We start from the raw sequence: 114,899 nt of genomic DNA on the forward strand, positions 1-114,899 counted from the left end.
AAAAGGCATCCAGCAGCTTCCTGATGGTTGTCGGCGTTATCAATACCAACGGCACCATGAATCAGGATGACATTTCTGACTATGTCGCCGCCAACATGAAGGATGCGATTAGCCGTACCAGCGGCGTCGGTGACGTGCAGCTGTTTGGTTCCCAGTACGCCATGCGCATCTGGATGGATCCGAACAAGCTGAATAACTTCCAGCTGACGCCGGTTGACGTTATCAGCGCCCTGAAAGCGCAGAACGCCCAGGTTGCAGCAGGACAGTTAGGCGGTACGCCGCCGGTGAAAGGCCAGCAGCTGAACGCCTCCATCGTGGCGCAGACTCGTTTGACCAATACTGAAGAGTTCGGCAACATTCTGCTGAAGGTTAACCAGGACGGTTCCCAGGTGCGTCTGCGCGATGTCGCGAAGATTGAGCTGGGTGGTGAAAACTATGACGTTATCGCGAAGTTTAACGGTCAGCCCGCCTCTGGTCTGGGTATTAAATTAGCGACCGGCGCGAACGCGCTGGATACCGCCAACGCCATTCGTGCCGAACTGAAGAAAATGGAGCCTTTCTTCCCTTCAGGCCTGAAGATTGTTTATCCGTATGACACCACGCCATTCGTGCAGATCTCCATTCACGAAGTGGTGAAAACGCTGGTTGAAGCAATCATTCTGGTGTTCCTGGTCATGTATCTGTTCCTGCAGAACTTCCGCGCAACGCTGATTCCGACTATCGCCGTGCCGGTCGTATTGCTGGGGACGTTCGCTATCCTCGCGCTGTTCGGCTTCTCGATAAACACGCTCACCATGTTTGGTATGGTGCTCGCCATAGGCCTGCTGGTGGATGACGCCATCGTGGTGGTGGAAAACGTCGAGCGTGTGATGGCCGAAGAAGGGCTACCGCCGAAGGAAGCCACGCGGAAATCAATGGGCCAGATTCAGGGCGCGCTGGTGGGTATCGCGATGGTGCTTTCCGCGGTGTTTATCCCGATGGCCTTCTTCGGCGGTTCTACCGGTGCGATTTACCGTCAGTTCTCGATCACTATCGTTTCCGCGATGGCGCTGTCGGTACTGGTGGCACTCATTCTGACCCCGGCGCTCTGCGCCACGATGCTGAAGCCCATCCAAAAAGGCAGCCATGGCGCAACCACCGGCTTCTTCGGTTGGTTTAACCGCATGTTTGATAAGAGCACGCATCACTACACCGATAGCGTAGGCAACATCCTGCGCAGTACCGGTCGTTATCTGGTGCTGTATCTGATCATCGTTGTCGGCATGGCCTGGCTGTTCGTTCGTCTGCCGAGTTCGTTCCTGCCGGACGAAGACCAGGGCGTATTCCTGAGCATGGCGCAGCTGCCAGCGGGCGCAACTCAGGAGCGTACCCAGAAAGTTCTGGATGAGATGACTGATTACTATCTCACCAAAGAGAAAAACAACGTTGAATCGGTATTCGCCGTTAACGGCTTTGGTTTCGCGGGTCGTGGGCAGAACACCGGCATCGCGTTCGTCTCTCTGAAGGACTGGAGCCAGCGTCCAGGCGAAGAGAACAAAGTTGAAGCGATTACCGGGCGCGCAATGGGCTATTTCTCGCAGATTAAAGACGCAATGGTCTTCGCCTTTAACCTGCCGGCAATTGTTGAACTGGGTACCGCAACGGGCTTCGACTTCCAGCTGATCGACCAGGCAGGATTGGGCCACGAAAAACTGACTCAGGCCCGTAACCAGCTCTTTGGTATGGTCGCGCAGCATCCTGACGTCTTAAGCGGCGTTCGTCCAAACGGCCTGGAAGATACTCCGCAGTTCAAAGTGGATATCGATCAGGAAAAAGCGCAGGCTCTCGGCGTGTCTATCAGCGACATTAACACGACGCTTGGCGCAGCATGGGGTGGGAGCTACGTCAACGACTTCATTGACCGCGGTCGTGTGAAGAAAGTGTATATCATGTCTGAAGCGAAATACCGTATGTTGCCGGAAGATATCGGTAACTGGTACGTACGCGGTAGCGATGGACAGATGGTGCCCTTCTCCGCCTTCTCAACTTCACGCTGGGAATACGGCTCACCGCGTCTGGAGCGTTACAACGGTCTGCCATCGATGGAAATCCTCGGCCAGGCGACACCGGGTAAGAGTACCGGTGAAGCGATGAACCTGATGGAAGAGCTGGCGGGTAAACTGCCTGCGGGCATTGGCTATGACTGGACCGGCATGTCTTACCAGGAACGGTTGTCAGGCAACCAGGCACCTGCGCTGTACGCCATCTCGCTGATTGTCGTCTTCCTGTGTCTGGCTGCGCTGTATGAAAGCTGGTCGATCCCATTCTCGGTAATGCTGGTCGTTCCGCTGGGGGTTGTGGGTGCACTGCTGGCTGCCACCTTCCGCGGATTGACCAACGACGTTTACTTCCAGGTTGGCCTGCTGACCACCATCGGCCTGTCGGCGAAGAACGCGATACTTATCGTTGAATTCGCCAAGGATCTGATGGATAAAGAAGGCAAAGGCCTGATTGAAGCAACGCTGGAAGCCGTTCGTATGCGTCTGCGTCCGATTCTGATGACCTCGCTGGCGTTCATCCTTGGGGTAATGCCGCTGGTTATCAGCTCCGGCGCAGGCTCCGGCGCGCAGAACGCCGTCGGTACTGGCGTAATGGGCGGGATGGTGACCGCGACGGTTCTGGCGATTTTCTTCGTGCCGGTGTTCTTCGTGGTCGTGCGTCGCCGCTTTAGTAAGAAAAATGAGGATATTGAGCACAGCCATCCGGTTGAGCATCATTAATCTCTCTTCACAGGGCCGCATACGCGGCCCTTTTCTTTTCTCTGATTTAAAGCGCACGGATTGTTATTGTTTATTTTATAACCTGAGATATAATATTTAATGATGAGTCGTGGTGCTTATCTCCGTTTTTTCTCTGCGACTTTCCTTCCCGTTTGCCCTAACTCAGAATATTCTCAATCACTGACTTTATGTATGGTTGTCTTCGTATAACGGCAAAACGCAGCGGCTAACTTGATGAAATATAAGGTCAGTGTTCGTTTTTACCGATCGGGGTAACGGCACGATATAATAAAGACCGAGGCATCGAAGATAAATGGACGCTGATAATTGTAATTTTTCGTAATAGCACGATGAAATCTTTTTAAGAGTGGATTATAGTTAAACAGCAAGATTACAATGTATGTGTCAGGTCTGTTAGTCGTGTTCATCCCACAACGGTCGTTTAAACCACTCAAAAGGGGATGCGTTATGGACGAATACTCGCCAAAAAGACATGATATTGCGCAGCTTAAATTTCTCTGCGAAACCCTGTATCATGACTGTCTTGCAAACCTGGAAGAGAGCAACCACGGCTGGGTTAATGACCCGACCTCGGCTGTCAATCTTCAACTTAATGAATTGATCGAGCACATTGCCGCGTTCGCGCTTAATTATAAAATTAAGTATGCTGAGGATAATAAGCTGATTACTCAGATTGACGAATATCTGGATGACACTTTCGTCTTGTTCAGCAACTACGGCATTAACAGTGCGGATCTGCAGAAATGGCGCAAATCTGGCAATCGGTTATTCCGCTGCTTTGTCAACGCCAGTCGGGAAAACCCGGCCAGTCTTTCTTGTTAGTATTATTACAATCAAAAGGTGAATTTATGTCTGATAAAACATTAACCAAAATAGACTATTTGATGCGCTTACGACGCTGTCAGACAATTGATACGCTGGAGCGCGTAATTGAAAAAAATAAATATGAACTTTCCGATAATGAACTGGCGGTATTTTACTCAGCGGCCGACCATCGTCTTGCCGAACTGACGATGAATAAACTGTATGACAAGATCCCGCCTTCAGTCTGGAAATTTATCCGCTAGTTTATTTCAAATGAAAGTCATACATCTCGTGTCGAAAACGCCCCGCTTTGGTGATGATAATAAGTGTGATAGTGCTCACAGATGTTGGCTTAATGCACAGATGAAACCGGTTTCTTTTTATACTATGGCGGCCTGACGATAAGGAAATAGGGGAAGCGTCCATGAGTGAAGAGAAACAAAAAATGATTGCCGGCGAACTGTATCTGGCAGGTGACGCCACGTTGAAAGCCGATCGCCTGCGGGCCAGGCAACTGTTGCACCGCTACAATCATTCGGCGCCTGAAGAACATGAATTAAGAAAAGCATTATTGTCTGAACTGCTTGGGCACGCGAGCGATGCGTATATCGAACCCACTTTTCGCTGTGACTACGGCTACAATATCTCCCTCGGCAAAAATTTCTACGCGAACTTTGATTGCGTCATGCTGGACGTCTGTCCGATTCAAATTGGGGATAACTGCATGCTGGCGCCGGGCGTACATATTTATACCGCCACGCATCCCCTTGACCCCGTCGATCGCAATAGTGGTCAGGAGTACGGAAAACCCGTCACCATCGGGCATAATGTGTGGATTGGCGGCCGGGCAGTCATTAATCCTGGCGTGACTATCGGCGATAATGCCGTGGTGGCTTCAGGTTCCGTGGTAGTAAAAAATGTGCCAGCCAACGCCGTCGTCGGCGGAAACCCGGCACGGATTATCAAAATGCTGGAGAGCGAAAAACGGTAACTGTTATGCTTTTCTGCAACCAATCTGTTACTTTCCCCCTGGATTTACGCAACATAAAATACCCCCCAGGCTGAGCCCGGTTTGTCACGCCTGCATACGGGCTCATGGCAGAATTTGGGGAATAAGATGACAGAAATACAGCTGCTGCTAAAAAGCACCATTGATGAACTTAATGTGAAAGAGAAGCGCGACAATCGTCCGCGCTTTAGCATTAGCTTTATTCGCAATCACCCATGGCTTTTTGTCGCCATGTACGCGGCTTTCCTGGCCACGCTTATTGTGATGCTTCGTTCCGAAACGCTGGTGGATTCTGTCTGGCTGTTAATCGTGTTATTTGTTCTGCTAAACGGTTTCTTCTTCTTTGACGTCTATCCGCGCTATCGTTATGAAGATATCGACGTTCTTGATTTTCGCGTTTGCTACAACGGCGAATGGTATAACACCCGGTTTGTCCCTGAACAACTGCTCGAACGCATTCTGCAATCGCCACGCGTCGGTCGCGATCAGAAGGCGCAGCTACAAAAAATGATCGCCACCAAAGGCGAACTCTCATTTTACGATGTGTTTTCCCTTACTCGCGTCGGTTCTGCGCAATAAGACGATTGAGCGTCCGTACCGCAGCAATAAAATGTGAGGCGGACGTATTTCCGTAGCCCAGAACCAACCCGCTTCGCGCCGTTTTTGCATCAAGATAAAAACGGCTTAATGCCCCGGGCGCCAGCTGAAACCGCCGGGCCTGCTGCGCAATCGCCTGGTCATCCACGTTGTCGATAGCGACGGTCAGGTGCAAGCCCCCCTCGCCGCCCAAGAGTTCATAAGGATGGTTAAGTTCTTGAGCCAGGACGTCCCGCAGCTGCTGCTGGCGTTTGCGGTACAAACGGCGCATGGCGGCCAAATGACGTGCGTAGTGCCCCTCTTCAATGAACAACGCCAGCGCCTTCTGTTCAGCCCGGTGCCCGCCGCGTAATAGCGCCCCAATGGCGCCTTGTGCAGCGTCCGCCAGCGCGGGAGGCATCACCATAAAACCGATGCGCAGCGCTGGAAACAGCGTTTTGCTGAACGTCCCCAGATAAACCACCGGCCCGTGCTTCGCCATCCCCAGCATGGCCGGAATGGGCTCGCCGCTATAGCGAAATTCGCTGTCGTAATCATCCTCAATAATCCACGAATCATACCGGCGGGCATATTCCAGTAACGCCAGTCGTCGCCCGGCGCTCATTACGGCTCCGCAGGGGTACTGATGTGAAGGTGAAGTAAAGATCAATCGCGGCGCTTCGCTATCATCAGAGGTATCAAAACGCATTCCTTCACGATCAACCGGTACGCCCTTTATATGAAGCCCTGATTTGAGAAAGATGCTTTTTGCTCCCGGATAACCGGGCTCTTCCACCCATGCCCTATCGCCGGCTACGCTCAGCAGGTGCGTGCATAAATCGACGCCTTCCAGCGCCCCTTCAGTAATCACAATCTGGCTGGCTTCGCAGCGGATCCCCCGGGAGAGCGCGAGGTGCCGGGCAATGGCTTTTCGCAGTACGAGCTCTCCCTGCGCATCGCCGTAGCCCAGTAATGCGCTGGCCTCTTCGCGCAGTACCCGATCGAGCAGTCGACGCCAGATGGAAAGTGGAAAGTAATTAACCGCAGGCATTCCCGGCGTAAAGAGCAGCGTGGGCGAATCACGGTGAATTGCTGCCGGCAGTCCCTGTAAATATTCAGGGAGCACAATAACGCGCGCCTCAATGTCCCCTTCTCCCTGAGACCTCAAGGGCGCGACGTACGTCCCCTGGCGACTACGCAATAGATATCCTTCTATCGCCAACTGCTCCAGCGCGCTGTTGATGGTATTGCGCGACAGCCCCAGATGCTGCGCCATGGCGCGCGAACCGGGTAGACGACTATCGCCCGCCAGCGTGCCCTGCAAAATAGCCTCGCGCAGTTGCTGATAGAGGGTACGCTGTAGGGTTTCACTTCCCTTACCGCGCAGGGCCTGCTCGAGTAAAGTAAAAAAAGCATCATCCGGAATATTCATCACCGCTCCTCGTGGCACCATAAAAACATACTCTTATGGCACTTTTTATGGAACCAACAAGTGCTTAATCTCATGGCATTCGCCCACAAAGGAAACCCCCATGAGCCATCTTAATCAATTCGATCAGCCCGTTGGCGCTGCCCTGCCCGACTGGCAGCCCCGTCAGCATCCCGAGAGGTTGAACCTGCAGGGTCGCCTTTGCCGGCTTGAGTCATTGCGCTCCACGCACGCCGGTGCGCTGTTTGACGCCCATCGACTGGCCCCGGATACGCGAAGCTGGACATGGCTGCTGCGTGAGCCGGATAACAGCGTCGAGGAATATCGCGCGTGGATAGAGAGCGTGGCCATGCAGGCCGACCCCATTCACTTTGCGGTGATAGATCAGCAGACAGACCAGCCCATCGGCTCACTGGCGCTGATGAGAATCGATGCCAAAAATGGCGTTGTTGAAGTCGGCCACGTTCACTTCTCGCCTCTGTTGAGCCGGACGGCGATGGCAACCGAGGCCCACTGGCTGCTGATGCACTACGTATTTGCTACGCTCGGCTATCGTCGCTACGAGTGGAAATGCAACAGCCTGAACGAGCCTTCACGCCGGGCGGCGCTGCGGCTGGGGTTTCAGTATGAGGGACGCTTTCGTCAGGCGCTGGTGATAAAGGGCCACAACCGCGATACCGACTGGTTTTCGATTATCGATTCCGAGTGGCCACAGATTGACAGAGCAATGCGGCAATGGCTGGCCGCCGACAACTTTAGCGCCGACGGCCAGCAGTTACGAACGCTGGAGAGCTTCCGTTAACGTCTTTTCTTGCGGCCCTGTACGGCCTTAAAGCGGGGATTGCTTTTGCAGATAACGTACAGCCGCCCCTTTCGTTTAACGATCTGGCAATCCGGGTGGCGCTGTTTCGCGCTACGTAGTGAGTTGAGTACCTGCATTATTTGCTCCTCTTCGCATCAATAAAGCCGCCGAAGCGCTGGCGGAAACGTGCGGTGCTGCCTTCGTTGTTGAAGGCCTTCTGTTTACCGGTGTAATACGGATGCGATTTGGAGGAGACGTCGAGCGTCACGTAGGGATACGTCTCGCCATCCAGCTCAATCTCACGCTCGGTGCGGATCGTTGAACCGACTTTAAAGAATTCGTTAGCGCTGGTATCGTGAAAAACCACCGTACGATAATGCGGATGAATATTGGGTTTCATAGCGACCTCAATCATTATGTTATAACATAACAATATCGTACGCCGTGCGAGTCTAAAGATCAACCCTGAGAATGAGAAGGATTATGGGCGGCACAGGCCGCCCGTTACGGATCAAGGGCTCAGCTGATGCGCCAGGGCCCTGAGCTGTTCGGCAATAGACTGCAGGTCTTTGCCGGGCTCCGTTTTCGGCCCGGTAGAGTGGCGCACGACCAGACGGGCCGGAAGAATAGAAGAAGTATGGGAGGTTTCGTTATCGCCGCTATCGAGAAGGCGCCGAACGGCCTCTTTTCCCTGTAAGTCAAGATCCAGCGAAACGGTGGTTAGCGCCGGGTAAAAGAACGAACTTTCATAGGTATCATCATAACCAATAACCGACTTTTCCCCCGGGATCGGTACCTGATGCTGGTGAAACGCGCTAAGCACGCCCAGCGCCATCTGATCGTTCCCCACCAAAACGGCGGTAAAGTTTGGCGTCTCCCGCAACATTTGCAGCGCGCCGGCATAGCCGCTCTGCGCATCCCAGTTACCGCGAATCACCGTGACCGGCTGTAGGCCATAACCTTCGAGGGTTTCTAGCCAGCTTTTCAAACGCAGTTTGGCCGATACCGAGCTTTCCGGACCGGCCAACAGCGCTATCTCCCGATGCCCCATTTCATAGAGATATTTGACGCTGGCTCGGGTGCCGTCCGCCGGGTTAAACGAAACGTTAAACACAGAGCTATAGGGATCGACATCTAAAAACAGACAAACGATATCATCGTTATCAGCGGCAATTTTCTGAGCCTGATCAGTCTCCAGCGGCACGTTGATGATGACCTTATCCACCAGTTGAGACTTAAGTTCATTAATGGAATCTTGAATGCTTTGATTGACGCTCTCATCAATCATTGAAATGAGCACCTGATAACCTTCCACATTCGCATAGCGTTTTACCGCCGCGGCCACCTGGGAAGGCGCATGCAATGCGAGGGAGATCGTAACCAGGCCCACGGTACGGCTTTGCTTGCCTACCAGCTGTTGCGCCAGGCGGTTTGGGACATAGCGTAGCTCCTCAATGGATTTCTCCACCTTGCTGCGCGTGGCTTTGGATACATTAGCAGATTTGTTGAGTACCCTGGACACGGTCTGATAGGAGACGCCCGCATGGCGAGCAACGTCTTCTAAGGTCGCGCTTTTAGACTTCATGGTCCGGTTCCTTATGTTGTTATCCCTGAATTGTAACAGGGGCAATGTAAAAAAACGCTCATTGCCGCCTCCCCCGAACAACAATCAGCATTAAAAGTATTACGCTCACAATACAACAAATTGTGAATGGACTCACCACTCGTAACAAAACCCGCTAATTTATTTGCAGTTAATCACACTATAGCGATCATTCAATTGCCTGAATTTTGGTTTAGGCATTTTATAACATCGGTTATGTGAACGTAATACAAAACAATAAGAGGATAGACATGAACACTACGCTGCGCACACTCTCCGCTGCGTTGGCCGCTGCGCTGATTTCACCATCCGTGTTTGCTGCTTCCGCCACGCTTCCGGGTATCGATTTTCATGGCTATATGCGCGCCGGGGTTGGGGTCTCCGGCGACGGTAGTCAGGCCGAATGGCAAAAAAACAAAATTGGCCGTCTGGGTAACGAGTCCGATACCTACGGCGAGCTGGAGTTGGGCTCGGAGGTCTACAAGAAAAATGACGTGAGCTTCTATCTCGATAGCATGGTCAGCATGGTTTCAGACGGTTCGAACGATAACGAAACCACGCTCGATGATGATGCGCAGTTCGGCCTGCGCCAGCTCAACCTGCAAATTAAAGGGCTGGTCCCCGGCGATCCGAACGCGGTCATTTGGGGCGGTAAACGCTACTACCAGCGCCACGATCTGCACATCATTGATACCAAATACTGGAACATTTCCGGATCCGGCGCCGGGATCGAAAACTATACCCTCGGCCCTGGCGCCGTCTCATTTGCCTGGATCCGCGGCGACGCGAATGACGTTGACTACCGCGTCGACGGCGACAGCAACGTGAATATTAACTACCTTGACCTGCGCTACGCAGGCTGGAAGCCATGGGCCGGGTCGTGGACCGAATTTGGTATCGACTACGCGATGCCTAACACCACCAAAAAGCAGGACTCCTACGGCGGCCTGTATGATGCAGAAAACGGCGTCATGCTAACCGGTGAAATCAGCCAGGATATGCTGGGCGGTTACAACAAAACGGTGCTGCAGTACGCAAACAAAGGGCTGGCGCAGAACATGGTTTCCCAGGGCGGCGGCTGGTATGACATGTGGAACTACGTCAATGACGCCACCGGCTATCGGGTGATCAATACCGGTTTAATTCCGATCACCGAAAAATTCTCTATTAACCACGTTCTGACCTGGGGCTCCGCGGACAACATCACCGATTACACGGATAAAACGCGCATGCTGTCGCTGGTAGCTCGCGGACAGTATCAGTTCACCGAATATGTACGCCTGATTGGCGAAGTAGGCGGTTTTTACCAAAAAGATAGCTACAAGAACAATACGGACTATAAGCAGGCCGGTGAGAAATACACCATCGCGCTGGGCCTGGCCGATGGCCCTGACTTTATGTCTCGCCCGGAACTGCGTATTTTCGCTTCTTATCTGAATGACTCAGAAAATGGTAAACCGTTCGAAGATCAAACTGCCAATAATACGTGGAACTTTGGTGTCCAGGTCGAAGCCTGGTGGTAAGAGTAGCTAAACTGTTTTATCTCCAACTGTAAGGTCGTTAATTACCCTCCGGTAATGATTATTGCCATTGAATGCTTTGTTTTATTTTCGGGATAACCCATTATTGCGTTATCCCGTTTTATTTTATTTACGGCTGGCAAAGTGTTCGTCAAGTAATTGTCGCAAAGCATCCGACTGCTTACCGAAAATAGCATGCACCTGCTGCCCAAGAATAATCACGCCAAGCGCGCCCTGCTGCTGTAGTCCCTGAGAGTCAACAATCGACAGATTGTTCACCGTGACGCGCAAGCGGGTAATACAGGCGTCAACGTTGATGATATTTTCCTCACCGCCGAAAGCCTGAATTAACCGTTCAATCTGTTGTTGTTCCGCAGGGCTTAACGTTACCGCCGGACGAGACTGGGAGAAGTAATTCAGAAAGGATTTTAAACTCACCATAATAGACTCCTGATAAGCAGATAAAAAAACGCCTGCTCGCAGGAGCAGGCGCGGATAGAGAGAAATTACGCGTGACGACTGAGGATGCGGCAATCCCATGCTTTTAAGATCAACGGCGCGTTCAGGGCCGTGCCGGTGAGGGTATCCTGATAGCCCTGCGGTAAGGTCACCTGCTGCTGCTGCGCGCTGTAGTTTTGCAGGAACACGTAAGTAGTCTCACCGTCCGTGCGCGCGGTCGCCACCACGCCCGGCGGGAAATCGGCCTCCACCGCGCGCGGCAGCGCCAGCTCTTTACTTATGGCGCTGAAGAAGTCCCGCTGGAAAGCCAGATCGTTGCGCGAAGCGACGTGCCAGGCCTTGCCTTTACCTACGTGATTGACGGTGACCGCCGGTCTTCCCGCGTAAAAATCATCGCGGTAGGTCGCCAGCGGCTGCGCCGTTTCGGCGTGGATCAGTTCACACAGATGGCGTACCTGATACGGCCCCTGCAGCCCCCCTTCATTGCCCGCCAGCCCCTGTACCAGATTACGTTCGCCATCGTTCAGGCAGTCAATCTCTTCCGCCCAGATGCCCAGCAGCTTGCGCAGCGGACCCGGGAAGCCGCCGAGATAGCACAGGTCCGATTCGTTAACAATTCCCGTCCAGTATGTTGTAACTAAGTGGCCGCCGTTGGCCACAAACGCTTCCGCGCGTTCGGCAAAGCCGTCGCGAACCATATACAGCATCGGGGCAATAACCAGCCGATAAGCGCTCAGGTCAACGTCAGCATCAATAATATCTACCGCAATCCCCTGTTCCCAGAACGGACGATAGTGCTCGTTGACGGTATTTTCATACTCCATCCCGAGATTACGCGGCCCCTGAGCATCATCCAGCGCCCAGCGGTTTTGCTGGTCAAAGATAATCGCCACTTGCGCATCCGTCCGGCAGCCCACCACGCCCGGCAGCTGGCTTAACATCTCGCCAAGCTTAGTCACTTCACGGCCCACGCGCGTATCCAGGTGACCGACGTGATCGATAATTGCGCCATGGAATTTCTCTACCGAACCGCGACTCTTACGCCACTGGAAATACTGTACCGAGTCAGCCCCGTGCGCTACCGCCTGCAGAGAAGAGAGAATATGCATTCCCGGTTTTTTCAGCTTGCTGGTCGGCTGCCAGTTAGTCGCGCTCGGCGTGGACTCCATCAGGACAAACGGTTTTCCGCCCTTCAGGCTGCGCATCATATCGTGATACATGGCGGTGTAGCAGGCCAGCGTGGTTTCATCTTTATCGCGATGCCACATGGGGTAGCTGTCCCACGAGATGAAGTCCAGCGCCGGCGCCAGCTGCCAGTAGTCGTAATCGTAGAAATACTCCATAAAGTTGGTTGTCACTGGCAGCTCAGCATTCGCCGCTTTCAGCGGCGCAATTTCGTGGCGGCAGAAATCCGTCACCTGAGCGGTATTGAAGCGATGCCAGTCAAGGTTCAGACCATGAATGGAGACTTCCCCCTGCGGAGCCGGGGATTCGATCTGCGACCAGTCGCTATAGGTGTGGCTCCAGAAGGTGCTCCACCAGGCGTGATTAAGATTATCCAGCGTTTCATAGCGCGCTTTCAGCCAGTCGCGGAAACGCTCCTGGCACAGGCTACAGTGGCACTCGCCGCCATACTCATTGGAGATATGCCAGCCCAGCACCGCCGGATGCTGCGCGTAGCGCTCCGCCAGCAGGGTGTTAATTTTCAGGGTTTTCTCACGATAGACCGGCGACGACATACAGTGGTTGTGACGCCCACCGTGCAGCGCAGGCACGCGATCGCGACCGACGCGCAGGACCTGAGGGTACTTTTGCGACATCCACGCCGGGCGCGCGCCGCTTGGGGTCGCGAGAAAGACGTGAATTCCGGCGGCATACAGTTTATCCAGGATACTGTCCAACCAGCCAAACTCAAATACGCCTTCCTGAGGTTCAAGTTTCGCCCAGCTAAATATTCCTACCGACATGACATTACATTTTGCCTGCTGCATCATGGCAATATCTTTATCGATAATATCGGGATAGTTCTCCCACTGCTCCGGGTTATAGTCGGCGCCATGCAATAGCGCATTGACCTTCGGACTCAAAGGCGCAAATTTTTTCATAATAAACATCCTGAAGTTTAAAGCTGAATAATTAATTAAATACCTTCATCGACGGCAACGCTTTCCCCTGGCAATCAAACAGCGCCTGATTTTCCCGGGCATTCCCCTCTTTCCACTCATCGTGGATATATTTCATTCCGGCAGGCGTCGCCCAGGTATTTCCCGGCACGGCAATCCACGTCGGCTCCCAATAAAAAATACCTTTACCGCGGTGGCCCGGTACGTCCGCAACGGCCTGCATTAAGTCGTGAATATAATTATATTGCCCCTGTATGGTGGCAGGATAACCGCCATCCTTTTCCTCTTTTGCCTGGAAACTATTTTCGGCGTTGTCGCAGTTTTCCAGGGTATAGGCATAAGCGGCCTCTACCACAATCACGTCTTTGTTATAGCGCTTGCTGATATCATCCATATTAGCCTTCAGTGCGCTAATCGGGCCATTCCAGTAGGTGTACATCGACAGACCAATAATGTCGTAAGGCACGTTGCGCTTGCTGATTTCATCAAACCACCAGCGGAAGGTGTCGTTTTTCGTGCCTTCGGCCAGGTGAAGCATAATTTTAACCTGCTCACCGGCGGTGAGGTTTTCCTTCAGGCCATCGATGGCGGCATTAAGCAGCCCCGCCAGGCGATCGAACTCGCCGCCGCCCTGCCCCCAGCTTTTGCCTTCCGGCCACAGCATACCGCCGTTGATCTCGTTGCCGATCTGCACCATATCCGGCAGTACGCCCTCCTGCTTAAAGCGGGCAATCGTATCGCGGGTGTAGTCATGAATGGTGGTTTTCAGCTGCGGATAATCCATTTTCTCCCAGGCCTTCGGCTTGAACTGCTTGCCGGGATCGGTCCAGAAATCGCTGTAGTGAAAATCAAGCAGCAGCTTCATCCCCTGTGCTTTTGCCCGCTTCGCCAGCGCCAGCGTCGCCGCCAGATCGTTATCGCCGCCGCCGTAGCGCTGACCCTGGGCGTCTTTTGGATCGACCCACAGGCGCAGGCGAACATAGTTCACGCCGTCGGCCTTCAGAATCGCGATCGGATCCTGCTGCTGATTATTGTGGTTAAAAAACTTTGCGCCATGCTTTTCCGCGTCCAGCAGCGTGGAGATATCCGCGCCTTTAATAAAATCAGCGGGCATGTTGCTAAACGCTTTGGTTTGTAGCGCGTCCGCTGCCAGCGTACTGGCGGAGAAACAGCATGCCAGAGAAACAGCAAGCCACGCGGGTGTTAATCTTTTCATGGGGTTATCCTTTTGTACTGCCAGAGGTGAGGCCGGAAACAAAGTATTTTTGTAGCGCCAGATAGAGAATCGCTACCGGCACGGCAATCAGCACCGCGCCCGCCGCGTAGGTGGTGTAGCTGGCGCCCATTTTCTGCGCCACCAGGTTATACAGGCCGATCGGCAGCGTGTACTTATCCGGGGTACGCAGAATGGTGCTGGAAAGGATGAAATCCCCCAGCGGGCCGGTAAACGAGAACAGCGCCACCACCGCCAGAATCGGCTTCGACAGCGGCATAATGATTTCGAAGAAGATGCGGAAGCTGCTGGCGCCATCCATCCGCGCGGACTCATCCAGATCTTTAGGGATCGCGTCCAGGTAGCCCTTCATGAGCCAGGTATTCATCGGGATCATGCCGCCCACGTAGATCAGCACCAGCGCCAGATGGCTGTTGATCAGCCCCAGCAGCTGAGAGAGAACAAAGATCGCAATCAGCGCCGAGAACTGCGGGATCATCTGCAACAGCAGAAATAACATCAGCCCGTTCTGCCGCCCTTTGAAACGAAAGCGCGAAAACGCGTAGGCGGTGAAGCTCACGCTGATTAAGGTCAACACCATGGTCATGAAGCTGATTTTCATCGAGTTCCAGTACCAGGTGAGATAATTCACATTGCCGTTAAACAGATCCGCGTAATGCTGGAACGACAGGTTTTCAGGAATAATCGACGTACTCAGCAGACTGTTCCCGGCGTTCAGCGACGCCCCTACCGTCCAGACCAGCGGGTAAATAATCATCGTCGACACAAAGATGACCACTAGCCAGGTGAGTGACAAGCGAATCCACTTTTCGCGTTTAATACTCGGTGATTTAGCCATGTTGCTTCCCTTACGCCATGTCGTCGTTTTTGAAGGATTTCGTGGCGCGGAACTGCCACAACGCCAGGCCGACGACAAAAATCGACAGCAGGATCGTGATGGTCGCCGCGATAGCGTATTGCGAAGACGACATGGTCAATTTGTAGATCCACGACACCAGAATATCCGTACCGCCGGCATTCGACCCCGCTACCGCCGGCCCGCCGTTGTTGAACAGGTAGATGATGTTGAAGTTGTTAAAGTTGAAGGTGTACTGAGTGATGATGATCGGCGCAATAGAGTAGAGCACCAGCGGCAGAGTAATGGTCCGCAGGCGGGTAAACGCGCTGGCGCCATCCATGGTGGCCGCTTCATACAGATCGTCCGGGATCGCCTGCAGGACGCCGGTGGTCATGGCGAAAACAAACGGGAAACCCAGCCAGGTCTGCATCATGATCAGCGCCGTCTTGGTCCAGAACGGGTCGGTCAGCCACGCCTTCGGACTGATGCCAAAGAAGGACAAAATGGCGTTGTTAATCACCCCGAATGAATCATTGAACATGCCGGCAAAAACCAGAATCGTCACGAATCCCGGTACCGCCCACGGCAGAATGAAAATCGTACGGATCATCGGCTTAAAGCGCAGATCTTTCTGGTTGACCAGAATCGCCAGCAGCACGCCGACGGTACATTGCAGGGTCGTCGCCAGCAGCGTCCACACCACCGTCCACTGCAGCACATCAAAGAAGGTCGAACGCCAGATGGATAATGTGAAGATGTTGATGAAGTTTTTGAATCCCACCCAATCCACCAGCTTCGCCGGCGGCGTGTGGTAAAGATTGTAGTTAGTAAAGGCGATAGCAAAACCAAACAGGATCGGGAAGATGACCACAAACACCAGCAGTATGAAGCCGGGCGTGATCATCAGATACGGGAAACCCTCGCTGAGCAGCATCTGATACTGCTTGCGTACGCTATTCAGCGCCACGCCTTCATCGCGCTTTTTGCCGTTAACCCAGGCGTCGCGCAGCGAGAGGAAATAGACCAACACACCGAATGCGATAATCAGTACGCTGATTATCCCTTCCGCCAGCAGGAAAATAGAGTTATCCCGCGGGACTTCCTCGCCTAAGGTATATAACCCCCACAGGCCTTCGCTGAGAAAGTCATAGAAAATACTCATAAAACTGCTCAGCAGCACCAGGAAGACGATCCCCTTCAGCCACTGGCGGTGATAAAACTGCCCAAAACCCGGCACGATAGCCAGCAACAGGCCGCACCACGCATGGCGTCCTGCGCCGCGCGCTTCGGCAATATTTTCGCTGGGATTGATAATCACACACGACTCCTTCTGAAAACGGGAGGATGACCCTCCCGTTCTGTTACATCACCGGATTATTGATTGCTGGCCTGCATGGCTTCGATCTGCATCTTGATCTGCTTCTCTGCGTTATCGAGCGCCGCCTTCGGTTCCTGTTTACCGGTCAGGCTAAGCTCCAGCGCGGCGTTCGCCGGGCCCCATACTTCGCCCATCTCCGGGATCCCCGGCATCGCCGTCGCCCGCGCTGACTGCACCGCCACCGCGCTGGCTTTTTCGTCATTCTTAATCAGCGGATCGTCAATCATGGCCTTCAGCGGCGGGATTTCCCCGGTGGCGACATAGCGCGCTTTTACGTACTGCGGCTGGTTGATGAACTCGATAAACTGCTGCGCCAGCGCTTTATCTTTACTCCACGTCGAGACCACATAGCCTTTCACACCGAGGAAGGAGCTCATCGGTTTGCCGTCCGGCAGCGTCGGCAGAGGCGCGACGCCATAATGAATGCCTGCCGCTTCATACGGCTGGAAAGCCCACGGGCCGTTAATCACCGCTGCCGCTTTCTTCTCGGTGAACAGCGAGTCGATGGCGTTCAGCCCGTTATCGCCGAGGATCCCCGCCGGGAAGACCTTGTCGGTGTAGAATTTTGTCAGGAAAGTCACCGCTTCGACCGCGCCTGGCTTATTCAGGCCAACATCCTGCGGGTTGAAGCCGCCCTTATCATTTTTGCCAAAGATATAGCCGCCCATCGGACCGATGGCGCCCCAGCTGTAATAAATTTGGTCAAACTTCGCCAGCAGGCCGTACTTACCCTCTTCGCGCTGCTTCTTCGAATAGTCGAACCACGCCTGCAGGCTATCCAGCGGCTTGTCGATCAGGTCTTTGTTGTAAATCAGCACCAGGGTTTCCACCGCTTTCGGTACGCCGTAAAGCACGTTATCCATATGGAAAGCGTTGATTGATGCTGGCGTAAAGGCCTCCTGCTTCGCCTGGTCCAGCGTCAGGGGAGACAGCAGCCCCTGGACGACCGCACCGCCTAGCTGGTCATTAGGGATCACCAGCACGTCCGGGCCAATGCCCGCCGGGCCATCAAGGCGCAGCTTTTCCAACTGCTGGGCATACGGCATTTCCTGCACGTTCACCTTAACGTTGAACTGCTTTTCAAAATCATTTACCGCAGCCTTAATGCCGTCGGATTTTTTGATGTCTTCCCAGACGTTGAGCTGTCCGGCCGCGTGCGCCTGCAGGCTCACCAACTGCCCGGCAGCCAGAGTAGTAAGGATCAGTGCAGCAAGAGTGTTCTTTTTCATTATCAACCTCATGTGAAGGTATAACAATTTAATGGTTTTTATTGGGCGATGTGACTTCCGAAAATCTTTCAGTTAACTGATAAACGGTGATTCATAAACAAATATGCCGTTATTCCTGATTTGTTATACGGTACGCTTTGAATGCTGACAAAACTACTGAAAGCTGCCAGTTGTGTGATCATGATTGCAGAAATGAAACATCGATATAGGGTGCTAAAACTCTGGAAGTTATAGTCACTACATGATTTTAGTGTCGTTGAGCATCGCTCGGCTGAATTGTTACACGTTATACAAATAGCGCGTCGCAGCCCAAATCCCAACGGCAAAAACGGCTACTAACCCGGGGAATGTTGATGTCCAATATACGACTGAGGAATGTCACCAAACGGTTCGGCAGTACAGTGACGCTGCATCAGGTAAACCTTGATATTGAAGATGGCGAATTTGCGGTTTTCGTCGGTCCGTCAGGCTGCGGCAAATCAACGCTGCTGCGAATGATTGCCGGTCTCGAAGAGGTGAGCGAAGGTGAAGTACTGATAGGCGATGAGGTCATGAACGACGTCGTTCCCGCCCATCGCGGCGTCGCCATGGTATTCCAGTCCTATGCGCTCTATCCGCATATGACGGTAGCGGAAAATATGGGCTATGGCCTGAAGGTGAATAAAGTGCCAAAAGATGAAATTCGCCGCCAGGTTGAAATGGTGGCAAAAACGCTGCAGCTCTCTCATCTGCTGGATCGCAAACCTAAGCAGCTCTCCGGCGGCCAGCGCCAGCGCGTGGCGATCGGTCGCGCCATCGTGCGTAATCCACGGGTGTTTATGTTTGATGAACCCCTCTCCAACCTTGATGCCGAGCTGCGCGTTGAGATGCGCCTGCATATTGCTAAACTGCATCATGAACTCAAAACCACCATGGTTTATGTTACCCACGATCAGGTTGAAGCGATGACGCTGGCCGATAAAATCGTGGTGATGAACTACGGCAAAGTTGAGCAGATGGGTTCGCCGATGTCGCTGTATTACAACCCGGTCAATAAGTTCGTTGCGGGATTTATCGGTTCGCCGAAAATGAACTTCCTGCCCGCGACGGTCACCGCATGGCAGCCGGGCCAGCTTAGCGTCAAGATGGCGCAAGATCACAATCTGACGCTCAATATCACCACATCGCCGCTGCAGCCCGGCGCTGCCGTTACCCTCGGTATTCGTCCTGAACATCTCTCAACCGATGTGAATATCGGTACCGTGGTTGAGTTTCAATGTGAAGTCGTCGAGAGACTGGGTAACAACACCTATCTGTTCGGCCAGTGCTACGGCCACGATAACGTCAAAATTCTGCTGCCCGGCGACGTTCATTTCCGTCCCTGGCAGAAAATCAGCGTCGCGTTCGACGATCGCTACTGCATGGTCTTCGACGAAAATGACCTGCGGATTAGCGCCGACATCGCCGCGCCGGACGCTCATTAAACGCAACATCTGATTGTCATGATTGCGCTTTAGAATATGAATCTGTGCTGACAACGCTTATTGCCAGCATACCTGCCCTCGTTTTTCTCCGCGACGCTTCATGCCTTGAGCGTCGCGGTTCATCCACTGTTAGCCCGAATTCGTTGCTATCTTGCGGTTCGGGCCTTTTTCTACCCCGTGGTGAATCCTCTTTTATCTTTCGCGTATACTCATCGAACCCCTCCATAAAATAAGGAAATACTCATGACGACCCGGCATCAGGTGAGTCTGGTTACAGGGGTATTGATACTCGCCATTATCTTGCCGGTCATACTGAGCATCTGGCTGGCGACGCAGCAGGCCAAAGAGCAGTTTTATAGTGAGCTGGACAACTTTTCCGTCCGCGTGCTGGCGCGCGTTCAGCAGGTTGCCGATCAGGCAAGAGAGGCGCTGAAAGAAGCAGATGCGCATACGGCCACGACCTGCAGCCCAGAGCATCTGCTCACTATGCGACGGATCGCCTATACCCACCGCTACATTCAGGAAGTGCTGTGGCTACGCGAGGGTATTCCGCAGTGCTCCTCTCTTGAAGAGCACCAGGTGTCGGTCACCTTTCCCGCTCCCGACCATCTCACTGCCGATGGCTACCGTACCTGGCTCACGTCGGTTAGCGACCTGGGACTGAAACATAAAATGACGGCCATGGGCAGCGAACATCACGTGGTGATGATCGATCCGGTGTCGTTTATCGATGTCATTCCGTTAGGTCATGAAGAAATTCACACGCTTTTGTTTGGCACGAAGCGCGATCAAATCATTATCAGCAGTAAACCGCTCAGCGCTGCCGTCTGGGAGAAAATTAAGCATCTGGATGCCGAAACCTTAACCCTCGATAGCACCGTTTATCGTCTCCATCGTATCCCGGAACTGGGGTTGGCTATCGCCACCTGGTCCTCGACGGTGCCGCTGCAGAATAAGCTACATCAGCAGCTGATGCTGTGGCTGCCGATTGGTTTGTTCACCAGCCTTCTGGCCTCATTTCTGCTGCTTCGCCTGCTGCGCAGGCTGCGCTCGCCGCGTAATGGGATGCTGGATGCGCTGAATTCCCATGCCATCCAGGTCTATTACCAGCCTATTATTTCGTTGCAGAGTGGAAAGATCGTCGGCGCGGAGGCGCTTGCTCGCTGGAGGCAGCCCGATGGGAGTTTCTTATCGCCGGATATTTTTATTCCGCTTGCCGAACAAACCGGGCTGATTACCCGCTTAACCGAAGATATTGTACGGAAAATTTTTGCCGATCTCGGTACCTGGCTGCGCCAGCGTCCGGAGATACACATCTCGATAAACCTATCGGTCGATGATTTGCGCTCGCCAAAGCTGCCGCTCCTGTTGCAAGAGCAGCTTCAGCTTTGGGGCATCAGCGCTCAGCAGATCATTCTGGAAATCACCGAGCGCGGTTTTGTCGACCCGCAAACCACTTTGCCGGTGCTCGCCGGCTATCGGCAGGCCGGACACCGTATTTCCATCGATGACTTCGGCACCGGCTACTCCAGCCTGAGCTATTTACAAAAACTGGACGTAGACACCCTGAAAATCGATAAATCGTTTGTCGATACGCTGGAGTATGAACTGCTGACGCCGCACATTATTGAAATGGCGAAAGCGCTCAATCTGACGACCGTCGCAGAAGGCGTCGAAACCGAAAGCCAGCGCGACTGGCTACGTATGCATGGCGTGCAGTATGCCCAGGGCTGGCTTTATAGTAAGGCGCTGCCAAAAGAGAAATTTATCCTGTGGGCGGAGAATAACCTGAAGGCGGATTCGGCGCCCTCCGTGGTCGCTCACCTTTGAGCCTATTTCAGATAGGATTTTATTACCTGCATTACTACATCAAGGTCAGCTTCGCGCTGGCCCTCCTCCGGCTCTTTAACGACGTGATCCGTTAAATGCCCCTGGATAACCTGCATCATCATGCCGTTTACCGCACCGCGAATCGCAGCCAGCTGCTGTAAAACCTCGGCGCATTCATGTTCGCGGTTTAGCATTTTTTCCAGCGCGGCGCTTTGTCCCTGAATTTTCTTCAATCGGGTCAATAACATCTTCTTGTGACGAACGGTATGTGACATTACGCGATCCACTATTTGATTAATCGATCGTTTTGACTAACGACCACGATACACAATGAGAACAGCATAACATGCTCTACTCCCCCGGAGTATTTTTCTACTGGGGGGTAGTATTTATGTACTGGGGGGGAGTAGCATACCAATACTTTAGGTTAGAGATCACGTTATGACCGATTTCGCTTCACTCCTGCAGCAGGGCAATGCCTGGCTATTTATTCCCAGCGCTATTCTGCTGGGCGCCCTGCACGGCCTTGAGCCCGGGCATTCAAAAACCATGATGGCGGCGTTTATCGTAGCTGTCCGCGGAACCCTGAAGCAGGCGGTGCTGCTGGGGCTGGCGGCGACGGTGTCGCATACGGCGGTGGTCTGGCTGGTGGCCATAGCAGGCCTGTGGTTTGGCCGCGGCTGGAATGCGCAAACGTCGGAACCCTGGTTTCAACTGTTCTCAGGGATCCTTATCGTACTGATTGCCTGCTGGATGCTGTGGCGTACCTGGCACGAATCTCGTTCACATCACCATGAGCATGAGCATGAGCATGAGCATAATCATGAACACCACCACCACCCGCATGAACATCATCCCCACGTTCATCAACCTCCGCTGGTTGCCGCCGATGACTGGCAGAACGCCCATCAGCGCGCGCATGCGCAAGAGATCAATCGCCGCTTTAACGGGCAACGGGTCACGACCGGGCAGATCGTCTTGTTTGGACTGACGGGGGGGCTCATTCCCTGTCCGGCGTCAATAACCGTGCTGCTTATTTGCCTGCAGTTGAAAAAGTTCTCGCTGGGCGCAACCCTGGTGCTGGGGTTTAGCGTTGGGCTGGCGCTCACTCTGGTGGCTTCCGGCGCAATTGCCGCGCTGAGCCTGAAGCACGTAGCCAACCGCTGGCCTGGGCTGAACGATCTCTCGCGCAAAGCGCCGTGGATTTCCGGCACCCTGATTATGGTGGTGGGCTTCTATATGCTGCTGCATGGCTGGAGTCATCTGTAACGCGTCTATCGCCATCCCCACAAACGATGGGGATGGCAAAGATGAATTACTCATCCAGGAGCGGAGCAAAGCCGCCGTATATCATTCGTTTTCCATCAAAGGGCATATTATCGCCAAACTCTTTCATTCGCGGGTCGGCCATCATTTTGGCATTGGCGGCATCGCGAGCCTCTTTAGAGGGATACTCAATCCAGCTGAATACCACCTCTTCACCCTCCTCAGCTTTCACCGCCATGCGAAAATCGGTCAGCTTGCCATCCGGGACATCATCCGCCCAGCACTCGACCACGCGTAATGCGCCAAACTCTTTAAATAATGGCGCGGCCTTTGCTGCCATCTCGCGGTATGCCTCCTTATTTTCCGCCGGTACGGCAACGACAAAACCATCAACATACTTCATGAGTCTGCTCTCCGAAGTGAACAGTACGACCGGAGAATCCGGCCGTATCTGAATTGATAAGTTTAGTCGCCAGGCCTGATGGCAGCGTAAAATCAGGAAATAGCCTCACCGGGTTTCGCCAGAGCCTTACGCGCGGCCGGCTGATGGAACCACGGCAGGCACAGCTGGATCAGCGGGCCGATAGTTAACGCGTAGAGTACGGTTCCCACGCCAAACTTGCCGCCCATCATCCAGCCAATCAGCAGAACCGAAACTTCAATCGCGGTGCGAATACCGCGCAGCGACCATCCAGTACGGGCATGCAGGCCGGTCATCAACCCATCGCGCGGCCCGGGACCGAAACCCGCGCCAATATACATCCCCGTCGCCAGCGCATTCAGTACGATAGCTCCACCCAACAGCAGGCTACGCGCCACCAGCGAATCTAACGGCGGCAGCACGGCCAGAGTCGCATTTGCCGCCAGCCCCAGCACAATGACGTTACTTACCGTCCCCAGCCCCGGCATTTGCCGTAGCGGGATCCACAGCAGCAGTACTGCCGCTCCCGTCAGGATCATGACCGTACCGAAATCCAGATTAAACTGTTTGCCGATCCCTAAATGAAAAACATCCCACGGGTCTGCCCCCAGATTGGCGTGAACAAATAACGCGGTCGACACGCCGTACAGGACCAGACCAATGTAAAGTTGCAGCAAGCGACGTACCATTTTTCACCTCAGGACAATTGCGATTTCCCTCATCATCAGCAAAAATGGATTGATAATTAATGGCCAGTTTTTAAAAAGTGGATTGCTATGTCATCTCGTCGCTTTGGTTCACAATCGCTGGTACGGCTGCTCGGCAACTGGCAGGAGTCCACCTCTCGTACGCCTATCTGGCGTCAGCTGGCGGAAGCGCTGCGCCTGCTTATCCTCGATGGCCGCCTCGCGCTGGAAACCCGCCTGCCGGGCGAGCGTGAACTGGCGGCATCCCTGAATATCAGCCGCACCACGGTTGCCAGCGCGCTCGGGCAGCTGCGGGAGGAGGGCTATCTCTATAGCCGCCAGGGAAGCGGTTCGCGGATCGCCCTGCCGGAGCGTCCGGTGGAAGCATCAGCCCAAAAACCGGACCCGCTCTCGGTGAATTTGGCCGTTGCCGCCCTGAGCGCCGGACCCGAGATCCATCAGGCCTACAGCCAGGCTCTGAAGATCATGCCTGAGCATTTATCCAATACCGGTTACGATCAACAAGGGCTAGCGCTGCTGCGCGAAGCTATCGCCCGCCGCTATAGCGAACGCGGGCTGCCAACCCGCAGCGATGAGGTGATGATCGTCAACGGGGCGCTTAGCGGCTTTGCGCTGGTTCTGCGTTTATTCACCGGGCCCGGCGATCGGGTGGTGGTGGATGCGCCAACTTACCCCATGGCGCTTAGCGCGATTCAGGGCGCATCATGCCGTCCGGTTAGCGTTGCGTTACCGCAGCAGGGATGGGATTGCGACGGTTTGGCGGCAACGATCGCCCAAACGGCGCCGCGCCTGGCGTGGCTGATGCCGGATTTTCATAATCCTACCGGCCGCTGTATGGATAGCGCCACGCGCCAGTGGGTAGCAGATATCGCCGCGCAAACCCGCACCACGCTGGTGGTAGACGAAACGATGGTGGATTTATGGTACGACGCCCCGCCGCCGCCGCCTTTAGCGGCGTTTAATCCCGATGCCCCGGTAATAACCATCGGATCGGCAGGAAAAAGCTTTTGGGGAGGCCTGCGCATAGGCTGGATCCGCGCCTCTTCACGAACCATTGCCTCGCTGGTTCAGGCGCGCGACTCTCTCGATCTCGGTTCCCCGCTGCTGGAACAGCTGGCCTGCTGCTGGTTGCTTGAGAATGAGAAAGGGCTGCTGCCGTCACGCCGCGCCATGCTGGCGACCCGCCGGGATATGTGCGGGGCGCTGATGGCGGAATATTTTCCCCACTGGCGCTTCACTCCGCCGGAAGGGGGGCTCTCTTTTTGGGTTGAATTACCCGGCATGCTGGCGACGCTCTTTTCCGTTCGCGCTGAAAGCCGCGGAATTCACATCGGGACGGGCACACGCTTTGGTCTGGCCGGCGCGTTTGATCGCTATTTGCGTTTGCCCTTTACCCTTTCGGATGAGGAACTACGCAGCGCGTTTACTACATTGCAGCCGCTATGGCATAGTCTTACGGAGCAGAAGGAGAGCTTTCGTCTAAGGAAAATCATCTAATAAAATATCGACGGGCTGGAGCCAGCCCGTCAAAAACCATCATCCGTGATGCATATGAGATGTTTTTATAAAATTGCCGTTCAATTTTGTCTTTCTGACGTGTCAGCCCGATGACAAAATTAAAATAGTTTCATTAATGCTGACGCGGGATCGGAAACCCTTTCAGAGAAATAATAAAGCCGTCTTCATCTTTTTTAATTTTTGCACCGGTGTCACACCAATCGGAGGCAATGCGAAAAAACTCATCGCTACCGATATTCCAGTTCAGGCGTACGTGCTTGACGTAGCCGGAACGCAGCATGTCGCAGGCTTCGCTATAGTTGCTGGCTGTAGAGAGTTGTTGTTTCATTTTCTCTTCTTCAGAATTTTACGTAATGCTTTGATTTCTTTAGGGGTTAATGGAGACGCTTCCTCTTCGGTATGCTGGCTATCGATATCTTCTTCCGAAACCCCCGCCTCGTCTGCTGATTCCACTACCTGAAAGGCCAGGAGTAGCAGTTTCTCCGTAGCTGTTCCTAAATTTTCGTTATTTTCTTCCGCATACTGACGCAGCTTTTCTTTTAACTCGCCATCAATTTTTACGTTCAGAACTACCGTGGTCATAGTCACGCTTCCCGTGAAATAAAATCATCATATAATTAATACACGAAGTTAACATGCTGATCCAGAGATATATTTTTAGCTTATATCTAACAACATTTTCCCATGAATAATCTGCACGTTATATATGACATAAAGATGACATTAATATTTCAGTTAAATTTCAATTTTATGACGTAGCGAATTTTTGGCATAAAAAAGATATGTTTTAGAAACGAGAAAAAATACACACTTTATTTGTGGATATTAAAAATGAGGGGATGAGCGAAGCCGCTTATTAGATGCACAGAGCGCTGGGGCACGCTGAAATGGGTGGGGGCCCTGCCAGCTACATCCCGGCACACACGTCGTCTGCTCTGGCTGCTTCCTTCCGGACCTGACCTGGTAAACAGAGTAGCGTTGCGGGAGAACCAACAGAGCCCCCATTGAGAGCGCTAGTTACCTAACGCGCTGGCGCATTATCCCTGCTGAACCCCTGAATTGCAAGCCGCCGCCGATTGGGTGCTGGTTTATTGCGCAAAGTCGCGTAATCAGAGCGATATCGCGGCTTTGTAGCGTAAAATTTCCGTCCCTGGCAGGAGATTGCGAGCGCACTCTCAGCACAAACGCCCCTCAACATCCATAATGTTCACTATGAATTGTATGTTTTTTATCATGGTATCTGAATGAGTGAATCACCGCGTTTAATCACTACCCTGGCGATGCCGCCAATCGATGAAGTCACCGTTCCCTTCCGCGGTTTAAACTTTCTGCGCCCGGAGCTGCTTCTTGATTTTGTGACCATTAGCCAAAATCCGCTACTCGCCGTCACCCCGGTCGCGCTGCTCTACTCTAGCGTCGGCGTCCTTCAGCACATTGAATTACGTAAACTCCCTATCGAAGTCAGCGGTCGCGTGGTCTATCCAATATCAACGCTTAAGCTTCCGGCCATGCGCGCAAAACTGGTGATTAACGCTCAGTCAAAACGCCTGAAGTTTCTTGAAACCCTGCTGACCAATATACCGAATGAGAATGTCCATGGCATGCAGGTGCTTGGCCTGGCGCTGGAATTTACCGTTGTTAAAACGGCTTAAGCCGCTATCTGTACAGCCCGTCGTACAACGATTATCCTGAGCCTTTCCCGGCAGCAGGACGTACCATGGATTCTCACGATACTTTTCCGCAGCGAGTCTGGCAGATAGTCGCCTCGATCCCAGAGGGGTACGTTGCTACCTACGGCGACGTTGCTCAGTTGGCCGGTTCACCGCGTGCGGCGCGTCAGGTCGGCGGGGTTTTAAAGCGTCTGCCTGAAGGGTCCCAGCTTCCCTGGCATCGGGTCGTCAACCGCCACGGCGATATCTCGCTTACCGGGCCAGATCTACAGCGCCAACGCCAGGCGCTCCTGGCGGAGGGAGTTCAGGTCTCAGGCAGCGGTCATATTGACCTGCAGCATTACCGCTGGATTTATTAAAGGCAAAAAAATGCCCCTGAAAGGGGCATTGTGGGGTTATTGCGCGGCGGGAACGTTCGTATTTGCCACCGGCACCGCCGTTTGCTGGACCGGTACCAGCAGCAGATCGGCGCGATTGCCGCCCTGATTAATCACCGTCTGCACGGTATCGGTAATAAACATCAGCTGACCGTTAACGGTAATCGCCGAACTTAACAGGATGCGTGCATTAGGCTTAATGTCCGCCTGGTTGTAGGGCAGAACAAAGTTAAACGGCGCCTGCTTCCCTTCGGTCCTTACCGCTTTTTGCGACAGCACGTGCGCTGGCGCATCGGCCAGGGACGCATCCGACAGAGTTACGGTTAATACCGCATCCGGCGGTAACGCCACGCGCTGTCGAATATTGATGGTCCCGGAAACGTTAGGCTGCTGCTGCGAGGAGCTTAGTGAGGCAATGCCGTAAGGATCGGGCGCAGCCTGGTTCGCTGCATTACTGCTGTGGTTGTTCGCACAGGCAGACAACGTAGCCGCGACGGCTAAGGCACTTAACATATAGGCAAATTTCATTCTTTTCTCCTTTTCATCCCTTCTTTAACAGGAGTACATCCAGCCACAATCGGGGACAGGACATTAGTATCGTAAATAAGTGTGGCACAGATCTCAGTTCTCTTCCTGGAAAAGAGCCCATATTCAGATTATTGCACCCATCGGACCACTTGCGATTCCAGGTTATACTTTGCCTCAATAACGCGCTGCGCAAAGCAGTCATCATTGATTGAGGGTTACTATGAGTCAGGCATTAACCAATCTGCTGGCATTGTTAAATCTGGAAAAAATTGAAGAGGGATTGTTCCGCGGTCAGAGCGAGGATCTGGGCTTGCGTCAGGTTTTTGGTGGTCAAGTGGTTGGCCAGGCGCTATACGCAGCAAAAGAGACGGTCCCCGCAGAACGCCTGATTCACTCGTTTCACAGCTACTTCCTGCGTCCCGGCGACAGCCAGAAACCCATCATCTATGACGTTGAAGTCCTGCGCGACGGCAATAGCTTCAGCGCCCGCAGGGTGGCGGCGGTTCAAAACGGGAAGCCGATTTTCTATATGACCGCCTCTTTCCAGGCGCCAGAACCCGGCTATGAACATCAAAAAACCATGCCCGCGGCGCCCGCTCCGGACGCCCTCCCCTCCGAAACGGATATCGCCCGCAAGCTGGCCCATCTGCTGCCGCCGCAGGTTAAAGAAAAATTTCTCTGCGATAAACCGCTGGAGATTCGCCCGGTCGAATTTCATAACCCCCTGAAAGGCCACGTTGCAGAACCGACGCGTCAGGTGTGGATCCGCGCCAACGGCGCCGTTCCGGAAGATCTCCGCATCCATCAGTATCTGTTAGGCTACGCTTCGGATTTTAACTTCCTGCCCGTCGCCCTGCAGCCGCACGGCGTCGGTTTTCTGGAGCCCGGAATGCAGGTCGCCACCATCGATCACTCAATGTGGTTCCACCGTCCGTTCAACATCAACGACTGGCTGCTGTACAGCGTTGAGAGCACCTCCGCCTCCAGCGCGCGCGGTTTTGTGCGCGGCGAGTTCTATACTCAGGACGGCACGCTGGTAGCTTCCACGGTGCAGGAAGGCGTCATGCGCAACCGGAACCTCTTCCCGGGCAAATAGACGCTTCCGTTCGTTCAAAGATCGTCAGACCGTTGGGCTGCCACGCTTTGAGTCGCCCTGTGGTGCTGACGGTCGGTGAGCTCCCGGGTGTAGTTTATAAAATCGCGCAGGATGTTATTTTTAGTATGCCGCCGCCAGCACAGAGTGAGCGTGGTAGTGGCAAATGTTTCCTCCAGCAGGCAGTAGCTTACATCGGACATCAGCATCGAACTCTGCGTTTCTGGCACCAGAGCAACACCCATTCCCATTGAAACCAGGCCAATAGCCACCGATACATCACGGGTATACTGAATTTTCTGCGGGGTAAACCCGGCCTGCTGGCAGGCGTTAATTGCCGACCAGCCGAGGCCCACGCCGTAAGGGTCCTTTTGCATAAAAAATTGTTCTTTCGCCAGTAACGCCAGGGAGATTTTCCGCCGGTTACCCAGTTCATGGTTACGCGGCAGGACGGCAATAAGCGAACGCGTGGCAATATTCATATATTCCAGCTGTTCATATTGCGGTATTGGCGAACGAACAAAAGCCAGATCGATCCGTTTATCCAGTAACAATGTTAATAAATTATGAGCGTTATGTTCTTCTATTATCAAATCGGTCTCTGATTTCTTATGCCGATAGTTTTTTATTAACAATGTCAATGCCGGATCGAGAATAGATGACCCAACATAGCCGACTTTTAACTGTCCTTTATACCCCAGACGCAGGCTGTTTACATTTTCGAGGAACTTATCGCAGTGACCAAGAATAACTCGCGCCTCGTCAATCAAAAATAGCCCCTCTGTGGTCAATGAAACATTGCGCCGATCGCGAACAAACAGCATCAAGCCCAACGTATTCTCAAGGTTTTTAATCTGCTGCGTGAGCGCAGGCTGGGTAACGTTAAGCCTCTGCGCCGCCCGTCCGAAATGCAGCTCTTGCGCCAGTACCACAAAAGCATGTAATTGCCGATAATCCATAACGACCTCCAGGAAGACGCTAATAATAAATCCTTATTAAAATCCGGGGCAATGTTATTGGACTCTTATTTGTATTTATCGAAAATTAACCCCATCGCGATGATTAAAAATCAGGGTCGGCGCTATATGCCCATCGGGTCATCGTTTAATGAAATAAAAAGGAGAGTTCAATGCCCATGGAACAACCAAAAGTGACGGATCTGCGCTCCGCATTGGCTGTATTAAGCCATTACGATGATGAATTGATCTATACCGATGAACCTGTTGATCCTATTGCCGAATTATCTGGCGTATACCGCTACGTCGGGGCGCACGGCACCGTCCAGCGCCCTACTCGCGTGGGCCCAGCCATGATTTTTAACAAAATCAAAGGGTACGACGACGTAAAGGTGCTCATCGGTCTACTTTGCTCACGCAAGCGCGTCGCCCACCTGTTTGGCACCACGCCTGAAAACCTGGCGTTTATGCTAAAAGACTCCGTTGCCAACCCTATTGCGCCGATAGTCATCCCACGCGACAAGGCCGCGTGTCAGGAAGTCGTTCACCTGGCGACCGATCCTGATTTCGATATCCTGAAAATATTGCCTGCGCCCACCAATACTCCGGAAGATGCCGGCCCCTACTTTACTCTCGGTATGTGCTACGCCGCCGACCCGCAAACCGGTGAACGTGACGTCACCATTCATCGTCTATGCGTCCAGAGTAAAGATGAAATATCAATGTATTTTGTTCCAGGCCGCCACCTTGATACTTTCCGCCAGAAAGCCGAAGCCGCCGGAAAAGCGCTGCCTATCTCTATCAGTATTGGCGTCGATCCGGCAATTGAGATCGGCGCCTGCTTCGAGCCCCCGACAACGCCTTTAGGTTTTGACGAACTGTCAATTGCCGGTAGTTTGCGCAACCAGCCTGTAGAGCTTACCGAGTGCGTGAGCGTTAATGCGCTTGCTATCGCTAACGCTGAAGTCATTATCGAAGGCGAGCTCTTACCGAACGTGAGAGTGCGTGAAGATCAGAACACCGATACCGGTAAGGCTATGCCGGAGTTTCCAGGCTACACCGGCAGCGCTCAGGCTCAGGTTCCGGTAATCAAAGTTAAAGCTATTACTCACCGCCGCCATCCAATCCTGCAAACCTGTATTGGAGCAAGCGATGAGCACACCAATCTGGCCGGGATCCCAACAGAAGCCAGTATCTTGCAAATGGTTGAAAAGGCATTGCCTGGTTTCGTTCAGAACGTGCATTGCCCATCGCCGGGCACAGGCAAATATCTGGCCGTGCTACAGGTTAAAAAACGCACGCCAGCGGATGAGGGCAGGCAGCGCCAGGCCGCGCTTCTCGCGTTTTCGGCTTTCTCAGAATTGAAACATGTCATGTTGATTGATGAGGATGTTGATGTTTTTGATATTAACGATGTGATGTGGGCGATGACAACGCGCTACCAGGGGGATGTCAGTACTATCTTTATACCGGGTGTACGCTGCCATCCGCTCGATCCGTCATCCGATCCCGCATTCAGCCCATCAATACTCGGCCACGGGATTGCCTGTAAAACGATTTTTGACTGCACCGTTCCATGGAACCTGAAAGCGAATTTTCAGCGCAGCAAATTCCTTGAGGTGGATGTTAATCGTTTCATTCCGGGCTTCAAAAAATAGCCGTTCACTATCGGCAGGCTCATTATCCGCAGAGCCCGCCGAATAGCGGGTCCGTTCGTGGACTCATAACAAAAATAGATACTTTGAAAATATCAATAAGGTAAAACAATGATTGGGCCAATCATTAACTCCACTTCAACGCTTATCGGCGGGATCGTCGGCGGCTTAATTGGCGATCGCTTAAGTGAAAAATTCCGTACTGCGCTACCTCTGACTTTTGGTGCGGCCTCCATGGGAATGGGAATAACGGTCATCATTAAATTACACGCGCTGCCCGTAGTCGTCGCGTCATTACTCTTCGGCGCTATTATCGGTGAAATATTTTCTATCGAGAAAAATATTGGCCGCGGCGCATCTAAATTACGTTTTATTATCGATAAAATTGCCCCGCAAAAAAGCGGCAGCACATTATCACAAGAGGAGTATCTCGATAAATTCGTGGGGATTCTGGTGCTGTTCGTGGCCTCGGGAACGGGCATATTTGGCGCCATGCAGGAAGGGATAACCGGAGACATATCCATCCTGTTAACCAAATCATTCCTCGATATCCTGACCGCCGGTATTTTTGCCACCCTGCTTGGCCTTTCGGTCGCGACTATCGCGATCCCGCAATTTATCGTCCAGATGATTCTGCTGTTCATCGGGCAATCAATCATGCCAATGCTAACGCCAGAAATGGTTGCTGATTTCTCCGGGCTTGGCGGTTTTATTATGTTTGTGACGGGATTGCGGATCTGCGGTATTAAATCCTTCCCGGTAGCGAATCTACTTCCGGGACTGATCATCGTCATGCCTCTCTCATGGCTGTGGGTCTCAACGCTATTGCCGTGGATCCAGTCGATTAGCTAACCATGGAAAAGCGGAGCCAGGCTCCGCTTTTTGTCGATTAAAGATAACGATTAATCAGGCGTTGTAGGCGTTTTCGCCGTGGCTGTTTACGTCCAGCCCTTCACGCTCTTGATCTTCCGGTACGCGCAGGCCAACGGTCATATCGGCAACTTTGTAACCAATGAAGGCGACGACGCCGGACCAGACGATGGTGATACCGATGCTTTCCAGCTGTACCAGAACCTGATGGCCCATGGTGACGCCTTCCGCGTAACCGACGCCGCCCAGAGACGTCGCGGCGAAGATACCGGTCAGGATGCAGCCTACGATACCGCAGACGCCGTGGACGCCAAACACATCGCATGGGTCATCAACGCGCAGCCAGCGTTTCAGTACGGTGACGCCCCACAGTCCCGCCAGGCCCGCAGCGATACCGACAATCAGAGAGCCGCCGACGCCGATGTAGCCGCATGCCGGAGTGATGCCGACCAGCCCGGCAATCGCACCTGAACAGGCGCCCAGCAGAGATGGTTTACCGCGGGTTGCCCACTCGCCGAAGGTCCACGCCAGGATAGCTGCCGCCGTTGCCACCACGGTATTAACGAACGCCAGACCGGCAATTTCGTTCGCCGCGCTGGCTGAACCGGCGTTAAAGCCGAACCAGCCAACGTAGAGGATCGCGGTGCCGGTGAATACCATCGGCAGGTTATGCGGTTTGAACGCTTCTTTACCAAAGCCAACGCGTTTGCCCATCATATAGGCACCCACCAGCCCCGCTACCGCGGCGTTGATGTGAACCACCGTACCGCCGGCGAAATCAAGCGCGCCGTGCGTGGCCAACAGACCGCCGCCCCATACCATGTGCGCAATCGGCACATAAGAGAGCGTCATCCATACCACGACGAAAATCAGTACCGCCGAGAAGCGAATGCGTTCCGCCAGCGCACCGACGATCAGACCAACGGTAATACAGGCGAAGGAGCCCTGGAAGGCAACGTGGATGTACTGATAGAAGCTTCCCATCAGCGCTTTCAGTTCAATGTTTTTCAGCAGTACCCAGTCGAAGTTGCCGAAGAAGCTGCCGCCAGCGCCGAAGGCCAGCGTGTAGCCATAAACCACCCACAGCACGCAGACCAGCGCAAAAGTCACGATCACCTGAGTCAGCATGGAGAGAACGTTTTTACCGCGGATCAGCCCGCCGTAGAACAGCGCGATGCCAGGAATCGACATAAACAGCACCAGCGCGGTGCAAATCATCATAAAAGCGTTGTCGGCTTTATCCGCTACCGCCGGTGCGGCCATCGCCAGTCCCGGAAGAAGAGCCAACGCTCCCAGACCTGTTTTCATTGTTGCTATCTTCATTGTTTCGTTCCCCATCACTGTGTGGTCTGAAAGTTACAGTGCCGCTTCGTCAGATTCGCCGGTACGGATGCGAATCACGCGCTGCAGCTCGGCGACAAAGATTTTGCCGTCGCCAATCTTTCCGGTGTACGCCGCTTTACTGATGACATCGACGACTTCGTCCAGCTGATCGTCGGCAATCGCGACATCAATCTTCACTTTCGGTAGAAAATTGACGCTGTATTCGGCGCCGCGATAGAGCTCCGCGTGGCCTTTCTGACGGCCGAACCCTTTAACTTCAGTGACCGTCAGGCCCTGAATACCCATTGAAGATAATGCTTCACGCACATCTTCCAGTTTGAATGGTTTGATTACCACGGTAACCAGCTTCATAAGTCCCCTCCAGTCAGAATTCGGTAATGGCCGCAGCTAACACGTATCTACTAAAGCAAGGGCTATGCCAGAAATGAAAAAGGACCGCCAGGCGGCCCTTTTTGAGGGAGAAGGTGAAGAATTCGCCGGAAACGAAGCGGCAAACTGGCTCTTTCGGCTAAAACCGCACCATTTCAGTGCGCGATATGTGACTTTTTTGCACCACCTCAGGCCGCGGGATCGCGACTGCCTGATTATGGTGCATCAGGCGATCAGCGACTCTTCCTGCGTGCTGGCCGCCAGCTCTTCGCCAACCAGCTGCAGCTGATACATCTGCCAGTAGCGGCCTTTGGCCGCCAGCAGCTGCTGATGGTTTCCGCGCTCTACGGCCTGACCGCGGTGCAGCACCAGGATCGTATCGGCCTCGACGATGGTCGATAGGCGATGCGCAATCACCACCAGCGTCGTGTGCTCGCGCACCCGGGCCAGAGCCTGCTGAATCGCCTGCTCGGTACCGGAATCAATATTGGCCGTCGCCTCATCAAGAATCAGCACCTGCGGCGTATCGACCAGTACCCGCGCCAGCGCCAGCAGCTGTTTCTGGCCAACGGAGAGGTTATTCCCCTGCTCGCCCAGTTGCGTATAAATCCCGTTTTCCATTTCACGGGCCAGATCTGCCAGCTGGACCGCTTCCAGCGCCTCCCAGACCTGCTCTTCGCTGATGTCGCGACCGAGAGTAACGTTGGCATAGAAGGTATCAGCCAGCACCACCGGATCCTGCTGCACCATCGCAATCCCCTGACGCAGCGCGCTGTGGCTTAAGGAAGAAAGCGGACGACCATCGATGCGAATCTCTCCCTGAGTTAACGGGTAGTAGCCCATCATCAGGCTGGCCAGGGTGCTTTTACCGCTCCCGGTATGGCCAACCAGCGCCACAAAGCTGCGGGACGGGATATCGAGATTAATATCCTGCAACACCAGGCTATCGTCGCGGTAGGCAAAAGAGAGATGATCGATGCTAATTGCTCCGCTGCGCAGCGGCTCGCTATCTTCACCCCACGCCTGACGCGGTTTATCCATCAGCTCGAAGACGCGCTCGCCCGCGACGACCGCCTGCTGCAGCATTGACTGCTGGGTGGTCAGCTCGATCAGCGGCTCGTTCAGTCGCCCAAGGTAGCTAATAAAGGCGTAGAGCACCCCGACTTCGATCGTTCCGCTGCTGCTGAAACCAAACAGCATCAGCAGGCCGCAGAGAATTAATGAAGAGAACAGGCTCAGCAGCGGACGCAGCAGGAAGCCATCAAGACGCAGAGTTTGCATACGCGCCAGATAGTGGGCGTAGCTGGCCTCGCGCATCCGCTCGCCGAACCGCGCCTGCTGGCGGAACTGCTGGATAACGCCCATGCCGTTAATCACTTCATTAAAACCATCGTTGATATCCGCCAGCCAGGCGCGGACCCGCCTGACGATGGGCGTGCTGTAGCGCTGATAAATCATCATCACGATCAGCACCGCCGGGAAAATAGCGATAGCCACCAGCGCCATCCGCCAGTCAAGGCTGAACATCGCCACCAGCATCGCGCCAATCAAAGCGGCGCTACGCAGTACGGTGGCCACCACGGTCACGTACAGGTCACGAATGACTTCGGTATCGTTGGTCACCCGTGAGATGAGCTGCCCGACCGGCTGCGTATCAAACTCGCTGAGCGGCTGGCGCAGCGCGGCATCCATTACATCGCTGCGCAGCTGCTGCACCACGCCGACCGCCGCGCGATTAAACAGCAGCGCCTGGCAGTAATGCAGGCCAGCGGCAAGGAGTTGCAGGCCGATATAGGCCACGGCGAGGCCGCAGACCAGTTTCAACGGCAGCGAGTTCTTCGCCACCATATTGTCGATGAAATAGCTGATCAGCAGCGGGCCGCTGACTTCAGCCACCGCCGCAACCCACATGATGGCAACGGCAATCATCAGCGGTTTACGCCACGGGGAGCCGTAGGCCAGCAGGCGCTTTAACGTCGGCCAGAGTTCAGTGAAACTACGCACCGGCGACCTCCTCATCTTCCTGCGGGACATCATCCAGCGCCGCTTCCAGCTGCTGATAACGGTACATGTCCCGATACCATCCCGGCTGCGCCGCCAGAGCCTCATGGCGACCGCGCTGGGCAATGTGCCCGTGCTGCATCACCAGAATTTCGCTGGCCTCGGTCAACGCCGACAGGCGATGGGCGCTAATGATCACCGTCCGCCCTTCTCCCCACTGCCGCAGGTTATGCAAAATCTGGTGCTCCGTTCTGCCATCTACCGCCGACAGGGCATCATCAAGGATCAGAATCTCCGCCTCCAGCAGCAGCGCGCGGGCGATGGAAATTCGCTGCTTTTGCCCGCCGGAAAGCATCACGCCGCGCTCGCCGACTTCGGTGTTATATCCCTGCGGCAGGCGCAGGATATCCTCATGAACGCTGGCAAGCCGCGCAACGTGTTCGATTTGCTCCTGCGTAGCATCCGGTTTACCAAGGGCGATGTTGCTGGCGACGGTATCGGAGAACAGGAACGGTGTCTGATTAACCACCGCCAGACGGGCGCGCCAGCTATCGAGCTGTAGCCGGGTCAGGGGAACGTCATGGAAGCGGATATCGCCTTCAGTCACGTCAAAGTGGCGCTGAATCAGCGCCAGAATGGTGCTCTTGCCGGAGCCGGTCGGCCCGCAAATCCCCAGCATCTGCCCGGGCTGTAGCGTAAAATTGACCTTTTCCAGCGAAGCCTTATTCGCCTGCGGATAGATAAACTCGCGCACGGCGACGCTGAGCGTACCGCGGCCTTCCGGCGTCGGCTCGCTGCCGTCGTTCACCACCGGCGCCTCTTCCAGCATGGTGCGAATGCGCGCATAGGCCGCGCTACCGCGCTCAACGATGTTAAACATCCACGCCAACGCCAGCATCGGCCAAATCATCAGGCCGAGGTACATCACAAAGCTGGTGAGCTGCCCCAGGGTCAGGCTGCCCTGGATCACCATCCAGCTGCCGCCGCCGATGGCCAGCAGGTTAGCAGTACCGATGGCGATATAAATCGTCGGGTCGAAGCGCGCGTCGATGCGCGCCACGCGCATATTTTTTGCGCCGGTATCCGCGGCATCGGCGGCAAAAAGCGCCGACTGTCGATCTTCGAGACCAAAGGCTTTGATCATGCGGATGCTGGTGAGGCTCTCCTGGGTGCGGTCGTTGAGGCTGGAGAACGCCGCCTGAGCGACGCGAAAACGCTCATGTAATGCATCGCCGTTACGCTTGATCGCCAGCGCCATCAGCGGCATCGGCAGCAGCGCCAGCAGGGTTAACTGCCAGCTGATTTGCGTCGACATAACAATCAGCACCGCGCAGCCCATCACCAGGGAGTCCACCAGCGTTAACACCCCTTCGCCAGCGGCGAACACCACCCGATCCACGTCGTTGGTCGCCCGCGCGATCAGATCGCCGGTACGGTGGCGCAGGTAAAAGGCCGGATGCTGGCGGCTGAGCTGGCGATAGAAATCCTCACGCAGTTCGACGGCTAGCTGATAAGAGGCGCCGAAAAGCAGCACGCGCCAGACATAGCGCAGCAGATAGACCATCACCGCAATAACGACCAGCAGGCCAATCCACATCCACACCTTTTCCGCGGTGTAATGTTGTTTTGTGACGCCATCAACCACGATGCCCACCACCTTTGGCGGCACCAGTTGCAGGATGGCAATGACAATCAGCAGAGCAATAGCGCCGAGGTAACGGCGCCACTCCCGGCGGAAATACCAGCTAAGTTGAGCAAATAATCGCAAGCAGTTAAATCCTGAGTGTGTAATTCGTAGCGGCTGATGCCGTTAATCAATCGGCAAGGCTGTCGTGTATTTTATCTGTTCCATGGCAAAACTCGAAGTGACATCCGAGAGCCCCGGTACGCTGTTTACCAGGCGTTTATAAAAATCATCGTAGTTTTTCATATCCGCAACCTGGACCCGCAGCAGGTAGTCATACTCCCCCGCCATACGCCAGAAACCGAGAACCTCCGCCATCTGGGTGACCTCGCTGACGAAGCGGCAATACCAGTCGCTACTGTGGTGCTGAGTCTTAATCAGCACAAACGCCGTCAGCCCAAGTCCGACCTTTTCCGCATCCAGCAGAGCGACTCGCCCGCGCAGGATACCTTCGTCTTCCAGACGCTTCAGGCGCTTCCAGCAGGGCGTGGTGGTCAGATTAACGGCATCAGCCAGCGCCTGCAAAGAGAGGGTACAGTCGGTTTGCAGTAAAGAAAGCAGCTTACGGTCAATTTTATCTAACATTACTCACCTCAGGAGAAAAATTTACTCCATTCATTGTAATTGAAAGGCTAAATGGCAACAATTTTTCCTTCGAATTCCGCTAAGCTGGGCACAAAATGACAAACAGGAAACAGAGATGAACAGCGCCTGGATAAAACACGCGATTAGTGAAATTAATGCCGATTATCAGCGTTCCGCCGATACGCACCTGATTCGTCTGGCGCTCCCGGAGTTCCCTGGGATCCAGCTCTATCTGAAAGATGAAAGCACCCATCCAACCGGTAGCCTGAAGCATCGCCTGGCCCGCTCGCTGTTCCTCTATGGTCTGTGCAACGGCTGGATTAAAGAAGGGACGACGATTATTGAATCCTCTTCGGGTTCAACCGCCGTCTCTGAAGCCTACTTCGCCCGTCTGTTAGGCCTGCCGTTTATCGCCGTGATGCCTTCCTGTACGGCAAAACGTAAAATTGAACAAATTGAGTTCTACGGCGGCCGCTGTCATTTTGTCGATAGCGCCTGCGAAATCTATGCCGCCTCCGAAACCCTGGCGCGCGAGCTGAACGGGCATTATATGGATCAGTTTACCTTTGCCGAACGGGCGACCGACTGGCGGGGAAACAATAATATCGCCGACAGTATCTTCCGCCAGATGAGCCATGAGCCGCACCCGCAGCCGTCGCATATCGTGATGAGCGCGGGCACCGGCGGTACCTCAGCAACCATCGGCCGCTATATTCGCAGTCAGGGTTACGATACGCAGCTGCTGGTGGTTGACCCACAAAACTCAGTATTTTTGGACTACTGGCAAAGCCGCGACGCCAGCCTGCGCAGCCCGGTCGGTAGCAAAATTGAGGGCATTGGCCGCCCGCGCGTCGAACCTTCATTTATTCCCGATGTGGTCGATGAGATGCTGCGGGTACCGGATGCCGCCAGCGTCGCCACCGCCCTATGGCTGGAAACGCTGCTCGGGCGTAAGGTCGGCGCATCAACCGGCACCAATATGTGGGGCGTACTGCAGCTGGCCGTGCGGATGCGCGAAGAGGGGCGCTCCGGCTCTATTGTCACGCTGCTGTGCGACAGCGGTGAACGTTATCTGGAGACCTACTACAACCCGCAGTGGGTTGCGGCCAATATCGGCGATATTTCCCCGTGGCAGGCGCAGATCGCCGAAATGCTGCGCGCAAAATAAAAAAAGCCAGAATATCACGGGATATCTGGCTTGCTGGCAGGGTCTCTTTATTCGGGGGAATAAGGAAGATCAGGATTATCCAGCCAATGAGTCAAAAAGTGGGAAACGGCCTGATGACGGCAGTCGCCAATAACCGGTAGATGCGGAAGTTCAATTTTCAGCTGAGGCATCGCATTGCCCATAATCACCCCACGGCCAACGCTGCCGAGCATTTCCCGGTCGTTCATGGCGTCACCGAACGCCATGCAATCCTGTAACGTCAGGCCAAGATGCTGGCTTAGTACCGCCAGCGCCGCGCCTTTGTTACAGCCGCCGGGCAAAACTTCGAGACAATCCATCGCTGAAAAACAGAGATCCGCCCGGCCGCCGAGCGCTTCATTCAGCTGGATCCGCAGCCGCCGCAGATCGTCATGATCGCCGCAGAAGCAGATTTTCGTAACCTGATGCGCCGGCATCCGCTTAGGATCGTACAACTGGTAGCGAAAACCGCTAAAAACATGCGCTTTCAATATTTCGGGAATCTCCTGCCCGGTGTACCAGCCGCCGTCGTTGAAAAAATGCATACTGGCTGAGGTTTCCCATGCGCTGTGCAGCACCTCTTCCGCCACATCGGGGGCCAGATCGCGGCGATACAGCTCTTCGCCTTCCAGAGAGTGAATGCGCGTCCCGTTGCCGGTAATTAAAAACGCGTCCAGAGAAAACTCGCCAATAACGTGGCGCATCTCCAGAGCATGGCGACCGGTGGCGAAAGTCAGGGTGATATCGCGATCGCGCAGACGTTTTAGCGTCGACAGCGTTTTTTCTCCCAGACGATGGTCCGGCATCAGTAGCGTACCGTCCATATCAAATGCAGCCAGTCTTGCCATCTCCTGCTCCCCAGTGGTGGTGGATTTTGCTTGTGTTGCAGTATTGCCTGAGATATACGGAAGTAATAGTGAATAGATGAATTTTATTGTTCCGGGTTTACGGATATAGCGCAGGATTAAACAGATATGAGGCTATTAAACCGTCTCCATCAGTACCAGCGGCTCTGGGAACCCTCCTCGGGCGAGCCGCAGCAGGTTACCGTCGGCGAGCTGGCGGAGCGCTGCTTTTGCAGCGAACGCCATATCCGTACCCTGCTGCGCCAGGCGCAAGAATCCGGCTGGCTACGCTGGCAGGCCAGCTCCGGTCGCGGAAAGCGCGGGCTACTCCAGTTTTACAAAGCACCGGAAACGCTGCGCAATGAAATGATGGAGCAGGCGCTAAGTAAAGGACAGCAGCAGAACGCCCTCGAACTGGCGCAGCTGGCGCCTGTAGAGCTTAAAGCGCTGCTTTCCCCCTTTCTCGGCGGCCAATGGCAGAACGATACGCCTACCCTGCGTATTCCTTACTACCGTCCGCTGGAGCCGCTGCGCCCGGGTTTTATGCCGGGACGCGCGGAGCAGCACCTGGCCGGGGAGATATTTTCCGGCCTGACCCGATTCGATGCGCACAGTACCTGTCCGATAGGCGATTTAGCCCATCACTGGGAAGTATCGCCGGACGGTCTGCGCTGGCATTTTTATATTCGTTCAACCCTGTTCTGGCATAACGGCGATCCAATTAAGACCTCACAGCTGCAGCAGCGGCTTTTGATGCTGCTGCAGCTACCCGCGCTGCGTACGCTGTTCGCCAGTATTAGCGAGATTAACGTCACCCACTCGCAATGTCTGACCATCACCCTGCACCGCGCGGATTACTGGCTACCGTTCCGCCTTGCCAGCTACTGCAGCGTGCTGGCGCATCCGGACGATCCGGCGATCGGTAGCGGACCCTTTCGGCTAAAGTTATTTACCCCGGAACTGGTGCGGCTGGAAAACCATCAGCGCTATCATCTCACTCACCCGCTGCTGCAGGCCGTGGAATACTGGATAACGCCGCAGCTGTTCGAGCAGGATCTGGGCACCAGCTGTCGTCATCCGGTACAGATAACCATTGGCGATCCTGACGAGCTGACCAGGCTACGTCAGGTCAGCAACAGTATTAGCCTCGGTTTTTGCTATCTGACGCTGCGCCAGAGCCCTCGTCTTAACAAAGCGCAGGCGCAAAGGCTGGTCTCGCTGATTCATCGCTCCACCCTGTTAGAAACCCTGCCGCTGGATGAGGATCTGATCGCGCCAAGCAATGAAATATTGCCGGGCTGGTCTATTCCGCAGGGGCCTGAAAATTATGATACCCCTCTGCCTGAACGGCTTACCCTGCTCTATCACCTTCCCGTAGAGCTACACGCCATGGCGGAGCAGCTTCGGCAACGACTGGCAGAGCTGGGCTGCGAGCTGACGATTATTTTTCATGATGCAAAAAACTGGGATGGCTGCGGGCACTTTGCGAAGGCAGACCTGATGATGGGTGACCGCCTGATCGGCGAAGCGCCGGTCTATGCTCTGGAGCAGTGGCTACGCTGCGACGCGCTGTGGCCTAATTTGTTGACCGGGGCGCAATATGCGCATCTTCAGGCGACGCTGGATGCCGTTCAGGCCCTACCGGACGAACGCAGCCGCAGCGAAGCTTTGCGCAACGTCTTTAACAGACTGATGGATGATGCCATCATGACGCCGCTGTTCAATTATAATTATCGCATCAGCGCGCCGCCGGGGGTTAACGGGCTACGCCTCAACGCTCGAGGCTGGTTTGACTTCGCCAGCGCCTGGCTACCGGCCTCAGCGCCGTGACAGAGCTGGTGGTCGCGCCCATCAGGCGCTACCATATGCGCTTCACTTCGATTGTCAGGAATTATCATGAAACGCGCCGTAGTTGTCTTCAGCGGAGGACAAGATTCGACGACCTGCCTGGTGCAGGCTCTGCAACAGTATGATGAAGTGCATTGCGTCACTTTTGATTATGGCCAACGCCACCGCGCGGAGATTGACGTTGCTCGCGAACTGGCGCTGAAGCTGGGGGCCGTCGCCCATAAGATCCTTGATGTCACGCTGCTTAACGAACTGGCGGTCAGCAGCCTGACCCGCGATAGCATTCCGGTTCCGGATTACGAGCCGGACGCCAGCGGTATCCCCAATACTTTTGTCCCCGGCCGCAACATTCTGTTTTTAACCCTGACGGCGATTTACGCGTATCAGGTTAAGGCGGAAGCGATTATCACCGGCGTTTGCGAGACCGATTTTTCGGGCTACCCGGACTGCCGCGACGAGTTCGTGAAAGCGCTGCACCATGCCGTCAGCCTCGGAATGGCGAAAGATATTCGCTTCGAGACGCCGCTGATGTGGCTTAACAAAGCCGAGACCTGGGCCTTAGCCGATTACTGGGGCCAGTTAGCGCTGGTGCGCCATGAAACCCTGACCTGCTATAACGGCATTAAAGGCGACGGCTGCGGGCAGTGCGCCGCCTGTAATCTACGCGCCAACGGCCTGAACCACTATCTTGGCGATAAGGTTGGCGTGATAACGGTGATGAAGCAGAAAACCGGGCTCCAGTAAGCGGTTATTTCCCGGCATCGCAGGCGGCAGAAGGCGCTGAGCCCGGTCAGATACGCAGCAGCGCCTTCGGGGAAATTGTGCAACTTTCTGCGCCCTCGCCCCGGGGGCGGCGCAATGCGCCTGCCCGGGCTACCGGAGCGCAGGCTACTGGGGACGTGTAGCCCGGACAGGTGCGCAGCACCGCCTCCGGGACATCCCCCTCCGGCTGGCCGGTTAACGAGGCTCAAGCTGCTCCAGCTTCTCCCGCAGTTCGCCCTCCAGCGGCAGCGCTTTCTGCGTTTTTAGATCGATACAGACAAACGTGATAAGCGCATCGGCGACCACTTCGCCGTTAGGATTGAGGGTGACCACCTGGCTTAACGTCCCGCTTTTTCCATTGAGCTTTTCGAGCTTGCTGGTGACGGTTAACACATCGCCCAGAACCGCCGGTCGGCGATAGTTGATATTGATATTCACCACCACAAAGGCGATGTTGCGCGCGGTCATCCACTGGAAAGCCGGGCTGCTTTCCAGACCATCCCAGCGCGCCTCTTCGAGAAACTCCAGATAACGCGCATTGTTGACGTGCTGATATACATCCAGATGATAGCCGCGAACTTTGATTTGAGTCTGCATAGCGCGAATGCCTTATCTTTAATTGTTGTTTTGAGGTCAGAGGTCACACCACTTGTGTGACCTCTTCATTCTGGCAAATAATAACGACTGTGCAAACTTCCGCTGAAAATTTACAGCTTCAGATGTGACAGGTTTCTCTCTACCAGCGAGTTGCCCATACCGGGGACCTGCTTAAGGTCGTCAACGGTTTTAAACGGCCCGTACTCTTCGCGATAGCTCACGATAGCCTGCGCTTTCTTCAGACCGACGCCATTCAACGCCTTAGCCAACTCCTCCGCGCTGGCGTGATTAATACTCACCCTGGTGCCTTCACTATCGGCCGCGTTTAACCCATCCGGCGCTTTTGCCTGCGGCGACTGCACGCTCTCCTTTACCGTCGCCGACGCTTTACCCGCAGAGGGCGCCGCCTGCGCTATCTGACTCCCCGCCGCGCAAACCAGTACCGCGGCAATAAGCGATTTCATTCCTCGTTTCATGCTGTTATCTCCTTGTTTGTTGACAGCAAGAGCACGATAACGACGAGGGAAAAAGAGTACAAAAGGCAAAATGCAGAAATGGAAAAGGCCGCGAAAGCAGCCTTTGAGGATTACATTACGTTACTTGCTTTTGCGAAGCAGCGCGAAATTATTGTTGCTGGTCGATAATGTCGCCGACCTTAATTTTGGCCGCTTTACGCAGGTTGCTCATCAGCGCTTCGAAAGCGATCTGGGCGTTATTCTGGGTGATCCCCTGAATCATCGCTTTTTTCTGCTCTTCCGGCATCGTACCCGCTTTCACTTCCTCCAGCGCCAGCAGCACCACGTTGCCCTGCAGATCGGAGCCCACGCCGTAGCTTGGCTTACCCGACTGCGGCAGCGGTAGCGCAAAGACTGACTGGCTCAGCGCTTCCTGACCGGTGCGTGACAGCGTCTGCGGCGCGCCAAAGCTCAGGCCCGCGGCTTTCATCGCTTCATCGCCTTTACCCTCTTTCAGGGCCGTCAGCAGCTTATCGGCGTCCAGCTTCGCCTGCTGTTCCGCTTTGTTGCGCTTAACGATATCGCTCACCTGCGCTTTCACATCCGCCAGTGGCTTAACCGCCTCCGCTTTATGCTCGCTGATGCGCAGAACAAACGCGCGATCGCCGTCAACGGTGATGATATCGGAGTTGCTGCCCGGCGTGCCGTTGTCGCCAACCAGACCGCCGTTGAAGATGGCTTCAGAGACCGGCTTGAAGTTCAGCTCTTGCGGCAGGTTGTCGCGGCCAAACCAGCCGGTTTCAACCACTTTCAGACCGGCAACCTGGGCGGCGCCCGCCAGCGACTCATTATCGTTGCTCGCCGCGTCGCTCACTTTCTGCTGCAGCGCGTAGTACGCATCCAGCGCTTTTTCCTGCTTCACTTTCGCCGCGATATCATCGCGAACCTCAGCCAGCGGTTTAACCTGCGCGGCCTGAACGTCATCCAGACGCGCCACCAGGAAACCGACGGAAGATTTAATTACGCCTGATAGCTGGCCTTTTTCTTTCAGACCGGCCTCTTTCAGCTCCGGCACGGTAGCCGCATCTTCCAGCCAGCCCATATCACCACCGTTGCGGGCAGAGATGATATCGGTTGATTTTTCTTTGGCCAGCGCGGCGAAGTCTGCGCCTTTCTTCAGCTCATCAAGCACCGCCTGAGCATCCGCTTCGGTTTTGGTCTGGATGATGCTGTAGCGGTTACGCTGCGGCTGTGTGAACTGATCCTGATGCTGGTCGTACCATGACTGAATTTCTTCGTCAGAGGCGTTTTCCTGCATGCTCGCAGCGTCCATCTTGATATAGCTTACGCGGAACTGCTCCGGGGCCATAAAACGCGCCTGATTCTGCTGGTAGAAGGCGTTGATTTCATCGTCGGTAGCGGTTTGCTTCGCCGCCAGCGCATTCACGTCGATAGTCGCTTCACGGACGACGCGCTGTTGAGAAACCAGCGCCGCCAGCTGGTCGGATTCGCCCGGCAGCATAAAGTCGGTACCGGCTACGGCGTTGATCAACTGCTGAGTCGTCAGCTGATTACGAAGCGCCTGCGCGTACTGATCCGTCGTCATCCCCATCTGATTAACGATACGGCTGAAGCGCTCGTTATCAAATTTGCCATCCGCCTGGAAAGCCTGGGTCTGGAAGATCGCCTGCTTGACCTGGTCATCGCTGATATTGAGACCGAGCTCACGGGCGTACTGATCGAGCAGCGCTTCGTCAATCAGACGGTTCAGCACCTGCTGACGCATGGTCTTCATGTAATTTTCATTAGCCGCCAGCTCTGAGAACTGGTCGCCAAGCTGCTGCTGCATGCGATTACGCTCGCTGGCAACGGCATTCTCAAACTGTGTGCGACCAATCTCCTGGTCATTAACTTTTGCGGCATAGTTGTTGCCACCGCCAATCAGGTAACCACTCACCCCGGTCAAAATGAACGAGACGATAATGATACCGAAAATAATCTTGAGCACGACGCTGTTGGCGGCCGTGCGTAGGTTGTCCATCATGGTGTAACAACGCTCCGCTGTAGATGACTTTAGCTCGCGCAGCATAGCATGTGATGGCCGCCGCGCGTGAGGACGTATTTTGACAAGAAAACGGGGTGATTGTCAGCCCACAAGTGCGTATAAACTCACATTAAGTCGCATTCTGGCAAATAAAAAAGGCACATCTTGCGATGCGCCCTTGTACTTCGTCACAGACCCCAGTGGGGAAGTCGATCAGTTTACCGCGTCTTTCAGCGCTTTACCTGCGCGGAAACCCGGAACTTTAGCAGCAGCAATGGTGATTTCTTTGCCTGTTTGCGGATTGCGACCAGTACGGGCAGCGCGCTCTTTAACAGCAAAAGTACCAAACCCTACCAGCGCAACGTCATCTCCAGCCTGCAGAGATTCAGTAACAGAAGCGATTAAAGCATCTAACGCACGTCCAGCTGCGGCTTTAGAAATGTCCGCACCGGCAGCAATTTTGTCAATCAGTTGAGATTTATTCACTGTTCTCTTCCTCTCTTTATAATTTATATCGCACCAGAATCCTTCGTGGCGCGACCGCGCAGCAGTTATATCAGGACTGTCATGCCCTTACAACAGAGTTGTAATTGACCCCCCTGCCAGCGATCTAAGTTAGCTACACAAAAAAAGGCTGGCAAGTACGAATTTACTTACCAGCCCTATTTTTCTTAGCGCTATTTGCGCGAAATCACTATTTTGCCGTGACGACTTCCATTCCAAACGGTTCGTTCTGCAGCGCAAGTGCCAGAACTTCCTCGATTCGTTTCACCGGATGGATATCTAAATCGGCGATAACGTTATCCGGAATTTCTTCAAGGTCGCGTTTATTTTCATCAGGAATCAGAACAGTCTTAATGCCGCCGCGATGCGCGGCCAACAGTTTTTCCTTCAGACCACCAATCGGCAATACCTGGCCACGGAGGGTAATCTCACCGGTCATCGCCACGTCGGCGCGTACCGGATTACCCGTCAGGCAGGAAACCAGCGCGGTGCACATCGCGATACCGGCGCTTGGACCATCCTTCGGCGTAGCGCCTTCCGGCACGTGAACGTGAATATCACGTTTTTCGTAAAAGTCTGAGTTAATACCCAGCTTATCCGCACGTGAACGAACCACCGTCAGCGCCGCCTGGATGGATTCCTGCATGACTTCACCCAGTGAACCGGTGTAGGTCAGTTTGCCTTTACCCGGAACGCAGGCGGTTTCAATGGTCAGCAGATCGCCGCCCACTTCCGTCCACGCCAGTCCGGTCACCTGACCTACGCGGTTTTCGCTATCCGCACGACCATAGTCGTAGCGCTGCACGCCAAGGAAATCGTGCAGGTTGTCGCCGTTAATCTCGATGTGTTTCAGCGACTTATCCAGCAGCAGCTGTTTCACCGCTTTGCGGCACAGTTTCGAGATTTCACGCTCCAGACCACGCACGCCCGCTTCACGGGTGTAGTAGCGAATGATGCCGATAATCGCGCTGTCATCCACCGTCAGCTCGCCTTTCTTGAGCGCGTTACGCTCAATCTGTTTTGACAGCAGATGGCGTTTGGCGATGTTTAGCTTCTCATCTTCGGTATAGCCGGAGAGGCGGATCACTTCCATACGATCCAGCAGCGGCGCCGGGATGTTCATGGAGTTAGAGGTCGCAACGAACATCACGTCGCTGAGATCGTAATCCACTTCCAGATAGTGGTCGTTAAAGGCCACGTTCTGTTCCGGATCCAACACCTCCAGCAGCGCCGAGGCCGGATCGCCGCGCATGTCAGAAGACATCTTGTCGATCTCATCCAGCAAGAACAGCGGGTTTTTAACGCCCACTTTAGCCATTTTCTGGATCAGTTTGCCCGGCATTGAGCCAATATAGGTACGGCGGTGACCGCGGATTTCCGCTTCATCACGCACGCCGCCCAGCGCCATACGCACATATTTGCGTCCAGTTGCTTTGGCGATGGATTGGCCGAGAGAGGTTTTACCTACCCCCGGAGGCCCAACCAGGCACAGGATCGGCCCTTTGAGCTTGTTAACACGGCTCTGCACCGCGAGGTACTCAAGAATGCGATCCTTCACGCGCTCAAGGCCGTAGTGATCGGTATCGAGGATCTCCTGAGCCTGACGCAGGTCTTTTTTAACCTTGCTGCGAGCGTTCCACGGTACCTGCACCATCCAGTCGATGTAGCCGCGAACGACGGTCGCTTCCGCCGACATCGGGGACATCATTTTCAGTTTTTGCAGTTCCGCTTCGGTTTTCTCTTTTGCCTCTTTCGGCATTTTCGCCGCGTCGATCTTACGCTTCAGCGCTTCGTTCTCGTCCGGGGCGTCGTCCATCTCGCCGAGCTCTTTTTGAATGGCTTTCATTTGCTCATTCAGATAGTACTCGCGCTGAGATTTCTCCATCTGCTTTTTCACGCGGTTGCGAATACGCTTCTCCACCTGCAGCAGATCGATTTCCGACTCCATCATCGCCATCAGATATTCCAGACGCTCGTTAACGTCGGACATCTCCAGCACGGACTGTTTGTCCGCCAGCTTCAGCGGCATATGCGCAGCGATGGTATCCGCCAGACGCGCCGGATCGTCGATGCTATTGAGCGACGTCAGCACTTCCGGAGGGATTTTTTTGTTCAGCTTGATGTAGCCTTCAAACTGGCTGATAGCGGTACGAACCAGCACTTCCTGCTCGCGTTCGTCAATCGCCGGCGATTCAAGATATTCCGCTTTCGCCGAAAAATGCTCGCCGTTATCAGACAGCGCAGAGATGCGCGCGCGCTGCAAACCTTCGACCAGCACTTTAACAGTACCGTCCGGTAGCTTCAGCATTTGCAAAATAGACGCCACGGTCCCGACGGTGAAAAGATCGTTTACACCCGGCTCATCCGTCGAGGCTTCTTTCTGCGCAACCAGCATGATTTTTTTATCATGGTCCATGGCTGCTTCGAGACAACGGATAGATTTTTCCCGCCCTACAAACAGGGGTATGACCATGTGCGGATAAACCACCACATCGCGCAACGGCAATACGGGGATTTCAATGCGTTCAGAACGCTCAGGATTCATAGAGCTCTCTCTTAGTTTAAAGTCCGCCAGGTAGCCGACGACGCAACTCAACGACGCGTCGCCGTTAATATGTAAACCAGTATATGGGGATGTATTCCATACATTCAACGGCGGGAATGCAGGAAAAATAAAAGGGGAGATAAAATCCCCCCTTTTTGTTAACTGCTTGAGCAAACTGGTTAATTATTCACCAGACGCCTGCTGTGCTTCCGGTTTGCCGTAAATCAGCAGCGGCTTGCTCTGACCATCGATAACCGAAGCGTCGATAACCACTTTTTCCACGTCTTCCATTGACGGAAGATCGTACATGGTATCGAGCAGCGCGGCTTCAACGATAGAACGCAGGCCACGAGCGCCGGTTTTACGCGCCATCGCTTTCTTCGCGATAGCGTCCAGCGCTTCGTCGCGGAACTCCAGCTCAGCGCCTTCAAGGCTGAACAACGCCTGATACTGCTTAGTCAGGGCGTTTTTCGGCTCTTTGAGGATCTGAATCAGTGCTTCTTCGCTCAGCTCGCTCAGGGTCGCCACGACCGGCAGACGGCCAATGAACTCAGGAATCAGACCAAACTTGATCAGATCTTCCGGTTCAACCTGAGACAGCAGTTCACCTTCGCTGGCTTTATCGGACTTCGCCTTCACCGTCGCGCCGAAACCAATGCCGGAGCCGGTTTCTACACGGTGGGAAATGACCTTATCCAGACCGGCAAACGCGCCGCCGCAGATAAACAGGATTTTAGAGGTATCAACCTGCAGGAACTCCTGCTGCGGATGCTTACGCCCGCCCTGCGGCGGAACCGCGGCCACGGTACCTTCAATAAGCTTCAGCAGCGCCTGCTGCACGCCTTCGCCGGAAACATCGCGGGTGATCGACGGGTTATCCGATTTACGGGAAATTTTGTCAATCTCATCAATGTAGACGATACCGCGCTGGGCTTTCTGTACGTCGTAGTCGCACTTCTGCAGCAGTTTCTGGATGATGTTCTCCACGTCCTCACCCACGTAACCGGCTTCGGTCAGGGTGGTGGCATCCGCCATGGTGAAAGGCACATCCAGCAGACGCGCCAGGGTTTCCGCCAGCAGCGTTTTACCGGAGCCGGTCGGCCCGATCAGCAGAATGTTGCTTTTACCCAGTTCAACGCCGTTGCTGGTGTCGCCATTGCGCAGACGTTTGTAGTGATTGTATACCGCCACCGCCAGCACTTTTTTCGCCGGCTCCTGGCCGATAACGTAATCGTCCAGATGGTGGCGAATTTCGTGGGGAGTCGGCAATGCACTGCGCTCGCGATGCGGCGCGACTTCTTTAATTTCTTCGCGAATGATGTCGTTACATAAATCAACGCATTCGTCGCAGATATACACGGACGGCCCGGCGATTAGCTTACGCACTTCATGCTGGCTTTTGCCGCAAAAAGAGCAGTACAACAGTTTGCCCGAACCATCTTTGCGTTTATCTGTCATGAGTCCAAACCTCTTATTAAGTTCTTTGTGCCGCACACGACGACGCAAATGCCATTCTCAGGCGCAAACCGCTGGTAAGCGTTGTGCCGCCCTCTTACAAACAAGTATAGCGGCCCCCTTGCGCCCGGGGCATCAATTACGATGAGTCAAAATGGAGTCGACGAGGCCGTATTCCACTGCTTCTGAGGCAGACAGGAAACGATCGCGCTCGGTATCACGCTCGATCTGCTCAAGGGATTGACCCGTATGATGTGCCATCAGTTCATTCATGCGGCCTTTCACTTTCAGGATTTCGCGGGCGTGGATTTCGATATCCGTCGCCTGGCCCTGATAGCCGCCCAGCGGCTGGTGAATCATCACGCGGGAGTTCGGCAGGCAGAAACGCTTACCTTTAGCCCCTGCGGTCAGCAGGAAGGCGCCCATCGAAGCCGCCTGCCCCATACAAATGGTGCTGACGTCCGGTTTGATGAACTGCATCGTGTCGTAAATCGACATCCCGGCGGTAATCACGCCGCCCGGAGAGTTAATGTACAGATAGATATCTTTTTCCGGGTTTTCCGCTTCCAGAAACAGCATCTGCGCCACGATCAGGTTAGCCATGTGATCTTCTACCTGGCCGGTCAGAAAAATGACGCGCTCCTTGAGCAGACGGGAGTAAATATCAAATGAACGTTCGCCGCGTGAGGTCTGTTCAATGACCATCGGCACCAGGGCCATATGGGGTGCAAAGTTGTCTCGTTCGCCACTGTATGACATTTCCGTCTCCTGGATTAATTTGAAAAAAACCGCTGCACTGATTGTAACCTTACGGACGGATTATCAGCCAGAATTTCTGCCGTTGGGCAGAAGTGCATAGATGCACGCTTCATTACGGCGCATGGTTATGCCACTGCAGTTACGTCTCCCGGTTATGGGGATGACGTTGCCTTAATTCAAGCATAACAATCTTTTGTCGTAACGCTATCACTGAAATCGCCTTTTCGCACGTATCCTAAGGCTATCATTGCAATAAAAAAACCCGCGGCCTTTCGGCAACGGGTTTTTACTCAAACCTTAAACCTTGGGGCGAAATTACGCCTGCTGGTTCATCAGTTCGCTGAAGGAAGTGGCTTTTTCAGACACTTTCGCTTTCGCCAGCACGGCTTCAACAGCCTGCTCTTCCAGCGCGACGTTGCGCATGTTGTCCATCAGCTCTTTGTTTTTGCTGTAGAACTCAACCACTTCTTTCGGATCTTCGTAAGCAGAAGCCATCTCTTCGATCAGGCCTTTCACGCGATCTTCGTCAGCTTTCAGCTCGTTGGTGCGAATCACTTCGCCCAGCAGCAGGCCAACAACAACGCGGCGTTTAGCCTGCTCTTCGAACAGCTCACGCGGCAGTTCCAGAGCCTGTTGTTCGTTACCGCCGAAACGCTGAGCAGCCTGGCGGCGCAGAACGTCGATTTCGCTGTCAATCAGCGCGGCTGGAACGTCGATATCGTTCGCTTTAACCAGACCTTCGATAGCCTGAGATTTCACGCGGTTACGCACGGCGCCTTTCAGCTCGCGCTCCATGTTTTTACGCACTTCAGCGCGCAGACCGGCGACGGAACCATCTTCAACGCCGAAACGCTTGATGAATTCTTCAGTCAGCTCCGGCAGTTCACGTTCTTCAACTTTCTTCAGGTTGATAACGAACTTAGCCGCTTTACCTTTCAGGTTTTCAGCGTGGTACTCTTCCGGGAAGGTTACGTCGATGGTGAACTCTTCGCCAGCTTTGTGACCTTTGATACCGTCTTCAAAGCCCGGGATCATACGACCCTGGCCCATCGCCAGTACGAAGTCAGAAGCTTTGCCGCCTTCGAACTCTTCGCCGTCAACGGAACCGGTGAAATCAACGGTAACGCGATCTTCGGCATCAACAGCGCCGTCTTTATCTTTCCAGTTAGCCTGCTGCTTGCGCAGAGTATCCAGCATGGTGTCAACGTCAGCGTCGGTCACTTCAACAACCGGTTTTTCAACTTCGATCGCTTCCAGACCCTGCAGTTCAACTTCCGGATAAACTTCGAACTCGACCGCGTAGGTGAAATCTTCACCCAGCTTGTATTCGCCCGGAACATAGTTCGGCGCGCCGGCCGGATTAATTTTTTCTTTGATGATCGCGTCAACGAAGTTACGGCTCATCAGGTCACCCAGCACGTCCTGGCGAACAGATGCGCCATAACGCTGAGCAACAACATTCATCGGCACTTTGCCTTTACGGAAGCCGTCAATGCGAACTTTTTTCGCTACGTTGACCAGCTCGCTTTTGACAGCATTCTCGATGCTGTCAGCGGCGATAGTAATCGTTACACGGCGCCCAAGGCCCTGAGTGGTTTCAACTGAAACTTGCATCTTGTTACCTCAAAAAAATCACAGTGCTCGGTCAACTCTGGAAGCGCGAACAGGTTGCTTCGCAGAACCGGGATGCCCTCTTCAAATCAGAAACACATTCCCTGTCGTCAGAATCATCCCGAAGACATTCATAATAAAAGACGCGGCATTATAGCGGCATCACTTTTGTGAGTCGAGAACGGTTGTCGCCCACTGCTGCGGCTTTTTTCACATTTCCCGAGCAAATTTGCCTGTAAAAAGGCGCAAACTGCACATTTTCCAGGCAAAACAAAACGGCCCGCAGGCCGTTTTCTCATAAATCTTCACGCAACATACTGGAAAAGCTCCAGCGGTTGCAAATGCGATTTCTACGCGATACTTCCAGCCCCGCGACACGGAGGAGAAGCAAAGACGGTATCCTGTAGCCCTTCCCACTCTTTGATTGTGTAGGTATGCAACGCCAGAGCGTGCACGGTGCTTGATAGTTCCTCAGTCAACGTTCCGTAAATCATACGGTGACGATTAAGAAAACGCTCGCCAAGGAAGCGATCGCTCACCAACACCACTTTAAAATGACTTTCAGAGCCCGCAGGAACGTTGTGGCGATAACTTTCATCCACGACTTCAAGATACACCGGGTCGAACGCTGCCCTAAGTTTTGCTTCGATCTGTTCACGTATCATCATGAATTTTCTCCTCCGACAACGCTGTATTGCCGCCATTCCCTTTAAATGTTAGCCGCTTTTACCGCTTCCATTGGGCGAAAACAACAAAAAATTGGCATTCCTCTGATATTTTCACGCAAAAGTATCGGCTTTACTGGTTCGGTATCCTGAAAGCCCCGCCTGAGTTGCGATATGCGATGCCGCAAGGACAGAAAACGCACAAGACGATGAATTTACATGCGTTGCCACTTCCCCTTGCCGTTGGCGATGTTATGATGGCGGGAATTGTCCTCATTACTACTCCCATGCGTTGAGACCCTGAACATGTTTAAGAAAATTCTTTTGCCTTTGGTCGCGCTGTTTATGCTGGCCGGATGCGCCACTCCGCCGACCACTATTGATGTATCACCGAAAATCACCCTGCCGCAGCAGGATCCCAGCCTGATGGGCGTGACCGTCAGCATTAACGGCGCCGATCAGCGCCCGGATCAGGCGCTGGCGAAAGTCACTCGCGATAACCAACAGGTTACGCTGACCGCTTCCCGCGACCTGCGTTTCTTACTGCAGGAAGTCCTTGAAAAACAGATGACCTCGCGTGGCTATATGATTGGTCCGAACGGCGCCGTTGACCTGCAAATCATCGTCAATAAACTGTACGCCGACGTTTCTCAGGGTAACGTGCGTTACAACATCGCCACCAAAGCCGATATCGCCATTATCGCCACCGCCGCCAACGGCAACAAGATGACCAAAAACTATCGTGCCAGCTACTCTGTTGAAGGCGCATTTCAGGCCTCAAACAAGAATATCGCCGATGCGGTTAATAGCGTGATGACCGATACCATTAGCGATATGGCGCAGGACACCAGCATTCACGATTTCATCAAGCAAAACGCTCGTTAATTTAAGCGGCAGACCCGGCCCCGCGTCGGGTCTGCACGACAAGACATGTCCAATCATTACTTACGCATTTTTACGCAGCCAAAATCAGCGATCCTGCTGATTCTTGGTTTTGCGTCTGGATTACCGCTCGCCCTGACCTCAGGCACGCTGCAGGCGTGGATGACCGTTGAAAATATCGATCTGAAAACCATCGGTTTTTTCTCTCTCGTCGGCCAGGCCTACGTCTTTAAGTTCCTCTGGTCGCCGCTGATGGACCGCTACACGCCGCCGTTTCTTGGCCGTCGTCGCGGCTGGCTGCTGGCTACCCAATTTCTGTTACTGATTGCCATTGCGGCGATGGGATTCCTTGAACCCTCCACGCAGCTGCGCTGGATGGCGGCGCTGGCGGTCGTCATCGCCTTTTGCTCCGCGTCTCAGGATATCGTGTTTGACGCGTGGAAAACTGACGTGCTGGCCGCGGAAGAGCGAGGCACCGGCGCGGCAATCAGCGTGCTGGGCTATCGTCTGGGGATGCTGGTCTCCGGCGGACTGGCGCTATGGCTGGCCGACCGCTGGCTAGGATGGCAGGGAATGTACTGGCTGATGGCCGCGCTGCTGATCCCCTGCATTATCGCCACGCTGCTGGCCCCGGATCCCAGCGACGTCATTCCTGTGCCGAAAACGCTGGAACAGGCGGTTGCCGCACCGCTTCGCGACTTCTTCGGTCGCAATAACGCCTGGCTAATCCTGCTGCTTATCGTCCTTTATAAGCTTGGCGATGCGTTTGCCATGAGCCTGACCACCACATTCCTGATTCGCGGCGTCGGTTTCGATGCTGGCGAAGTGGGGATGGTCAATAAAACGCTCGGCCTGTTCGCCACCATTGTCGGCGCCCTGTACGGCGGCGTGCTTATGCAGCGCCTGACCTTATTCCGCGCGCTACTGATTTTCGGCGTGCTGCAAGGGGTATCCAACGCCGGATATTGGCTGCTATCTATTACCGATAAACACCTTTTCTCCATGGCGACGGCGGTATTTTTCGAAAACCTGTGCGGCGGGATGGGCACTGCGGCATTCGTCGCGCTGCTGATGACGCTGTGCAACAAATCCTTTTCAGCCACCCAGTTTGCCCTGCTCTCGGCGCTTTCCGCCGTCGGGCGCGTTTACGTCGGCCCTATCGCCGGCTGGTTCGTCGAGGCTCACGGCTGGCCTGCCTTCTATCTTTTTTCCGTCGTTGCCGCTGTGCCGGGTATTTTGCTGCTGTTAATTTGTCGGCGTACCCTGGAACACACCCAGCGGTCAGCGAGCTTTATGCCGCGTACGTTCTTTCCTCAGATCTACGGGCTGGCTTTAATGATTCTGGCGGTTGGCTGCCTGATGCTGGCGGTATGGCTGGTGCTGCTGGTGTTCAACGCGCTGGATTACACCAATTTCTCCTTCCTCGCGGGCCTGCTGGAGATCGCCGTACTCACCGCCGTTGCGGGTATTTTACTCGGCGCTTTCCTTGACTACCTGGCATTACGCAAAACCGAGCTGATTTAATCGTTACAGAAACGTTAGTGGACGTTGTAATTACCAAGCGTAATTATAACGTCTTATTAACGATTTTATATTCATGGCGCTGAGTTTGTTGTTTTGTGCGTTTTAGATTTCTGGAAATTATTGACAATTTTTATGCGAATCTTTAAATAATTTAAACGATTCAGCTTTACTGTTTTTATTTTCCGCTTTTATGATGTCTTTTATTTGATAATTAATTGTTAATTATTTGTTTTGTTTTGCAGGTGGTTATGCTCATTCTCTTATAAACCCCTTGGTTCTTATCCCTTTCGTTATCAATCCCGCGTAAATCAAGCTTTGCAAGGGATAATGTCACACTCCGTAACATATGTGACAAGGCAAGCAGAAGCCACTAACATAGAACAGACACAGCTCCAACTATGTTTACAGTAATGCAACCTTCCCGTAAAATGCCCGTACACTTTAAGCGCCACCAGATTCCGTGGAATTGAGGTCGTTCAATGAGACTTAGGAAATACAATAAAAGTTTGGGATGGATGTCATTAATCGCAGGCACTGTATTACTCAGTGGTTGTGATTCTGCACTCCTCGACCCAAAAGGACAGATTGGACTGGAGCAACGCTCTCTGATTCTGACGGCCTTCGGCCTGATGATGATCGTCGTTATTCCAGCCGTCTTGATGGCAGTAGGATTTGCCTGGAAGTATCGTGCGAGCAATAAAGATGCGAAGTATAGCCCGAACTGGTCACACTCCAACAAAGTTGAAGCTGTGGTCTGGACGGTTCCTATCCTGATCATCCTGTTCCTGGCCGTTCTGACCTGGAAAACAACTCACGCATTAGAGCCGAGCAAACCGCTTGCTCACGATGAAAAACCTATCACTATCGAAGTCGTTTCGATGGACTGGAAATGGTTCTTCATCTATCCGGAACAAGGTATTGCTACCGTCAACGAAATCGCCTTCCCGGCGAACGTACCGGTACACTTCAAAGTGACCTCCAATTCCGTGATGAACTCGTTCTTTATCCCACGTTTAGGTAGCCAGATTTACGCAATGGCCGGGATGCAGACTCAGCTGCACCTCATCGCGAATGAAGCTGGTACTTACGACGGTATCTCCGCCAGCTATAGCGGCCCGGGCTTCTCTGGAATGAAGTTCAAAGCTATCGCCACGCCGGATCGTGCAACCTTCGATCAGTGGGTAGCGAAAGCCAAACAGTCTGCGAATACCATGGATTCCATGGAAACATTCGACAAACTGGCTGCGCCTAGCGAATACAACAAAGTGGAATACTTCTCTAACGTGAAACCGGATTTGTTTAAAGATGTTGTTAACAAATTTATGTCTCACGGTAAGAGCATGGATATGACCCAACCCGAGGGCGAGCACGCAGCGCACGAAGGAATGGAAGGCATGGACATGAGCCACGCGGAAACCGCTCACTAAGGGGCCGAGGAAGAAAACGATGTTCGGAAAACTTACACTGGATGCAGTGCCCTACCATGAACCCATTATTGTGGTTACGGTGGCTGCAATTATCATTGGGGGACTGGCGCTTCTGGCAGCCATCACTTACTTCGGTAAGTGGTCCTACCTTTGGAACGAGTGGCTGACTTCGGTTGACCACAAACGTCTCGGTATCATGTACGTTATCGTAGCAATCGTTATGTTGCTGCGTGGCTTTGCTGACGCCGTTATGATGCGTAGCCAGCAGGTGCTGGCCTCGGCCGGGGAAGCAGGTTTCCTGCCGCCTCACCACTACGATCAGATCTTTACCGCCCACGGCGTTATCATGATCTTCTTCGTAGCGATGCCGTTTGTTATCGGTCTGATGAACCTGGTGGTTCCGCTGCAGATCGGCGCACGCGACGTTGCTTTCCCCTTCCTTAACAACCTGAGCTTCTGGTTCACCGTTGTGGGCGTGATTCTGGTTAACCTCTCTCTGGGCGTCGGTGAATTCGCGCAGACCGGTTGGCTGGCCTATCCGCCGCTGTCGGGAATCGAGTACAGTCCGGGCGTCGGGGTCGATTACTGGATCTGGGCTCTCCAGCTATCCGGTATTGGTACAACGCTTACCGGTATTAACTTCTTCGTAACGATTATCAAGATGCGTGCCCCTGGCATGACCATGTTCAAGATGCCGGTGTTTAGCTGGGCATCTCTGTGCGCCAACATCCTGATTATCGCCTCCTTCCCAATTCTGACCGTCACCGTCGCGCTGCTGACCCTGGACCGCTACCTGGGCACCCATTTCTTTACCAACGATATGGGTGGCAACATGATGATGTACATCAACCTGATTTGGGCCTGGGGTCACCCGGAAGTGTACATTCTGGTTCTGCCGGTATTCGGCGTCTTCTCCGAAATCGCCGCGACCTTCTCGCGTAAGCGTCTGTTTGGCTACACCTCGCTGGTATGGGCAACAGTGTGTATTACCGTTCTGTCGTTCATCGTTTGGCTGCACCACTTCTTTACTATGGGTGCGGGCGCGAACGTAAACGCCTTCTTCGGTATTACGACCATGATCATCGCTATCCCGACCGGGGTTAAGATCTTCAACTGGCTGTTTACCATGTACCAGGGCCGCATCGTCTTCAACTCAGCAATGCTGTGGACGATTGGCTTTATCGTGACCTTCTCCGTAGGTGGTATGACCGGCGTTCTGCTGGCGGTACCGGGCGCAGACTTCGTGCTGCACAACAGCCTGTTCCTGATCGCGCACTTCCATAACGTCATCATCGGCGGCGTGGTGTTCGGTTGCTTCGCAGGTCTGACCTACTGGTGGCCGAAAGCCTTTGGCTTCACCCTGAACGAAACCTGGGGCAAACGCGCTTTCTGGTTCTGGATCATCGGCTTCTTCGTCGCGTTTATGCCGCTGTACGTGCTGGGCTTCATGGGTATGACCCGTCGCCTGAGCCAGCAGATTGACCCGCAGTTCCACCCGATGCTGGTTGTTGCAGCCTGCGGCGCGGCGCTGATCGCCTGCGGTATCCTCTGCCAGCTGATTCAGTTCTACGTGTCTATCCGCGATCGCGAGCAGAACCGTGACCTGACCGGCGACCCGTGGGGCGGCCGTACGCTGGAGTGGGCAACCTCTTCTCCTCCACCGTTCTACAACTTCGCTATCGTTCCTGTGGTTCACGAGCGTGACGCGTTCTGGGAAATGAAAGAGAAAGGCGACGCGTACAAGAAACCGGCTGGCTATGAAGAGATTCATATGCCGAAAAACAGCGGCGCGGGCATCGTTATTGCTGCTTTCGCAACGGTGTTTGGTTTCGCAATGATCTGGCACATCTGGTGGCTGGCAATTGCAAGCTTCGTCGGTATCCTGGCGACCTGGATTATTAAGAGCTTTGACGAGGACGTGGATTACTACGTGCCGGTTGCAGTAGTCGAAAAACTGGAAAATCAGCATTTCGATGAGATTAACAAAGCAGGGCTGAAAAATGGCAACTGATACTCTTGCGCATAACGCCCACGCGCACGAACACGGGCACCATGATACAGGACCGATGAAGGTATTCGGTTTCTGGATCTACCTGATGAGCGACTGCATTATCTTCGCCACTCTGTTCGCGACCTATGCCGTTCTGGTGAACGGCACGGCGGGCGGACCGACCGGTAAAGATATCTTTGAACTGCCGTTCGTTCTGGTTGAAACCGCGCTGCTGCTGTTCAGCTCCATCACCTACGGCATGGCGGCTATCGCCATGTACAAAAACAACAAGAGCCAGGTGGTTTCCTGGCTTGCGCTGACCTTCCTCTTCGGGGCAGGGTTCATCGCGATGGAACTCTATGAATTCCATCACCTGATTGTTGAAGGTATGGGTCCGGATCGCAGCGGCTTCCTGTCAGCGTTCTTCGCGCTGGTCGGTACCCACGGTCTGCACGTGACCTCTGGTCTGATCTGGATGGCGGTGCTGATGGTACAGGTTTCTCGTCGCGGCCTGACCAACACTAACCGCACCCGTATCATGTGCCTGAGTCTGTTCTGGCACTTCCTGGACGTCGTGTGGATCTGCGTGTTCTCTGTTGTTTATCTGATGGGGGCGATGTAATGAGTCATTCTACCGATCATAGCGGCGCTTCTCACGGCAGCGTGAAGAGCTACATGACAGGTTTCATCCTGTCGATCATTCTGACGGTTATCCCGTTTGCAATGGTGATGAGTGGCTCCGCATCGCATGCGGCTATTCTGGGAACCATCCTGGTCACTGCAGTTGTGCAGATTGTCGTACACCTCGTGTACTTCCTGCACATGAACAGTAAATCGGACGAAGGTTGGAACCTGACCGCATTTATCTTCACCGTAATCATCATTGCTATCGTAGTTGTCGGTTCCATCTGGATTATGTGGAACCTGAACTACAACATGATGATGCACTAAGAGCGGCGAGTATGTTTAAGCAATACCTGCAAGTAACGAAACCAGGCATTATTTTTGGCAACCTGATCTCCGTGATTGGCGGTTTCCTGCTGGCCTCAAAGGGCCACATAGACTATCCGCTTTTCATCTGGACGCTCCTCGGAGTATCCCTGGTGGTCGCCTCGGGTTGTGTTTTCAACAACTATATCGACCGTGATATCGATCGTAAGATGGAACGGACGAAAAACCGGGTGCTGGTCAAAGGGCTGATCTCGCCAGAAGCTTCGCTGGTATACGCCACCCTGCTGGGTATTGCTGGCTTCATGCTGCTGTGGTTTGGCGCTAATCCCCTCGCCTGCTGGCTGGGGGTGATGGGGTTTGTGGTTTATGTCGGCGTTTACAGCCTGTACATGAAGCGCCACTCCGTCTACGGCACGCTGATTGGTTCTCTCTCCGGCGCTGCGCCGCCGGTGATTGGCTACTGTGCGGTGACCGGTGATTTTGACAGCGGCGCCGCTATTCTGCTGGCTATTTTTAGCCTGTGGCAGATGCCTCACTCTTACGCTATCGCGATTTTCCGCTTCAAGGATTATCAGGCGGCGAACATTCCGGTACTGCCGGTAGTGAAAGGTATTTCAGTGGCTAAAAACCATATTACCGTCTACATCATCGCCTTTACCGTTGCGACGCTGATGCTCTCTCTGGGCGGCTACGCCGGATATAAATATCTGGTTGTCGCTGCGGCAGTGAGCGTCTGGTGGCTGGGGATGGCGCTGCGCGGATACAAAGTGGCGGATGATAAAGTTTGGGCGCGTAAGCTGTTCGTCTTTTCCATCGTCGCCATTACCGCGCTGTCGGTGATGATGTCCGTCGACTTTATGGTGCCGGATTCACATAACCTGCTGACGATGGTCAGATAAGACCACCTTCTGCAAACGCTCAGCAGCCTCCGCTCGCAAGACCGGGGGCTGTTTTTTTATCACGCAACCTATTGTCCCTCCCCTCCCCCAGGTTCTCTTCAGATAAAAATCATCTTTATCGGTTCATCTCCAGTCCAGCGTTATCAATCATTCAATGATGATGTTCATATAAAAATGATAAAGAAATCAGCATCCGGGGGAGGTTGCCATCTGGTTTACCTCTATTTAGCGGTGTTAGCCTTTCGCGGTGAGTACGGTGCTCACTGATGACAATCCGTTGAATAAAGGAATAAAAATGAAAGAGTTAACTTTTAATGAAATGGAATATATTTCCGGTGGTTTTAATCTGCTGAATGCGGCTACTGGCTTTACCAGCTTTGTCGTCAACTCCGGGCTTGGCTTCGGATCTTTTGTCGCCACCTCAGGAGCCTCTTTCGCGAATTTTGTGATTGATAGCGCCGTAGAATTTGGCAAGTTCGTTATCGGTCAGTCGAACTGGAACACCTTTGTGTCTGCGGGGTTGGATAACTGGAATGGCTTTGTGAACACTGCCGCCAATAGCTGGTCAACCTTCGTGAACAACGCTGGAGCGGACTGGAATAGCTTTATCGACGGCGCGAAAGCCTGATATATCGGGCAGGTTCCGTTCAGAACCTGCCTGCCTCTTCCGCGGCTATCCAACCAACATCGCCTGGGCGCTATAGAGCAAATCCAGATGCTCGCGGCACAGGGCTTCAATCGAGGTTCTTGACTGATGGCTGGTTAAGCTCAGCGCTCCCCAGTAGATCCCTTCCCGGTCTGACAGCGGTACGGCCAGTACCAGCATGCCAATTTCAAACTCTTGCTCAATTGCGGCATATCCCTGGCGGCGCACCTGGGCGATCTTCTCCATCAGGGCCGTAACGTCGGTTACCGTATAGGGCGTGCGCTGTTCGCGTTTGATCCGTTGCAAAACGGTTTCGCACTCGGCTTCCGCTAATGACGCCAGCCAGAGCCGCCCGCCGGCGGTACAGTAAATCGGCACCCTCTCACCCAGACGCACTGAGGTCGAATTAAACGGCGTGTGCTTACTGCGCGCGATATACACCAGCTCATCATCATCTATCACCCCCACCGAAGCGTGCTCTTCCGTCCGGCTGGCGATGTACTCAACGATCGGCCGTACCATGCGCGGGAACTGCGCCGAGTCAACATACGCCTGCCCCAGCCTTAACGCTTTGGGCGTCAGCCAGTAGTAGCGTCCGTCGGTTTGCAGGTAGCGCTCGTGCAGCAGAGTAAGGAAAAACCGCCGCGCGGCGCTTTGCGTCAGGCCGCTCATTTTCGCCGCCTGCGGCACGGTGAGTCGCGGGTGCTCTTTTGAAAATAGCTGGATCAGCGCCAGCCCCTTTTGCAGGCCGACGATCAGATCGCGGGGATGAATCTGGTTTTGCATACTTGTTCACACTTTCGCAACAATAAGATCGGTTTAGCGCGATTATCGCAGTGGTGGTGCGATTAACAACCAGTATGGCCGAATTCTGCGTTGTCGCTCTCAGCTTCCGCTGAAATACTTTCACAACATTCATTTAACAAAATGAGGTTTGAAATGGTCAGTGGATTCACTCAGGTCGTCGCCGTCATCGGTCACCCGATTACCCAGGTTAAATCGCCGGAGAATTTCAACCGCTACTTTGCCGACCAGCAGATGGACAGCGTCATGATCCCGGTGGATATCGCCCCGCAAGCCGTTGCTGACTATCTGCAGGCGCTACGCGGCTGGCATAACATGAGCGGCGTGCTGGTCACCGTTCCGCACAAACAGCGCGCCGCCGCCCTGGTCGATGAGTTAACCCCGCGAGCGCAGCATCTCAATGCCGTCAACGTCATCCGTAAGCTGGCCGATGGCCGTTTACAGGGCGACATGCTCGACGGCGTCGGCTTCCAGCTTGCCGCAGAGGCGCACGGCTTTAACGCCGCAGGTAAAAAAGCGCTGCTCTCAGGCTGCGGCGGCGTCGGCAGCGCCATCGCGTGGGGGCTTTGCGAAGCGGGCCTCCGTCAACTGGCGCTTTATGACCCGAATCCCGCCACGCTTCAGCTGCTGCATAACCGGCTGGCCACCCATTTTCCGCACGTTCACCTAACCGATCTGCCCGCGACGCTCAACGGTCTGGATGTGCTGGTGAACGGTTCTCCGGCGGGAATGGCCGGTTTCGATCCATTACCGCTGCCGCAAACGCTGCTGGAAACGCTGCCGGTATCAGCGCATGTCGCGGACGTGGTAACCGCCCCGGTTATCACCCCGCTTCTGGCCTTCGCCCGGGATCGCGGCTGCGCGATTCAGACCGGGCCGGAAATGGCGCTGGCGCAGATGAAATTAATGGGGCAGTTCATTGGCGCCATTGCGCAGGAACAGGGAGCGGCGGCATGAAAAGCTGGGACGTCATCGTTATCGGCAGCGGCGCCGCAGGCTTTGCCGCGGCGGTGACCGCCTGCTGTAAGGGGCTGTCGGTGCTGATGCTGGAAAAAGCCCCGCAGTTCGGCGGCACCTCCGCCATTTCCGGCGGCGCGGTGTGGATCCACGATAGCGATCAGGCGCGGAAAATGGCCGCAGGCGGCAGCCCGCAGGAAATCGAAACCTATCTGCGGACCATCATCGGTGAGCCCAACTATCGTCAGGATCTGATCGAAGCCTTTATCGCTTCGGGACGCGAGGCGCTGGCGTTTCTGGAAAAAGAGGAGGCGGTGAAATATAGCCTGCGTCCGCTTTCTCCGGATTATTACCCGGATGAACCCGGTGCCGTCGACGTCGGGCGGGCGCTGGAGGTGGTGGAGTTTGACGGGCGAGAACTGGGTGAGCATTTTCGCGACCTCCGCTCTCCTCCACCGGGGATGCTGCTGTTTGGCGGGATGATGGTCAATCGCATCGATATCCAACACTTTCTTGATATGCGCCGCTCCCTTAGCTCGTTCGCGCACTGCGGCAGACTGCTGCTGCGCTATGGTCGCGATCGTCTCCGGCACCATCGGGGCACTCGCCTGGCGATGGGCAACGCGCTGATCGCCCGCATGGCGACGCTCGCTTTCCGCAAAGGCATGCAGCTCAGACTCAACGTCAACGTGCTTTCACTGAGCGAACGCAATGGCGAGGTGACCGGCGTAGAAATTGAGCACGAGGGTCAAAAGCAGGCTCTTGAAGCCCGCTGCGGCGTGGTGCTGGCAGCCGGAGGTTTTGCCGCAGGCAAGCTGGCTGAACGCTATCGCCCCCAGACCCGCGAGCACTATACCATGTCCCCCGCTGCCAACGACGGCGCCGCGCTGCGCCTTGCCGCCGCGCTCAATGCCCGCGAAGGCGCTGACCTGCCGTCTAACTTTTTCTGGGCGCCGGTCTCCGTTTTACACCATGCCGATGGCACGCAGGAGCGCTTCCCTCACCTGGTCACCGATCGCGCCAAACCCGGCGTGATTGCCGTCAACCAGCGCGCGGTGCGCTTCGTAAATGAATCCAACTCTTATCACCACTTCGCCAGCGCCATGCAAAGCCGGGCAGAAAACGCCCCCTGCTTTCTGATTTGCGACGCCCTTGCCATGAAGCGCTACGGCCTCGGCCTGGCGCGCCCTGCCCCGGTAAATAATGACGCGCTGGTGAAAGCGGGCTATCTGCACAAGGCCGATACGCTGTCAGAGCTGGCGCAGCGCCTCGGACTCGATCCGCAAACCCTCGGGGAAACGGTGGCGCGCTATAACCGCGACGCCGCTCAGGGCCAGGATGCGGAATTCGCTAAAGGCGGCAACAGCTATAACCGCGCGATGGGCGACCCCGGCCACCGGCCAAACGCCTGTAACGCCCCGCTGACCCGCGCGCCGTTTTATGCCGTCACCCTCTATACCGGCGATCTCGGTACCTCGCGCGGTCTGGTGACTACCGCCGATGCTCAGGTGATTAACCAGCAGGGTGAACCGATTAAAGGCCTCTACGCCGTGGGTAACGATATGAATTCGATGATGGCCGGAACCTATCCCGGCCCCGGCATTACGCTCGGCCCGGCGCTGACCTTCGGCTATCTCTCAGCCAGCCATATGGCGCAACAACACGCACTGTAAACAGGAGAAAATCATGATCTATGAAAAACGCACCTACACCATCAATCCGCTGAAAATGGCCGACTGGCTGGCGCTGTACAAAAGCGATGCTTACGCCGTGCAAACCGAGCATCTCGGTAAGCTCATCGGCTTCTTCTTTACCGAAATTGGCGTGGTCAATCAGGTGGTGCACATCTGGGCCTACGAGAGCCTCGACGATCGCCTGGCGCGTCGGGCGCGTATGGCGCAGGACGAACGCTGGCTGACGTTCTCGCGCAAAAACCGCGAGCTGGCTGCCGTCGAGCGCCTGGAGTCGGTTCTTCTGCGCCCCACTGATTTTTCACCTCTGCAATAAGGAGTCGGTCATGGGCGGGCAGATAAACGTGGATGTTCTGGTGGTCGGCTCCGGCGCGGCGGGGCTCTCTGCCGCCGTCACCGCCGCGCTCGGCGGCGCCAGCGTGCTGGTTGCGGAGAAGGAGTCGGTTATTGGCGGCACCAGCGCCTGGTCCGGCGGCTGGCTATGGATCCCGCGTAATCCGCTGGCGCGAGAGGAGGGTATTGAAGAAGAACCCGGTTCACCGCTCACTTATTTACGCCATGAAATGGACGGCGAGCCTGCCGATGCGCGTCTGCTCGCCTACTTACAGTACGGACCGGAGATGATCGACTTTTTCCGCCGCCGCACCGCCGTGCAGTTTCTTTCCGGCAGCAAAATGCCCGATTTTCACGCTTCACCGGGCGCTGCGCTGGGCGGCCGCTCGGTCACGGCGCAGCCTTTTGACGGACGGCTGTTGGGCGACTGGCTGCATCGCCTGCGGCCTCCGCTGGAGACCATCAGCCTCGCGGGGATGGGCATTGCCGGCGGCACGGATATGGCGCACTTTTTTAACGCCACCCGCTCATCGCGCTCGGCGCTGTACGCCACCTGTCGCCTGCTTCGCCACGGCTGGCAGCGGCTGCGCGCCGGTCGCGGACAGCATCTGGTTAACGGCAATGCGCTGGTCGCCCGCCTCCTGCGTTCGGCGCTGGATGCGGGGGTGAATTTTCAGCTTAACGCGCCGGTAGAACGTCTGCTCGCCGACAACAACGGCGTGACGGGCGCGATATTACGTAGCGACAGCGGCGCGCTGGAGGTTCGCGCCGGCGCGGTGATCCTCGCCTGCGGAGGCTTTCCCCACGACAGACAGCGTCTGGCCGAACAGGTTCCGCACGCCGCCAGCGGCTACGGCCACTTTTCCGCCGCGCCTCCGGGGAACCAGGGTGATGGCATTCGGCTCGGCGAAACGGTCGGCGGTCAGTTTGATCATTCGCTCAGACACCCGATGGCCTGGGCGCCGGTGTCGCGCGTTACCCTCGCCAGCGGAGTGCAGCTCCCCTTTCCGCATCTGGTTGAACGCGCGAAGCCTGGCTTTATTGCCGTTTTGCCCAACGGCAAACGCTTCACCAATGAGGCCGACTCTTATCATGATTTTATTGCCGCGCTGCTGGACTCGACGCCGCCGGGCGAAACGCCGCAGGCGTGGCTGATTGCCGACAGCCGGGCGCTCCGGCGCTACGGATTGGGCCATGCTCGCCCCTTCCCGTTTACCCCAGAGGCCTGGCGCAGGACCGGATATCTGCAGACGGGCGAAACGCCGGAAGCGCTGGCAAAAGCCTGCGCCATTAATCCGCAGCAGCTAACGGAAACAATCGCCCGGTTTAACGACTTTGTAGACCAGGGCGAGGATAAGGATTTTCAGCGCGGCGCGTCGGCATACAACCGCGCGCAGGGCGATGCCAGCCGCTCTCCGCACCCAACGCTTGGGAAACTCAGCCATGCGCCTTTTTATGCGGTACGCATTTTGCCCGGCTCGCTGGGCTCCTTCAGCGGATTAATCACCGATGAAAATGCGCGGGTTCTCAACGCGCAGCAGCAGCCGATTCAGGGGCTTTTCGCCATCGGCAACGACATGTCGAGCGTGATGCGGGGATTCTATCCCAGCGGCGGTATCACGCTGGGTCCGGCGATGACCTTTGGTTATCTGGTCGGAAAAAACCTGGCAGCAAATATAAATAAAACAACGCAGTAAAAGCATTTCACCAGGGACGGCAATACGCATAACAACAACAACCTGCAACTGTACTGGAGTCCTTTATGAACATGCGAACCCTGTCACTCGCCGCGCTTACCCTACTTGATGTCCCACCACCGGAACAGGTACGCATTGCGGCCCAGGCCGGCTTCACTCACGTAGGCCTGCGCCTGCTTCCCGCAACCCCGTCGGATCCAGATTACGCTATGCTCGGCGATACCCCCGCCGTTCGCGATACCCTGGCGGCGCTGATGGCAACCGGCGTTCGCGTCTCGGACGTTGAGATTGTCCGCCTGACGCCGGATTTTGCACTGAACGCCCGATTGCGGCTGTTCCTTGATACCGCCGCGCGCCTTGGTGCGAAGCAGGTTTTAGTCGCCGGCAACGATGATAACCGGGCCCGCAGCGCGGAAAATCTCGCTCGGCTGGCCGAAGCCGGCCAGGAGTATGGTTTAACCATGAACCTGGAGCCTATGCCATGGACCCACCTGCGCACCATCGCCGAAGCCCAGGCGCTGATCGCCGCCAGCGGCCGCAGCGATATCGGTATTTTAATTGATGCCATTCACTTCTGGCGGGCAGGCGAATCCCTTTCGACCCTCGCCACGCTCCCGCAAAATTACCTCAACTATATGCAGCTTTGCGACGCTTCGCCGCAAGCCCCCGCTGACGAGCAGGAGCTGATTTACCAGGCCCGCGCCGCGCGCCAGGTGCCCGGCGAAGGCGGACTCGACCTGCACGGCCTGATGGCGGCGCTTCCGGCCACGCTGCCGGTCTCTGTCGAGGTTCCGCTCAGCGGCGCCCGGGGCGCTCTGCCTGCGCTCGCTCGCGCTCAGCTGCTGTTTAACGCCGCGCAGTCCTACCTGCGCCCTTGCGCATAAGGAGAGCCCCATGACTCAGACTCAACGCCTGGACGTCAGGGAGTTAATCAACGCCAATCCGCTCAGCCGCTTTCAGAAGCTGGTGGTATTATTGGGCTTCTGCGTTATCGCGCTCGACGGTTTTGATATCGCCATCATGGGATTTATCGCCCCAACGCTGAAGCAGGAATGGGGAGTAAGCAACCACGAGCTCGGTTTCGTCATTAGCGCCGCGCTGATAGGCCTGGCGCTGGGCGCTATTTTCTCCGGCCCCCTCGCCGACTGGCTGGGACGGAAGAAAATTATTATCAATAGCGTCTTCTTCTTCGGCTTCTGGACCATCGCCACCGCCCTGTCACAAAACATTGAGCAGATGATGGTCTTTCGTTTTCTGACCGGACTGGGGTTAGGCGCCGCGATGCCGAATATCGGCACCCTGGTGTCCGAGTACGCGCCGGAGCGCCAGCGCTCGTTTCTGATTACGATTATTTTTTGCGGCTTCACCTTTGGCGCGGCAGCGGGCGGTTTCTCCGCCTCCTGGCTGATCCCGCAGTTTGGCTGGCATTCGCTGATGCTGCTTGGCGGGATCCTCCCGCTGCTGTTCGCGCCGGTCCTGATCTGGCTGTTACCGGAATCAGTGCGTTTTCTGGTGGTTAAGCGCGCGCCAGCCGAACGTATTCGGCGAATTTTGCAGCGCCTTTATCCGGGACAAATCCCCGATGAGGCCGAGTTCAGCCTGCCGACGCAGCCCGTCCAGGCAAATGCCATGCGCATCGTCCTCTCCCGCCAGTATCGCTTCGGCTCAATGATGCTCTGGCTGGTCTACTTTATGGGGCTTTTTTTGGTCTACCTCCTCGGCAGCTGGCTACCGACGCTGGTAAAAGAGGTGGGCTTAACGGTCAGCCAGGCGGCGGTGATGACCGCCATGTACCAGGCGGGAGGAACCCTCGGCTCGCTGTTTGCGGGCTGGCTAATGGACCGGATCAACCCCCATCGGGCGCTCGGGCTGATATACGCGGTTGGCGGCCTGTTTACGATGGCGATGGGCTATGCCGCGGCAAGCTTTGCGCTCATCTGCCTGCTGGCGTTTATCAGCGGAGCCTGCTTAAACGGCGCCAATACCGGCATGAACGCGCTCTCCGCCCGCTACTATCCTACCGAGGCGCGGGCCACCGGCTCCAGCTGGATGCACGGCGTTGGCCGCCTGGGCGCCATCCTCAGCGCCTTCGCCGGGGCGGAAATGCTGGCGCTGAATATCAGCTTCGAAAGCGTATTCCTGATCCTTGGCATTCCGGCGGCGATTACCGTCGCCGGGCTGGCGGCCAAAGGTGTTTTTGCGGCTGACCCGGAGCCAAAACCCACCGCTTCAACCGCGCCCGTCAGAAGTACATTTTAAAACGTTGACGTTAAGGCGGGCGTGCTTCAAAAAAACGCCCGCCAAAAAAAGAAAAATTAATTTCATTTAAATGAATAATGAAAAATAAAAAATACCGTGAAGTATCGATTCACCTCAAAAGTCACAGCGAAAAATCATCAAATTCATACAAAAAACAAATGAAATATCGTTCATAAAAACAATTAATAACCTTATCAATCAGAATGTCTTGATAGCTGTAGCCAGGAAATTACGGCTCAATTTTTACGATTTTTCGATCCACCTCGCATATACAGAAATTAAATTCCAAACAACCATTGAAACGAAATAAACATTTCCTTATGTTCTGGCTGATATTCAGGATAAGGTCGTGCCGGTGGAACTGGCGCAGAGGTCCTGACTTGTCCTCCCAGACAAAGGAATTGACCATGAGTGAACAGCAGATTCTTCTCTCTCCGGCTGCGGCACGCGGCGATAAGCTAAGCTGGGCCACCCGAATCGCTTACGGCGGCGGCGATACCGCCTGTAACGTCGTTTTCGGCATGATCGGCACGGTTTTAACCCTGTTTTATACCGACTATGTCGGCATCAGCATCGCCACCGTTGGCCTGGTAATGCTGATCTCCCGTCTGTTTGACGGCGTTTCCGATGTCATCATGGGCCTGATGGTGGAACGCACGAACTCTCGCTGGGGGAAATCACGCCCCTGGCTGCTATGGATGAGCGTGCCCTACGCCGTATCGGCGATTTTACTGTTCACCGTCCCGCAGACCACCGGCACGCTGCAGTTTCTCTATCTGCTGGTGGCCTATAACTTCTGCACCACCGTGTGCTATACCGCCATCAACCTCCCCTACGGCAGCCTTTCTGCGATGATGACCCGCGCCTCCTGGGAAAGGGATATGCTCAGCATCACCCGCATGTCGATGTCGCCTTTTGGTCGTATCCTCGCCGTTGCCTGCACGCTGCCGCTGGTGAAGTACTTTGGCGACGATCAGGCGGCGTGGATTAAAACCATGTCGATTTGGGCTTTTCTGGCGCTGCTGTTGCTGCTGTTTTGCTTTTATAAATGCGAAGAGAACGTCGTCATCAAAGCGCGAGAGAAACAGGGAAACGTACCGGTAAAGACCCAGCTTTCCGCGCTTTTTCGTAACCAGTACTTCTGGGCCAGCGCAATCCTGTGGGCCGCGCAAAGCGTGTACTACACCGTGGTGGGGATCGCGCTGCCTTACTACTGCCGCTACGTGCTCGGCGACGATACCTTCTATAGCTCCATTTTCGTTGCCGAAACCGCCTGCATTATTATTTTCACCTTCCTGAGCTCGGTGCCCATTCGAAAATACGGTAAACGCAACGTTGCCCTCTGCGGCATCGTGCTGGCGACCATCGGCCAGGTGCTGTTTATGTTTAACTCTGATGATTATCACTGGGCGCTGGCAAACGCGATTATTCGCGGTATTGGCTTCGCCCCGCTGAACGCCGTGCTGTTTGGCTTCTGCGGTGATGCCGTCGAATTCGGCCAGTGGAAAACGCGCGTCAGGCAGGAAGGGATGATCTTCTCCGCCGGTTCCGTTGGGACGAAACTCGGCGCAGGTATTGCCGCCGCAGTTATCTCCGGCCTGCTGAGCATGGCGGGTTACGTCAGCTCCAGCAGCGGATCCGGCGTTCAGCCGCAAAGCGCTATCGACATGATTAACCACGTTTATCTCTACGGCTCTTTCTTCCTGTGGATCGTTGTCATTATCACCCTGCTGTTTTACCGGCTGGATAAGCAATACCCGCAGATTATGCATGAACTGAAAGAACGCGAAGCGCGTGGAGAGATGTAAAACCCGGCTGCCACATCCGCGCTCGGCGAGCGCGGGTATACAGAACAACATCTGAAATCCGTAGTATCTCTATCATTGAGGAGAGCACCATCATGTTAAACGGCATGAAACCCTTATCCCGCTCCCTGCGCTGGGGCATGGTCGGCGGCGGCGGTACCAGCCAGATTGGCTACAGCCACCGTTGCGCGGCGCTGCGTGATAACGTCTTTACTTTGCTGGCCGGCGCGCTTGATATCGATGCCGAGCGCGGCCGTCAATTCGGCGAGCAGCTCGGCATCGCTCCTGAGCGCTGCTACGCCGATTATAAAACGCTGTTCGCGGAGGAGGCCAAACGCCCCGACGGGATTGAAGCCGTATCGGTGACGACGCCGAATAATACTCACTTCGCTATCACTAAAGCGGCGCTGGAAGCCGGGCTGCACGTTATCTGCGAAAAACCGCTGTGCTTTACCGCCGACGAAGCGCGCGAACTGCTCGCGCTGAGTAAAAAGCAGAATAAAATTATCGGCGTCACCTACGGTTATGCCGGGCACCAGATGATCCAGCAGGCACGGCAGATGATAGCCGAGGGGATGCTCGGCGAGATCCGCATTATCAATATGCAGTTTGCCCACGGTTTTCATAATGAAGCCGTTGAGCTGCAAGCGGAATCCACCCGCTGGCGGGTCACACCCAAATATGCTGGCCCTAGCTATGTGCTGGGGGATCTGGCGACCCACCCGCTATTTATTGCCGAGACGATGGTGCCGAATCTGAACATCACCCGCCTGATGTGCGCACGTCAAAGCTTCGTCAAATCCCGCGCGCCGCTGGAAGATAACGCCTTTGTGCTGATGGAATATAACAACGGCGCCGTCGGTTCACTGTGGACCAGCGCGGTCAACAGCGGCGCGATGCATTCACAAAAAGTCCGCGTCATTGGCGAAAAAGCCAGCATCGAATGGTGGGATGAACGCCCAAATCAGCTGAGCTACGAGGTGCAGGGCGAACCGGCGCGCGTACTGGAGCGCGGGATGCCCTATCTCAGCCAGCAGGCGCTGGCGGATGACCGCATTGGCGGCGGTCACCCTGAAGGGCTGTTCGAAGCGTGGGCCAACCTCTATCGCCGCTACGCCATCGCCATCGACGCCATGGATCGCGGTGACCGGGCATTCCTCGAGACCTTCTGGTATCCGGACGTGGAAGCCGGGCTGCACGGCGTTTACTGGGTTGAGCAGTGCGTTAAATCCGCCGACGCGGGCGGCCAGTGGGTTGACTTTAACTGCCATTAATCTCTGCACTCCAGTGGAGGCTCCTCCACTGGTTTTTTTTGCCTACCGTACTCACCTCATCATGCAACACAGTCGTAATATCTGTTAAACAAACATTTATTTACGCTTCTGTTTCCCCCCACTACACTAGGCGCAGTTTTTATATTGAGGTGGTAATGAACGATAATAAAATGACGCCAGGCGAACTGCGCGCGACCTGGGGTTTGGGGACCGTATTCTCTTTGCGCATGCTCGGCATGTTTATGGTCCTGCCGGTTCTGACCACTTACGGCATGGTGTTACAGGGCGCAAGCGAGGCCCTTATCGGCCTGGCAATCGGCATTTACGGGCTGGCCCAGGCGATATTCCAGATTCCTTTCGGACTGCTTTCCGACCGCATTGGGCGTAAACCGCTGATCGTCGGCGGCCTGTTAATCTTCGTCGTTGGCAGCGTTATCGCGGCGCTTTCCGACTCGATCTGGGGGATTATTCTTGGCCGCGCGCTGCAGGGTTCCGGGGCGATTGCCGCTGCGGTGATGGCACTGCTTTCCGATTTAACCCGCGAGCAGAACCGCACTAAAGCCATGGCGTTTATCGGCGTAAGCTTTGGCGTCACCTTTGCTATTGCAATGGTTCTCGGGCCTATCGTTACCCATCAGTTAGGCCTGCACGCCCTGTTCTGGATGATCGCCTTCCTGGCGACGCTCGGGATTCTGCTGACGCTGTGGGTAGTGCCAAACAGCCAGAATCACGTGCTGAACCGTGAGTCCGGTATGGTGAAGGGCTGCTTCAGCAAAGTCCTTGCTGAGCCAAAACTACTGAAGCTCAATTTCGGTATTATGTGCCTGCATATCATGCTGATGTCGACTTTTGTCGCCCTGCCGGGCCAGCTGGAAGCCGCCGGTTTCCCCGCCGCCGAGCACTGGAAAATCTATCTGGTCACCATGCTGGTCTCATTTGTTGCGGTGGTACCATTTATTATCTACGCCGAAGTGAAGCGCAAAATGAAACGCGTCTTCCTGCTGTGCGTCGCCATCCTGCTGATCGCTGAGATCGTACTTTGGGGCGCCGGGGGCTATTTCTGGGAACTGGTTGCCGGCGTTCAGCTATTTTTCCTCGCGTTTAACCTGCTGGAAGCTCTACTTCCGTCGTTAATCAGCAAAGAATCACCGGCCGGCTATAAAGGCACCGCGATGGGAATTTATTCCACCAGCCAGTTCCTCGGCGTGGCCATCGGCGGAGCGCTCGGCGGCTGGGTGGACGGCTTTTTTGACTCGCAAACCGTCTTCCTGCTCGGCGCCCTGCTGGCGATGCTGTGGCTACTGGTGGCCAGCACCATGAGCGAACCGCCGTACGTCAGCAGCCTGCGGGTCGAGATCCCGGAGGATATCGCGGCGGATAAAATGCTAGAGGAACGTTTACAGGCTAAAGAGGGCGTAAAAGAAGCTCTGGTGATCGCCGAAGAGCGTTCGGTGTATATCAAAATCGACAGCAAGATCACCAACCGCTTCGAGATTGAGCAGGCGATCAAAGGAATCTAAACGCGAAATAACCTGCTTTACGCAGGCCAAAAAACGTTTTAAGCGATAAGTTTGTCTTCTGCCGGGCGGCGGTTAACGCCTTACCCGGCAGACAAAAACAGCGATAGCGCTATTTTAATCGCGGAAGTTTTTGAACTGGAACGGCTGACCTAAATCACCGCCGCGCACCAGCGCCATAACCGCCTGCAGGTCGTCGCGAGACTTACCGGTGACGCGAATCTCTTCGCCCTGAATCTGCGCCTGTACCTTCAGCTTGCTGTCCTTAATAAGCTTGACGATTTTTTTCTGCGTCGCGCTCTCAATGCCCTGCTTCAGCTTGGCATCGACGAACCAGGTCTTACCACTGTGCACGAACTCATCCGGCACCTCGATAGAACTGCCTTCGATTCCGCGTTTCAGCAGCTTCGCGCGCAGAATATCCAGCAACTGGTTAATCTGGAAATCAGACTCGCTGAGGACCTTGATGGTCTCGTTTTTTTCGTTCAGCTCAAAGCTCGCTTCGACGTTACGAAAATCAAAACGCGATTCAACTTCACGGGTCGCGTTCTCTACGGCGTTTCGAACTTCCTGAAGATCGACTTCAGAGACAATATCGAAAGATGGCATCTTTTCCTCTCCTTCCGTTTCTTTTGCGTTGCATAATACCCGCAACGCGACATAACTCAACTTGTTATCCCGAAAGGATAACTGATAACGCTATACTTTAGCCATGAGCACCTGATGCAGCACTCACAGGTGAGGAGGAATAATGAAAGTAACCGTACTCGGATGCGGTGCGCTGGGACAGTTATGGCTAACTGCGCTGTACAAACAGGGACATGAAGTCCAGGGCTGGTTACGCGTCCCCCAGCCGTTCTGTAGCGTCAATGTCATTGATACCGACGGCAGCGTGTTTAATGAATCATTTACCGCTAACGATCCTGACTTTCTTGCCAGCAGCGACCTGCTGCTGGTCACCCTAAAAGCCTGGCAAGTCTCGAACGCGGTGAAAAACCTGAGCGCCATCCTGCCCTCGTCAGTACCTGTTCTGCTCATGCACAACGGCATGGGTACCATTGACGAGCTGAAGACCCTCAAACAGCCGCTGCTGCTGGCTTCGACAACGCAGGCGGCCCGCCGCGACGGCAACGTTATCGTCCACGTCGCCAACGGCACCAGTCATATTGGCCCGGCGAAGGATTACCCTCAGGATTATAGCTATCTTGCCGATGTGCTGCAGGGCGTGCTGCCCGACGTCGCCTGGCATAACAATATCTACCCCGCGATCTGGAGCAAGCTGGCGGTCAACTGTGTGATTAACCCGCTGACGGCGCTGAAAAACTGTCAGAACGGCGACTTGCGCGAATACCCGCAGGAGGTTGCCGCTATTTGTTATGAAGTTGCGGCGGTGATGGATCGCGAGGGGATGCATACCTCGCCGGAAAACCTGTTATTCTATGTGCATCAGGTTATTGAAAGTACGGCAGAAAATACCTCCTCAATGCTGCAGGACATTCTCGCCCAGCGCCATACGGAAATCGACTATATCACCGGTTTTCTGTTAAAACGCGCCCGAGCCCACGGTATCGCCGTACCCGAGAATACCCGCCTGTTTGAACTGGTAAAGCGTAAGGAGAATGAATATGAGCGCGTCGGCACTGATTTGCCTCGCCCCTGGTAGCGAAGAGACCGAAGCGGTCACCACCATTGATTTACTCGTTCGCGGCGGCATAAAGGTCACCACCGCCAGCGTCGCCGGCGATGGCAGCCTGACCATCGTCTGCTCGCGCGGCGTTAAGCTGCTGGCCGATGCGCCGCTGGTGGAAGTGGCCGACGGCGATTTCGATATCCTTATTCTGCCCGGCGGCATTAAAGGCGCGGAGTACTTTCGCGACAGCCCGCTGCTGGTTGAAACGGTACGCCAGTTTCATCTTTCCGGGCGCATCGTTGCGGCGATTTGCGCCGCGGCGGCGACCGTGCTGGTACCGCACAACCTTTTCCCCATCGGCAATATGACCGGATTTCCGGCGCTGAAAGAGCAGATCCCCGCCGAGCAGTGGCAGGATAAGCGCGTCGTCTGGGATGCTCGCGTCAAGCTGCTCACCAGTCAGGGGCCGGGAACCTCTATTGATTTCGCCTTGAAGATGATCGATCTGCTGGTTGGACGCGAAAAAGCGCACGAAGTCGCTTCCCAACTGGTGATGGCGGCAGGAATTTATAACTACTACGAATAAACGCAAAACGGCAACCCAAGGTTGCCGTTTTTAATGATTGCGCCTTGCTCCTGAGGAACTAGGGGCGATAAACCTTCACGTTTTCAAAGCCCTGCTCGCGCAGATACAGCGCCTGCAGGCGGCTCATCACCCCGCGTTCACACCACAGCAGCCAGGTTTTATTCTGGTCGAGATCGCCAAATTTGGTGCTCAGCTTATAGAAAGGTAGCGAAACCACGTCCACGCCCTCCACCTTCAGCGGCTTATCGTCCTGCTCGTCGATAGAGCGGATATCGAGGATAACGTCGTTAGGGCCAAAACCGCTGACGGTTTCCACTTCCACCACGTCCTGCTCGGTCTGCTGAGCGATATCGCGGATATCAATATTGCTCGCTTCCGCTACCACTTTCTCAAGGATGCTAAAATCGAAGTGCTCTTCTTCCGCCTCGATCTTCGCCTTCACCGCTTTCACGGTCGGGCTCTTCGAGATAACGCCGCAGTATTCCGGCATGGTGCGGGCAAAATCTTCGGTGCCGATTTCACGCGCGAGGTCAATAATGTGCTCTTTATCGTGCGAAATCAGCGGACGCAGAATCAGGGTATCAGAGACGTTGTCAATCAGGCGCAGGTTGGTCAGCGTCTGGCTGGACACCTGGCCTAACGCTTCGCCGGTGACCAGCGCCTGAACGCCGTAGCGCTCGGCGACTTTTGACGCTGCGCGCACCATCATGCGCTTGAGCACCACGCCCATCTGGCCGTCGTCGACTTTCTCAAGAATCTCGCCCACCACCGGCTCGAAGTTGATCGCCACGAAGCGCACGCGGTGCGAGCTGCCGAAGCGGTTCCACAGATAGTGCGCAACCTGACGCACGCCGATTTCATGGGCCGCGCCGCCAAGGTTAAAGAAGCAGTAATGCACGCGGCAGCCGCGGCGCATCAGCATATAGCTGGAGACGCCGGAGTCGAACCCGCCGGAAATCAGCGACAGCACGTCTTCCTGGGTACCGATCGGGAAACCACCGATACCTTCGTAGCGCCCTTTCACCAGCAGCAGACGATCGTTTTCAATCTCGAGGTTAACCGTCACATCGGGGTCGGTCAGCTTTACGCGCGCCGTTTCAATATGCTGGTTCAAGCCGCCGCCGACGTAGCGCTCCACTTCGATGGAGGTAAACTCATGCTTACCGCGACGCTTAACGCGCACGCAGAAGGTTTTACCTTCCAGCGCTTCACGCCACAGCGGCAGCGTCTGCTCGAAAATATCGTGCAGGGAGGTATAAGGAACGTCTTCGACTTCCAGAATATGGTGGATACCCGGGATACGGGTCAGGGCGTCACGAATGGCCGGGCGCTGATTTTCATCCTTCGCCCGGACCTCGATATGATCCCAGTGACGAACGACGGCAAGCGTCTCATCATAGTTTTTGAGAACGTTACGAATGTTCCCGGTTAAAATTTTAATGAAGCGCAATCGCACAGATTGGCTTTTGATGGTGATTTCCGGGAACAATTTAATGATAAACTTCATGGCGACACTATTCGTTGGCAAGCCCGACAGGGCTTTAAGCATAAAAAGTTGTACAGGCGCAACCGGCGTCTGCATCCAGGGCGCGGAGTATACCACTATTGGGCGCTTTTCACCTGGCATTGCGCGTTATTTGATTAACCGCGCGACTTCGTTACCATATTGATAGCCATCGAGACATTAAAAGAGTCTATATTCACTATGCCAAAGAAAAATGAGGCCCCGGCCAGCTTCGAAACCGCCCTGGGCGAGCTGGAGCAAATTGTTAATCGTCTGGAAAGCGGCGCGCTGCCGTTAGAAGAAGCGCTCGGCGAATTTGAGCGCGGGATCCAGCTGGCGCGCCAGGGGCAGGCAAAGCTGCAGCAGGCCGAGCAGCGCGTACAAATTCTGCTGGCGGATAGCGAAGACGCGCCGCTTACGCCTTTCACGCCGGACGCTGAATAAATGGACTTCCCGCAACAGCTACAGGCGTGCGTTGAGCAGGCTAACGCAGCGCTGCGCCGTTTTATCGCCCCGCAGCCTTTTCAGAACACTCCGCTGGTTGAAGCCATGCAGTATGGCGCATTATTAGGCGGCAAACGCCTGCGCCCGTTCCTGGTTTACGCCACCGGCGACATGTTTGGCGTCAGCCGCGCTACGCTGGACGCCCCTGCCGCCGCCGTTGAATGCATTCATGCTTATTCGCTGATGCACGACGACCTCCCGGCGATGGACGATGACGATTTACGCCGCGGCCAGCCGACCTGCCATATAAAATTCGGCGAAGCGAACGCAATTCTTGCCGGAGACGCTCTACAAACGCTGGCGTTTTCTATACTAAGCGATGCGCCCATGGCTGAAGTGCCGGATCGCGATCGCCTGGCGATGATTTCCGAACTGGCGCAGGCCAGCGGCATCGCCGGCATGTGCGGCGGTCAGGCGCTGGATCTGGAAGCGGAAGGCCATCAGGTTGACCTGGCGTCGCTGGAGCGTATTCATCGCCATAAAACCGGCGCGTTGATTCGCGCCGCGGTACGGATGGGCGCGCTGAGCGCAGGTGAAGCCGGGCGCAGGGCGCTACCCGCTCTCGATCGATACGCTGAGAATATCGGTCTCGCCTTCCAGGTCCAGGATGACATTCTCGACGTGGTAGGGGATACTGCCACCCTTGGCAAACGTCAGGGAGCCGACCAGCAGCTGGGCAAAAGTACCTACCCCGCCCTTCTGGGACTTGAGCAAGCCCGGAAAAAGGCCCATGACCTGATTACCGACGCCCGCCGGTCGTTAACTGAGCTGGCCGCGCAATCTCTGGATACCACGGCACTGGAAGCGCTCGCGAATTACATAATTCAGCGTGATAAATAAACAATAAATGAGTCTCTGATGAGTTTTGATATTGCCAAATACCCGACCCTGGCGCTGGTGGATTCCACCCAGGAGTTGCGTTTGTTGCCGAAAGATAGCCTGCCGAAACTGTGCGACGAACTGCGGCGTTACCTGCTGGACAGCGTCAGCCGTTCCAGCGGGCACTTTGCCTCCGGCCTCGGCACGGTAGAACTGACCGTGGCGCTGCACTACGTCTATAACACGCCTTTCGATCGCCTAATCTGGGACGTCGGCCACCAGGCTTACCCACATAAAATTCTGACCGGACGCCGCGATCGGATCGGCACTATCCGCCAGAAAGGTGGTCTGCACCCCTTCCCGTGGCGCGGAGAAAGCGAGTATGACGTCCTGAGCGTCGGCCACTCGTCTACCTCCATCTCCGCCGGCATCGGGATAGCCATCGCCGCTGCCAAAGAAGATAAGCAGCGCCGCGCGGTCTGCGTGATCGGCGACGGGGCGATAACCGCGGGAATGGCGTTTGAAGCGATGAACCACGCTGGCGATATCAAACCCGATCTGCTGGTAGTGCTCAACGACAACGAAATGTCGATCTCCGAGAACGTCGGCGCGCTAAACAATCACCTGGCACAGCTGCTTTCCGGAAAACTCTACTCCACGCTGCGCGAAGGCGGCAAAAAGGTCTTCTCCGGCGTGCCGCCGATTAAAGAGCTGCTCAAACGCACCGAGGAACATATCAAAGGGATGGTGGTTCCGGGGACGCTGTTTGAAGAGCTGGGCTTTAACTACATTGGGCCGGTGGACGGCCACGACGTTATCGGTCTGGTTAATACGCTGAAGAACATGCGCGACCTCAAAGGGCCGCAGTTCCTGCATATTATGACTAAAAAAGGCCGCGGCTATGAGCCCGCCGAAAAAGACCCGATCACCTTCCACGCGGTGCCGAAATTCGATCATACCAGCGGCGTGCTGCCGAAAAGCAGCGGTGGCCTGCCCTCTTACTCGAAAATCTTCGGCGACTGGCTGTGCGAAACCGCCGCGAAAGATGACAAGCTGATGGCCGTTACGCCAGCGATGCGCGAAGGCTCGGGGATGGTCGAGTTCTCAAAAAAATATCCCGACCAGTATTTCGACGTGGCCATTGCCGAGCAGCACGCGGTAACCTTTGCCGCCGGGCTGGCGATTGGCGGCTATAAGCCGGTGGTGGCGATTTACTCCACCTTCCTGCAGCGCGCCTATGACCAGGTGATTCACGATGTCGCCATCCAGAAGCTGCCGGTGCTGTTCGCTATCGACCGCGCGGGTATCGTCGGCGCCGATGGGCAAACTCACCAGGGCGCGTTTGATATCTCCTTCCTGCGCTGCATCCCGGATATGGTTATCATGACCCCGAGCGACGAGAACGAATGCCGCCAGATGCTGTATACCGGTTATCACTATAACGACGGCCCGTGCGCGGTGCGCTATCCGCGCGGCTCCGGTACCGGCGCGCCGTTTGAACCGCTGGCTTCGCTGCCTATCGGTAAAGGCGTGGTGAAGCGCGAAGGTGAAAAAATCGCGATTCTGAATTTCGGTACGCTGCTGCCGCAGGCCGCAAAAGTCGCGGAAAAGCTTAACGCCACCCTGGTGGATATGCGCTTTGCCAAACCGCTGGATGAGGCGCTGGTACTACAGCTGGCCGCAGAACACGAGGTGCTGGTCACCCTGGAAGAGAACGCCATCATGGGCGGTGCCGGCAGCGGCGTAAACGAGCTGCTGATGTCGCGCCGCCGCGCGGTTCCGGTACTGAATCTCGGCCTGCCTGATTTCTTCATCCCGCAGGGAACCCAGGAAGAAGCGCATGCCGACCTCGGCCTGGACGCCGCCGGCATCGAAGCTAAAATCCACGCCTGGCTGGCATAATTGCCGCCACCGCTCCTGCTATGCTTAAAGGATACCCTTTATTCGTAGCAGGAGCGCACTATGCACTACATCCCTCTTGGCGATACCGATCTCCGCGTTTCCCGTCTCTGTCTGGGCTGCATGACCTTTGGCGAACCGGACCGCGGTAACCATGCCTGGACCTTACCGGAAGAGAGCAGCCGCCCGCTGATAAAATACGCTCTCGAAGGCGGCATTAACTTCTTCGACACCTCGAATAACTACTCTGACGGCAGCAGCGAAGAGATCCTCGGGCGCGCGCTGCGCGAGTACGCCCGCCGCGATTCCGTGATCGTCGCCACCAAGGTTTACCATCAGGTGGACGATCTGCCGCAGGGGCTGTCGCGCGCGCAGATCCTGCGTTCCATCGACGACAGCCTGCGTCGCCTCGGCATGGAGTATGTCGATCTGCTGCAGATCCATCGTTGGGATTACGCCACGCCCATTGAAGAAACCCTCGAAGCCTTAAACGACGTCGTCAAGGCGGGTAAAGCCCGCTATATAGGCGCATCGTCGATGCACGCCCGCCAGTTTGCCCAGGCGTTAGCGCTGCAGACGCAGAATAACTGGGCCCGCTTCGTCACCATGCAGGATCATTACAATCTGATTTATCGCGAAGAAGAAAATGAGATGCTGCCGCTGTGCAGCCGGGAAGGCGTCGCGGTGATGCCGTGGAGCCCGCTGGCGCGTGGCCGCCTGACTCGCCCGTGGGGGGAAACTACCGCCCGTCTGGTATCAGATGAAGTCGGTAAATCGCTCTACAACGCCATGGATGAGAATGATGAACAGATTGCGACAAACCTGGCCGAAGTCGCGGAAGAGCTTGATGCCAACCGCGCCCAGGTGGCGCTGGCCTGGCTATTGAGCAAACCCGGCGTGGCCGCGCCGATTATCGGCGCCTCACGGCAGGATCAGCTGGATGAGCTGCTGCATGCGGTCGATTTAACGCTGACGCCGGAGCAGATTGAAAAGCTGGAGACGCCGTATAAACCGCACCCGATCGTCGGGTTCAAGTAACGCGCGGTTCCCTACCAGATTCCCGGCTCGCGCTGCGCTTAGCCGGGCTACAGGTACACCAACCTCTGCGGACGACGGGTTCACCCACGCCTGCAGGCCGGTAGCCCGAACAGGTGCGCCAGCACCGCCTCCGGGAAATGCCTGCCTGCTCGATTTCCCAGGGGCGGGCCGGATTTTATTTAGAAAAGTCCAATCGGCCAGTGGTGGCCAATCACATACAGCACCCCGGCGGAAATCACCCCGGCGACAATATCGTCGACCATGATCCCCATCCCGCCGTGAATATTGCGGTCGAACCAGCGGATAGGCCACGGCTTCCACATATCAAAGAGACGGAAAATCACAAAGCCGGCGGCGACCCACTGCCAGTCCATCGTCGGTAAAGCCATCAGGGTAATCCACATCCCCACGAACTCATCCCAGACGATGCTGCCGTGATCGTGGGTGCCCATATCTTTCGCCGTACGGTGGCAAATATAGACGCCAATGCAGATGCTCATCATCACCGCCAGCGAATAGAGCTGCCAGGGGAGTAAGGTGAGCAGATACCAGAAGGGGATCGACGCCAGCGACCCCATCGTACCGGGGACGACGGGGCTAAGGCCGCTGCCGAATCCCGTCGCCAGCAGATGCCAGGGGTTACTCATCTTCAGGCGACTTTTCGCCACATCTCTACTCCGCGCCAAAATGATCGTATCCCTTAAAATCGAACGTAACGGGCTTACCTTCGCGCATGAACTGCAGACCTTCCGATTGCGGAAGTATCTGTCCAATACAGGTAAAGCGCGCGCCGAGATTGGCAAGGGCCACGTCCAGCGCCCCGCGATTGAGTTCAGGCACGGTAAAGCACAGCTCATAATCCTCACCGCCGGAGAGCGCCCAGCGCAGCGCCTGTTCCGTCTCAACCTGGCGCAGCATCGCATCCGAGAACGGCATCGCATCGAGATCGACGCGCGCGCCGCAGCCGCTGGCGTTAAGAATATGCCCGAGGTCGGAAATCAGACCGTCGGAGAGATCGATGGCGGAGTTCGCCAAATCGCGCAGCGCCTGCCCCTGTAGAACCCGCGGCAGCGGACGCAGATGGCGCGCCAGGAGATAATCCGCGTCGGCGTTATCTTGAACGTGCAGCCGATCCTGCAAAATCGCCAGACCCGCGGCGCTGTCTCCGGGCGTGCCGGTGACGTAAATCCAGTCTCCCGGCTTCGCCCCGGAACGCTTCAGACCGCGTCCCGTCGGCACAAAGCCATGGATACCCAGCGTCATCGACAGCGGTCCACGCGTGGTATCGCCGCCAATGAGTTGCATATCATAATAGTTGAGCTGCACGAACAGGCTGTCGCTAAAGGCTTCAAGCCAGGCTTCGTCCGCTTCCGGCAGGGTCAGGGCCAGGGTTAACCACGCCGGTTCAGCGCCCATTGCCGCCAGGTCGCTCAGGTTGACCGCCAGCGCTTTATAGGCGAGGTCTGCAGGGTCGATATCGGGTAAAAAATGGTTTCCCGCCACCAGGGTGTCGGTGCTGATTGCCAGCGTTTTTTTCTCGGGGATGTTCAGGAGCGCGCAGTCGTCGCCAATGCCGGTTTCAACATCAAGACGAGCGCTTTTTACGCGATCAAAATAACGGGCAATCAGGGAAAATTCGCCGCATGCCATACGTTATGCCTCAGAAAAAGAAAAGAATAAGGCCGGTTTGCAAGAGTGAGACTCTACAAAAACCGGCCCTGGAGTTTACTTTTTGTTAGGACGAATTACCGGGGCAGCTTTGTCCAGCACGCCGTTGACAAACTTATGGCTATCTTCAGCGCCAAAGGTTTTCGCCAGTTCGATGGCTTCGTTAATCGCAACTTTGTACGGGACATCGCTACGCTTTGACAGCTCAAACAGTGCGATACGCAGCACCGCTTTTTCCACCTGACCCAGCTCGTCCAGCAGACGAGAAAGATACGGCTTCATCAGGCCGTCGAGATACGCGCTGTTAGTCGCCACTCCGGACAGCAGTTCGCGGAAATACAGAACGTCTACATCTTTCACATCCTGTTCCGCCAGGAACTGGTATTCGACATCAGCGATGTCGTTTTTGGACAACTGCCAGGAGTAAAGCGCCTGGACAGCACACTCACGGGCGCGGCGACGAGCAGCAGGTTTCACGGAATTCCCCTTACAAAAATCAGGCCTTGATGGCTTTCAATACGTTAATCATTTCCAGCGCGGTCAGCGCTGCTTCAGCGCCTTTGTTACCGGCTTTGGTGCCAGCGCGTTCGATGGCTTGTTCAATACTTTCTGTGGTCAGAACACCGAAGGCTACCGGGATTCCGCTGTCCTGAGCGACGTGCGCCAGGCCATTGCTTGCACCGCCAGCCACATATTCAAAGTGCGCAGTGCCGCCACGGATAACGGTACCCAGCGCGATCACCGCGTCATACTTACCGGTTTTCGCCAGTGCGTTAGCCGCCAGCGGCAGCTCATACGCGCCGGGAACCCAAACAACGGTAATGTTTTCATCTTTGACCTGGCCAATACGCTTCAGGGCGTCAATCGCGCCATCCAGCAGGCTGTCGTTGATAAAGTTGTTGAAACGCGCAATGGTGATGGCGACGCGAGCGTCCGGGGTAGCAACGTTAGCTTCAATAATGTTCATACTCTTCCTTCGGGTTCAGTTCATTTGGCCCCGCAAGGGGGGCGGATTCTATCATAATAATCGGCGCACTGCTTTCCCTTTTGTCCGGGGAAATCAAGCGTTCACTAAATGCAGGCAAATATCCGGGCCTACATGACGTATCTCATTGAATTTGAAATGGGGGGCTTGCTCAAGTTTCTCAAGCCCCGGCAGTACACATAATCCGCGCGCATCGCTGCCTAACAGTTTAGGCGCAATATAAACGATAAGCTCGTCCACCAGCCCGGCCTCCAGCAGCGCGCCGGCAAGGGTGGAGCCTGCTTCCACCCAAATCGAATTAATTTGCTGTTTGCCCAGCAGCATCATCAGTACCACCAGATCGAGGCGACCATTATGCTCCGGCACCAGCAGCGTGCGTACGTTCTCCGGCCACTGGCGTTCATCTTCACGGGTACGGGCAAATAGCGTTTCACCCGCCTGCTCCACGATACGATGCTGCGGCGTGACGCGATTCTGACTATCGATAACGATGCGTAAAGGCTGACGCAGGTTTTCCTGCGGGTACAGCGCCTGGGTGTCGGCGTTGAGCTCGTCCCAGCGTACGGTTAGCGCCGGGTCATCCGCCAGCACCGTCGCGCTGCTGGTCAGGATGGCGTGGCTTTGCGCGCGCAGGCGCTGCACATCGCGCCGCGCCTGCGGCGAGGTGATCCACTGGCTCTCCCCGCTGGCCATCGCCGTACGCCCATCCAGCGATGCGCCCATTTTTAACTGGATCCAGGGAAAGCCGGTGCGCATCCGCTTAAGAAAGCCTTTATTCAGCGCTTCGGCTTCGTTCATCATCAGCCCATGGCTGACGTCGACCCCTTCCTGCTGCAAACGGTACAAACCGCGCCCCGCGACCTGCGGGTTCGGGTCCTGCATCGCCGCGACCACGCGGCTCACCCCCGCGGCAATCAGCGCTTCGCAGCACGGCGGCGTGCGACCGTGATGGCTACAGGGTTCCAGCGTGACGTACGCCGTCGCGCCTTGCGCTTTTTCGCCCGCCATGCGCAGCGCGTGCACTTCCGCGTGCGGTTCACCGGCGCGATAGTGAAAACCTTCGCCGACGATCTCGCCATCTTTAACGATCACGCAGCCGACATTCGGATTGGGGTGAGTGGTGAAGCGTCCGCGCGCCGCCAGCTTCAGCGCTCGCGCCATGTACAATTCGTCCTGCATGGGCTCAGTCCTGTAAGCGGGCGATCTCTTCGCCAAACTCTTTGATATCTTCGAAGCTGCGGTAAACGGAAGCAAAGCGGATGTAGGCGACTTTATCGAGCTTTTTCAGCTGCTCCATCACCAGGTTGCCGATCATTTTGCTCGGCACTTCGCGCTCGCCGGTCCCACGCAGATGGGTTTTTATGTGGTTAAGCGCCATCTCGACGTCGTCCGAGCTAACCGGACGCTTCTCCAGCGCTTTCAGCATTCCGCTGCGCAGTTTGTCCTCATTAAAAGGCTCGCGCACGTCGTTGCTTTTTACGACCCGCGGCATCACCAGTTCCGCCACTTCAAACGTCGTAAAACGTTCATTACAAACCAGACACTGACGACGACGACGCACGGAAGAGCCCTCGCCCACCAGACGAGAGTCGATAACTTTGGTATCTACGGCGAAACAGAAAGGGCAATGCATAGCGCGTCCTGACATGTAGTTAAACTAACGGGTAGTTTACCGCGAAGTGACCCGACAACAAAGAAAGAGCTTTTGAGACAAAGGATCTATAGTGCGATTATCCGAACGATCTACCATTAAGCATCCTCTGTTAACGGAATCCCAACTATGACAAGACGTTATTTAAAACTGGCCATTGTGGGTAGCATTTTCACCCTCAGCGCCTGCGCGCAGCAAAGCGAAATCCGCCAGATGAACCAGAGCGTGAGCACGCTGAGCAAAGAGATGACCCAGCTCAATCAGCAGACGGTCAAAATCACCCAGCAAAACGTGCTGAATGCAAAATCGAGCAGCGGGGTTTACCTGCTGCCGGCGGCGAAAACGCCGGCCCGCCTGAAAAGCCAGATCGGTACCCTGCGCATGTCTCTGCTCAATATCACTGCGGATGGCGACGGTACCCGCCTGACGCTGCGCATCCAGGGTGAATCAAACGATCCGCTGCCGGCCTTTAGCGCGACGGTGGCCTCGGGGCAAATCAGCGGCACCACCGAGAGCTATCAGGAAGTTAACGTCCAAAATCAGCTAATTAGCGCCCCGGCAAGCGTTCTGGCGCCGAGCGACGTCGATATTCCGCTGCGCCTGAATGGCGTAACGCCCGAGCAGGTTGGCTTTGTCCGCATCCACGATATCCAGCCCGCAAACCTGCCGTAACTCCCCTCAGCCGGGTGTCGCGGACATCCGGCTTCCCCCCTCGCGCCAATCCACTTACAGATTTTCCATTCAGTTCACTAAAAATTGACAGGATTTATGAATTTCGGTGGCATTCCGTCAAGAAATGCATAAAATCGTGAACGCAATCGATTACTTTAATGTTCGTTATGTGAAACAACACATATTTTTGTGAGCAATGATTCCTATAATAGACGCCACAGAAATACGAAATATTTAGAAACGCTTCGGCGCTTCTTTTAACGCCTTCAGGCTTAATTTAAACAGTGGCATCATTATGAAAAAAACATTACTGGCAGCCGGCGCAGCTCTGGCGCTGTCCGCATCTTTCTCTGCCAGCGCGGCAGAAAACGACAAACCGCAATATCTGTCTGATTGGTGGCACCAGAGTGTGAACGTGGTGGGTAGCTACCACACTCGTTTTGGGCCACAGATCCGTAACGATACTTATCTGGAATATGAAGCGTTCGCCAAGAAAGACTGGTTTGATTTCTATGGCTATATGGATGCGCCGGTCTTCTTCGGCGGTAACACCAACGCGAAAGGTATCTGGAACCACGGTTCGCCGCTGTTTATGGAAATTGAGCCGCGCTTCTCTATCGACAAACTGACCGGTACCGACCTCAGCTTCGGCCCGTTCAAAGAGTGGTATTTCGCCAACAACTACATCTACGACATGGGCCGCAACAAGTCCGGTCGTCAGAGCACCTGGTATATGGGTCTGGGTACCGATATCGATACCGGGCTGCCAATGAGCCTGTCGCTGAACGTCTATGCGAAATACCAGTGGCAAAACTATGGCGCGTCTAACGAGAACGAGTGGGACGGCTACCGCTTCAAAGTAAAATACTTTGTGCCGCTGACCGACCTGTGGGGCGGTTCACTGAGCTATATCGGCTTCACCAACTTTGACTGGGGCTCCGATCTGGGCGATGACAACTCTTATGATTTGAACGGTAAGCATTCACGCACCAGCAACTCCATTGCTTCCAGCCATATCCTGGCGCTGAACTACGATCACTGGCACTACTCCGTCGTGGCGCGTTATTTCCACAACGGCGGCCAGTGGGCTGACGATGCGAAGCTGAACTTCGGCGACGGCGACTTTAACGTTCGCGCGACCGGCTGGGGTGGTTACTTCGTGGTCGGTTACAACTTCTAATCGGCATCGATTTTCCCCGGCGAACAGCCGGGGAAAGTAAAAAAGCTAACGCTCCTCGCATCTCACCTTACGTAAAAAATCACTCAATGAGCGATCGGCTCGTTCGCTAAAATGACGCCCGGTGGCGGATATTTCCAGGCAGCGGTCGAGGCGAAAACAGCGATAATCTTCCCGCAGCTCGCACCAGGTCACCAGCAGCCAGCGCTCGCCCCAGAAAAAAAGCCCCAGCGGCAGCACTTCACGCTGCGACACCTTCCCCGCTTCATCGCGATAGTGCAGCGCCAGCGCCTGCTGGGCGGAGACTGCCCGATGCACTAAATCAAACTGATCTTTGCTATAGCCCTGAGCGCCAAAGTCGGGAGCAAACAGCCGCGACTGCTCCGCCTTGCGCCGGCTCTCGGCAGGCAAAATAGCCAGCACTTTTTCCTGCGCCGATTCCAGCGCCAGGGATAGCGACGCGCCGCCCCAGGTTTGCAGGAGCCGAATAGCGGCCACCAGCGCTTCCGATTCCTGGGTTGTCAGCATCAGCGGCGGTAGGTCATAGCCCGCCAGCAGCCGGTAGCCGCTTCCGGCCGCCCCCTCAACCGGGACGCCGGAGAGCGAAAGGTCGCGAATATCGCGGTAAATCGTGCGCTCCGATACGCCGAGCCGCTCGGCCAGCAGTCCGGCGGTAGTTAATCGCCTTCCGCGCAGAATCTGAACGATTTGAAAAAGGCGGTCGGCGCGTCGGCTCATTTCGGTTATCTCATTTGTCAGGGCCTGTCCCAGTATGCGTCATTGGCGGAGTCAGTCTGGACCCGGATAGCGCACAGCAACCGGAGCGTACACGTAGTACGTGAGGATTGCGAGCGCTGCCCGGGTTCAAATGGCAAGCAAAATAGCATTAATGGGTCAGGTTCTTAGGTTGATGCAGACCAATCCGGTTACCCTCGCTATCGATAAACAGGGCAATCGTGCCGATATCGTCCGTCAGCTCAAGCGGGCCAAAAACGCAGCTTCCGCCCGCCGAGTTCACGCGTTCGAGCGCGGCCGCCAGATTGTCAGTATGCAGATAGATAATACATCCCTGATCGGAAGGCTTAACCCCGTCGAGCTTTGCCAGCGCGCCGCCGGAAGCCGGGTCCTCATACGGGAAAACGGCCATCTCGATGCAATCCATTTTTTCCCGACGCAGCGTCACCTGCATCACCAGCTCGTAAAACGCCACGGCACGATCCATCTCCACAACCGGGATCTCAAACCAGTTAATGACATTGTTCATACATCCTCCTGTCCATTGTTTGGGTTCAGGAGGAGTGTATGACAGGCCTACTGACAGCATTGTGTCAGTAGGGTGCGCACACCAGCGCGCGCTCGGGACTCAGCAGCCACGGGCGCAGATACCCCACGGTACTGGAAAACGGCAGCACCTCTTCAGGAAGCACAATGCCAAGCTGCTCGCCGATGTACAAGCGTCGGGCGACGATACGCTGCCAGAGCTGAGGGTAGCGCTGCGCCAGCGCCTGGCGCAGAGGGCCATCGGCAAGCGCCACGGTATCTTCAATGCTTGCGCCGCCGTAGCCGGCGCGGGAAGGAATGATGTCGATCTGCAGTATCATCCCGCTTTGCAGGCAGGCGGCGGAATGGGGTCCGATGGGCGAGCAGAGCCACTCCTCATCCGCGACCAGATGCCCGGGATTGAGGTGCCAGTGATATTCCGCCTTCGGCAACACCTGTTCTATCAGCGCATACATATCGCCACCGCGCATGCCGATGCGCAGATTTTCCAGCCAGTTAACCACCGCCTTAAAATAGGGCTTCGCCACCACCTCAAGATAATCGGCGACTTCCGGCGCCAGCTCGCGCTCATCGGCCACCACGTAAGCGGCGCGGCTGCTCAGGCCGCCTTTAAAGCTGGTGGTCAGCGAGAATTTATCTCCGCGCTGAATGACCTTATCGCCCGGATAAAGCCCTGCATTGGCAAAGCGATCGCCCGTGGCGGCAATCATCACCACGCTATTAGGCTGCCCTTCCGCCGCCAGCAGCGCGCCGATTTGCTTTTCTGTTTTACCCGGCGCAATGGCGTTAAGCGCGGTCAAAATCGCGGTGGAAGCCAGATTAGCGCCGTACTCATAGTGCGCCAGCTCATTGGCATTATTAGTGATTCGCGCCCCCTCTGCCGGGTCGATAAAAATACCGGTGGCATTGCTTAATTTCGCCTGCGGCCCGGCGGCCTGGCGAAGAGCGTCAACGATAAATGCCGGCAGATCGAACATCTGCGAGCGGTTATCCGCCGCGCCGGTAAAGAGCTTCCAGCCCGCCAGGCCGATACTTTTTTCCGCCGCAACGCCGGCCTCCTGGAGCAGCTGAGCCAGGGTTTTGCGGGTATCCATCGGCTGATTAGGCAGTGAAAACCACGGAGCGTGAATGACCCGATTTTCCAGCCGGGCATAGCCTGCGAGTTTGAGATTCTCGTTGCCCAGCACCAGCGCCGCCTCGCCGTCCCGATGCAGCACCAGCAGCGCCTCTTCGAAGCGGGGAATAAAGCCGGTGAGATACTCAAAATTGCCGCCATGCTCTTTATCGGCATAGACGATAAGCGTGTCTAAGCCGCGCTGAAGCATATTCGCCAGCACTTTGGCCTTGCGCAACCGCAGCGTGTCGTGGTCAAGGGTGACGGAGGGCACATCACGCCAGAGTGGGGGATGAGGAACGGTGGAAAGCGTTACGACAGCCATCGGCATTTCTCCATGTCATTGAGTGCTAATACCGGAGAGTAACCAAAATCCGAACGGCTGTAATAAAAAAATCCCGGCCTTGCGACCGGGATTCGTTTATCAACACGCCATTGCCTTACGGCAGAATTGACGGCTGATCCGCCCCTTCTTTCTCGACTTTCTGCTGCAGCATGTGCTCGCGCTTCATGCCCAGCTTCAGCGCCAGCGCGGACGCGACGTAGATAGAAGAAGCCGTACCGATGGAGACGCCGATCAGCATAGTCAGCGAGAAGCCAGCCAGAATCGGACCGCCGAAGAGATACAGCATCAGGATAACCATCAAGGTTGTCCCGGAGGTGATCAAGGTACGGTGCAGCGTCTGCGTCAACGACACGTTAAAGATTTCGTACGGCGTACCGCGGCGAATCTTACGGAAGTTTTCACGAATACGGTCAGATACCACGATACTGTCGTTCAGCGAGTAGCCGATAACCGACATCAACGAGGCCACGATGGTCAGGTCAATCTCGATATGCAGTAACGACAGCACGCCCATGGTGATCACCACGTCGTGCGCCAGCGCGATAACCACCCCAGCCGCCAGGCGCCACTCAAAGCGGAAACCGACGTAGATCAGGATACATACCAGCGCGGCGATCAGCGCCAGCGCGCCGGTTTGCGCAAGATCGGCGCCGACGCTCGGCCCGACAAACTCAATACGCTTGACCGTGGCGTTCTGGCTGGTCGATTCGTTAATGACGCTAACGACTTTACTGCCCAGCTCCTGGCTGCCGTTGGCGTCATGCACCGGCGGCATACGCACCATGATGTCGCGGCTGCTGCCGAAGTTTTGCAGCTGCGGCTCTTCAAAGCCCGCCTTCTGCAGCGACTGGCGCACCTGGTCCATATCGACAGGTTTTTCGAGGGTAATCTCAATCACCGTACCGCCGGTGAAATCCAGACCCCAGTTAAACCCGCGCACGCCAATAATAATAATGGACAGAATCAGCAAAAAACCTGAAATGCCGAAGGCCCAGTAGTCCCAGCGCATAAAGTCCCAGACTTTACGGCCGTGGTTCAATTGTTCAACAGTATATTCCTGTGCCACAACGCACTCCTCAGATAGACAGCTTTTTAACGCGCTTGCCGCCGTACAGCAGGTTCACGATGGCACGGGTGCCGACGATAGCGGTAAACATTGAGGTCGCAATACCAATACCGGTGGTAATCGCAAACCCTTTAATGGCACCGGTACCGACCGCGTACAGGATAATGACTTTGATAAGCGTCGTAATGTTGGCATCAAAGATGGAGCTGAACGCGCCGCGATAACCTTCGTCAATCGCCTGCTGCACGGAACGCCCGTTGCTCAGCTCTTCTTTAATACGTTCGTTAATCAGAACGTTCGCATCGACCGCCACCGCAAGGGTTAAGACGATCCCCGCAATCCCCGGCATAGTCAGCGTCGCCCCCGGAATCAGGGACATAATGCCGACGATCAGCACCAGGTTCGCCACCAGCGCCGAGGTCGCAATCAGGCCGAACTTCTTGTAGAAGAAGATCATAAACAGAATTGAGACCACCAGTCCGGCCAGACACGCTTCCAGGCCCTGCTTAATGTTCTGCATCCCGAGGGTTGGACCGATAGTCCGTTCTTCAACAATCTGAATCGGCGCAATCAGCGCGCCTGCGCGCAGCAGCAGAGAGAGCTGACGCGCTTCGGTTGCGTTGCTGATACCGGTAATGCGGAAGCTGTTACCCAGACGAGACTGAATATTGGCGATGTTAATCACCTCTTCCTCTTTCGCCAGAATCGCACGACCGTTGGCATCTTTCTTACCGCTGTCTTTGTACTCCACGAACAGGGTCGCCATCGGTTTGCCGATGTTGTCCTTGGTGAAGTTAGACATGATGTTGCCGCCAGCGCTATCAAGGGAGATGTTAACCTGCGCCTGGTTGTACTCATCCATGCTCGACGTCGAGTCGGTGATGTGATCGCCGGTGAGGATAACGCGCTTGTACAGCACAACCGGCTGGCCTTCGCGGGTAAATTTCACTTCAGAGTCGCCCGGTACGCGGCCGGAAGCGGCTGCGGAGCTATCAACGTTGGTGTTAACCAGACGGAACTCCAGCGTCGCGGTCGCGCCGAGAATCTCTTTCGCACGCGCCGTATCCTGAATACCCGGCAGTTCGACCACAATACGGTCGGCGCCCTGGCGCTGAACCAGAGGTTCGGCAACGCCCAGCTGGTTTACACGGTTACGCAGGATAGTAATGTTCTGCTGAACGGCATATTCGCGGGCTTCTTTCAGACGGTCGTCGGTCATCACGGCTTTCAGGCCAGTGCTGCCCTGAGTGGAGATAACCAGATCGCGGTGGCGAGGGCTAAGGTAGGAGATAGCCTGGTCGCGCGCGGCGCTATCGCGGAAGGCGATGCTCAGACCGTAGTTGTCTTCTTTACGCACGGTGGTGTAAGGAATGCCTTTATCACGCAGTTCGCTGCGCAGGCTGTCGATATTTTGTTCCTGCAGTTTGCCCAGCGCGGTGTCCATGTCGACTTCCATCAGGAAGTGCACGCCGCCGCGCAGGTCAAGACCCAGCTTCATCGGCTCGGCATAAAGGGCCGCCAGCCAGCGCGGGGTTGCCGGAGCAAGGTTAAGCGCCACGACGTATTTGTCACCCAGCACGCCCATCAGCGCTTCGCGCGCGCGCAGCTGGATATCGGTGGTGTCGAAGCGCGCAAGAATTGCGCCCTCTTCCAGTGCCACAGACTTCGCGGTAATTTTTTCTTCTTGTAGTGTTTTCTGGACCTGGATCAGCGTTTGCTCACTGGCGGCGACGCCGCGCGCGCCAGTGATTTGAACGGCCGGATCCTCACCATACAGGTTGGGAAGCGCATACACTAAGCCGACGACAATAACGACGACCAGCATGACGTACTTCCACAAAGGATAACGGTTTAACACGGCAGTTCCCTTAGGGAAAATGGGTAATTACAGCGCCTTCATGGTGCCTTTCGGCAGAACGGCAGCTACGAAGTCACGTTTGATAACCACTTCAGTGGTATCGTTCAGCGCGATAGCGATATATCCGCTTTCCGCAACTTTAGTGACGCGCCCTACCAGGCCGCCGTTGGTCAGAACTTCATCGCCTTTGGCAATGGAGCTCATCAGGTTTTTATGTTCCTTGGTGCGTTTCTGCTGTGGACGCAGGATCATGAAGTAAAAAATCAGACCAAACACCACCAGCATCAGGATCAGAGACATCGGGCTGCCCTGCGCCGCGCCACCGGTTGCTGCTACCGCATCAGAAATAAAAAAGCTCATTGAAATTCCCTCATTATTAAAATTAGTCAACGTTCAAAGGTGGAACGGTTCGACCCTGACGTTGGTAAAAATCGGTCACGAAGCTCTCTAATTTACCCTCTTCGATAGCCTTGCGTAAACCAGCCATTAAGCGCTGATAGTAACGCAGGTTATGAATGGTATTGAGGCGCGCGCCCAATATTTCGTTGCAACGGTCCAGATGATGCAAGTAAGCGCGTGAATAGTTGCGACAGGTGTAGCAATCACATTCTGCATCCAGCGGCGAAGTATCGCTCTTGTGCTTCGCGTTGCGGATTTTCACCACGCCGTCGGTGACGAACAGGTGGCCGTTGCGCGCATTGCGCGTCGGCATGACGCAGTCGAACATATCGATCCCGCGGCGCACCCCTTCGACCAGATCTTCCGGCTTACCGACGCCCATCAGATATCGCGGCTTGTCGGCCGGGATCTGCGGGCAGACGTGCTCCAGAATACGATGCATATCTTCTTTCGGCTCGCCGACAGCCAAACCGCCGACAGCGTAGCCATCAAAGCCAATCTCTACCAGACCTTTAACAGAGATATCACGTAAATCTTCGTAAACGCTGCCCTGAATAATGCCAAACAGCGCATTTTTATTGCCCAGACCGTCAAAACGGTCGCGGCTGCGCTTCGCCCAGCGCAGGGACATTTCCATCGAGCGCTTAGCGTAATCCCAGTCCGCCGGGTATGGCGTGCATTCGTCGAAGATCATCACGATATCGGAACCGAGATCGTACTGAATCTCCATCGATTTTTCCGGATCGAGGAAAATCGGATCGCCGTTGATCGGGTTGCGGAAGTGCACGCCCTGCTCGGTGATCTTGCGAATATCGCCGAGGCTGAAGACCTGGAAGCCGCCGGAGTCGGTGAGGATCGGCCCTTTCCACTGCATAAAGTCGTGCAGGTCGCCGTGCAGCTTCATGATCTCCTGGCCCGGACGCAGCCACAGGTGGAAGGTGTTGCCGAGAATGATTTGCGCGCCGGTCGCTTCAACTTCCTCCGGCGTCATTCCTTTTACGGTACCGTAGGTGCCGACCGGCATAAACGCTGGCGTTTCAACGACGCCGCGCTCAAACACAAGACGGCCGCGACGCGCGCGACCATCGGTGGTATCTAACTCAAATTTCATTATCACTCCTGCGTCAGAAAAACAGTCTGACGTTAAACACGCGCATCGCGGACTTATTCCCCGACACGTTCAAAAATAGCCTGCGGATTGTACGTGATAAACATCGCGTCCCCGTAGCTAAAAAAGCGATATTTTTGTTCTACCGCAGCCTTATAGGCGTTCATGGTGTGCTGATAGCCGGCAAACGCGGAAACCAGCATAATCAGCGTGGATTCAGGCAGATGGAAGTTGGTCACCAGCGCATCAATGACTTTGTACTGATAGCCTGGATAGATAAAAATCTGCGTATCGCCGAAGAAAGGCTCAATCAGGTCATTTTTCGCCGCCTGCGCCGCGCTTTCCAGCGAACGCACCGAGGTCGTACCGACCGCAATCACCCGACTACCGCGCGCTTTTGCCGCCAGCACCGCATCGACCACCTCCTGCGGCACTTCCGCATATTCAGAGTGCATAATGTGGTCTTCAATGCTGTCTACGCGCACCGGCTGGAAGGTCCCCGCTCCGACGTGCAGCGTAACAAACGCCATCTCAACGCCTTTTTCGCGCAGCTTCGCCAGCAGCGGCTCGTCAAAGTGCAGGCCAGCGGTGGGCGCAGCCACGGCGCCCGGTTTTTCGCTATACACGGTCTGGTACAGCTCGCGGTCGGCCTCTTCGTCCGGACGCTCAATGTACGGCGGCAGCGGCATATGGCCGATAGCGTTGAGAATCTCCAGTACGCTGCGCGCGTCGTCGAACGCCACTTCAAACAGCGCGTCGTGGCGTGCCACCATGGTCGCTTTAATGCTTTCATCGTCGCCAAGCAGCAGCTCAGCGCCGGGTTTCGGCGCTTTAGAGGCGCGAATATGTGCCAGAATACGTTTATCATCCAGCATGCGCTCGACCAGCACCTCAATCTTGCCGCCGCTGGCTTTACGGCCAAACAGGCGGGCCGGGATCACGCGGGTATTATTAAAAACCAGCAGATCGCCAGGGTTGAGCTTGTCGAGTAAATCGGTGAAAGTACCATGCGTCAGCGCGCCCGTCGGCCCGTCTAATGACAGCAAGCGGCAACTGCTGCGCTCGGGCATGGGATAGTGGGCAATCAGGGATTCGGGTAATTCAAAGGAAAAATCGGCAACGCGCATGACGGTAACTCAGACTTAATAAAGAGGCGGGTAGTCTAGTGCCGGGAGGTTCTCCCTGCAACCGTTACCACCTCAGGACAAAGATTAAACGATGAATTTTCTTGCACACCTGCACCTTGCTCATCTCGCCGACAGTTCGCTGCCCGGTAATTTGCTGGCCGATTTCGTTCGCGGCGACCCCGCCGGCGACTGGCCGGCTGACGTTGTGGAGGGCATCTTTATGCACCGCCGGATCGATGTCCTGACGGATAACTTGCCCGAAGTCGCCGAAGCCAAAGGGTGGTTTCGCCCCGAAACGCGCCGGGTCGCGCCCATTACCCTGGACGTGATGTGGGACCATTTCTTGTCACGCCACTGGGCGCAGCTGTCGCCCGAACTGCCGCTGCCGGAGTTTGTCCGCTATGCCCACACCCAGGTCACATTTATTTTGCCCGCTTCTCCGCCGCGTTTTGTCAATCTCAACGAATACCTGTGGTCAGAGCGCTGGCTCGAACGCTACCGGGACATGGAGTTTATTCAGCGCGTGCTGAACGGGATGGCCAGCCGCCGCCCGCGGCTGGATGCCCTGCGCGACTCCTGGCAGGATCTGGATACCCATTACGATCGGCTACAGGAGCAGTTCTGGCGCTTCTACCCGCAGATGATGGCGCAGGCGAAAAAACGCGAACTGTAAAAGATTGCGCTTTTTTCAGAAAACGCTATTCTGAAAAGCGCTTTTAAATAACGATTGATAGACAAAACCTATCTCATCGATTGTCAGCGTCACGTTGAGTTCCTCCGCGCCGCTCCCTATACTTGCCCGCGTTGCGTTCCAATTAACCTTAGTATTAACAGGAGAATCATATGGTTCTGGTTACTCGTCAGGCTCCGGACTTCACCGCGGCAGCTGTTTTAGGTAACGGCGAAATCGTTGAGAAATTCAACTTCAAACAGCACACCAGCGGTAAAGCCACCGTTCTGTTCTTCTGGCCGATGGACTTCACCTTCGTTTGCCCATCTGAACTGATCGCTTTTGACAAGCGCTACGAAGAATTCCAGAAACGCGGCGTAGAAGTGGTTGGCGTTTCTTTTGACTCCGAGTTCGTCCACAACGCATGGCGTAACACCCCGGTAGACCAGGGCGGCATCGGCCCGGTTAAATACGCGATGGTTGCTGACATCAAACGCGAAATTCAGAAAGCGTACGGTATTGAGCACCCGGACGAAGGCGTTGCCCTGCGCGGTTCCTTCCTGATCGACGCCAACGGCGTTGTTCGCCACCAGGTGGTTAACGATCTGCCGCTGGGCCGTAACATCGACGAAATGCTGCGTATGGTTGACGCGCTGCAGTTCCACGAAGAGCACGGCGAAGTTTGCCCGGCGCAGTGGGAAAAAGGAAAAGAAGGGATGGCCGCTTCTCCGGAAGGCGTGGCTAAATACCTGACCGAGAACGTTTCCAGCCTGTAATCGGCATACGTTCGGCAAAAGGCTCGCAGACGCGAGCCTTTTTTGTTTTATACGCCGCCGCTTTTTTTCACTTCACGCCAGATGCGCCACGCCATCAGCGCCAGCACAACGACGCCAAATATCAGCGCTCCCCATACCAGCAGCGTTTTCCAGCTGCTCTGCTGCTCGGTAGCCGTCGTCGCCGTCAACCGCGCTTCGCCGCCCAGCGTGACGTCTTCTTGCGCGACCGCCAGAGGGAGATCGTTCACCGCCTGCGTCTTACGCAGCGACGGCGGGATCAGCATGTCCAGGGCGACATCCGCCTTTTGCGCCGCCCGGTTTCCCCAGGCCAGCATATAGGGCCCTTTTCCCTGGGTATTAAAGACCAGTTGGTATTTATCGCGCGCCCCGCTTATCGCCGGCAGCGACGCCGATAAGCGGGCATTAATCGTCTTGATGCGAACCGCTTCAACCGGTTGACCTGACAGAGGAATATCGTCCGAACGCTTGCCGTCCAGCTGATACAGCACGGTTTTCGTCAGCGGCTGCCAGGGCTCATTTTCGCCGCTGCGCCAGGCGAGCTCGACCGGTAGAACCCCTTCGCCTGCCAACGATATTCTGAGCGAAGTCAGCGGCTGAGGCCGGGCCCAGCGCCAAACGGCCTCCTCATCTGAAACCCTGTGCGCCTGAGCATTAAGCTCAATGCGCGTAGACTCCGGTTCTCTGCGTTCCGCCAGGGCCGTCACGCTATTTAACGCCGGCGCCTTGCTTTGCGCATCGAGGATCAGCAGCAGGTAACGATTACCTTGCGCCGAGAGGGTCAGGCTGGCGCTAATGGTGTCCATTTTCAAACGATCGTTATCGCGCGCCAGATCCATGAGGGGCGCATCCTCCTGAACCGGATGCCAGTACTTCAAATCGCGGCTGGAATACAGCGACGCTTTCCCCTGCCAGTTAGCCGCCAACGATTCCCAGTTCAGCCGCAGTTGAGCCAGCGCGAAAGCGTCCGTCTTATCCACCGGCAGCGTCAGTAAATAGCTCTGCCCGAGCGCCTTTACATCCTCTGTTTCCAGGCGAATTTCGATCCCCGTGGTTGAGCGCAGAAGCAGCGACTCTACGCCGCGACGACTCTCCTCCCGCGGCGGAACCAGCGACATCTGCAGAGGGAATAGACGTAGCGCCATCGTCTCAGGCATCGCTGGCTGGACCTTCTGCGCCTGAAGAGCGAACGGTACGGTCTCTCCCTGATGGTTGAATACCCGCACATCGCGCAAATCAGGCCAGGCCGTCCCCTGATATATCGTCGGCGGCAGCTCAACGCGGTACCAGGGCGACGCGCCGCTGGTTTCCAGCATCAGGCCCTGCCTGTAGTCCAGAGGCTGTTCTCGCGCCTCATCGCTACTGGCTGCCGTCCCCGCCGCGCCCAACAGCACGCCGCATAACACCGCTTTCATCCATTTCATTTCTTTTCTCCTGCTTTGGGCGGCAACGGGGAAAAATACCCGACAATCAACACCAAAATCGCCACGCCGATAAACGCAACAGCCCGCGCCAGCCCGCCGCCGCCTGCGCTATCCACCAGCATGAGTTTCACAATAACAATGCCTAACAACGCCGCGCCGCATAGCCATTCGCGGCGGGAAAGTCGCCGCGTCGCGCGCAGCATGACCGTCAGCGCCACCAGCGTCCAGACCAGAGCGAAAGTGGTCTGAATTAAACGCGAATGCCACAGCGGCGTGATACTCCAGGCCACCTCGCCGTACCAGGCCAGGGCGCGCAGCAGCAGGCCATTCAGCCACCAGAAGCCGAGCGCCAGCAGAGCAACGATGGGCCAGGGGCGGCATACCGATAGCTGCAGCGGAAAATAACGCCGCGAAACGCGATAAAATATCGTCAGCCCAAGCAGCGCGAAAGCGGCGCCCTCTTCCAGCGGGTTAATCAGCGGCAAATAGGTCTGACCGTAGACCGTGCCATCCTGCACATTCGTCAGCATTAACAGGCATCCCAGCGCCACCGCCACCGGTATCATCGCCTGAGAAGCATACAGCGCAGGCCATACCCGGAATGGCCATACTTGCCGATGAACGGCTTCCGAGACGAGGAAAATCAGCATCCCGCCCGCCGCCATCATTAATCCGCTCGCCCAGGCCGACATGCCCCACGGCAAATCTTGGGTAAACCAAAACAGCTCCATTGCCAGCGCCAGCAAAATCATCCACAACAGCGACAGGTGGGCCAGCTTATTCAGGCGTGGCGGCAGTGAATGCCCATCACGCCAGAGCAGGGCCGCCGCCGCGGGTAGCGCCGCGCACCAGGCCAGATTTTGCCAGCCAGCAGCGAAAATCTGCTGCTGGGAGAGCTGGTAAAACAGCACCATCAGCATCATTGGCCACAGCAGCCATTTGCTCGCATCCAGCTCTTGCCAGGCCAAACGCGCGGCGGCCGCGCGCCAGCACCACACCGATGCCGCCAGCGCCGCCAGCACGCCAAAGACAATCTGCGCGTCTTTACTCAACGCCAGCTGCGATGCGCCGACAAGCGCCACCATCCAGAACAACAGGCCGCCGATAAGCAGCCCCCAACTGCCCTGCACCTGGACGGTTCGCCACAGCCATGCGGCCGTCAGCCAGCTCAGGCTGAGTACGGCGAAAATCAGCAGCAAAGAGAGCGGCGTAGCGCCATTCGCCTGCGCCCATAGCGCGCTGCCAACCGCCAGTACCAGTAACGCCGTACCGCTGTAGCTCATGCGTCGCTGCTGCTGTTGCACCCCCAGCCAGAGGATGCCAAGACCTTCCAGCGACCAGGCCATCGCGGTCCAGCGAGCCGACAGCGCCAGCGGGATGGCCAGCGTGGTAAAGGCACCGCCGAGCGCCAGCGCCGCCAGCACCAGCGGCTTCCCTAAAGAGGGGTAGCGACGCAGCGCCAGCCAGGCCAGGGCCAGATAGAAACCGCCGTAGCCCAGCGCGCTGAGCGCCGGCCCGTATGCCATGTGCCGGGTAATGGCGTACTGCATACCAAAGCCGACCAGCGGTGGCGCAAACAGCAGCACGCCGTCAATAATCTGACGACCTTTTTCCTGCGCCCGCAGCGACAGCGCCACGCTCAATACGCCAAAAATAAGCGTATTGGCGATTAAAAACAGCTGGCAGCTCAGGTAAAACGCTGGCCGATACTCATTCAGCCCCCACAGGCCGCCGATGCCAAAGGTAAACAGCAGACCAAGCAGATTAAGCTCGCGCCAGTGCTGGCGGATGCTGATGGCAAGAATGCCGACCGACAGCAGAAGATAGAAGGAGAACAGCGCCACATGGCTGCCGCCGCCGGTAGAGAGCAGCAGCGGCGCAAGATAACCGCCGAGGCTCGCCAGCATGGCCAGGCTGAGCGCCTTTTGCACAATCGCCAGTCCTACGCTCGCCGCGCAGATCGCCACCAGCAGCGCAAACGCCAGGGTCATCGGCAGCATCTGCCACAGGCGAAAGGCGCCAAAAACCGTGAGATAGAGCGCGCCCGTTGCCCCACCCTGCAAGATCAGGGCGTACACCGGTTGCTTATGCCGCAATCGCCATCCGACAGCCAGCAGGACGACCGCGAACAGCGCCGCCGCGACCAGACGTAATTCGAGGGGGAACAGAGCGTGTTCCACGGTATAGCGCAGCAGAAAGGAGAGGCCAAGAAACAGCAGCAGGATCCCGAGCTTCGCCAGCGGGTTACCCTGCATAAACCAGGCTACCAGTGACGATATTATTCCGCCAAACGCGGAAGGCGGTTCGCTTTCGGGGGCAGATTTTACCGTTGGCTCTGGCTGCGGCGTTGGCTGCGCGCGCCACGGATCGATGGCTTCAGCCTCCGGCTCCGGCCGAGGCTCACTGGGCTCCGCCATCATCGCGTCAGCCGCGATAGCGGCCTCAGGCGTCGTCGGCGCGACGGCGGTGGCCTCTGCCGCAGGCGCCTGTTCGACGCCGCGTCGCTCAAGCTCCTCAACCCGACGTCGCAAAGCCGCCAGCTCAAAACGGACCGCCGCGCTGCGCCTGAGGGCGACAATCGCGACGATCGGCGCAACCACCAGCCCGCAGAATAAAATAACACCGCCAAAGATCAGCAGATCGTCCATGTTCCCACCTTCACTCGTTGAAGAGGGAGCAGAATGACATAAATTGTCTTATCAGCGCTATCCGCGACAGATGAAAAACGCAAATGAGGGCGTCACGTCCTCACCGGGTAAGCGCCTGGCGTTTTAAAACGCAAAGCAGGAGCAGCCAAGCACGCCCCAGAACGCCTGCTCATCGGCAACCGGAATCGACGATTTGCGCGCAATATCATGCTGATGTCCGTGCACGCCGCAGCTGCCGCAGCACTGGTGCATTTGCACGATCGCGCCGATTTTCGCGGCCGTCGGCGGCGCGGAACGGTAATGACCCGGAACCTTCACCACCGGCGACCACTCGGGCAGCACCGGAATGGGCGGCGGCGCCAGCGGCGAGAAGTGTCCGGCGGCGTACACCACTTTGCCGTCAACCACCGTCAGCACCGACTCGATCCCCTTAATTTCCTCTTCCGCGACGCTGAAATAGTCTTTAGAGAGCACCACCAGGTCGGCAAGCTGGCCTTGTTCAATGCGCCCTTTCTTACCCTGCTCGCTGGAAAACCACGCGCTTCCCGCGGTCCACAGCTCCAGCGCCACGTCGCGCGGCAGGCGGTTGCTGTCGTCGTACATCGCCATCCCGCCGACGGTACGCCCGGAAACCAGCCAGTAGAGCGCGGTCCACGGGTTGTAGCTCGCCACGCGGGTGGCATCCGTCCCCAGCCCCACCGGAACCTCCAGCTCGAGCATTTTGGCGACCGGCGGCGTATGTTTGACCGCATCTTTCCCGTAGCGATCGACAAAATATTCGCCCTGGAAAGCCATACGATGCTGCACCGCTATGCCGCCGCCCAGCGCTTTAACGCGTTCGATGTTACGCTCGGTGATGGTTTCCGCATGATCGAAGAACCAGTGCAGCCCGTTGAACGGAATATCGCGATTCACCTTCTCGAAGACGTCGAGCATCCGGCTGATGGATTGATCATAGGTGGCGTGCAGGCGGAACGGCCAGCGGTGTTCAACCAGATGGCGCACCACCCGCTCCAGCTCATCTTCCATCCCTTCCGGCAGATCCGGACGCGGCTGGAGGAAGTCTTCGAAATCCGCCGCCGAGAACACCAGCATCTCCCCGGCGCCGTTGGCGCGGTAAAAATCGGTGCCCTGTCCCGGCTTGAGCATATCGGTCCAGCGCTCAAAATCTTCCAGCTCCTGCTTAGGGCGCTGGGTGAACAGGTTATAGGCGATACGTACGGTCATCTGCTCTTTGGCGTGCAGCTGTTCAATAATTTCATAATCTTCCGGGTAGTTCTGGAAACCGCCCCCAGCATCAATGGCGCTGGTCAGCCCCAGACGATTCAGCTCGCGCATAAACTGCCGCGTTGAGTTGACCTGAAGTTCCAGCGGCAGCTTCGGCCCTTTGGCCAGCGTCGAGTAGAGGATCATGGCGTTGGGTTTGGCGATCAGCATCCCGGTCGGATTACCGTTGCCGTCGCGAACGATCTCGCCGCCCGCCGGATCCGGGGTCTCTTTGGTGTAGCCCACCGCCTTCAGCGCCGCGCGGTTTAGCAATGCGCGATCGTACAGATGCAGGACAAATACCGGCGTATCCGGCGCCGCATCGTTAAGCTCCTCCAGCGTCGGCATCCGCCGTTCGGCGAACTGGAATTCGCTCCAGCCGCCGACCACCCGTACCCACTGCGGCGACGGCGTGCGATCGGCCTGATCTTTTAGCATCCGCAGCGCGTCCGCCAGCGAGGGAACCCCCTCCCAGCGCAGCTCCAGATTGTAGTTCAGACCGCCGCGGATCAGGTGCAGATGGGAGTCGTTCAGGCCCGGGATGACCGTATGGCCTTTAAGATCGATAATTTGCGTCCCGTCCGCGGCAAAGCTCATGATCCGATCGTGGCTACCGGCGGCGAGAATTTTACCGTCAGCGATCGCCACCGCATCGGCCAGAGGATTTTGACGATCGAGAGTATGAACCCGACCGTGGGTCAGGATCAGTGTGGCAGTTTGCGACATAACGCACTCCTTCAGGAGGCTGGCTCAGTTTTTCTTTAACCAGCCAGCAAACAGACGGGTCACGATGGGCATCCAGAACCAGACCACCAGCGCGACCACACAGGCATCATTGATCAGATGCAGCAACAGGCTTCCCTTCAGCGAGGGCAACAGTATTCCGGTTATCGACGGCACCAGGTTGGTGCTGGGGAAAATCACCAGCAGGGTGATTAAAAATTGCTTCCAGCGTCGCGGCTGGCGCACGTTCACCGCCGGCGGCGTAAACCAGAAGGCCGGTTCGGTACGGACTTCGGTTCGGTCGCCTTCGCTCAGCAGCGGCGCGATTTCCGCCACCAGCTGGCGGCGGGTCTCCGACTGGGTCCAGGCGTAAAGATGCTCAATGGTGTCGAAGCGAATAATCACGCTCCATAAATTCTGTCCAGGGGCTGGACGGATGACGTTTGCGCCAAGATGGCCGGGAAACTCTGCCGCAATCGGCATAATTTTGCCCAGCCACGCCTCATAACGTTGGCCATGCTCGGGGTCAAGCACATGGCTGATCACCAGGGTCACCGATTTCTGCTGCGCCATTAACAGTTCCTTGCTTCAGGGAATGGCGGGTTGTCCGCCGCCATTCGCTATACATGACCATACACAAAATCATTCATGCTGCTTCGGGGCGGACAAACCAAGCCAACAAAGAGGCAGCGTGAAGGATGAAGTGTATTTAAGCTTTACGCTCTGGCGCGCCATGCACCATGGTATAAGCGTAATCCACGCCCATCCCGTAGGCGCCGCTGTGCTCGCGCACCAGATCCATTACCGCGTCATAGGTCTCTTTACGCGACCAGTCGCGCTGGTACTCAAGCAGCACCTGCTGCCAGGTCACCGGCACCGCGCCGGCCTGTACCATGCGGTCAATAGAGCGCTCGTGGGCATCAACCGAGGTGCCGCCGGAGGTATCTGTCACCACGTAAACTTCATAGCCCGCATCTAGCGCCATCAGCGCCGGGAAGGTCAGACAGACTTCCGTCCACAGCGCGGAAATAATCAATTTTTTACGCCCGGTGGCTTTTACCGCGGCAACAAAAGCCGCATCTTCCCAGGAGTTCATCGAAGTACGTTCAATGGGTTTCACATCAGGATGCACGGCCAGCAGTTCCGGCCAGATATAACCGCTGAAGCTTTTAGTTTCTACGGAGGTATAAATCACCGGAACATTAAAAATCTTGCCCGCTTTGGCTAAAGCCACCGTATTATTTTTGAGGGTCTGACGATCAATATTCGCCACGCCAAAAGACATTTGCGGCTGGTGGTCAATAAAAATAAGCGCCGAGTTAGCGGGATCAATCAGTTCACGAATAGACATAACTTATCCTGTTAATCAATGAGTTAAAAAGACACTATTGTTGCCGTTGTGCTGTCTGGATCCTGACTGATAAAGTATGGTGAGTATAGTCAGTAATTTCTAACGAGTTATTAAAGATTTTTTTATTATTTATTTCCAAAGCGAAAAGTTATGGCTATTCGATTAACCATTACAAGATCAGAGAAATTATGTTTATCAAATTTTTACGGTTAACCGTTCTAAATTATTCACTGGAATTGAACAGGGCGCTCCGGTAAAACGGGAGCACTCTTTTTTATCGGAAGTTGACGCATGCGCCTGAACCTTGAGGTCCTGTTGATTCTCGACGCGCTGGACAAACATGGATCTTTTGCCAGCGCCGCAGAATCGCTATTTAAAACCCCTGCCGCGCTGAGCTACATGATTCAAAAGCTGGAAAACGATCTGAATATCACCCTGCTGGATCGCTCCGGGCACCGGGCAAAATTTACCGATACCGGCAGAATGATGCTGGAGAAGGGCCGGTTGCTGCTGAACGCCGCCAAAGATCTGGAAAAACAGGCGGTACAGCTCAGCGCGGGTTGGGAGCGGGATCTGGCTATCGCCCTGGATGACTCTTTCCCGTTCAGCGCGCTGCTGCCGCTGATCGACGCGTTCTACGCCCAGCACCCGCAAACCCGGCTTAACTTTACTCACCATACCCTTGCGGGCTCGTGGGAAGAACTGACCCACAACGGCGCGGATATTATTCTCGGGGCGATCAATGAACCGCCTACGTCCGCCGAATGGTCGTGGAAAATGCTCGGCGCCATGGACAATATTTTCGTCATCGCGCCGGGGCACCCGCTGGCGGAAACCACCCAACCGCTGACTAACAAGCAGCTCAGCCTGCATCGCGCGGTAGTCATCAGCGACAGCGCCCGCTACTGTCATCCGCTCAACAGCAACCTGCTCGACGAGCAGCCGCAAATTCGCGTGGATGATTTCGCCAGTAAAGTCGAACTCTTGCGCGCCGGGCTGGGCTGTGGCTTTTTACCGCGCCATATTGCCCGGCCGTGGCTGGAAAAGGGCGAGCTGGTCGAAAAACCCGTCATCTCCTGTCGCGTGAAAGATATCACCTACATGGCCTGGCGCAGCGGCAATGACGGGCTGGCCCAGCGCTGGTGGCGCGAGGCCATTCTGCGGAGCGAAAGTCTGAACCAGCTCTATGCTTAGCGGCTAAACCAGACGCTGGCGGAGATTGCCGGTAGCGTCAGCACGCCGCCGTGCAGCGCGCCGGCGCCCTCTTTCAGCTGCCAGCCGTTGACGTCGAGCAGCGGCGAATCCTCTATCACCACCTCGCAGGCTTCGCCGCGGTTGATCGCCACCAGCACGCGCTGCTGCTTATAGACGCGCACGAACACCACCACATTATCTTCGGCATAAATCACCTGGCAGCCGCCGTAGCGCAGCGCCTGATGAGCCTTACGCAGCTTGCTCATCCGCTTGTACAGGTCGAGCAGATCGCCATCCTGCAACGCCGGATCCCATGGGAACGGTTTGCGGCAGAACGGATCGTTATTGCCGTCCACGCCCACTTCGTCGCCGTAGTAAATGCACGGTACGCCCGGCCAGCTAAATAGCCATACCACCGCCAGCGGCAGGCGCGCGACATCTTTACCCAGCAGAGACTTAAAGCGGGCGGTATCGTGGCTATCAAGCTGGTTAAACATCCGCAGCTGCTGCTGGTGCGACAATCCGGCGCGATAGTTGTCCATCCACGCCATGCAGGTCTGCGCATCAATTTTCTGCGGATCGTAGGAGATATCGGTGTTCGCGAGGAAGCCCCACAGCGGGAAGGTGAAGCCGCGGTAGTTCATCGCCGAGTCTTCAACGTCGGCCTGTAGCCACTGGCGCGCGTCGCCGAAATGCTCGCCGAACACGAAAGCGTCCGGCCGCTCCAGCTTCGCCGCCTGGGTAATGCCGGCGATATGACGCAGGTTATTGCGCGCCCCGCCCCCTTCGCCCAGCATGTGCACCACGTCCAGGCGCCAGCCGTCCATGCTCCACGGCGCTTTCAGCCAGTGGCGCACCACGCTATCTTCCCCACCGTAGATTTCATCAATCAGCGTCGACGAACGGTAGTCCAGCTTCGGCAGGCTGGCGTATCCCAGCCAGTCGTGGGCAACGCCCTCGGGGGAAAAATTATACCAGTCGCGCCACGGCGAATCGGCGTTATGGCAGGCACCGCCGCTGCCGCGCTGGTGGCGGTCGAACCAGGCATGCGAATCGCCGCTATGGTTGAACACGCCATCGAGGATCAGACGCATCCCCTCTTTTTGCGTGTTGTGACGCAGGCGCAGCAGCGCGGCATCGCCGCCAAACTGCGGATCAACGCGGCGGTAATCTTCGGTATCGTATTTATGCACGCTGGGGGCGACAAACACCGGGTTCAGGTACAGCGCCGTGACGCCAAGCTGCTTCAGATACGGCAGCTTCTCGCTGATACCATCAAGATCGCCGCCATAAAAGGTGGAGCCGCCCGCCTCGGCGGTTAACGGTTCATCCCACGCTTTACGCACGATGTCGTGACCGGCGGCGTGATGGTAGTAAGTCGCATCCTGTTCCGCTTCGCGGGACTGGCTGCGCGCAAAACGGTCAGGGAAAATTTGATAAAACACCTGATCGGCCACCCACTGCGGTCCGCTGTCCGGCAGATCGACCGCAAACTGCTCCAGCCTCGCCGGCGGAAAGCGGTTGAATCCCTGCGGCGTGAACCACAGCTGGCGATCGGCCCACAGCAGCTTGAAGCTGTAGCGTCGACGCGGCTGTCCGTTGACGAGGTTGATTTCCCCGCGCCACGCTACCACGCCCGGATGCGGCGCCTGCCGCAGGCGGTGCATCGGCAGAGACAGCTCTTCGTTATCCTCTTCCGCGCGTAGGGTCACCCGCGGCGGCAGATCGTCGCCGCTCAACCATAGCGTAATCATCAGTCGTTCCTGCTGTTCCTTGATAAACGGAGCAACCGGGAGGTGCCATGCCTTCAACATTGTTATTCCTCTCTTTGCAGAATGGGCACACCTTGCCACAGCGTACTGGCGTATGACTCATCATCGGCAGAATTATTGGGGGAGGATGGCGGGGGTGGAGGGATCGCTTGCCGGATAGCCTGAGCGTATCCGGCAAAAAGAGAAGTAAATGACTACGCTTTCGCCAGCTTTCGCTCGCGGCGGGTTTTAAACTGCCAGCCAATCAGCAGCAGGATAATCCACGCAAAGCCGACGTACAGCGAGATGCGGGTATCGGGGTGGTAGCCAATCAGCCCGATAATAAAGACCAGGAACAGCAGGCCAATCACCGTGGTCGTTACCCCTCCGGGTACCTTGAATTTAAGCGCCTTCGCCTCTTCCGGCGGCAGACGGCGGCGGAAGGCGATCTGCGACAGCAGGATCATAATCCACACCCAGACGGTGGCGAAAGTGGCCAGCGAGGCGATCACCAGGAAAACGTTCTCCGGCATAATATAGTTAAGATAGACCGCGAACAGCAGCGCGATGGTCATCACCATCACCGTCACCCACGGCACCCCGCGACGTGAAGTTTTCGCGAACATTTTCGGCGCGCTGCCCTGCTCCGCCATGCCGTGCAGCATACGCCCCACGCCAAAGACGTCGGAGTTAATCGCCGACAGCGAAGCGGTCAGCACCACAAAGTTCAGGATGCTGGCGGCAAAAGTGATGCCGAGATGCTGGAAAGTTAAGACGAACGGGCTGCCGTTGGTCCCGACCTGGTTCCACGGATAGATAGACATAATCACAAACAGCGTACCCACGTAAAACACCAGGATACGCATCGGCACCGAGTTAATGGCGCGCGGAATGGATTTCTCCGGATCTTTCGCTTCGCCGGCGGTGATACCGATAATCTCAATGCCGCCGTAGGCGAACATCACCATCTGCAGCGACATCACCATCCCCAGCCAGCCGTTGCTGAAGAAGCCGCCGTTGCTCCACAGGTTGTGGATGCCGGTCGGCTGCCCGCCGTTGCCAATACCCCAGATAATGATGCCGAAACCGGCGAGGATCATGATGATAATGGTGGCGACTTTGAAGAAGGAGAACCAGAACTCCAGCTCGCCGAAGACCTTCACGCTCATCAGGTTGACGGCGCAGATAATCAGGACCACGCTGAGCACCCAAATCCAGTGCGGTACCGCCGGAAACCAGACGCCCATATAGATGCCGAAGGCCGTGACGTCGGCGATGGCGACAATCAGAATTTCAAAACAGTAGGTCCAGCCGGTGATATAGCCCGCCAGCGGGCCAAGGTAATCCTGCGCGTAGCGCGAGAACGAGCTGGCGGCCGGGTTATGCACCGACATCTCGCCCAGCGCGCGCATAATAATGTAGGCCGCGACGCCGCCGATAATATAAGCCAACAGAACGCTCGGACCCGCCATTTTAATCGCGTCAGCCGAACCATAGAAAAGGCCGGTACCGATTGCCGACCCCAGCGCCATAAAGCGAATATGCCGGGTACTTAGCCCGCGCTTAAGCTTGTTACTACTTTCCATCGTGTTCCATGCCGTTTTTCTCCTCTGGACTTCGCGGGGGCAAAGGACAAAGGAGGGTGACCAAAAAAACAAAAAACCACGGGACCTGAAGTCCCGTGGTTAAACACCTGTGTAAAGCGTCGGTTAGTGCGCGCTGGAAGTCATCTGACGTCCTGCTGCGCGATCCCAGATAACGGCCAGAATCACCATCACGGCGGTTGGCATCAGCCAGGCCAGACCTTGCTCCGCCAGCGGCAGACGCGCGGTCCAGGACGGCATAATATCTGCAAACGCCGACGCTTTAATGCCGTCAATGATACCAAACATCAGACTGATAAACATTGCCGGGGCGATAACGCGGGACGAATTATGCCACCAACCGCGGGTAAAGCTTAATACAACCAGTGCGATACACGGCGGATAGATAGCCGTCAGCACCGGAATCGAAATCTGAATCAGGTGGCTCAGACCGAGGTTGGAAACCGCCATCGAAAACAGGCCGAGGATAAACACCAGCGTACGATAGGAGAACGGCAGGTACTGGGCGAAGAACTCCGCGCAGGCGCAGGTCAGGCCCACCGCCGTCACCAGACAGGCGATAAAGATCAGCGCCGCCAGCATAAAGCTTCCCGCGCCGCCGAAGGTGTGCTGGACGTAAGCATGGAGAATCGCCGCGCCGTTAGCGGATTGCTCAACCAGCGTGCCGCTATCTGAACCTAAACGGAACAGCGCCAGGTACAGCAGCGTCAGGCCCACGCCGGCCATCAGGCCAGCCCACACGGTGTAGCGGGTCAGCAGGCGGGCTTCGGTCACCCCGCGGGAACGCGCGGCGTTGACAATCACGATACCAAAGACCATCGCGCCCAGGGTATCCATAGTCAGATAGCCGTTGACGAAACCGTTCGAGAACGGCGCGGTACGGTAGGCTTCCATCGCGTGGCTCAGCGGACCGGCGGGCCAGACGATGGCCGCAACGGAAAGAATAATCAGGGCGATAATTTTCAGCGGCGCGAGGAAATTCCCCACGGTATCCAGCAGTTTGCCCGGGTAGAGCGAAACGAGGATCACCAGCGCAAAATAGATAACGCTGTAAATCAGCAGCGGCAGCGCGCCGTCACCGGTCAGCGGCGCAATCCCCACTTCAAAAGAGACGGTGGCGGTGCGCGGCGTCGCGAACAGCGGCCCAACGGCAAGATAGCAGACCACCGCCAGCAGGATACCGGCGACTTTTCCAATCGGCGTGCTCAGGCTCTCTACGCCGCCGCCGACCTTCGCCAGCGCCACGACCGTTAGCACCGGCAGACCCACGGCGGTAATCAGAAAGCCAATAGCCGCGGTCCAGACGTGTTCGCCGGCCTGTAAGCCAACCATCGGAGGAAAGATAATATTGCCTGCGCCGACGAACAGCGCGAAGGTCATAAAGCCCAACGCAATGATGTCGCGAGATTTTAACTGATGGGTCATAAATTCATTACAGCCTGTGGATGTGGTGTTGTAAAAACGGATTTATACCGCGCCTTTCCCCTGGGGATGATACAGCGGCCATTGTCAGTAAACTCAGCGGGATATGCTCCCAAAGCGGCGTGGAAAAGAATAGTTTTTTGAATTACCACGCAAAAACAGTCTGTCTGCGACCGTAGGGGGGCAATTTAAACGCTTATAACGTTTTAAAGCAAGGAGGGATCGCAAAAGCAGATGATTATGCTAACTCTATTTTAATGATTAGCATCATTAGCCAGAAGGATAGAAAACATCTGGCTTATCATGCGAACAAAAAAGCAGCTTACGTTCGTTAATTACGCAGCTGTGATGGCGCTGCAAACGAAAATGACCAGCCGAAGCTGGTCATTGGCAAGGAATGCTGACACTCACCCGTCCGGGTTTAATTTTTGGCAATTAAACGTTCCGGTAATAAGAAGCTAAAGCGGGTGCCTTTGCCGACCACGCTCTCGATCTCAAGGCGGCTATCGTGATGGCTGACGGCATGTTTGACAATCGCCAGCCCCAGCCCGCTGCCGCCGGTTTGCCGCGAACGCGCTTTATCCACCCGGTAGAAACGTTCGGTCAGGCGCGGAATATGCTCCGGCGCGATGCCTGGCCCGTTATCCTCGACGCTGAACAACGCGCCGTGCGGCGCCCGCTGCCAGGTTACGGTAATCACCGTTCCCGCCGGCGTATGGTTGACCGCGTTATACACCAGGTTGGAAATCGCGCTGCGCAGCTGTTCCTCATTACCCAGCACTTTTAGCGAGTCATCGACCGAAAAATGCAGCTCGTGCTTCTGCTGGCTTAGCGTTTGCGCCTCGCGCTCGACGACCCGCAGCATCATCGGCACGTCGATTTTATCGTTCATCGCCAGTACCGGCGCGGCTTCAATGCGCGACAGCGTCAGCAGTTGCTTCACCAGGCCTTCCATACGCTGGGTTTGTTCGCGCATGGTGTGTAACGCTTTTTCGCGCGTTCCCCCTTCCAGCACCTGCTCCTGCATCATCTCCAGATACCCCTGCAGCACCGTCAACGGCGTGCGAAGTTCATGGCTGACGTTGGCGAAAAAGTTACGCCGCGCCCCTTCCAACTGGTGCATCTGCGTGACATCGCGCGCCACCATCAGCAGCTGTTTGTCGCTATAGGGCATCATGCGAATTTCCAGATGGCGGCCATTATTCAGCACCAGATTGAGCGGCTTGGAAAAGTCGCGGTATTTCATGTAATTAGCAAATTCAGGATAGCGCAGGAGGTTGAGGATATTCTGCCCGTTATCGTCGGGCCAGCGCAGATTAAGGATCTGCTGGGCCAGGCCGTTACACCAGAACATCGCGCCTTCTTCGGTGGTCAGCACCACCGCGTCCGGCAGGGACTCCGCCCCGCTGCGAAAGCGCTTAATCAGGCTTCCCAGCTCACGGCGGCGCTTTTTATTACGCATCTGCATCTGGTGCAGACCGTACAGCAGGGGTTCCCAGCTGCCGCTACCCGGCGGCGGCGTCATGCTGCGGTCGACCCACAGCCACCACGACAGGCGCATCAGATTCCAGAAATGCCAGATAAGAAGACCGGTCACTGCCGCCAATAAAAACCACGGCAGATGACCTAAAAACGCCCCGAGGATCAGGGCCGGGATACAACATAAGAAAAGCTCAAGCGCCAGCCTTTTCCATGACAGCCGTTCCAGCACGGTTCACACTCCTGTCAGCATTCAGAAACGGGCGGAGAAACGATATCCCGTACCGCGAACCGTTTGTACCATCCGGTCATGGCCGCTATGTTCCAGCGCTTTGCGCAGACGGCGAATATGCACGTCTACCGTTCTGTCTTCTACATATACGTTGGTGCCCCAGACGTGATTCAGCAGCTGTTCGCGGCTATAGACCCGCTCAGGGTGCGTCATGAAGAAGTGTAATAATTTAAATTCCGTCGGCCCCATATCCAGCGGATTTTCGCCGGTCATCACGCGATGCGAAGAAGGGTCGAGGCTCAGCCCCTGCATTTCAATCACCTCTTCCACCGCCATCGGCGAAATGCGCCGCATCACGGCTTTAATCCGCGCCACCAGCTCTTTCGGGGAAAACGGCTTGGTGATGTAATCATCCGCACCGGTCTCCAGGCCGCGGACGCGATCTTCCTCTTCGCCGCGGGCGGTCAGCATCACCACCGGAATGTCACGGGTCATCGCTTCTCGCTTGAGCTGTTTAATAAACTGCAGACCCGATCCACCCGGCAGCATCCAGTCAAGGAGGATTAAATCAGGCCAGGGTTCATTGAGCTGATTGACCGCGCTGTCAAAATCTTCCGCCTCGACGGGCTGAAAGCCGTTTTGCTCCAGAACAAAGCAAACCATTTCGCGGATTGGAGCTTCATCTTCAACGACCAGAATTCTTCTCGCCATTATTTACCCTGTATTTTTTAGCCATCAGTATAGAAGTGCGCGGCCATTATGCGTCAGATTTATGACAGATTTATGAAAAAAATGACCGCCAGATGAACGCGGATTTCGCATTGTGACACGGACTTAACTCACCGAAGAGCGGCGTTATCCCCTCAATAATTCACGTGGCTTAGCGTCAGCCCCACAAGCACAGGTAACCAGATGGTTGAGGTGAGCGCGCGTAGCCAACACATAAGCAACTTGAAGTATGACGGGTATATAATGCCGCTTACGCTTTTTCGCTATGGAACAACTATGCGCATCCTTCACACCTCTGACTGGCATCTTGGGCAAAATTTTTACAGCAAAAGTCGCGCCGCCGAACATCAGGCGTTTCTCGACTGGCTGCTGGCCAGCGCGCAGGAGCATGATGTTGACGCCATTATTGTCGCGGGCGATATTTTTGATACCGGCTCGCCGCCGAGCTACGCGCGCGAGCTGTATAACCGCTTTGTCGTTCTGCTGCAGCAGACCGGCTGTCGGCTGGTGGTGCTGGCGGGAAACCACGATTCGGTCGCCACCCTCAACGAGTCGCGCGACATTCTTGCGTTCCTGAAAACCACGGTGGTGGCCAATGCCGGCCACGCGCCCTTTATTCTGCCGCTGCGCGACGGTACGCCGGGGGCGGTTTTTTGCCCGGTACCGTTCCTGCGTCCGCGTGAACTGGTGACCAGCCAGGCCGGGCACTCCAGCGGCGAGAAGCAGCAGCAGTTGCTCAACGCCATCAGCGACTACTACCAGCAGCAGTACCAGCAGGCCTGCGAACTGCGCGGCGACCGGGCGCTGCCGATTATCGCCAGCGGCCATTTAACCACCGTCGGCGCCAGCAAAAGCGACGCAGTTCGCGAAATTTATATCGGTACCCTCGACGCCTTCCCGGCGAACCGCTTTCCGCCCGCCGACTATATCGCGCTCGGCCATATTCACCGGGCGCAGGTGGTCGGCGGCTGCGAGCATATTCGCTACAGTGGCTCCCCGATTGCGCTGAGCTTTGACGAAACAGGGAAAAGCAAAAGCGTCAATCTGGTGACCTTTAGCGCTGGCCGCCTGACGGACGTCACGCCGCTGATCGTGCCCATCACCCAACCTCTGGCGGTCTTAAAGGG

General features: G+C 55.7%; 108 protein-coding genes and 1 other RNA gene (2 of these 109 cut by a window edge). 48 read left to right on the plus strand and 61 right to left on the minus strand.

Annotation, left to right across the window (positions count from 1 at the left end):
- The 4 genes from acrB to maa all read left to right on the plus strand — a co-directional run.
- Nucleotides 1-2,759: the 3' portion of a multidrug efflux RND transporter permease subunit AcrB gene (acrB, locus tag CMQ96_RS07660; RefSeq protein ID WP_004848339.1), read on the plus strand. Its footprint begins 388 nt before the window's first position; 2,759 of the gene's 3,147 nt are visible here — the last part of the coding sequence; its start codon lies beyond the left edge, outside the window; the stop codon is at nt 2,757-2,759.
- A gap of 468 nt (nt 2,760-3,227) precedes the next feature.
- Entirely contained in the window at nt 3,228-3,602 is a 375-nt protein-coding gene (gene tomB / locus CMQ96_RS07665; protein ID WP_004129911.1) for an Hha toxicity modulator TomB, read from the plus strand.
- A gap of 26 nt (nt 3,603-3,628) precedes the next feature.
- Nucleotides 3,629-3,847 carry an HHA domain-containing protein gene (locus tag CMQ96_RS07670; protein WP_004099646.1) on the plus strand — a complete coding sequence of 73 codons (219 nt, stop codon included), beginning with the start codon at nt 3,629-3,631 and terminating at the stop codon, nt 3,845-3,847.
- Nucleotides 3,848-4,008: 161 nt separating this feature from the next.
- The gene (maa, locus tag CMQ96_RS07675; protein ID WP_004136050.1) at nt 4,009-4,575 is read left to right on the plus strand and encodes a maltose O-acetyltransferase; all 567 of its coding nucleotides are present in this window, start codon (nt 4,009-4,011) and stop codon (nt 4,573-4,575) included.
- Here maa and CMQ96_RS28860 read toward each other — a convergent pair.
- Nucleotides 4,547-4,681, minus strand: a complete 135-nt coding sequence (locus tag CMQ96_RS28860) for a hypothetical protein (RefSeq protein ID WP_223226911.1) — start codon at nt 4,679-4,681, stop codon at nt 4,547-4,549. The two genes, maa and CMQ96_RS28860, sit on opposite strands and share 29 nt — an antisense overlap.
- A gap of 20 nt (nt 4,682-4,701) precedes the next feature.
- Between CMQ96_RS28860 and CMQ96_RS07680 the strand changes: the two genes are divergently transcribed.
- The gene (locus CMQ96_RS07680; protein WP_004136048.1) at nt 4,702-5,172 is read left to right on the plus strand and encodes a YlaC family protein; all 471 of its coding nucleotides are present in this window, start codon (nt 4,702-4,704) and stop codon (nt 5,170-5,172) included.
- On the opposite strand, the gene CMQ96_RS07685 is transcribed toward CMQ96_RS07680, so the two are convergent.
- A complete protein-coding gene (locus CMQ96_RS07685; RefSeq protein WP_098066517.1) occupies nt 5,147-6,601 on the minus strand; it encodes a PLP-dependent aminotransferase family protein in 1,455 nt (484 codons plus the stop codon). The two genes, CMQ96_RS07680 and CMQ96_RS07685, sit on opposite strands and share 26 nt — an antisense overlap.
- Nucleotides 6,602-6,701: 100 nt before the next feature.
- Here CMQ96_RS07685 and CMQ96_RS07690 point away from each other — a divergent pair, with 100 nt between their 5' ends.
- The gene (locus CMQ96_RS07690; protein ID WP_098066518.1) at nt 6,702-7,400 is read left to right on the plus strand and encodes a GNAT family N-acetyltransferase; all 699 of its coding nucleotides are present in this window, start codon (nt 6,702-6,704) and stop codon (nt 7,398-7,400) included.
- On the opposite strand, the gene ykgO is transcribed toward CMQ96_RS07690, so the two are convergent.
- The 3 genes from ykgO to CMQ96_RS07705 all read right to left on the minus strand — a co-directional run bounded on the left by ykgO (nt 7,397) and on the right by CMQ96_RS07705 (nt 8,985).
- Nucleotides 7,397-7,537 (minus strand): type B 50S ribosomal protein L36, encoded by a 141-nt coding sequence (ykgO, locus tag CMQ96_RS07695; protein ID WP_003859006.1) that lies wholly within the window; start codon nt 7,535-7,537, stop codon nt 7,397-7,399. The two genes, CMQ96_RS07690 and ykgO, sit on opposite strands and share 4 nt — an antisense overlap.
- Nucleotides 7,537-7,800 carry a type B 50S ribosomal protein L31 gene (locus CMQ96_RS07700; protein WP_004129897.1) on the minus strand — a complete coding sequence of 88 codons (264 nt, stop codon included), beginning with the start codon at nt 7,798-7,800 and terminating at the stop codon, nt 7,537-7,539. The genes ykgO and CMQ96_RS07700 overlap by 1 nt, the downstream gene beginning before the upstream one ends.
- 111 nt (nt 7,801-7,911) lie before the next feature.
- On the minus strand, nt 7,912-8,985 hold the full coding sequence (locus tag CMQ96_RS07705; RefSeq protein WP_049085240.1) for a LacI family DNA-binding transcriptional regulator: 1,074 nt from the start codon (nt 8,983-8,985) through the stop codon (nt 7,912-7,914).
- A gap of 269 nt (nt 8,986-9,254) precedes the next feature.
- On the opposite strand from CMQ96_RS07705, the gene CMQ96_RS07710 reads away from it, so the two are divergent.
- Complete coding sequence (locus CMQ96_RS07710) at nt 9,255-10,526, plus strand: maltoporin (protein WP_014228201.1); 1,272 nt, start codon at nt 9,255-9,257, stop codon at nt 10,524-10,526.
- 123 nt (nt 10,527-10,649) lie between these two features.
- On the opposite strand, the gene CMQ96_RS07715 is transcribed toward CMQ96_RS07710, so the two are convergent.
- The 6 genes from CMQ96_RS07715 to CMQ96_RS07740 form a co-directional block, all read right to left on the minus strand.
- Nucleotides 10,650-10,964: a glucose PTS transporter subunit EIIB gene (locus CMQ96_RS07715; protein WP_004136039.1), complete on the minus strand. Its 315-nt coding sequence runs from the start codon at nt 10,962-10,964 to the stop codon at nt 10,650-10,652.
- A gap of 65 nt (nt 10,965-11,029) precedes the next feature.
- Nucleotides 11,030-13,087: a beta-galactosidase gene (locus CMQ96_RS07720; RefSeq protein WP_004136037.1), complete on the minus strand. Its 2,058-nt coding sequence runs from the start codon at nt 13,085-13,087 to the stop codon at nt 11,030-11,032.
- Nucleotides 13,088-13,118: 31 nt separating this feature from the next.
- Nucleotides 13,119-14,321: an arabinogalactan endo-beta-1,4-galactanase gene (locus CMQ96_RS07725; RefSeq protein ID WP_024359028.1), complete on the minus strand. Its 1,203-nt coding sequence runs from the start codon at nt 14,319-14,321 to the stop codon at nt 13,119-13,121.
- 4 nt (nt 14,322-14,325) lie between these two features.
- Nucleotides 14,326-15,177: a sugar ABC transporter permease gene (locus CMQ96_RS07730; RefSeq protein WP_004136033.1), complete on the minus strand. Its 852-nt coding sequence runs from the start codon at nt 15,175-15,177 to the stop codon at nt 14,326-14,328.
- A 10-nt stretch (nt 15,178-15,187) separates the two neighbouring features.
- Nucleotides 15,188-16,495 (minus strand): carbohydrate ABC transporter permease, encoded by a 1,308-nt coding sequence (locus CMQ96_RS07735; RefSeq protein WP_004136032.1) that lies wholly within the window; start codon nt 16,493-16,495, stop codon nt 15,188-15,190.
- Nucleotides 16,496-16,551: 56 nt separating this feature from the next.
- Nucleotides 16,552-17,784, minus strand: coding sequence for a maltodextrin ABC transporter substrate-binding protein (locus CMQ96_RS07740; protein ID WP_098066520.1), 1,233 nt, complete (start codon nt 17,782-17,784; stop codon nt 16,552-16,554).
- Between the two features lie 353 nt (nt 17,785-18,137).
- Between CMQ96_RS07740 and CMQ96_RS07745 the strand changes: the two genes are divergently transcribed.
- Complete coding sequence (locus CMQ96_RS07745) at nt 18,138-19,247, plus strand: ABC transporter ATP-binding protein (RefSeq protein ID WP_004099610.1); 1,110 nt, start codon at nt 18,138-18,140, stop codon at nt 19,245-19,247.
- 243 nt (nt 19,248-19,490) lie between these two features.
- Nucleotides 19,491-21,077, plus strand: coding sequence for an EAL domain-containing protein (locus CMQ96_RS07750; protein WP_049086750.1), 1,587 nt, complete (start codon nt 19,491-19,493; stop codon nt 21,075-21,077).
- Between the two features lie 2 nt (nt 21,078-21,079).
- Here CMQ96_RS07750 and CMQ96_RS07755 read toward each other — a convergent pair whose 3' ends face one another.
- On the minus strand, nt 21,080-21,352 hold the full coding sequence (locus CMQ96_RS07755; protein ID WP_004129869.1) for a metal-sensing transcriptional repressor: 273 nt from the start codon (nt 21,350-21,352) through the stop codon (nt 21,080-21,082).
- Between the two features lie 166 nt (nt 21,353-21,518).
- Between CMQ96_RS07755 and CMQ96_RS07760 the strand changes: the two genes are divergently transcribed.
- The gene (locus CMQ96_RS07760) at nt 21,519-22,346 is read left to right on the plus strand and encodes a nickel/cobalt efflux protein RcnA (RefSeq protein WP_098066522.1); all 828 of its coding nucleotides are present in this window, start codon (nt 21,519-21,521) and stop codon (nt 22,344-22,346) included.
- Between the two features lie 46 nt (nt 22,347-22,392).
- On the opposite strand, the gene CMQ96_RS07765 is transcribed toward CMQ96_RS07760, so the two are convergent.
- Both CMQ96_RS07765 and CMQ96_RS07770 read right to left on the minus strand, forming a co-directional pair.
- Entirely contained in the window at nt 22,393-22,746 is a 354-nt protein-coding gene (locus tag CMQ96_RS07765) for a DUF1428 domain-containing protein (protein WP_004136022.1), read from the minus strand.
- A 92-nt stretch (nt 22,747-22,838) separates the two neighbouring features.
- The gene (locus CMQ96_RS07770; RefSeq protein WP_024359031.1) at nt 22,839-23,453 is read right to left on the minus strand and encodes a YitT family protein; all 615 of its coding nucleotides are present in this window, start codon (nt 23,451-23,453) and stop codon (nt 22,839-22,841) included.
- Nucleotides 23,454-23,540: 87 nt separating this feature from the next.
- On the opposite strand from CMQ96_RS07770, the gene CMQ96_RS07775 reads away from it, so the two are divergent.
- The gene (locus tag CMQ96_RS07775) at nt 23,541-24,968 is read left to right on the plus strand and encodes a PLP-dependent aminotransferase family protein (RefSeq protein ID WP_098066524.1); all 1,428 of its coding nucleotides are present in this window, start codon (nt 23,541-23,543) and stop codon (nt 24,966-24,968) included.
- A 133-nt stretch (nt 24,969-25,101) separates the two neighbouring features.
- On the opposite strand, the gene CMQ96_RS07780 is transcribed toward CMQ96_RS07775, so the two are convergent.
- From CMQ96_RS07780 to ffs, 3 genes are all read right to left on the minus strand, one after another.
- Nucleotides 25,102-25,317 (minus strand): hypothetical protein, encoded by a 216-nt coding sequence (locus CMQ96_RS07780; protein ID WP_004129860.1) that lies wholly within the window; start codon nt 25,315-25,317, stop codon nt 25,102-25,104.
- The gene (locus tag CMQ96_RS07785) at nt 25,314-25,571 is read right to left on the minus strand and encodes a hypothetical protein (RefSeq protein ID WP_024359033.1); all 258 of its coding nucleotides are present in this window, start codon (nt 25,569-25,571) and stop codon (nt 25,314-25,316) included. Before CMQ96_RS07785 ends, CMQ96_RS07780 begins: the two co-directional genes overlap by 4 nt.
- 316 nt (nt 25,572-25,887) lie before the next feature.
- An RNA gene (gene ffs, locus CMQ96_RS07790) (signal recognition particle sRNA small type) lies at nt 25,888-25,984 on the minus strand.
- A gap of 249 nt (nt 25,985-26,233) precedes the next feature.
- On the opposite strand from ffs, the gene CMQ96_RS07795 reads away from it, so the two are divergent.
- Nucleotides 26,234-26,641 (plus strand): hypothetical protein, encoded by a 408-nt coding sequence (locus CMQ96_RS07795; protein WP_004136017.1) that lies wholly within the window; start codon nt 26,234-26,236, stop codon nt 26,639-26,641.
- A gap of 65 nt (nt 26,642-26,706) precedes the next feature.
- A complete protein-coding gene (locus tag CMQ96_RS07800) occupies nt 26,707-27,018 on the plus strand; it encodes an MGMT family protein (RefSeq protein ID WP_004136015.1) in 312 nt (103 codons plus the stop codon).
- Nucleotides 27,019-27,054: 36 nt separating this feature from the next.
- On the opposite strand, the gene CMQ96_RS07805 is transcribed toward CMQ96_RS07800, so the two are convergent.
- The gene (locus CMQ96_RS07805) at nt 27,055-27,564 is read right to left on the minus strand and encodes a YbaY family lipoprotein (RefSeq protein ID WP_004129852.1); all 510 of its coding nucleotides are present in this window, start codon (nt 27,562-27,564) and stop codon (nt 27,055-27,057) included.
- Nucleotides 27,565-27,784: 220 nt separating this feature from the next.
- On the opposite strand from CMQ96_RS07805, the gene tesB reads away from it, so the two are divergent.
- Nucleotides 27,785-28,660, plus strand: coding sequence for an acyl-CoA thioesterase II (gene tesB, locus CMQ96_RS07810; protein WP_004136012.1), 876 nt, complete (start codon nt 27,785-27,787; stop codon nt 28,658-28,660).
- A gap of 14 nt (nt 28,661-28,674) precedes the next feature.
- Here the strand turns inward: tesB and CMQ96_RS07815 are convergent, their stop codons facing one another.
- On the minus strand, nt 28,675-29,616 hold the full coding sequence (locus CMQ96_RS07815) for a LysR substrate-binding domain-containing protein (RefSeq protein WP_004136010.1): 942 nt from the start codon (nt 29,614-29,616) through the stop codon (nt 28,675-28,677).
- 170 nt (nt 29,617-29,786) lie between these two features.
- On the opposite strand from CMQ96_RS07815, the gene CMQ96_RS07820 reads away from it, so the two are divergent.
- Nucleotides 29,787-31,271: a UbiD family decarboxylase gene (locus tag CMQ96_RS07820; protein WP_098066526.1), complete on the plus strand. Its 1,485-nt coding sequence runs from the start codon at nt 29,787-29,789 to the stop codon at nt 31,269-31,271.
- 108 nt (nt 31,272-31,379) lie between these two features.
- Nucleotides 31,380-32,120: a DUF554 domain-containing protein gene (locus CMQ96_RS07825; protein ID WP_004136002.1), complete on the plus strand. Its 741-nt coding sequence runs from the start codon at nt 31,380-31,382 to the stop codon at nt 32,118-32,120.
- Nucleotides 32,121-32,174: 54 nt separating this feature from the next.
- Here CMQ96_RS07825 and amtB read toward each other — a convergent pair whose 3' ends face one another.
- The 5 genes from amtB to CMQ96_RS07855 form a co-directional block, all read right to left on the minus strand.
- On the minus strand, nt 32,175-33,461 hold the full coding sequence (gene amtB / locus CMQ96_RS07830) for an ammonium transporter AmtB (RefSeq protein ID WP_004129846.1): 1,287 nt from the start codon (nt 33,459-33,461) through the stop codon (nt 32,175-32,177).
- 33 nt (nt 33,462-33,494) lie between these two features.
- Nucleotides 33,495-33,833 carry a P-II family nitrogen regulator gene (gene glnK / locus CMQ96_RS07835; protein WP_004099573.1) on the minus strand — a complete coding sequence of 113 codons (339 nt, stop codon included), beginning with the start codon at nt 33,831-33,833 and terminating at the stop codon, nt 33,495-33,497.
- A gap of 243 nt (nt 33,834-34,076) precedes the next feature.
- Nucleotides 34,077-35,855 carry a SmdB family multidrug efflux ABC transporter permease/ATP-binding protein gene (locus CMQ96_RS07845; protein WP_004135998.1) on the minus strand — a complete coding sequence of 593 codons (1,779 nt, stop codon included), beginning with the start codon at nt 35,853-35,855 and terminating at the stop codon, nt 34,077-34,079.
- Nucleotides 35,848-37,620, minus strand: coding sequence for a SmdA family multidrug ABC transporter permease/ATP-binding protein (locus CMQ96_RS07850; protein ID WP_024359038.1), 1,773 nt, complete (start codon nt 37,618-37,620; stop codon nt 35,848-35,850). Before CMQ96_RS07850 ends, CMQ96_RS07845 begins: the two co-directional genes overlap by 8 nt.
- Before the next feature lie 42 nt (nt 37,621-37,662).
- A complete protein-coding gene (locus CMQ96_RS07855; protein WP_004135994.1) occupies nt 37,663-38,121 on the minus strand; it encodes an Lrp/AsnC family transcriptional regulator in 459 nt (152 codons plus the stop codon).
- 115 nt (nt 38,122-38,236) lie between these two features.
- Between CMQ96_RS07855 and CMQ96_RS07860 the strand changes: the two genes are divergently transcribed.
- Nucleotides 38,237-39,289 carry a PLP-dependent cysteine synthase family protein gene (locus CMQ96_RS07860; protein WP_024359039.1) on the plus strand — a complete coding sequence of 351 codons (1,053 nt, stop codon included), beginning with the start codon at nt 38,237-38,239 and terminating at the stop codon, nt 39,287-39,289.
- Between the two features lie 47 nt (nt 39,290-39,336).
- Here the strand turns inward: CMQ96_RS07860 and cof are convergent, their stop codons facing one another.
- Nucleotides 39,337-40,155: an HMP-PP phosphatase gene (gene cof, locus CMQ96_RS07865; protein WP_024359040.1), complete on the minus strand. Its 819-nt coding sequence runs from the start codon at nt 40,153-40,155 to the stop codon at nt 39,337-39,339.
- A gap of 126 nt (nt 40,156-40,281) precedes the next feature.
- Between cof and CMQ96_RS07870 the strand changes: the two genes are divergently transcribed.
- Nucleotides 40,282-41,982 (plus strand): SgrR family transcriptional regulator, encoded by a 1,701-nt coding sequence (locus tag CMQ96_RS07870; protein ID WP_024359041.1) that lies wholly within the window; start codon nt 40,282-40,284, stop codon nt 41,980-41,982.
- 66 nt (nt 41,983-42,048) lie between these two features.
- Nucleotides 42,049-42,744, plus strand: coding sequence for a 7-cyano-7-deazaguanine synthase QueC (queC, locus tag CMQ96_RS07875; protein WP_049086559.1), 696 nt, complete (start codon nt 42,049-42,051; stop codon nt 42,742-42,744).
- Between the two features lie 213 nt (nt 42,745-42,957).
- On the opposite strand, the gene CMQ96_RS07880 is transcribed toward queC, so the two are convergent.
- The 9 genes from CMQ96_RS07880 to bolA all read right to left on the minus strand — a co-directional run bounded on the left by CMQ96_RS07880 (nt 42,958) and on the right by bolA (nt 53,400).
- Nucleotides 42,958-43,359 (minus strand): YbgC/FadM family acyl-CoA thioesterase, encoded by a 402-nt coding sequence (locus tag CMQ96_RS07880; protein ID WP_004135982.1) that lies wholly within the window; start codon nt 43,357-43,359, stop codon nt 42,958-42,960.
- 110 nt (nt 43,360-43,469) lie between these two features.
- Nucleotides 43,470-43,835, minus strand: a complete 366-nt coding sequence (locus CMQ96_RS07885; protein ID WP_024359043.1) for a helix-hairpin-helix domain-containing protein — start codon at nt 43,833-43,835, stop codon at nt 43,470-43,472.
- 148 nt (nt 43,836-43,983) lie between these two features.
- Nucleotides 43,984-45,858 carry a peptidylprolyl isomerase gene (ppiD, locus tag CMQ96_RS07895; RefSeq protein WP_049086560.1) on the minus strand — a complete coding sequence of 625 codons (1,875 nt, stop codon included), beginning with the start codon at nt 45,856-45,858 and terminating at the stop codon, nt 43,984-43,986.
- Between the two features lie 213 nt (nt 45,859-46,071).
- Entirely contained in the window at nt 46,072-46,344 is a 273-nt protein-coding gene (hupB, locus tag CMQ96_RS07900; RefSeq protein ID WP_002444653.1) for a nucleoid-associated protein HU-beta, read from the minus strand.
- Between the two features lie 208 nt (nt 46,345-46,552).
- Nucleotides 46,553-48,907 carry an endopeptidase La gene (gene lon, locus CMQ96_RS07905; protein WP_004099539.1) on the minus strand — a complete coding sequence of 785 codons (2,355 nt, stop codon included), beginning with the start codon at nt 48,905-48,907 and terminating at the stop codon, nt 46,553-46,555.
- A gap of 183 nt (nt 48,908-49,090) precedes the next feature.
- The gene (gene clpX, locus CMQ96_RS07910) at nt 49,091-50,365 is read right to left on the minus strand and encodes an ATP-dependent protease ATP-binding subunit ClpX (RefSeq protein WP_004099538.1); all 1,275 of its coding nucleotides are present in this window, start codon (nt 50,363-50,365) and stop codon (nt 49,091-49,093) included.
- Nucleotides 50,366-50,497: 132 nt separating this feature from the next.
- Nucleotides 50,498-51,121 (minus strand): ATP-dependent Clp endopeptidase proteolytic subunit ClpP, encoded by a 624-nt coding sequence (clpP, locus tag CMQ96_RS07915; protein WP_003021624.1) that lies wholly within the window; start codon nt 51,119-51,121, stop codon nt 50,498-50,500.
- A 315-nt stretch (nt 51,122-51,436) separates the two neighbouring features.
- Nucleotides 51,437-52,735: a trigger factor gene (tig, locus tag CMQ96_RS07920; RefSeq protein WP_004129807.1), complete on the minus strand. Its 1,299-nt coding sequence runs from the start codon at nt 52,733-52,735 to the stop codon at nt 51,437-51,439.
- Nucleotides 52,736-53,082: 347 nt separating this feature from the next.
- Nucleotides 53,083-53,400, minus strand: a complete 318-nt coding sequence (bolA, locus tag CMQ96_RS07935) for a transcriptional regulator BolA (RefSeq protein WP_004133447.1) — start codon at nt 53,398-53,400, stop codon at nt 53,083-53,085.
- A gap of 303 nt (nt 53,401-53,703) precedes the next feature.
- On the opposite strand from bolA, the gene CMQ96_RS07940 reads away from it, so the two are divergent.
- The 8 genes from CMQ96_RS07940 to CMQ96_RS07975 all read left to right on the plus strand — a co-directional run bounded on the left by CMQ96_RS07940 (nt 53,704) and on the right by CMQ96_RS07975 (nt 61,698).
- Entirely contained in the window at nt 53,704-54,282 is a 579-nt protein-coding gene (locus CMQ96_RS07940) for a lipoprotein (RefSeq protein ID WP_004129805.1), read from the plus strand.
- 45 nt (nt 54,283-54,327) lie between these two features.
- Nucleotides 54,328-55,803, plus strand: a complete 1,476-nt coding sequence (gene ampG, locus CMQ96_RS07945) for a muropeptide MFS transporter AmpG (protein WP_024359045.1) — start codon at nt 54,328-54,330, stop codon at nt 55,801-55,803.
- A gap of 479 nt (nt 55,804-56,282) precedes the next feature.
- The gene (cyoA, locus tag CMQ96_RS07950) at nt 56,283-57,230 is read left to right on the plus strand and encodes a cytochrome o ubiquinol oxidase subunit II (protein WP_004129799.1); all 948 of its coding nucleotides are present in this window, start codon (nt 56,283-56,285) and stop codon (nt 57,228-57,230) included.
- Between the two features lie 19 nt (nt 57,231-57,249).
- Complete coding sequence (gene cyoB / locus CMQ96_RS07955; RefSeq protein WP_004133450.1) at nt 57,250-59,241, plus strand: cytochrome o ubiquinol oxidase subunit I; 1,992 nt, start codon at nt 57,250-57,252, stop codon at nt 59,239-59,241.
- Nucleotides 59,231-59,842, plus strand: coding sequence for a cytochrome o ubiquinol oxidase subunit III (locus CMQ96_RS07960; RefSeq protein WP_004129790.1), 612 nt, complete (start codon nt 59,231-59,233; stop codon nt 59,840-59,842). Before cyoB ends, CMQ96_RS07960 begins: the two co-directional genes overlap by 11 nt.
- Nucleotides 59,842-60,171: a cytochrome o ubiquinol oxidase subunit IV gene (locus tag CMQ96_RS07965; protein WP_004099523.1), complete on the plus strand. Its 330-nt coding sequence runs from the start codon at nt 59,842-59,844 to the stop codon at nt 60,169-60,171. The genes CMQ96_RS07960 and CMQ96_RS07965 overlap by 1 nt, the downstream gene beginning before the upstream one ends.
- A gap of 11 nt (nt 60,172-60,182) precedes the next feature.
- On the plus strand, nt 60,183-61,070 hold the full coding sequence (gene cyoE / locus CMQ96_RS07970; RefSeq protein ID WP_004133451.1) for a heme o synthase: 888 nt from the start codon (nt 60,183-60,185) through the stop codon (nt 61,068-61,070).
- A gap of 295 nt (nt 61,071-61,365) precedes the next feature.
- Nucleotides 61,366-61,698, plus strand: a complete 333-nt coding sequence (locus CMQ96_RS07975; RefSeq protein WP_004133452.1) for a hypothetical protein — start codon at nt 61,366-61,368, stop codon at nt 61,696-61,698.
- A gap of 45 nt (nt 61,699-61,743) precedes the next feature.
- On the opposite strand, the gene CMQ96_RS07980 is transcribed toward CMQ96_RS07975, so the two are convergent.
- Nucleotides 61,744-62,502 (minus strand): IclR family transcriptional regulator C-terminal domain-containing protein, encoded by a 759-nt coding sequence (locus tag CMQ96_RS07980; RefSeq protein WP_004133453.1) that lies wholly within the window; start codon nt 62,500-62,502, stop codon nt 61,744-61,746.
- A gap of 153 nt (nt 62,503-62,655) precedes the next feature.
- On the opposite strand from CMQ96_RS07980, the gene CMQ96_RS07985 reads away from it, so the two are divergent.
- From CMQ96_RS07985 to CMQ96_RS08030, 9 genes are all read left to right on the plus strand, one after another.
- Nucleotides 62,656-63,477: a shikimate dehydrogenase gene (locus CMQ96_RS07985; protein ID WP_024359047.1), complete on the plus strand. Its 822-nt coding sequence runs from the start codon at nt 62,656-62,658 to the stop codon at nt 63,475-63,477.
- Nucleotides 63,474-65,150, plus strand: a complete 1,677-nt coding sequence (locus tag CMQ96_RS07990) for an FAD-dependent oxidoreductase (RefSeq protein WP_049087386.1) — start codon at nt 63,474-63,476, stop codon at nt 65,148-65,150. The genes CMQ96_RS07985 and CMQ96_RS07990 overlap by 4 nt, the downstream gene beginning before the upstream one ends.
- A 13-nt stretch (nt 65,151-65,163) precedes the next feature.
- Nucleotides 65,164-65,484, plus strand: a complete 321-nt coding sequence (locus CMQ96_RS07995) for an NIPSNAP family protein (protein ID WP_004133454.1) — start codon at nt 65,164-65,166, stop codon at nt 65,482-65,484.
- Between the two features lie 10 nt (nt 65,485-65,494).
- Nucleotides 65,495-67,198, plus strand: a complete 1,704-nt coding sequence (locus CMQ96_RS08000) for an FAD-dependent oxidoreductase (protein WP_098066528.1) — start codon at nt 65,495-65,497, stop codon at nt 67,196-67,198.
- 65 nt (nt 67,199-67,263) lie between these two features.
- A complete protein-coding gene (locus CMQ96_RS08005) occupies nt 67,264-68,082 on the plus strand; it encodes a sugar phosphate isomerase/epimerase (RefSeq protein WP_049087384.1) in 819 nt (272 codons plus the stop codon).
- A gap of 10 nt (nt 68,083-68,092) precedes the next feature.
- Nucleotides 68,093-69,457, plus strand: a complete 1,365-nt coding sequence (locus CMQ96_RS08010; RefSeq protein WP_024359051.1) for an aromatic acid/H+ symport family MFS transporter — start codon at nt 68,093-68,095, stop codon at nt 69,455-69,457.
- Nucleotides 69,458-69,864: 407 nt separating this feature from the next.
- Nucleotides 69,865-71,265: an MFS transporter gene (locus CMQ96_RS08020; protein WP_098066531.1), complete on the plus strand. Its 1,401-nt coding sequence runs from the start codon at nt 69,865-69,867 to the stop codon at nt 71,263-71,265.
- 92 nt (nt 71,266-71,357) lie between these two features.
- Nucleotides 71,358-72,536, plus strand: coding sequence for a Gfo/Idh/MocA family protein (locus CMQ96_RS08025; RefSeq protein WP_004133460.1), 1,179 nt, complete (start codon nt 71,358-71,360; stop codon nt 72,534-72,536).
- Between the two features lie 155 nt (nt 72,537-72,691).
- Nucleotides 72,692-74,056 carry an MFS transporter gene (locus CMQ96_RS08030; protein WP_049087382.1) on the plus strand — a complete coding sequence of 455 codons (1,365 nt, stop codon included), beginning with the start codon at nt 72,692-72,694 and terminating at the stop codon, nt 74,054-74,056.
- Between the two features lie 114 nt (nt 74,057-74,170).
- Here the strand turns inward: CMQ96_RS08030 and CMQ96_RS08035 are convergent, their stop codons facing one another.
- Nucleotides 74,171-74,662, minus strand: coding sequence for a YajQ family cyclic di-GMP-binding protein (locus tag CMQ96_RS08035; RefSeq protein ID WP_004129715.1), 492 nt, complete (start codon nt 74,660-74,662; stop codon nt 74,171-74,173).
- A 142-nt stretch (nt 74,663-74,804) separates the two neighbouring features.
- Here CMQ96_RS08035 and panE point away from each other — a divergent pair, with 142 nt between their 5' ends.
- Nucleotides 74,805-75,716 (plus strand): 2-dehydropantoate 2-reductase, encoded by a 912-nt coding sequence (gene panE / locus CMQ96_RS08040; RefSeq protein ID WP_024359054.1) that lies wholly within the window; start codon nt 74,805-74,807, stop codon nt 75,714-75,716.
- Complete coding sequence (yajL, locus tag CMQ96_RS08045) at nt 75,679-76,269, plus strand: protein deglycase YajL (RefSeq protein ID WP_064342274.1); 591 nt, start codon at nt 75,679-75,681, stop codon at nt 76,267-76,269. The genes panE and yajL overlap by 38 nt, the downstream gene beginning before the upstream one ends.
- A 58-nt stretch (nt 76,270-76,327) precedes the next feature.
- Here yajL and thiI read toward each other — a convergent pair whose 3' ends face one another.
- On the minus strand, nt 76,328-77,776 hold the full coding sequence (gene thiI, locus CMQ96_RS08050; RefSeq protein ID WP_004139920.1) for a tRNA uracil 4-sulfurtransferase ThiI: 1,449 nt from the start codon (nt 77,774-77,776) through the stop codon (nt 76,328-76,330).
- Between the two features lie 198 nt (nt 77,777-77,974).
- On the opposite strand from thiI, the gene xseB reads away from it, so the two are divergent.
- From xseB to CMQ96_RS08070, 4 genes are read left to right on the plus strand one after another with little or no spacing between them, the layout of a single operon-like run.
- On the plus strand, nt 77,975-78,217 hold the full coding sequence (gene xseB / locus CMQ96_RS08055; protein WP_004129702.1) for an exodeoxyribonuclease VII small subunit: 243 nt from the start codon (nt 77,975-77,977) through the stop codon (nt 78,215-78,217).
- On the plus strand, nt 78,218-79,117 hold the full coding sequence (gene ispA, locus CMQ96_RS08060; protein ID WP_082237539.1) for a (2E,6E)-farnesyl diphosphate synthase: 900 nt from the start codon (nt 78,218-78,220) through the stop codon (nt 79,115-79,117).
- An 18-nt stretch (nt 79,118-79,135) separates the two neighbouring features.
- The gene (gene dxs, locus CMQ96_RS08065; RefSeq protein WP_024359055.1) at nt 79,136-80,998 is read left to right on the plus strand and encodes a 1-deoxy-D-xylulose-5-phosphate synthase; all 1,863 of its coding nucleotides are present in this window, start codon (nt 79,136-79,138) and stop codon (nt 80,996-80,998) included.
- A gap of 60 nt (nt 80,999-81,058) precedes the next feature.
- Nucleotides 81,059-82,033 (plus strand): aldo/keto reductase, encoded by a 975-nt coding sequence (locus tag CMQ96_RS08070; protein ID WP_098066533.1) that lies wholly within the window; start codon nt 81,059-81,061, stop codon nt 82,031-82,033.
- Nucleotides 82,034-82,212: 179 nt separating this feature from the next.
- Here the strand turns inward: CMQ96_RS08070 and pgpA are convergent, their stop codons facing one another.
- From pgpA to nrdR, 6 genes are all read right to left on the minus strand, one after another.
- A complete protein-coding gene (gene pgpA / locus CMQ96_RS08075; protein ID WP_004133926.1) occupies nt 82,213-82,719 on the minus strand; it encodes a phosphatidylglycerophosphatase A in 507 nt (168 codons plus the stop codon).
- A complete protein-coding gene (gene thiL / locus CMQ96_RS08080; protein ID WP_004133927.1) occupies nt 82,706-83,683 on the minus strand; it encodes a thiamine-phosphate kinase in 978 nt (325 codons plus the stop codon). The genes pgpA and thiL overlap by 14 nt, the downstream gene beginning before the upstream one ends.
- Before the next feature lie 75 nt (nt 83,684-83,758).
- Nucleotides 83,759-84,178: a transcription antitermination factor NusB gene (nusB, locus tag CMQ96_RS08085; protein ID WP_004099457.1), complete on the minus strand. Its 420-nt coding sequence runs from the start codon at nt 84,176-84,178 to the stop codon at nt 83,759-83,761.
- A gap of 19 nt (nt 84,179-84,197) precedes the next feature.
- Nucleotides 84,198-84,668: a 6,7-dimethyl-8-ribityllumazine synthase gene (gene ribE / locus CMQ96_RS08090; RefSeq protein ID WP_098066535.1), complete on the minus strand. Its 471-nt coding sequence runs from the start codon at nt 84,666-84,668 to the stop codon at nt 84,198-84,200.
- 93 nt (nt 84,669-84,761) lie between these two features.
- Nucleotides 84,762-85,865, minus strand: coding sequence for a bifunctional diaminohydroxyphosphoribosylaminopyrimidine deaminase/5-amino-6-(5-phosphoribosylamino)uracil reductase RibD (ribD, locus tag CMQ96_RS08095; protein WP_024359059.1), 1,104 nt, complete (start codon nt 85,863-85,865; stop codon nt 84,762-84,764).
- 4 nt (nt 85,866-85,869) lie between these two features.
- On the minus strand, nt 85,870-86,319 hold the full coding sequence (gene nrdR / locus CMQ96_RS08100; protein ID WP_004099449.1) for a transcriptional regulator NrdR: 450 nt from the start codon (nt 86,317-86,319) through the stop codon (nt 85,870-85,872).
- 147 nt (nt 86,320-86,466) lie between these two features.
- On the opposite strand from nrdR, the gene CMQ96_RS08105 reads away from it, so the two are divergent.
- Both CMQ96_RS08105 and CMQ96_RS08110 read left to right on the plus strand, forming a co-directional pair.
- Nucleotides 86,467-87,009, plus strand: a complete 543-nt coding sequence (locus CMQ96_RS08105; RefSeq protein WP_024359060.1) for a DUF3251 domain-containing protein — start codon at nt 86,467-86,469, stop codon at nt 87,007-87,009.
- Between the two features lie 295 nt (nt 87,010-87,304).
- On the plus strand, nt 87,305-88,189 hold the full coding sequence (locus tag CMQ96_RS08110) for a nucleoside-specific channel-forming protein Tsx (RefSeq protein WP_004133935.1): 885 nt from the start codon (nt 87,305-87,307) through the stop codon (nt 88,187-88,189).
- Nucleotides 88,190-88,234: 45 nt separating this feature from the next.
- Here the strand turns inward: CMQ96_RS08110 and CMQ96_RS08115 are convergent, their stop codons facing one another.
- The 8 genes from CMQ96_RS08115 to queA all read right to left on the minus strand — a co-directional run bounded on the left by CMQ96_RS08115 (nt 88,235) and on the right by queA (nt 96,485).
- Nucleotides 88,235-88,924, minus strand: a complete 690-nt coding sequence (locus tag CMQ96_RS08115) for a YafY family protein (protein WP_098066537.1) — start codon at nt 88,922-88,924, stop codon at nt 88,235-88,237.
- Between the two features lie 148 nt (nt 88,925-89,072).
- Nucleotides 89,073-89,450 (minus strand): VOC family protein, encoded by a 378-nt coding sequence (locus tag CMQ96_RS08120; protein WP_098066539.1) that lies wholly within the window; start codon nt 89,448-89,450, stop codon nt 89,073-89,075.
- Nucleotides 89,451-89,514: 64 nt separating this feature from the next.
- Nucleotides 89,515-90,906, minus strand: coding sequence for a Xaa-Pro peptidase family protein (locus CMQ96_RS08125; RefSeq protein WP_098066541.1), 1,392 nt, complete (start codon nt 90,904-90,906; stop codon nt 89,515-89,517).
- Nucleotides 90,907-91,021: 115 nt separating this feature from the next.
- The gene (gene secF, locus CMQ96_RS08130; protein ID WP_004133953.1) at nt 91,022-91,993 is read right to left on the minus strand and encodes a protein translocase subunit SecF; all 972 of its coding nucleotides are present in this window, start codon (nt 91,991-91,993) and stop codon (nt 91,022-91,024) included.
- A 10-nt stretch (nt 91,994-92,003) separates the two neighbouring features.
- Nucleotides 92,004-93,851, minus strand: a complete 1,848-nt coding sequence (secD, locus tag CMQ96_RS08135; RefSeq protein WP_004133955.1) for a protein translocase subunit SecD — start codon at nt 93,849-93,851, stop codon at nt 92,004-92,006.
- A 27-nt stretch (nt 93,852-93,878) separates the two neighbouring features.
- The gene (gene yajC, locus CMQ96_RS08140) at nt 93,879-94,211 is read right to left on the minus strand and encodes a preprotein translocase subunit YajC (RefSeq protein WP_004133958.1); all 333 of its coding nucleotides are present in this window, start codon (nt 94,209-94,211) and stop codon (nt 93,879-93,881) included.
- 22 nt (nt 94,212-94,233) lie between these two features.
- Complete coding sequence (gene tgt / locus CMQ96_RS08145; RefSeq protein ID WP_004129667.1) at nt 94,234-95,361, minus strand: tRNA guanosine(34) transglycosylase Tgt; 1,128 nt, start codon at nt 95,359-95,361, stop codon at nt 94,234-94,236.
- A 53-nt stretch (nt 95,362-95,414) separates the two neighbouring features.
- Complete coding sequence (gene queA, locus CMQ96_RS08150; RefSeq protein WP_024359064.1) at nt 95,415-96,485, minus strand: tRNA preQ1(34) S-adenosylmethionine ribosyltransferase-isomerase QueA; 1,071 nt, start codon at nt 96,483-96,485, stop codon at nt 95,415-95,417.
- Between the two features lie 91 nt (nt 96,486-96,576).
- Between queA and acpH the strand changes: the two genes are divergently transcribed.
- Nucleotides 96,577-97,158: an ACP phosphodiesterase gene (gene acpH / locus CMQ96_RS08155; RefSeq protein WP_049088787.1), complete on the plus strand. Its 582-nt coding sequence runs from the start codon at nt 96,577-96,579 to the stop codon at nt 97,156-97,158.
- A 170-nt stretch (nt 97,159-97,328) separates the two neighbouring features.
- Nucleotides 97,329-97,931: a peroxiredoxin gene (locus tag CMQ96_RS08160; RefSeq protein ID WP_004099418.1), complete on the plus strand. Its 603-nt coding sequence runs from the start codon at nt 97,329-97,331 to the stop codon at nt 97,929-97,931.
- A 47-nt stretch (nt 97,932-97,978) separates the two neighbouring features.
- Here the strand turns inward: CMQ96_RS08160 and CMQ96_RS08165 are convergent, their stop codons facing one another.
- The 5 genes from CMQ96_RS08165 to CMQ96_RS08185 form a co-directional block, all read right to left on the minus strand.
- Nucleotides 97,979-99,373, minus strand: coding sequence for a DUF3999 domain-containing protein (locus tag CMQ96_RS08165; RefSeq protein ID WP_004133962.1), 1,395 nt, complete (start codon nt 99,371-99,373; stop codon nt 97,979-97,981).
- Nucleotides 99,370-102,021, minus strand: a complete 2,652-nt coding sequence (locus CMQ96_RS08170; RefSeq protein ID WP_098066543.1) for a DUF2339 domain-containing protein — start codon at nt 102,019-102,021, stop codon at nt 99,370-99,372. Before CMQ96_RS08170 ends, CMQ96_RS08165 begins: the two co-directional genes overlap by 4 nt.
- Nucleotides 102,022-102,144: 123 nt before the next feature.
- The gene (locus CMQ96_RS08175) at nt 102,145-104,013 is read right to left on the minus strand and encodes an amidohydrolase (RefSeq protein WP_004133963.1); all 1,869 of its coding nucleotides are present in this window, start codon (nt 104,011-104,013) and stop codon (nt 102,145-102,147) included.
- 24 nt (nt 104,014-104,037) lie between these two features.
- A complete protein-coding gene (locus CMQ96_RS08180; RefSeq protein ID WP_004133964.1) occupies nt 104,038-104,583 on the minus strand; it encodes an antibiotic biosynthesis monooxygenase in 546 nt (181 codons plus the stop codon).
- 136 nt (nt 104,584-104,719) lie between these two features.
- Nucleotides 104,720-105,361 (minus strand): hydrolase, encoded by a 642-nt coding sequence (locus CMQ96_RS08185; RefSeq protein WP_004133965.1) that lies wholly within the window; start codon nt 105,359-105,361, stop codon nt 104,720-104,722.
- Between the two features lie 291 nt (nt 105,362-105,652).
- Here CMQ96_RS08185 and CMQ96_RS08190 point away from each other — a divergent pair, with 291 nt between their 5' ends.
- Entirely contained in the window at nt 105,653-106,555 is a 903-nt protein-coding gene (locus tag CMQ96_RS08190) for a LysR family transcriptional regulator (protein WP_004133971.1), read from the plus strand.
- Here CMQ96_RS08190 and malZ read toward each other — a convergent pair.
- The 5 genes from malZ to phoB form a co-directional block, all read right to left on the minus strand.
- Nucleotides 106,552-108,369, minus strand: a complete 1,818-nt coding sequence (gene malZ / locus CMQ96_RS08195) for a maltodextrin glucosidase (protein ID WP_098066545.1) — start codon at nt 108,367-108,369, stop codon at nt 106,552-106,554. The genes CMQ96_RS08190 and malZ overlap by 4 nt on opposite strands.
- 152 nt (nt 108,370-108,521) lie before the next feature.
- A complete protein-coding gene (proY, locus tag CMQ96_RS08200; RefSeq protein ID WP_049087374.1) occupies nt 108,522-109,892 on the minus strand; it encodes a proline-specific permease ProY in 1,371 nt (456 codons plus the stop codon).
- A 123-nt stretch (nt 109,893-110,015) separates the two neighbouring features.
- Nucleotides 110,016-111,335, minus strand: a complete 1,320-nt coding sequence (brnQ, locus tag CMQ96_RS08205; RefSeq protein ID WP_004133974.1) for a branched-chain amino acid transporter carrier protein BrnQ — start codon at nt 111,333-111,335, stop codon at nt 110,016-110,018.
- A 418-nt stretch (nt 111,336-111,753) separates the two neighbouring features.
- Nucleotides 111,754-113,043, minus strand: a complete 1,290-nt coding sequence (gene phoR, locus CMQ96_RS08210; protein ID WP_049087372.1) for a phosphate regulon sensor histidine kinase PhoR — start codon at nt 113,041-113,043, stop codon at nt 111,754-111,756.
- Nucleotides 113,044-113,064: 21 nt separating this feature from the next.
- Nucleotides 113,065-113,754 (minus strand): phosphate response regulator transcription factor PhoB, encoded by a 690-nt coding sequence (phoB, locus tag CMQ96_RS08215; RefSeq protein ID WP_004099401.1) that lies wholly within the window; start codon nt 113,752-113,754, stop codon nt 113,065-113,067.
- A 294-nt stretch (nt 113,755-114,048) separates the two neighbouring features.
- Between phoB and sbcD the strand changes: the two genes are divergently transcribed.
- Nucleotides 114,049-114,899, plus strand: partial view of an exonuclease subunit SbcD gene (gene sbcD, locus CMQ96_RS08220; protein ID WP_098066547.1) — the 5' portion only. The gene runs 352 nt beyond the window's last position; 851 of the gene's 1,203 nt are visible here — the first part of the coding sequence; the start codon lies at nt 114,049-114,051; its stop codon lies off the right edge, out of view.

The sequence above is a fragment of the Klebsiella sp. MBT K-1 genome (assembly GCF_002556465.1).
GTDB classification, from domain to species: Bacteria; Pseudomonadota; Gammaproteobacteria; order Enterobacterales; family Enterobacteriaceae; genus Klebsiella; species Klebsiella grimontii.

Bases quoted from the DNA above. Each gene is read 5' to 3' on its own strand.
- tomB (WP_004129911.1), top strand. From the start codon at position 3,228: ATGGACGAATACTCGCCAAAAAGACATGATATTGCGCAGCTTAAATTT.
- CMQ96_RS07670 (WP_004099646.1), top strand. From the start codon at position 3,629: ATGTCTGATAAAACATTAACCAAAATAGACTATTTGATGCGCTTACGA.
- maa (WP_004136050.1), top strand. From the start codon at position 4,009: ATGAGTGAAGAGAAACAAAAAATGATTGCCGGCGAACTGTATCTGGCA.
- CMQ96_RS28860 (WP_223226911.1), bottom strand. From the start codon at position 4,681: ATGAGCCCGTATGCAGGCGTGACAAACCGGGCTCAGCCTGGGGGGTAT.
- CMQ96_RS07680 (WP_004136048.1), top strand. From the start codon at position 4,702: ATGACAGAAATACAGCTGCTGCTAAAAAGCACCATTGATGAACTTAAT.
- CMQ96_RS07685 (WP_098066517.1), bottom strand. From the start codon at position 6,601: ATGAATATTCCGGATGATGCTTTTTTTACTTTACTCGAGCAGGCCCTG.
- CMQ96_RS07690 (WP_098066518.1), top strand. From the start codon at position 6,702: ATGAGCCATCTTAATCAATTCGATCAGCCCGTTGGCGCTGCCCTGCCC.
- ykgO (WP_003859006.1), bottom strand. From the start codon at position 7,537: ATGCAGGTACTCAACTCACTACGTAGCGCGAAACAGCGCCACCCGGAT.
- CMQ96_RS07700 (WP_004129897.1), bottom strand. From the start codon at position 7,800: ATGAAACCCAATATTCATCCGCATTATCGTACGGTGGTTTTTCACGAT.
- CMQ96_RS07705 (WP_049085240.1), bottom strand. From the start codon at position 8,985: ATGAAGTCTAAAAGCGCGACCTTAGAAGACGTTGCTCGCCATGCGGGC.
- CMQ96_RS07710 (WP_014228201.1), top strand. From the start codon at position 9,255: ATGAACACTACGCTGCGCACACTCTCCGCTGCGTTGGCCGCTGCGCTG.
- CMQ96_RS07715 (WP_004136039.1), bottom strand. From the start codon at position 10,964: ATGGTGAGTTTAAAATCCTTTCTGAATTACTTCTCCCAGTCTCGTCCG.
- CMQ96_RS07720 (WP_004136037.1), bottom strand. From the start codon at position 13,087: ATGAAAAAATTTGCGCCTTTGAGTCCGAAGGTCAATGCGCTATTGCAT.
- CMQ96_RS07725 (WP_024359028.1), bottom strand. From the start codon at position 14,321: ATGAAAAGATTAACACCCGCGTGGCTTGCTGTTTCTCTGGCATGCTGT.
- CMQ96_RS07730 (WP_004136033.1), bottom strand. From the start codon at position 15,177: ATGGCTAAATCACCGAGTATTAAACGCGAAAAGTGGATTCGCTTGTCA.
- CMQ96_RS07740 (WP_098066520.1), bottom strand. From the start codon at position 17,784: ATGAAAAAGAACACTCTTGCTGCACTGATCCTTACTACTCTGGCTGCC.
- CMQ96_RS07745 (WP_004099610.1), top strand. From the start codon at position 18,138: ATGTCCAATATACGACTGAGGAATGTCACCAAACGGTTCGGCAGTACA.
- CMQ96_RS07750 (WP_049086750.1), top strand. From the start codon at position 19,491: ATGACGACCCGGCATCAGGTGAGTCTGGTTACAGGGGTATTGATACTC.
- CMQ96_RS07755 (WP_004129869.1), bottom strand. From the start codon at position 21,352: ATGTCACATACCGTTCGTCACAAGAAGATGTTATTGACCCGATTGAAG.
- CMQ96_RS07760 (WP_098066522.1), top strand. From the start codon at position 21,519: ATGACCGATTTCGCTTCACTCCTGCAGCAGGGCAATGCCTGGCTATTT.
- CMQ96_RS07765 (WP_004136022.1), bottom strand. From the start codon at position 22,746: ATGAAGTATGTTGATGGTTTTGTCGTTGCCGTACCGGCGGAAAATAAG.
- CMQ96_RS07770 (WP_024359031.1), bottom strand. From the start codon at position 23,453: ATGGTACGTCGCTTGCTGCAACTTTACATTGGTCTGGTCCTGTACGGC.
- CMQ96_RS07775 (WP_098066524.1), top strand. From the start codon at position 23,541: ATGTCATCTCGTCGCTTTGGTTCACAATCGCTGGTACGGCTGCTCGGC.
- CMQ96_RS07780 (WP_004129860.1), bottom strand. From the start codon at position 25,317: ATGAAACAACAACTCTCTACAGCCAGCAACTATAGCGAAGCCTGCGAC.
- CMQ96_RS07785 (WP_024359033.1), bottom strand. From the start codon at position 25,571: ATGACCACGGTAGTTCTGAACGTAAAAATTGATGGCGAGTTAAAAGAA.
- CMQ96_RS07795 (WP_004136017.1), top strand. From the start codon at position 26,234: ATGAGTGAATCACCGCGTTTAATCACTACCCTGGCGATGCCGCCAATC.
- CMQ96_RS07800 (WP_004136015.1), top strand. From the start codon at position 26,707: ATGGATTCTCACGATACTTTTCCGCAGCGAGTCTGGCAGATAGTCGCC.
- CMQ96_RS07805 (WP_004129852.1), bottom strand. From the start codon at position 27,564: ATGAAATTTGCCTATATGTTAAGTGCCTTAGCCGTCGCGGCTACGTTG.
- tesB (WP_004136012.1), top strand. From the start codon at position 27,785: ATGAGTCAGGCATTAACCAATCTGCTGGCATTGTTAAATCTGGAAAAA.
- CMQ96_RS07815 (WP_004136010.1), bottom strand. From the start codon at position 29,616: ATGGATTATCGGCAATTACATGCTTTTGTGGTACTGGCGCAAGAGCTG.
- CMQ96_RS07820 (WP_098066526.1), top strand. From the start codon at position 29,787: ATGCCCATGGAACAACCAAAAGTGACGGATCTGCGCTCCGCATTGGCT.
- CMQ96_RS07825 (WP_004136002.1), top strand. From the start codon at position 31,380: ATGATTGGGCCAATCATTAACTCCACTTCAACGCTTATCGGCGGGATC.
- amtB (WP_004129846.1), bottom strand. From the start codon at position 33,461: ATGAAGATAGCAACAATGAAAACAGGTCTGGGAGCGTTGGCTCTTCTT.
- glnK (WP_004099573.1), bottom strand. From the start codon at position 33,833: ATGAAGCTGGTTACCGTGGTAATCAAACCATTCAAACTGGAAGATGTG.
- CMQ96_RS07855 (WP_004135994.1), bottom strand. From the start codon at position 38,121: ATGTTAGATAAAATTGACCGTAAGCTGCTTTCTTTACTGCAAACCGAC.
- CMQ96_RS07860 (WP_024359039.1), top strand. From the start codon at position 38,237: ATGAACAGCGCCTGGATAAAACACGCGATTAGTGAAATTAATGCCGAT.
- cof (WP_024359040.1), bottom strand. From the start codon at position 40,155: ATGGCAAGACTGGCTGCATTTGATATGGACGGTACGCTACTGATGCCG.
- CMQ96_RS07870 (WP_024359041.1), top strand. From the start codon at position 40,282: ATGAGGCTATTAAACCGTCTCCATCAGTACCAGCGGCTCTGGGAACCC.
- queC (WP_049086559.1), top strand. From the start codon at position 42,049: ATGAAACGCGCCGTAGTTGTCTTCAGCGGAGGACAAGATTCGACGACC.
- CMQ96_RS07880 (WP_004135982.1), bottom strand. From the start codon at position 43,359: ATGCAGACTCAAATCAAAGTTCGCGGCTATCATCTGGATGTATATCAG.
- CMQ96_RS07885 (WP_024359043.1), bottom strand. From the start codon at position 43,835: ATGAAACGAGGAATGAAATCGCTTATTGCCGCGGTACTGGTTTGCGCG.
- ppiD (WP_049086560.1), bottom strand. From the start codon at position 45,858: ATGATGGACAACCTACGCACGGCCGCCAACAGCGTCGTGCTCAAGATT.
- lon (WP_004099539.1), bottom strand. From the start codon at position 48,907: ATGAATCCTGAGCGTTCTGAACGCATTGAAATCCCCGTATTGCCGTTG.
- clpX (WP_004099538.1), bottom strand. From the start codon at position 50,365: ATGACAGATAAACGCAAAGATGGTTCGGGCAAACTGTTGTACTGCTCT.
- clpP (WP_003021624.1), bottom strand. From the start codon at position 51,121: ATGTCATACAGTGGCGAACGAGACAACTTTGCACCCCATATGGCCCTG.
- tig (WP_004129807.1), bottom strand. From the start codon at position 52,735: ATGCAAGTTTCAGTTGAAACCACTCAGGGCCTTGGGCGCCGTGTAACG.
- bolA (WP_004133447.1), bottom strand. From the start codon at position 53,400: ATGATGATACGTGAACAGATCGAAGCAAAACTTAGGGCAGCGTTCGAC.
- CMQ96_RS07940 (WP_004129805.1), top strand. From the start codon at position 53,704: ATGTTTAAGAAAATTCTTTTGCCTTTGGTCGCGCTGTTTATGCTGGCC.
- ampG (WP_024359045.1), top strand. From the start codon at position 54,328: ATGTCCAATCATTACTTACGCATTTTTACGCAGCCAAAATCAGCGATC.
- cyoA (WP_004129799.1), top strand. From the start codon at position 56,283: ATGAGACTTAGGAAATACAATAAAAGTTTGGGATGGATGTCATTAATC.
- cyoB (WP_004133450.1), top strand. From the start codon at position 57,250: ATGTTCGGAAAACTTACACTGGATGCAGTGCCCTACCATGAACCCATT.
- CMQ96_RS07960 (WP_004129790.1), top strand. From the start codon at position 59,231: ATGGCAACTGATACTCTTGCGCATAACGCCCACGCGCACGAACACGGG.
- CMQ96_RS07965 (WP_004099523.1), top strand. From the start codon at position 59,842: ATGAGTCATTCTACCGATCATAGCGGCGCTTCTCACGGCAGCGTGAAG.
- cyoE (WP_004133451.1), top strand. From the start codon at position 60,183: ATGTTTAAGCAATACCTGCAAGTAACGAAACCAGGCATTATTTTTGGC.
- CMQ96_RS07975 (WP_004133452.1), top strand. From the start codon at position 61,366: ATGAAAGAGTTAACTTTTAATGAAATGGAATATATTTCCGGTGGTTTT.
- CMQ96_RS07980 (WP_004133453.1), bottom strand. From the start codon at position 62,502: ATGCAAAACCAGATTCATCCCCGCGATCTGATCGTCGGCCTGCAAAAG.
- CMQ96_RS07985 (WP_024359047.1), top strand. From the start codon at position 62,656: ATGGTCAGTGGATTCACTCAGGTCGTCGCCGTCATCGGTCACCCGATT.
- CMQ96_RS07990 (WP_049087386.1), top strand. From the start codon at position 63,474: ATGAAAAGCTGGGACGTCATCGTTATCGGCAGCGGCGCCGCAGGCTTT.
- CMQ96_RS07995 (WP_004133454.1), top strand. From the start codon at position 65,164: ATGATCTATGAAAAACGCACCTACACCATCAATCCGCTGAAAATGGCC.
- CMQ96_RS08000 (WP_098066528.1), top strand. From the start codon at position 65,495: ATGGGCGGGCAGATAAACGTGGATGTTCTGGTGGTCGGCTCCGGCGCG.
- CMQ96_RS08005 (WP_049087384.1), top strand. From the start codon at position 67,264: ATGAACATGCGAACCCTGTCACTCGCCGCGCTTACCCTACTTGATGTC.
- CMQ96_RS08010 (WP_024359051.1), top strand. From the start codon at position 68,093: ATGACTCAGACTCAACGCCTGGACGTCAGGGAGTTAATCAACGCCAAT.
- CMQ96_RS08020 (WP_098066531.1), top strand. From the start codon at position 69,865: ATGAGTGAACAGCAGATTCTTCTCTCTCCGGCTGCGGCACGCGGCGAT.
- CMQ96_RS08025 (WP_004133460.1), top strand. From the start codon at position 71,358: ATGTTAAACGGCATGAAACCCTTATCCCGCTCCCTGCGCTGGGGCATG.
- CMQ96_RS08030 (WP_049087382.1), top strand. From the start codon at position 72,692: ATGAACGATAATAAAATGACGCCAGGCGAACTGCGCGCGACCTGGGGT.
- CMQ96_RS08035 (WP_004129715.1), bottom strand. From the start codon at position 74,662: ATGCCATCTTTCGATATTGTCTCTGAAGTCGATCTTCAGGAAGTTCGA.
- panE (WP_024359054.1), top strand. From the start codon at position 74,805: ATGAAAGTAACCGTACTCGGATGCGGTGCGCTGGGACAGTTATGGCTA.
- yajL (WP_064342274.1), top strand. From the start codon at position 75,679: ATGAGCGCGTCGGCACTGATTTGCCTCGCCCCTGGTAGCGAAGAGACC.
- thiI (WP_004139920.1), bottom strand. From the start codon at position 77,776: ATGAAGTTTATCATTAAATTGTTCCCGGAAATCACCATCAAAAGCCAA.
- xseB (WP_004129702.1), top strand. From the start codon at position 77,975: ATGCCAAAGAAAAATGAGGCCCCGGCCAGCTTCGAAACCGCCCTGGGC.
- ispA (WP_082237539.1), top strand. From the start codon at position 78,218: ATGGACTTCCCGCAACAGCTACAGGCGTGCGTTGAGCAGGCTAACGCA.
- dxs (WP_024359055.1), top strand. From the start codon at position 79,136: ATGAGTTTTGATATTGCCAAATACCCGACCCTGGCGCTGGTGGATTCC.
- CMQ96_RS08070 (WP_098066533.1), top strand. From the start codon at position 81,059: ATGCACTACATCCCTCTTGGCGATACCGATCTCCGCGTTTCCCGTCTC.
- thiL (WP_004133927.1), bottom strand. From the start codon at position 83,683: ATGGCATGCGGCGAATTTTCCCTGATTGCCCGTTATTTTGATCGCGTA.
- ribE (WP_098066535.1), bottom strand. From the start codon at position 84,668: ATGAACATTATTGAAGCTAACGTTGCTACCCCGGACGCTCGCGTCGCC.
- ribD (WP_024359059.1), bottom strand. From the start codon at position 85,865: ATGCAGGACGAATTGTACATGGCGCGAGCGCTGAAGCTGGCGGCGCGC.
- nrdR (WP_004099449.1), bottom strand. From the start codon at position 86,319: ATGCATTGCCCTTTCTGTTTCGCCGTAGATACCAAAGTTATCGACTCT.
- CMQ96_RS08105 (WP_024359060.1), top strand. From the start codon at position 86,467: ATGACAAGACGTTATTTAAAACTGGCCATTGTGGGTAGCATTTTCACC.
- CMQ96_RS08110 (WP_004133935.1), top strand. From the start codon at position 87,305: ATGAAAAAAACATTACTGGCAGCCGGCGCAGCTCTGGCGCTGTCCGCA.
- CMQ96_RS08115 (WP_098066537.1), bottom strand. From the start codon at position 88,924: ATGAGCCGACGCGCCGACCGCCTTTTTCAAATCGTTCAGATTCTGCGC.
- CMQ96_RS08120 (WP_098066539.1), bottom strand. From the start codon at position 89,450: ATGAACAATGTCATTAACTGGTTTGAGATCCCGGTTGTGGAGATGGAT.
- CMQ96_RS08125 (WP_098066541.1), bottom strand. From the start codon at position 90,906: ATGGCTGTCGTAACGCTTTCCACCGTTCCTCATCCCCCACTCTGGCGT.
- yajC (WP_004133958.1), bottom strand. From the start codon at position 94,211: ATGAGCTTTTTTATTTCTGATGCGGTAGCAGCAACCGGTGGCGCGGCG.
- tgt (WP_004129667.1), bottom strand. From the start codon at position 95,361: ATGAAATTTGAGTTAGATACCACCGATGGTCGCGCGCGTCGCGGCCGT.
- queA (WP_024359064.1), bottom strand. From the start codon at position 96,485: ATGCGCGTTGCCGATTTTTCCTTTGAATTACCCGAATCCCTGATTGCC.
- acpH (WP_049088787.1), top strand. From the start codon at position 96,577: ATGAATTTTCTTGCACACCTGCACCTTGCTCATCTCGCCGACAGTTCG.
- CMQ96_RS08160 (WP_004099418.1), top strand. From the start codon at position 97,329: ATGGTTCTGGTTACTCGTCAGGCTCCGGACTTCACCGCGGCAGCTGTT.
- CMQ96_RS08165 (WP_004133962.1), bottom strand. From the start codon at position 99,373: ATGAAATGGATGAAAGCGGTGTTATGCGGCGTGCTGTTGGGCGCGGCG.
- CMQ96_RS08170 (WP_098066543.1), bottom strand. From the start codon at position 102,021: ATGGACGATCTGCTGATCTTTGGCGGTGTTATTTTATTCTGCGGGCTG.
- CMQ96_RS08175 (WP_004133963.1), bottom strand. From the start codon at position 104,013: ATGTCGCAAACTGCCACACTGATCCTGACCCACGGTCGGGTTCATACT.
- CMQ96_RS08180 (WP_004133964.1), bottom strand. From the start codon at position 104,583: ATGGCGCAGCAGAAATCGGTGACCCTGGTGATCAGCCATGTGCTTGAC.
- CMQ96_RS08185 (WP_004133965.1), bottom strand. From the start codon at position 105,361: ATGTCTATTCGTGAACTGATTGATCCCGCTAACTCGGCGCTTATTTTT.
- CMQ96_RS08190 (WP_004133971.1), top strand. From the start codon at position 105,653: ATGCGCCTGAACCTTGAGGTCCTGTTGATTCTCGACGCGCTGGACAAA.
- malZ (WP_098066545.1), bottom strand. From the start codon at position 108,369: ATGTTGAAGGCATGGCACCTCCCGGTTGCTCCGTTTATCAAGGAACAG.
- proY (WP_049087374.1), bottom strand. From the start codon at position 109,892: ATGGAAAGTAGTAACAAGCTTAAGCGCGGGCTAAGTACCCGGCATATT.
- brnQ (WP_004133974.1), bottom strand. From the start codon at position 111,335: ATGACCCATCAGTTAAAATCTCGCGACATCATTGCGTTGGGCTTTATG.
- phoB (WP_004099401.1), bottom strand. From the start codon at position 113,754: ATGGCGAGAAGAATTCTGGTCGTTGAAGATGAAGCTCCAATCCGCGAA.